General features: G+C 45.6%; 101 protein-coding genes, 1 tRNA gene, 2 rRNA genes, 1 other RNA gene and 2 riboswitches (2 of these 107 only partly in view). Of the genes, 87 read left to right on the forward strand and 18 right to left on the reverse strand.

Annotation, left to right across the window (positions count from 1 at the left end; genetic code table 11):
- The 11 genes from ACEN86_RS00335 to ACEN86_RS00385 form a co-directional block, all read left to right on the forward strand.
- Window positions 1-1,208: ribosomal RNA gene (locus ACEN86_RS00335) — 23S ribosomal RNA — on the forward strand (it extends 1,719 nt beyond the left edge of the window).
- A gap of 155 nt (window positions 1,209-1,363) precedes the next feature.
- A 5S ribosomal RNA gene (gene rrf, locus ACEN86_RS00340) occupies window positions 1,364-1,480 on the forward strand.
- A gap of 289 nt (window positions 1,481-1,769) precedes the next feature.
- Window positions 1,770-3,227 (forward strand): IMP dehydrogenase, encoded by a 1,458-nt coding sequence (gene guaB / locus ACEN86_RS00345; protein ID WP_495632437.1) that lies wholly within the window; start codon window positions 1,770-1,772, stop codon window positions 3,225-3,227.
- A gap of 148 nt (window positions 3,228-3,375) precedes the next feature.
- Window positions 3,376-4,743 (forward strand): D-alanyl-D-alanine carboxypeptidase family protein, encoded by a 1,368-nt coding sequence (locus ACEN86_RS00350; RefSeq protein WP_495634172.1) that lies wholly within the window; start codon window positions 3,376-3,378, stop codon window positions 4,741-4,743.
- A 159-nt stretch (window positions 4,744-4,902) separates the two neighbouring features.
- On the forward strand, window positions 4,903-5,784 hold the full coding sequence (pdxS, locus tag ACEN86_RS00355; protein WP_127200813.1) for a pyridoxal 5'-phosphate synthase lyase subunit PdxS: 882 nt from the start codon (window positions 4,903-4,905) through the stop codon (window positions 5,782-5,784).
- Window positions 5,785-5,843: 59 nt separating this feature from the next.
- Window positions 5,844-6,416 (forward strand): pyridoxal 5'-phosphate synthase glutaminase subunit PdxT, encoded by a 573-nt coding sequence (gene pdxT / locus ACEN86_RS00360; RefSeq protein WP_495632438.1) that lies wholly within the window; start codon window positions 5,844-5,846, stop codon window positions 6,414-6,416.
- Window positions 6,417-6,619: 203 nt separating this feature from the next.
- A complete protein-coding gene (serS, locus tag ACEN86_RS00365) occupies window positions 6,620-7,903 on the forward strand; it encodes a serine--tRNA ligase (protein ID WP_495632439.1) in 1,284 nt (427 codons plus the stop codon).
- Window positions 7,904-7,973: 70 nt separating this feature from the next.
- Window positions 7,974-8,062: transfer RNA gene (locus tag ACEN86_RS00370), tRNA-Ser, on the forward strand.
- A 162-nt stretch (window positions 8,063-8,224) separates the two neighbouring features.
- Window positions 8,225-8,380 carry a small acid-soluble spore protein P gene (locus ACEN86_RS00375; RefSeq protein WP_495632440.1) on the forward strand — a complete coding sequence of 52 codons (156 nt, stop codon included), beginning with the start codon at window positions 8,225-8,227 and terminating at the stop codon, window positions 8,378-8,380.
- Between the two features lie 220 nt (window positions 8,381-8,600).
- A complete protein-coding gene (locus ACEN86_RS00380; RefSeq protein WP_495634173.1) occupies window positions 8,601-9,479 on the forward strand; it encodes a YitT family protein in 879 nt (292 codons plus the stop codon).
- Window positions 9,480-9,567: 88 nt separating this feature from the next.
- Window positions 9,568-10,638: a hypothetical protein gene (locus ACEN86_RS00385; RefSeq protein ID WP_495632441.1), complete on the forward strand. Its 1,071-nt coding sequence runs from the start codon at window positions 9,568-9,570 to the stop codon at window positions 10,636-10,638.
- 51 nt (window positions 10,639-10,689) lie between these two features.
- Here ACEN86_RS00385 and tadA read toward each other — a convergent pair whose 3' ends face one another.
- A complete protein-coding gene (tadA, locus tag ACEN86_RS00390; RefSeq protein WP_495632442.1) occupies window positions 10,690-11,163 on the reverse strand; it encodes a tRNA adenosine(34) deaminase TadA in 474 nt (157 codons plus the stop codon).
- Window positions 11,164-11,466: 303 nt separating this feature from the next.
- Between tadA and ACEN86_RS00395 the strand changes: the two genes are divergently transcribed.
- Window positions 11,467-13,761 (forward strand): ATP-binding protein, encoded by a 2,295-nt coding sequence (locus ACEN86_RS00395; RefSeq protein ID WP_495632443.1) that lies wholly within the window; start codon window positions 11,467-11,469, stop codon window positions 13,759-13,761.
- Between the two features lie 41 nt (window positions 13,762-13,802).
- Window positions 13,803-14,504: a pseudouridine synthase gene (locus ACEN86_RS00400; RefSeq protein WP_495632444.1), complete on the forward strand. Its 702-nt coding sequence runs from the start codon at window positions 13,803-13,805 to the stop codon at window positions 14,502-14,504.
- Between the two features lie 138 nt (window positions 14,505-14,642).
- Here the strand turns inward: ACEN86_RS00400 and motB are convergent, their stop codons facing one another.
- Window positions 14,643-15,458 carry a flagellar motor protein MotB gene (motB, locus tag ACEN86_RS00405; RefSeq protein WP_495632445.1) on the reverse strand — a complete coding sequence of 272 codons (816 nt, stop codon included), beginning with the start codon at window positions 15,456-15,458 and terminating at the stop codon, window positions 14,643-14,645.
- The gene (gene motA, locus ACEN86_RS00410) at window positions 15,442-16,245 is read right to left on the reverse strand and encodes a flagellar motor stator protein MotA (protein ID WP_495632446.1); all 804 of its coding nucleotides are present in this window, start codon (window positions 16,243-16,245) and stop codon (window positions 15,442-15,444) included. Before motA ends, motB begins: the two co-directional genes overlap by 17 nt.
- A 226-nt stretch (window positions 16,246-16,471) precedes the next feature.
- Between motA and ACEN86_RS00415 the strand changes: the two genes are divergently transcribed.
- Together ACEN86_RS00415 and ACEN86_RS00420 are read left to right on the forward strand one after the other, a co-directional pair.
- A complete protein-coding gene (locus ACEN86_RS00415) occupies window positions 16,472-16,765 on the forward strand; it encodes a hypothetical protein (RefSeq protein WP_495632447.1) in 294 nt (97 codons plus the stop codon).
- A 164-nt stretch (window positions 16,766-16,929) separates the two neighbouring features.
- Window positions 16,930-17,229, forward strand: coding sequence for a 4a-hydroxytetrahydrobiopterin dehydratase (locus ACEN86_RS00420; protein WP_495632448.1), 300 nt, complete (start codon window positions 16,930-16,932; stop codon window positions 17,227-17,229).
- Between the two features lie 257 nt (window positions 17,230-17,486).
- On the opposite strand, the gene ACEN86_RS00425 is transcribed toward ACEN86_RS00420, so the two are convergent.
- The 6 genes from ACEN86_RS00425 to ACEN86_RS00450 form a co-directional block, all read right to left on the reverse strand.
- Window positions 17,487-17,843, reverse strand: a complete 357-nt coding sequence (locus tag ACEN86_RS00425) for a c-type cytochrome (RefSeq protein WP_495632449.1) — start codon at window positions 17,841-17,843, stop codon at window positions 17,487-17,489.
- Window positions 17,844-17,933: 90 nt separating this feature from the next.
- Window positions 17,934-18,455 carry a GNAT family N-acetyltransferase gene (locus ACEN86_RS00430; protein ID WP_495634174.1) on the reverse strand — a complete coding sequence of 174 codons (522 nt, stop codon included), beginning with the start codon at window positions 18,453-18,455 and terminating at the stop codon, window positions 17,934-17,936.
- 278 nt (window positions 18,456-18,733) lie between these two features.
- Window positions 18,734-19,207: a C40 family peptidase gene (locus ACEN86_RS00435; RefSeq protein ID WP_495632450.1), complete on the reverse strand. Its 474-nt coding sequence runs from the start codon at window positions 19,205-19,207 to the stop codon at window positions 18,734-18,736.
- A 4-nt stretch (window positions 19,208-19,211) separates the two neighbouring features.
- Window positions 19,212-19,350, reverse strand: a riboswitch (cyclic di-AMP (ydaO/yuaA leader).
- A 338-nt stretch (window positions 19,351-19,688) separates the two neighbouring features.
- On the reverse strand, window positions 19,689-20,180 hold the full coding sequence (locus tag ACEN86_RS00440; protein WP_495632451.1) for a C40 family peptidase: 492 nt from the start codon (window positions 20,178-20,180) through the stop codon (window positions 19,689-19,691).
- Window positions 20,181-20,186: 6 nt separating this feature from the next.
- Window positions 20,187-20,325: riboswitch (cyclic di-AMP (ydaO/yuaA leader) on the reverse strand.
- 221 nt (window positions 20,326-20,546) lie between these two features.
- Window positions 20,547-21,362 carry a hypothetical protein gene (locus ACEN86_RS00445; protein ID WP_495632452.1) on the reverse strand — a complete coding sequence of 272 codons (816 nt, stop codon included), beginning with the start codon at window positions 21,360-21,362 and terminating at the stop codon, window positions 20,547-20,549.
- Window positions 21,363-21,374: 12 nt separating this feature from the next.
- Entirely contained in the window at window positions 21,375-23,351 is a 1,977-nt protein-coding gene (locus ACEN86_RS00450; protein WP_495632453.1) for a M1 family metallopeptidase, read from the reverse strand.
- Window positions 23,352-23,497: 146 nt separating this feature from the next.
- On the opposite strand from ACEN86_RS00450, the gene ACEN86_RS00455 reads away from it, so the two are divergent.
- Window positions 23,498-24,013: a YwhD family protein gene (locus ACEN86_RS00455; protein WP_495634175.1), complete on the forward strand. Its 516-nt coding sequence runs from the start codon at window positions 23,498-23,500 to the stop codon at window positions 24,011-24,013.
- Between the two features lie 174 nt (window positions 24,014-24,187).
- Here the strand turns inward: ACEN86_RS00455 and ACEN86_RS00460 are convergent, their stop codons facing one another.
- The 5 genes from ACEN86_RS00460 to ACEN86_RS00480 form a co-directional block, all read right to left on the reverse strand.
- Window positions 24,188-24,571 (reverse strand): MmcQ/YjbR family DNA-binding protein, encoded by a 384-nt coding sequence (locus ACEN86_RS00460; RefSeq protein WP_495632454.1) that lies wholly within the window; start codon window positions 24,569-24,571, stop codon window positions 24,188-24,190.
- A gap of 260 nt (window positions 24,572-24,831) precedes the next feature.
- Window positions 24,832-27,138 carry a heavy metal translocating P-type ATPase gene (locus tag ACEN86_RS00465; protein WP_495632455.1) on the reverse strand — a complete coding sequence of 769 codons (2,307 nt, stop codon included), beginning with the start codon at window positions 27,136-27,138 and terminating at the stop codon, window positions 24,832-24,834.
- Window positions 27,131-27,514 carry an ArsR/SmtB family transcription factor gene (locus ACEN86_RS00470; RefSeq protein ID WP_495632456.1) on the reverse strand — a complete coding sequence of 128 codons (384 nt, stop codon included), beginning with the start codon at window positions 27,512-27,514 and terminating at the stop codon, window positions 27,131-27,133. Before ACEN86_RS00470 ends, ACEN86_RS00465 begins: the two co-directional genes overlap by 8 nt.
- A 219-nt stretch (window positions 27,515-27,733) precedes the next feature.
- Window positions 27,734-28,567: a DNA-3-methyladenine glycosylase gene (locus tag ACEN86_RS00475; protein WP_495632457.1), complete on the reverse strand. Its 834-nt coding sequence runs from the start codon at window positions 28,565-28,567 to the stop codon at window positions 27,734-27,736.
- A gap of 94 nt (window positions 28,568-28,661) precedes the next feature.
- The gene (locus ACEN86_RS00480) at window positions 28,662-30,725 is read right to left on the reverse strand and encodes a transglycosylase domain-containing protein (RefSeq protein WP_495632458.1); all 2,064 of its coding nucleotides are present in this window, start codon (window positions 30,723-30,725) and stop codon (window positions 28,662-28,664) included.
- Window positions 30,726-31,021: 296 nt separating this feature from the next.
- Here ACEN86_RS00480 and ACEN86_RS00485 point away from each other — a divergent pair, with 296 nt between their 5' ends.
- The 24 genes from ACEN86_RS00485 (at window position 31,022) to ACEN86_RS00600 (ending at window position 49,749) form a co-directional block, all read left to right on the forward strand.
- On the forward strand, window positions 31,022-31,369 hold the full coding sequence (locus ACEN86_RS00485; protein WP_495632459.1) for a hypothetical protein: 348 nt from the start codon (window positions 31,022-31,024) through the stop codon (window positions 31,367-31,369).
- Between the two features lie 359 nt (window positions 31,370-31,728).
- Window positions 31,729-32,160, forward strand: a complete 432-nt coding sequence (locus ACEN86_RS00490; RefSeq protein ID WP_495632460.1) for a hypothetical protein — start codon at window positions 31,729-31,731, stop codon at window positions 32,158-32,160.
- 151 nt (window positions 32,161-32,311) lie between these two features.
- Window positions 32,312-32,848 (forward strand): tyrosine-type recombinase/integrase, encoded by a 537-nt coding sequence (locus ACEN86_RS00495; RefSeq protein WP_495632461.1) that lies wholly within the window; start codon window positions 32,312-32,314, stop codon window positions 32,846-32,848.
- 87 nt (window positions 32,849-32,935) lie between these two features.
- A complete protein-coding gene (locus ACEN86_RS00500; RefSeq protein ID WP_495632462.1) occupies window positions 32,936-33,931 on the forward strand; it encodes a hypothetical protein in 996 nt (331 codons plus the stop codon).
- A 176-nt stretch (window positions 33,932-34,107) separates the two neighbouring features.
- Window positions 34,108-35,322, forward strand: coding sequence for a hypothetical protein (locus tag ACEN86_RS00505; protein ID WP_495632463.1), 1,215 nt, complete (start codon window positions 34,108-34,110; stop codon window positions 35,320-35,322).
- A 265-nt stretch (window positions 35,323-35,587) separates the two neighbouring features.
- Window positions 35,588-36,859 (forward strand): hypothetical protein, encoded by a 1,272-nt coding sequence (locus ACEN86_RS00510; RefSeq protein WP_495632464.1) that lies wholly within the window; start codon window positions 35,588-35,590, stop codon window positions 36,857-36,859.
- Between the two features lie 265 nt (window positions 36,860-37,124).
- Entirely contained in the window at window positions 37,125-37,790 is a 666-nt protein-coding gene (locus ACEN86_RS00515; RefSeq protein ID WP_495632465.1) for a YfjL-like protein, read from the forward strand.
- A gap of 309 nt (window positions 37,791-38,099) precedes the next feature.
- Window positions 38,100-38,645: a hypothetical protein gene (locus ACEN86_RS00520; RefSeq protein WP_495632466.1), complete on the forward strand. Its 546-nt coding sequence runs from the start codon at window positions 38,100-38,102 to the stop codon at window positions 38,643-38,645.
- A 371-nt stretch (window positions 38,646-39,016) separates the two neighbouring features.
- Window positions 39,017-39,337: a DUF3221 domain-containing protein gene (locus ACEN86_RS00525; RefSeq protein WP_495632467.1), complete on the forward strand. Its 321-nt coding sequence runs from the start codon at window positions 39,017-39,019 to the stop codon at window positions 39,335-39,337.
- Window positions 39,338-39,577: 240 nt separating this feature from the next.
- A complete protein-coding gene (locus tag ACEN86_RS00530; protein WP_495632468.1) occupies window positions 39,578-40,327 on the forward strand; it encodes a methyltransferase domain-containing protein in 750 nt (249 codons plus the stop codon).
- A gap of 187 nt (window positions 40,328-40,514) precedes the next feature.
- A complete protein-coding gene (locus ACEN86_RS00535) occupies window positions 40,515-41,426 on the forward strand; it encodes an aminoglycoside phosphotransferase family protein (RefSeq protein ID WP_495632469.1) in 912 nt (303 codons plus the stop codon).
- Window positions 41,427-41,557: 131 nt separating this feature from the next.
- On the forward strand, window positions 41,558-41,854 hold the full coding sequence (locus ACEN86_RS00540) for a hypothetical protein (protein WP_495632470.1): 297 nt from the start codon (window positions 41,558-41,560) through the stop codon (window positions 41,852-41,854).
- Window positions 41,855-41,949: 95 nt separating this feature from the next.
- Window positions 41,950-42,453 carry a hypothetical protein gene (locus tag ACEN86_RS00545; protein WP_495632471.1) on the forward strand — a complete coding sequence of 168 codons (504 nt, stop codon included), beginning with the start codon at window positions 41,950-41,952 and terminating at the stop codon, window positions 42,451-42,453.
- Between the two features lie 302 nt (window positions 42,454-42,755).
- Window positions 42,756-43,223: a hypothetical protein gene (locus ACEN86_RS00550; protein ID WP_495632472.1), complete on the forward strand. Its 468-nt coding sequence runs from the start codon at window positions 42,756-42,758 to the stop codon at window positions 43,221-43,223.
- 223 nt (window positions 43,224-43,446) lie between these two features.
- The gene (locus ACEN86_RS00555) at window positions 43,447-43,863 is read left to right on the forward strand and encodes a DUF6188 family protein (RefSeq protein ID WP_495632473.1); all 417 of its coding nucleotides are present in this window, start codon (window positions 43,447-43,449) and stop codon (window positions 43,861-43,863) included.
- Between the two features lie 170 nt (window positions 43,864-44,033).
- Window positions 44,034-44,384, forward strand: a complete 351-nt coding sequence (locus ACEN86_RS00560) for a VOC family protein (RefSeq protein WP_495632474.1) — start codon at window positions 44,034-44,036, stop codon at window positions 44,382-44,384.
- A 110-nt stretch (window positions 44,385-44,494) separates the two neighbouring features.
- On the forward strand, window positions 44,495-45,040 hold the full coding sequence (locus ACEN86_RS00565) for a histidine phosphatase family protein (protein ID WP_495632475.1): 546 nt from the start codon (window positions 44,495-44,497) through the stop codon (window positions 45,038-45,040).
- 78 nt (window positions 45,041-45,118) lie between these two features.
- A complete protein-coding gene (locus tag ACEN86_RS00570) occupies window positions 45,119-45,721 on the forward strand; it encodes a uridine kinase family protein (RefSeq protein WP_495632476.1) in 603 nt (200 codons plus the stop codon).
- 40 nt (window positions 45,722-45,761) lie between these two features.
- Window positions 45,762-46,229 (forward strand): NUDIX hydrolase, encoded by a 468-nt coding sequence (locus ACEN86_RS00575; protein WP_495634176.1) that lies wholly within the window; start codon window positions 45,762-45,764, stop codon window positions 46,227-46,229.
- Between the two features lie 48 nt (window positions 46,230-46,277).
- Window positions 46,278-46,742 (forward strand): DUF2691 family protein, encoded by a 465-nt coding sequence (locus tag ACEN86_RS00580; RefSeq protein WP_495632477.1) that lies wholly within the window; start codon window positions 46,278-46,280, stop codon window positions 46,740-46,742.
- A gap of 120 nt (window positions 46,743-46,862) precedes the next feature.
- Window positions 46,863-47,033: a YHYH domain-containing protein gene (locus tag ACEN86_RS00585; RefSeq protein WP_433944924.1), complete on the forward strand. Its 171-nt coding sequence runs from the start codon at window positions 46,863-46,865 to the stop codon at window positions 47,031-47,033.
- 182 nt (window positions 47,034-47,215) lie between these two features.
- Complete coding sequence (locus ACEN86_RS00590; protein WP_495632478.1) at window positions 47,216-47,608, forward strand: VOC family protein; 393 nt, start codon at window positions 47,216-47,218, stop codon at window positions 47,606-47,608.
- A 21-nt stretch (window positions 47,609-47,629) separates the two neighbouring features.
- On the forward strand, window positions 47,630-48,031 hold the full coding sequence (locus ACEN86_RS00595) for a GNAT family N-acetyltransferase (protein ID WP_495632479.1): 402 nt from the start codon (window positions 47,630-47,632) through the stop codon (window positions 48,029-48,031).
- A 1,259-nt stretch (window positions 48,032-49,290) separates the two neighbouring features.
- Window positions 49,291-49,749, forward strand: coding sequence for a hypothetical protein (locus tag ACEN86_RS00600; RefSeq protein ID WP_495632480.1), 459 nt, complete (start codon window positions 49,291-49,293; stop codon window positions 49,747-49,749).
- Between the two features lie 162 nt (window positions 49,750-49,911).
- Here the strand turns inward: ACEN86_RS00600 and ACEN86_RS00605 are convergent, their stop codons facing one another.
- Window positions 49,912-50,457, reverse strand: a complete 546-nt coding sequence (locus ACEN86_RS00605; protein ID WP_495632481.1) for a PadR family transcriptional regulator — start codon at window positions 50,455-50,457, stop codon at window positions 49,912-49,914.
- Entirely contained in the window at window positions 50,454-51,296 is an 843-nt protein-coding gene (locus ACEN86_RS00610; protein WP_495632482.1) for a sialate O-acetylesterase, read from the reverse strand. The genes ACEN86_RS00605 and ACEN86_RS00610 overlap by 4 nt, the downstream gene beginning before the upstream one ends.
- 351 nt (window positions 51,297-51,647) lie before the next feature.
- Between ACEN86_RS00610 and ACEN86_RS00615 the strand changes: the two genes are divergently transcribed.
- The 36 genes from ACEN86_RS00615 to argS all read left to right on the forward strand — a co-directional run bounded on the left by ACEN86_RS00615 (window position 51,648) and on the right by argS (window position 75,716).
- Complete coding sequence (locus ACEN86_RS00615; RefSeq protein ID WP_495632483.1) at window positions 51,648-51,818, forward strand: hypothetical protein; 171 nt, start codon at window positions 51,648-51,650, stop codon at window positions 51,816-51,818.
- 70 nt (window positions 51,819-51,888) lie between these two features.
- The gene (locus ACEN86_RS00620) at window positions 51,889-52,515 is read left to right on the forward strand and encodes a hypothetical protein (RefSeq protein WP_495632484.1); all 627 of its coding nucleotides are present in this window, start codon (window positions 51,889-51,891) and stop codon (window positions 52,513-52,515) included.
- A gap of 104 nt (window positions 52,516-52,619) precedes the next feature.
- Window positions 52,620-53,210, forward strand: coding sequence for a hypothetical protein (locus ACEN86_RS00625; RefSeq protein ID WP_495632485.1), 591 nt, complete (start codon window positions 52,620-52,622; stop codon window positions 53,208-53,210).
- A gap of 552 nt (window positions 53,211-53,762) precedes the next feature.
- Complete coding sequence (locus ACEN86_RS00630) at window positions 53,763-54,140, forward strand: hypothetical protein (protein ID WP_495632486.1); 378 nt, start codon at window positions 53,763-53,765, stop codon at window positions 54,138-54,140.
- A 9-nt stretch (window positions 54,141-54,149) separates the two neighbouring features.
- Complete coding sequence (locus tag ACEN86_RS00635; RefSeq protein WP_495632487.1) at window positions 54,150-54,794, forward strand: HAD hydrolase-like protein; 645 nt, start codon at window positions 54,150-54,152, stop codon at window positions 54,792-54,794.
- 23 nt (window positions 54,795-54,817) lie between these two features.
- On the forward strand, window positions 54,818-55,297 hold the full coding sequence (locus ACEN86_RS00640; RefSeq protein ID WP_495632488.1) for a VOC family protein: 480 nt from the start codon (window positions 54,818-54,820) through the stop codon (window positions 55,295-55,297).
- A 314-nt stretch (window positions 55,298-55,611) separates the two neighbouring features.
- A complete protein-coding gene (locus ACEN86_RS00645) occupies window positions 55,612-56,064 on the forward strand; it encodes a VanZ family protein (protein ID WP_495632489.1) in 453 nt (150 codons plus the stop codon).
- Window positions 56,065-56,411: 347 nt separating this feature from the next.
- On the forward strand, window positions 56,412-56,699 hold the full coding sequence (locus ACEN86_RS00650) for an HXXEE domain-containing protein (RefSeq protein WP_495632490.1): 288 nt from the start codon (window positions 56,412-56,414) through the stop codon (window positions 56,697-56,699).
- 133 nt (window positions 56,700-56,832) lie between these two features.
- The gene (locus ACEN86_RS00655; protein WP_495632491.1) at window positions 56,833-57,279 is read left to right on the forward strand and encodes an aminoacyl-tRNA deacylase; all 447 of its coding nucleotides are present in this window, start codon (window positions 56,833-56,835) and stop codon (window positions 57,277-57,279) included.
- Window positions 57,280-57,400: 121 nt separating this feature from the next.
- Complete coding sequence (locus ACEN86_RS00660; RefSeq protein WP_495632492.1) at window positions 57,401-57,745, forward strand: hypothetical protein; 345 nt, start codon at window positions 57,401-57,403, stop codon at window positions 57,743-57,745.
- A gap of 57 nt (window positions 57,746-57,802) precedes the next feature.
- Entirely contained in the window at window positions 57,803-58,372 is a 570-nt protein-coding gene (locus ACEN86_RS00665; RefSeq protein ID WP_495632493.1) for a hypothetical protein, read from the forward strand.
- A gap of 60 nt (window positions 58,373-58,432) precedes the next feature.
- A complete protein-coding gene (locus tag ACEN86_RS00670) occupies window positions 58,433-58,783 on the forward strand; it encodes a VOC family protein (RefSeq protein WP_495632494.1) in 351 nt (116 codons plus the stop codon).
- Window positions 58,784-59,030: 247 nt separating this feature from the next.
- The gene (locus ACEN86_RS00675; RefSeq protein WP_495632495.1) at window positions 59,031-59,171 is read left to right on the forward strand and encodes a hypothetical protein; all 141 of its coding nucleotides are present in this window, start codon (window positions 59,031-59,033) and stop codon (window positions 59,169-59,171) included.
- A 9-nt stretch (window positions 59,172-59,180) separates the two neighbouring features.
- Entirely contained in the window at window positions 59,181-59,480 is a 300-nt protein-coding gene (locus ACEN86_RS00680) for a GNAT family N-acetyltransferase (RefSeq protein ID WP_495632496.1), read from the forward strand.
- An 89-nt stretch (window positions 59,481-59,569) separates the two neighbouring features.
- Window positions 59,570-60,034: a hypothetical protein gene (locus tag ACEN86_RS00685; protein WP_495632497.1), complete on the forward strand. Its 465-nt coding sequence runs from the start codon at window positions 59,570-59,572 to the stop codon at window positions 60,032-60,034.
- A 160-nt stretch (window positions 60,035-60,194) separates the two neighbouring features.
- Window positions 60,195-60,527, forward strand: a complete 333-nt coding sequence (locus ACEN86_RS00690) for a hypothetical protein (protein ID WP_495632498.1) — start codon at window positions 60,195-60,197, stop codon at window positions 60,525-60,527.
- A gap of 27 nt (window positions 60,528-60,554) precedes the next feature.
- The gene (locus ACEN86_RS00695) at window positions 60,555-61,115 is read left to right on the forward strand and encodes an AAA family ATPase (protein WP_495632499.1); all 561 of its coding nucleotides are present in this window, start codon (window positions 60,555-60,557) and stop codon (window positions 61,113-61,115) included.
- A gap of 34 nt (window positions 61,116-61,149) precedes the next feature.
- Window positions 61,150-61,617 carry an SRPBCC family protein gene (locus ACEN86_RS00700; protein WP_495632500.1) on the forward strand — a complete coding sequence of 156 codons (468 nt, stop codon included), beginning with the start codon at window positions 61,150-61,152 and terminating at the stop codon, window positions 61,615-61,617.
- Window positions 61,618-61,949: 332 nt separating this feature from the next.
- Complete coding sequence (locus ACEN86_RS00705; RefSeq protein ID WP_495632501.1) at window positions 61,950-62,432, forward strand: hypothetical protein; 483 nt, start codon at window positions 61,950-61,952, stop codon at window positions 62,430-62,432.
- A gap of 493 nt (window positions 62,433-62,925) precedes the next feature.
- Window positions 62,926-63,657 (forward strand): metallophosphoesterase family protein, encoded by a 732-nt coding sequence (locus tag ACEN86_RS00710; protein ID WP_495632502.1) that lies wholly within the window; start codon window positions 62,926-62,928, stop codon window positions 63,655-63,657.
- Window positions 63,658-63,757: 100 nt separating this feature from the next.
- Window positions 63,758-64,225 carry a hypothetical protein gene (locus tag ACEN86_RS00715; protein WP_495632503.1) on the forward strand — a complete coding sequence of 156 codons (468 nt, stop codon included), beginning with the start codon at window positions 63,758-63,760 and terminating at the stop codon, window positions 64,223-64,225.
- Window positions 64,226-64,411: 186 nt separating this feature from the next.
- On the forward strand, window positions 64,412-64,834 hold the full coding sequence (locus tag ACEN86_RS00720) for an SRPBCC domain-containing protein (protein ID WP_495632504.1): 423 nt from the start codon (window positions 64,412-64,414) through the stop codon (window positions 64,832-64,834).
- Between the two features lie 3 nt (window positions 64,835-64,837).
- Window positions 64,838-65,644 (forward strand): protein phosphatase 2C domain-containing protein, encoded by an 807-nt coding sequence (locus ACEN86_RS00725; RefSeq protein WP_495632505.1) that lies wholly within the window; start codon window positions 64,838-64,840, stop codon window positions 65,642-65,644.
- Window positions 65,645-65,661: 17 nt separating this feature from the next.
- A complete protein-coding gene (locus tag ACEN86_RS00730) occupies window positions 65,662-66,300 on the forward strand; it encodes an NUDIX hydrolase (protein ID WP_495632506.1) in 639 nt (212 codons plus the stop codon).
- 33 nt (window positions 66,301-66,333) lie between these two features.
- Window positions 66,334-66,756 (forward strand): hypothetical protein, encoded by a 423-nt coding sequence (locus ACEN86_RS00735; protein ID WP_495632507.1) that lies wholly within the window; start codon window positions 66,334-66,336, stop codon window positions 66,754-66,756.
- A 200-nt stretch (window positions 66,757-66,956) separates the two neighbouring features.
- On the forward strand, window positions 66,957-67,418 hold the full coding sequence (locus ACEN86_RS00740; RefSeq protein ID WP_495632508.1) for a hypothetical protein: 462 nt from the start codon (window positions 66,957-66,959) through the stop codon (window positions 67,416-67,418).
- 25 nt (window positions 67,419-67,443) lie between these two features.
- A complete protein-coding gene (locus tag ACEN86_RS00745; protein ID WP_495634177.1) occupies window positions 67,444-67,773 on the forward strand; it encodes a low molecular weight protein tyrosine phosphatase family protein in 330 nt (109 codons plus the stop codon).
- A 539-nt stretch (window positions 67,774-68,312) separates the two neighbouring features.
- Window positions 68,313-69,053 carry a YdcF family protein gene (locus tag ACEN86_RS00750; protein WP_495632509.1) on the forward strand — a complete coding sequence of 247 codons (741 nt, stop codon included), beginning with the start codon at window positions 68,313-68,315 and terminating at the stop codon, window positions 69,051-69,053.
- 36 nt (window positions 69,054-69,089) lie between these two features.
- Window positions 69,090-69,596, forward strand: coding sequence for a DUF4188 domain-containing protein (locus tag ACEN86_RS00755; RefSeq protein WP_495632510.1), 507 nt, complete (start codon window positions 69,090-69,092; stop codon window positions 69,594-69,596).
- Between the two features lie 134 nt (window positions 69,597-69,730).
- On the forward strand, window positions 69,731-70,240 hold the full coding sequence (locus tag ACEN86_RS00760; protein ID WP_495632511.1) for a GNAT family N-acetyltransferase: 510 nt from the start codon (window positions 69,731-69,733) through the stop codon (window positions 70,238-70,240).
- Window positions 70,241-70,249: 9 nt separating this feature from the next.
- Entirely contained in the window at window positions 70,250-70,420 is a 171-nt protein-coding gene (locus tag ACEN86_RS00765; RefSeq protein WP_495632512.1) for a hypothetical protein, read from the forward strand.
- A gap of 584 nt (window positions 70,421-71,004) precedes the next feature.
- Window positions 71,005-71,832: a polyamine aminopropyltransferase gene (gene speE / locus ACEN86_RS00770; protein ID WP_127200746.1), complete on the forward strand. Its 828-nt coding sequence runs from the start codon at window positions 71,005-71,007 to the stop codon at window positions 71,830-71,832.
- Window positions 71,833-71,844: 12 nt separating this feature from the next.
- Entirely contained in the window at window positions 71,845-72,714 is an 870-nt protein-coding gene (gene speB, locus ACEN86_RS00775) for an agmatinase (protein WP_495632513.1), read from the forward strand.
- 193 nt (window positions 72,715-72,907) lie between these two features.
- Window positions 72,908-73,264 carry a hypothetical protein gene (locus tag ACEN86_RS00780; protein WP_495632514.1) on the forward strand — a complete coding sequence of 119 codons (357 nt, stop codon included), beginning with the start codon at window positions 72,908-72,910 and terminating at the stop codon, window positions 73,262-73,264.
- Between the two features lie 348 nt (window positions 73,265-73,612).
- Entirely contained in the window at window positions 73,613-74,035 is a 423-nt protein-coding gene (locus ACEN86_RS00785) for a YwiB family protein (protein ID WP_495632515.1), read from the forward strand.
- 1 nt (window position 74,036) lies between these two features.
- Complete coding sequence (gene argS, locus ACEN86_RS00790) at window positions 74,037-75,716, forward strand: arginine--tRNA ligase (protein ID WP_495632516.1); 1,680 nt, start codon at window positions 74,037-74,039, stop codon at window positions 75,714-75,716.
- Between the two features lie 214 nt (window positions 75,717-75,930).
- On the opposite strand, the gene ACEN86_RS00795 is transcribed toward argS, so the two are convergent.
- Window positions 75,931-77,079, reverse strand: coding sequence for a S8 family peptidase (locus ACEN86_RS00795; protein ID WP_495632517.1), 1,149 nt, complete (start codon window positions 77,077-77,079; stop codon window positions 75,931-75,933).
- 464 nt (window positions 77,080-77,543) lie between these two features.
- Between ACEN86_RS00795 and rpoE the strand changes: the two genes are divergently transcribed.
- The 8 genes from rpoE to rpmE all read left to right on the forward strand — a co-directional run bounded on the left by rpoE (window position 77,544) and on the right by rpmE (window position 86,206).
- Window positions 77,544-78,098: a DNA-directed RNA polymerase subunit delta gene (rpoE, locus tag ACEN86_RS00800; protein ID WP_495632518.1), complete on the forward strand. Its 555-nt coding sequence runs from the start codon at window positions 77,544-77,546 to the stop codon at window positions 78,096-78,098.
- 300 nt (window positions 78,099-78,398) lie between these two features.
- A complete protein-coding gene (pyrG, locus tag ACEN86_RS00805) occupies window positions 78,399-80,000 on the forward strand; it encodes a CTP synthase (RefSeq protein ID WP_495632519.1) in 1,602 nt (533 codons plus the stop codon).
- Between the two features lie 147 nt (window positions 80,001-80,147).
- Window positions 80,148-80,522 carry a response regulator gene (locus ACEN86_RS00810; RefSeq protein WP_495632520.1) on the forward strand — a complete coding sequence of 125 codons (375 nt, stop codon included), beginning with the start codon at window positions 80,148-80,150 and terminating at the stop codon, window positions 80,520-80,522.
- 136 nt (window positions 80,523-80,658) lie between these two features.
- Complete coding sequence (gene fba / locus ACEN86_RS00815; protein WP_495632521.1) at window positions 80,659-81,513, forward strand: class II fructose-1,6-bisphosphate aldolase; 855 nt, start codon at window positions 80,659-80,661, stop codon at window positions 81,511-81,513.
- Between the two features lie 151 nt (window positions 81,514-81,664).
- Window positions 81,665-82,918, forward strand: a complete 1,254-nt coding sequence (murA, locus tag ACEN86_RS00820; RefSeq protein WP_495632522.1) for a UDP-N-acetylglucosamine 1-carboxyvinyltransferase — start codon at window positions 81,665-81,667, stop codon at window positions 82,916-82,918.
- Window positions 82,919-83,251: 333 nt separating this feature from the next.
- Window positions 83,252-84,577 carry a transcription termination factor Rho gene (gene rho / locus ACEN86_RS00825; RefSeq protein ID WP_495632523.1) on the forward strand — a complete coding sequence of 442 codons (1,326 nt, stop codon included), beginning with the start codon at window positions 83,252-83,254 and terminating at the stop codon, window positions 84,575-84,577.
- A gap of 55 nt (window positions 84,578-84,632) precedes the next feature.
- The gene (locus tag ACEN86_RS00830) at window positions 84,633-85,910 is read left to right on the forward strand and encodes a radical SAM family protein (RefSeq protein WP_495632524.1); all 1,278 of its coding nucleotides are present in this window, start codon (window positions 84,633-84,635) and stop codon (window positions 85,908-85,910) included.
- 98 nt (window positions 85,911-86,008) lie between these two features.
- Window positions 86,009-86,206: a 50S ribosomal protein L31 gene (gene rpmE / locus ACEN86_RS00835; RefSeq protein ID WP_127200733.1), complete on the forward strand. Its 198-nt coding sequence runs from the start codon at window positions 86,009-86,011 to the stop codon at window positions 86,204-86,206.
- A 132-nt stretch (window positions 86,207-86,338) separates the two neighbouring features.
- Here the strand turns inward: rpmE and ACEN86_RS00840 are convergent, their stop codons facing one another.
- A complete protein-coding gene (locus ACEN86_RS00840; RefSeq protein ID WP_495632525.1) occupies window positions 86,339-87,604 on the reverse strand; it encodes a stalk domain-containing protein in 1,266 nt (421 codons plus the stop codon).
- A gap of 168 nt (window positions 87,605-87,772) precedes the next feature.
- Here ACEN86_RS00840 and ffs point away from each other — a divergent pair.
- From ffs to ACEN86_RS00855, 3 genes are all read left to right on the forward strand, one after another.
- An RNA gene (gene ffs / locus ACEN86_RS00845) (signal recognition particle sRNA large type) lies at window positions 87,773-88,040 on the forward strand.
- Window positions 88,041-88,210: 170 nt separating this feature from the next.
- Window positions 88,211-89,962 carry a DNA polymerase III subunit gamma/tau gene (gene dnaX / locus ACEN86_RS00850; protein ID WP_495632526.1) on the forward strand — a complete coding sequence of 584 codons (1,752 nt, stop codon included), beginning with the start codon at window positions 88,211-88,213 and terminating at the stop codon, window positions 89,960-89,962.
- 30 nt (window positions 89,963-89,992) lie between these two features.
- On the forward strand, window positions 89,993-90,000 hold the beginning of the coding sequence (locus ACEN86_RS00855) for a YbaB/EbfC family nucleoid-associated protein (RefSeq protein WP_495632527.1). It continues 304 nt past the right edge of the window; the window shows 8 of its 312 coding nt (coding positions 1-8); it begins with the start codon at window positions 89,993-89,995; the stop codon falls past the right edge of the window.

Here is a 90,000-nt window from a genome sequence, read left to right on the forward strand (position 1 = left end):
TCGGCAAAATGACCCCGTAACTTCGGGAGAAGGGGTGCCCCGGTAGTGTGAATAGCACGAGGGGGCCGCAGTGAAAAGGCCCAAGCGACTGTTTAGCAAAAACACAGGTCTGTGCGAAGCCGCAAGGCGAAGTATACGGGCTGACGCCTGCCCGGTGCTGGAAGGTTAAGGGGAGTGGTTAGGGGTAACCCGAAGCTATGAACCGAAGCCCCAGTAAACGGCGGCCGTAACTATAACGGTCCTAAGGTAGCGAAATTCCTTGTCAGGTAAATTCTGACCCGCACGAATGGCGTAACGACTTGGGCGCTGTCTCAACGAGAGATCCGGTGAAATTTTAATACCTGTGAAGATGCAGGTTACCCGCGACAAGACGGAAAGACCCCATGGAGCTTTACTGCAGCTTGATATTGGACTTTGATACGATTTGTACAGGATAGGTGGGAGCCTAGGAAGCAGGAGCGCCAGCTTCTGTGGAGGCAACGTTGGGATACCACCCTGATCGTATCGGAGTTCTAACCTGGTACCGTAATCCGGTATGGGGACAGTGTCAGGTGGGCAGTTTGACTGGGGCGGTCGCCTCCTAAAGAGTAACGGAGGCGCCCCAAGGTTCCCTCAGAATGGTTGGAAATCATTCGAAGAGTGCAAAGGCATAAGGGAGCTTGACTGCGAGACTGACAAGTCGAGCAGGGACGAAAGTCGGGCTTAGTGATCCGGTGGTACCGCATGGAAGGGCCATCGCTCAACGGATAAAAGCTACCCTGGGGATAACAGGCTTATCTCCCCCAAGAGTCCACATCGACGGGGAGGTTTGGCACCTCGATGTCGGCTCATCGCATCCTGGGGCTGAAGTAGGTCCCAAGGGTTGGGCTGTTCGCCCATTAAAGCGGTACGCGAGCTGGGTTCAGAACGTCGTGAGACAGTTCGGTCCCTATCTGTCGTGGGCGTAGGAAATTTGAGAGGAGCTGTCCTTAGTACGAGAGGACCGGGATGGACGCACCGCTGGTGCACCAGTTGTTCCGCCAGGAGCACAGCTGGGTAGCTAAGTGCGGAAGGGATAAGCGCTGAAAGCATCTAAGCGTGAAGCCCCCCTCAAGATGAGATTTCCCAGTATGTAAGACCCCTTGAAGACGACGAGGTAGATAGGCTGGGGGTGGAAGTGCAGCAATGCATGGAGCTGACCAGTACTAATCGGTCGAGGGCTTATCCAACAAGCTCGGAAGGACGTAGTCCAAGAAGAGCATACGCAGATTCGTTTCGTATCTAGTTTTCAGGCGATCAAGCCTGAAGAGAACATGTGGGTCTTTAGTAAGGCCTGATATTTTCTCGCAGCGATTTCGAGAAGCGGAAGCTTCGAAAAATCATGTTTGGTGGCGATGGCGGAGGGGTTCCACGCGTACCCATCCCGAACACGACCGTTAAGCCCTCCAGCGCCGATGGTACTTGGACCGCAGGGTCCTGGGAGAGTAGGACGCCGCCAAGCACAAGAGTAAGAGCACTACCTAATGGTAGTGCTCTTTTTGTTTATATTACGGACTTATTGCAGATATTAGCTATGTTTAGAGCCGACATGATTTATTTTTAGGGAGGAAGAGGATAGTGGCGAAGGCATGCAAAAGAAGGAGACCTGTGCCGAATTAGATTCTTTACGTGTTGACAGCCTATATCCCCTTTGCTAAGATGGTACAAATATATTCCCGTAAGATGAGATCTACGGCCGTCAAGGATGGACAAAGGCCGCTGGGACAATAGAGCTGAGGAGGAAAACCCTGGTGTGGGAAAGTAAATTTACCAAAGAAGGCCTAACTTTTGATGATGTACTCCTGATTCCTAGAAAGTCTAGTGTTCTGCCGAAGGAAGTGGATGTGTCCACAAAACTGAGCGATAAGGTGAAGCTTAATATTCCTTTGATTAGTGCAGGAATGGATACAGTTACCGAAGCAGCTCTTGCTATCGCAATTGCTCGCGAAGGTGGGATCGGGATTATCCATAAGAATATGCCAATCGAGCAGCAAGCGGAAGAGGTAGACCGTGTTAAACGTTCGGAGAGCGGAGTTATTACGAATCCCTTCTCGCTTACTCCAACTCATTTGGTGACGGATGCTGAGCAGGTAATGGGCAAATTCCGTATTTCTGGTGTGCCTATTGTTGATGAGGACCAGAAGCTGGTAGGTATTCTCACTAACCGTGACCTTCGGTTCATCCACGATTATAACATTGAGATCAAACAGGTAATGACTCATGAGAACCTTGTAACGGCTCCTGTAGGAACGACACTACAGCAGGCAGAGGTTATTTTGCAGCAGCACAAGATTGAGAAGCTTCCTCTTGTCGATGAGAACAACGTCCTCAAGGGACTGATCACAATTAAGGACATTGAGAAGGCGATTCAATTCCCTAATGCAGCTAAGGATTCTCAGGGACGTCTGTTGGTAGGGGCTGCTGTGGGAATCTCCAAGGACACTTTTGAACGGACGGATGCCTTGGTTAAAGCTGGTGTGGATGTCATTACGGTAGACTCCGCACATGGTCATCATATCAACATTGTTGATGCAGTAAGGGAGCTTCGTACGCGGTACCCTGAGCTGACTATTATTGCAGGAAACGTAGCGACCGGACATGCTACACGGGATTTGATTGAAGCGGGAGCAAGTGTGGTTAAGGTCGGAATTGGACCTGGTTCGATCTGTACAACACGCGTGGTATCCGGTATCGGTGTGCCGCAAATCACGGCTATCTATGACTGTGCTACTGTAGCTCGCGAATATGGTATTCCAATTATTGCAGACGGAGGTATCAAATACTCCGGTGAAATTCCTAAAGCTATCGCTGCAGGGGCTCATGCGGTGATGCTGGGAAGCCTGTTCGCTGGAACAGAAGAGAGCCCGGGTGAGTCTGAGATTTATCAAGGACGCCGCTTCAAGGTATACCGCGGGATGGGTTCATTAGCTGCGATGAAGCAGGGCAGTAAAGACCGTTATTTCCAGGACGATGACAAGAAGCTTGTTCCTGAAGGTATTGAAGGACGAGTTGCCTATAAAGGACCGCTGTCCGACACAATTCACCAGCTTATCGGAGGTCTTCGGTCAGGCATGGGCTATTGCGGCACGGCTAATCTGGACGAGCTTCGCAATGAGACCGAATTTGTCCGCATAACGGGTGCAGGGCTGCGTGAAAGCCATCCGCATGATGTGCAAATCACGAAAGAAGCACCGAACTACTCGTTGTAATTTTCGGGAATTAGAGGGTAATCATGGCTCAGGCAGGACGATTTTCGTTCTGTCTGTCTTTTTTTTGCGGCATACCCTGTGTTAGAATAGAACAAGTAATTGATTGAGATCATGAGGGGAGCTTAAAGGTAACTTGAAACCGTTAGAAATGAACACGAAGCCTAAACGGCGTATCCTTCGAAAGAGTGTCACGTCGCTTTTGATGATTAATATGTTGTGCTTATCCATTATTCCCGCTTTAACCTTGGCAGAAGGCCATGCCGTGGCTGCGCCAAGCAGCAAGTCAGCGGCTGAAACAGCCGCACCAGGAGATAAGCTAGGACTTAATGTAAGGTCAGCCATCCTAATTGAAGCTACCACCGGGCAGGTTCTCTACTCCGTAAATGGGGACGAGGCTATGCCTCCGGCAAGTATGACCAAGATGATGACGGAGTATATTGTTGCCGAGCAGGTTAAACAGGGCAAGCTTAAGTGGAGCGATGTTGTAACGGTGAAAGAGAATGCCGCGAAGCAGATCGGTTCCCGTGTCTTCCTTGCAGAGGGCGATCAACATACTGTAGAAGAGCTGTATATTGCAATGGCCATCGCATCTGCTAATGATGCTACTGTGGCTTTGGCCGAGCGCGTTGGGGGTACGGAGCAGGAATTTGTCAAAATGATGAATGCGGAAGCGAAGCGGATGGGCATGAAGACAGCCTATTTTGCTAACGCTACAGGTCTTAATGTTGGAGATATGCCTGATGGGTATCGTCCAGAGAATCCAAAGGAAACCGTCATGTCTGCAAAGGACGCGGCTACTCTGGCCAAATACATTGTAACCGATCATCCGGACTTTACTCGCTTCACTACCATGCAATCATACAAATTCCGCGATCGCGACAAAACACCTCTGGTCAATTTGGACTGGATGCTGGAAGCAAATAAGTCAAATATTAATTTCAAACAGTACGCTTACCCTGGATTGGATGGTCTAAAAACGGGGCATACCGAGAATGCAGGAAACTGCTTCACAGGTACAGCGGTACGCAACGGTGTTCGTCTCATTAGTGTAGTTATGGGAACGGATGCTAAATCGCAGAAGTCTCGATTTGTAGAGACCCGAAAGCTGCTGGATTATGGGTTTGATAACTTTGAGGTTAAACAAGTCGTAGCTCCAAAAACTACGGTTAAAGGTGCAGAGAAGGTTAGTGTTAAGAAGGCAACCAATACCGATGTGGCTGTAGTTACAGACCAGGCTGTAAGCTTTGTGGTGCAAAAGGGTGCTGATCTTAAAGGCATTAAGTCTACGGTGAAATGGCTGGATAAGGATAAGCTGACAGCTCCACTGCCTAAGGGCACGAAGGTGGGCACCATCACTTACACTTACAAAGCCGACAACGCTTCAGCACCGGCTGAGCAGACCGTAAATCTAATTACTGCCGATGAAGCTGAGAAAGCGGGCTGGTTCAAGCTGCTGCTTCGTGCAATCGGTCAATTCTTTGTAGATCTGTTCAATGCGATCAAGAATTTGTTCTAAAGCTCGATGGTTAGTATGATGAATTTCGATATAGCGCATTTAGTTCCTTCTATATGGTTGTGTAATTAAGGCTAATCTTGTAAAATAACAAGTTAGATCAAAGACGAGTACTGAGAGACAGGAATTAGAATTTTGGATATATATTCGGGAGGTATGGACATGGAAACTGGAACATCTCGTGTAAAAAGAGGTATGGCTGAAATGCAAAAGGGTGGCGTCATTATGGACGTCATGAACGCTGAGCAAGCTAAGATTGCTGAAGCTGCTGGTGCAACAGCAGTTATGGCGCTTGAGCGTGTACCATCAGACATTCGTGCTGCTGGCGGCGTAGCCCGTATGGCAGATCCTACAATTGTGGAAGAAGTTATGAAAGTGGTAACTATTCCGGTTATGGCTAAAGCCCGTATCGGACACTTTGTTGAAGCTAAGGTACTTGAGTCCCTAGGCGTTGACTACCTCGATGAGAGTGAAGTGCTTACACCGGCTGACGAAGTATACCACATCGACAAACGCGAATTCACCGTGCCATTTGTATGTGGAGCAAAAGACCTTGGAGAAGCTCTTCGTCGTATCGGAGAAGGCGCGTCCATGATCCGTACCAAAGGTGAGCCGGGAACAGGTAACATTGTTGAGGCAGTACGTCACATGCGTCTGATCAACAGCCAAATTCGCAAGATCACTAACATGTCGAAGGACGAGCTGTATGCAGAAGCGAAGAACCTTGGCGTAGCTTATGACCTGCTGCTTGAAGTTCACCAGAACGGCAAGCTGCCAGTCGTTAACTTTGCTGCCGGCGGCGTAGCTACTCCAGCAGATGCGGCCTTGATGATGCACCTGGGTGCAGACGGCGTATTCGTAGGTTCCGGTATTTTCAAATCCGAGTACCCTGAGAAATTCGCACGCGCGATTGTAGAAGCAACAACTCACTACACAGACTATAAATTGATTGCTGAAGTATCCAAGAACATCGGTACGCCGATGAAAGGGATTGAAATCTCTAAATTAACTGCAGCTGAACGTATGAGTGATCGGGGCTGGTAAGCCCTGTTGCCTCTCGGCAAATCCAATCTTTGGCTTGATATAGAAGGATGATGAGCGTTATGAAAATAGGAGTATTGGCGCTGCAAGGCGCTGTTGCCGAGCATATCAGAAGCATTGAGTGTACAGGTGCAGAAGGCGTTGCTGTTAAGCACACACATCAGCTGAAGGATATTCAAGGTCTGATTATTCCCGGCGGAGAGAGTACAACGATCGGTAAATTGATGAGAAGATATGAGTTCATGGATGCGATTCGTGAATTCTCAGCTGAAAGCAAGCCGCTCTTCGGAACTTGTGCAGGGCTCATTGTACTTGCCAAGGAAATTGAAGGCGGAGAAGAACCCCACCTTGGCCTGATGGATATTCGTGTCTCGCGGAATGCCTTCGGACGTCAACGTGAGAGTTTCGAGACCGATCTGGATGTAAAAGGGATCGACCAACCCGTTCGGGCTGTGTTCATTCGTGCGCCGCTAATCACTTCTGTGAGCGAGGGGGTAGATGTACTTTCCACGTATCGGGATGAAATTGTCACGGCACGGGAAGGACATATGCTGGTTAGCTCTTATCATCCAGAGCTTACAGAGGACTTCTCACTTCATCAATATTTTGCCGATATGGTAAGCCAGTATAATTAACGATTTGACCCTAACTACATCTGGTCTGGAATGCAAGAATTCCGTCCGGATGTAGTTCAATTTTAGCCGATAATCGGAGTCCTGCGCGGACTGAACGGTGGTTTGTGACCCTTGTACTATACTCCTAAATTGGAGTTAAGCACCGAGGGTTCCATTCTGTTCATTCTGTACAGTCAAGGCTGCTGCCCTAGGAGGGACTAGTTATGTTAGATGTGAAGATATTAAGAAATGAATATAGCCGGGTAGAAGAAGCTCTTCAGAAGCGTGGCAAGTCACTCGATCTAATCTCGGGCTTCCCGCAGCTGGATGAGAAGCGCCGTGAACTTCTTCAGGAGAGCGAACAGCTGAAGAACCGTCGTAACGTGGTATCGGCAGAGGTTGCCAAGCGCAAGAAGAATCGTGAAGATGCGGATGAACTCATAACAGAGATGCGTGAAGTGGGTGACCGGATCAAGACTTTGGACGATGAAGTTCGCGCGCTTGAAGCTCAGATCGATGAACTAACACTCGCTATTCCGAACATTCCCAATGAAAGCGTACCCGTTGGTTCCTCGGAAGAGGACAATGTGGAGATCCGCCGCTGGAGCGAACCGCGCCAATTTCAGTTCACGCCTAAAGCTCACTGGGAGTTGGGTGTAGATCTGAACATTCTTGACTTCGAAGGGGCTGCCAAAGTGACGGGCTCACGGTTCACCTTCTATAAAGGCCTGGGTGCCCGCCTGGAGCGTGCTCTCATCAGCTTTATGATGGATCTCCACAGCAATGAGCACGGCTATGAGGAAATGCTTCCTCCATACATTGTGAATCGGGACAGCTTATACGGGACAGGACAGCTTCCGAAATTTGAAGAGGACCTCTTCAAGCTTCGGGATACGGATTACTACCTGATTCCAACCGCTGAAGTGCCGGTGACCAACTACCACCGCGATGAAATTCTGAATGTAGAGGATCTTCCACGTAATTACGTAGCGTACAGCTCTTGCTTCCGTTCTGAAGCGGGTGCCTCTGGACGTGATACCCGAGGGTTGATTCGCCAGCATCAATTTAATAAGGTGGAAATGATTAAAATCGTCCATCCGGAGAAATCCTATGAAGAGCTGGAGAAAATGACTCAGAATGCAGAACGTGTACTTCAACTGCTTAATCTACCTTACCGCGTACTAGCACTGTGCACGGGCGATATGGGCTTTACTGCGGCGAAGACGTATGACCTTGAGGTATGGCTGCCTGAGAGCGGCATGTACCGCGAAATTTCTTCCTGCTCCAATGTAGAGGATTTCCAGGCTCGCCGTGCGAATATAAGGTTCCGTCCCGAGGCTAAAGCCAAGCCGGAATTCGTGCATACGCTGAATGGATCAGGTCTTGCCGTTGGACGTACGGTTGCAGCAATTCTTGAGAATTACCAGCAAGAGGACGGCAGTATCGAGATTCCTGAGGTTCTTCGTCCCTACATGGGAAATATAAATTATATTTCTCCAAAGAAATAGTTGCTTACTGAGAGTAATCATGATATAATCTAATTTGTCACGTGTTAAGCGTGAGAAATTAGATTGACTTGGAGAGGTACCGAAGCGGTCATAACGGGGCGGTCTTGAAAACCGTTAGGGGGCAACTCCACGTGGGTTCGAATCCCACCCTCTCCGCCATATATTTTCTTAACTTAGGCGATTAGAACAAGGCTTATTCCTTAGGGAATGGGCCTTTTTTTGTTGTACACTCCCAGCTGGGGAATTGAATAATAAAGGTTCAATCTCGGTAAATTAAATGTGCAGGATAAGCTGCAGTTCACAAACTGAGGAGGGACAACAATGAGCAAACCGAAATCTATGGCTGTTCCGGGAGTTCAGACGGATACGGGCAGACGCCGCAAGCAAGAAGGGGCAGGTGGGCCCGAGCCTCTCTCCGGATCGAAGAAAGTGAAGAATCGAAATCACGTAGACCATCATAACCGTCAGGGTAGCTAATCCCCTAATTTGCCCGATTTCGGGCAAATTAAGTCTTTTTCACGAGAAAACCGGAATTAATCAAGACATAGGTCCGAATTAATGGCATAATAGATATAGGGTTACTGAGACCTGATGGATAGTACTCTAGGAAATGGAGAGATGAGACAAAAGAATCTGAAAGGAAAGTGATGCAATGAATGAAATTACTAAAGATCTAATGCACGACCATTCCCTTGGAATGCTTCCAAGGCCAAATCGGCAGCATAATAAGCGATCTCTTGGCAGTATCCTCTTTAGATGTATGTTTATTATTATTGGTGCTGTGTGCTATGCCGTTGCACTTGAGTTATTCTTGGTTCCAAATGAGATTACGGATGGTGGAGTTACCGGGATATCCGTGATTGTCTCTCATTTCACGAGTCTGCCTCTGGGCATGTTCTTATTTCTCCTTAATCTCCCCTTTCTTATCGTAGGCTACAAGCAAATCGGGAAGACCTTTGCCTTTTCCACTCTTCTAGGTATTATCGTAATGTCGGTTACTACCCTGCTTCTTCACTCTGTACAGGCTTTTAGCCAGGAAACCACATTAGCTTTTGTATTCGGCGGGATTCTCCTCGGTCTGGGTACGGGTATCGTTATTCGATCAGGTGGATCGCTGGACGGTACTGAAATTATTGCAATTCTTATCTCTCGTAAAACCCCTTTCTCTGTAGGCGAGATTATTATGATCCTCAACGTATTCATCCTCGGCGGTGCAGGCTTTGTATTTGGCTGGGATGCGGCTTTATTCTCTATTCTTGCTTACTATATTGCTTTTAAAGTGATCGATATTACTATAGACGGACTTAACGAGTCGAAATCGGTGTGGATCATCAGCAACAATATTGACGAGATCGGCGATGCCATTATCAGCCGTTTGGGGCGTGGGGTAACCTATCTGTCTGGAGAAGGCGGATTCTCGGGGGATCCCAAGAAAGTTATTTTTTGTGTAATCACGCGTTTGGAAGAAGCTAAGCTCAAGGAGATAGTCAATCACTTTGATGAGCGTGCTTTTCTTGCAGTTGGAAACATCCATGACGTGAAGGGCGGCCGTTTCAAGAAAAAAGATATCCATTAATTCTAGAAAAGGGTTTCTCTCCCAGACGAAATGGTTTATCATATTAAGAGTATTTGTCACAATTAGGGAATAAAGAGGGGAGAAATTCATGCGTAAGATTATGGGATTGACCCTGACATTGCTGTTGTCAGTGGTCCTAGTATTGTCAGGTTGCAGTAGTAAGAAAGATCCAAAAGAGGCTCTGCAAGGTGCAGCTACAAATGCACTCAAAATGGACTCATATGTTCTTAAGAATGAAATTAAAATCAAGGATCTATCCGTAAATATGTCTCAAAGCAACGAACAGGTGGGATCTGTCGTTAATATGCTTAAGGATGCTGAGATCAATATCAGCCAAATTTATCAAAAAGATCCTATGCAGACCGAAGCTACGCTTGAAATTAAGCTTAAAGGTGACGTGGCAACCACCATCACCATTCCTTTTGTACTGACCAAAGAGAAGATGTATGTGAAGATTCCAAAGGTACCGTTCTTCCCTATTCCGGACAGCGTAGTGGGTAAATTCCTCGTGCTGGACTTCAAGGAACTGGCTGCACAAAGTGGTAATGAAGTTAAGCTGGACACCATTGATCTTAATAAATCACAGAAGTTCGCTTCAGAAGTAGCTAATGCCGTATTTGCGGAGTATGATTCTGCGAAATACTTCAAAGATGTAGATTCCAAGGATGCAGCTCTTCCTGATGGATTCAGCGCGAAGCAAGTGGTTCAGTTCAATGTAACGAACGACAATGTTAAGGATGCCGTAACAATCTTCGTAAATAAAGCACTTCCTAAAATTCTGGACATCATGAGCAAAGATGAATATCGTGAAATGTTCCAATTAACGAAGGAAGATATTGATAAAGCCAAGAAAGATCTTCAATCGGGCAGCCAGGCTGAACTGAGCAAAGGGATTGACGATTTGAAGAATCATTTGAAGATCAATCAGTTCACCGTGAACACGGCGATCGATAAGAATGACTTCCCGGCATACCAGAACCTGAATGCCAATGTGGAAATCAGCGATCCGGACACGAAGGACAATGTAAAGATCGCAATTGAGGCGAAAAGCACTTTCACGAACATCAACGAGAAGCAAAAGTTCGTCATTGGTATTCCGACAGATACCATTACAATGGAAGAACTTCAGCAACAGTTCGGTGCTGCTGGACTTCAATAAGAAATCCAGAGTGTTATAACAAAGAACCCGTGCCTTGGCACGGGTTCTTTGTTATTGTTCAGATTTAGGGGTCTTGGTGCGCAGCTTCCGGAAGAATTGGGTCAGCAGACTGGAGCATTCGGTCTGAAGGATGCCCGTAGTCACTTCTGTCTGATGATTAAATCTGGACTCCTGAAGCAGATTCATTAAAGTGCCGGCACAGCCGGCTTTGGGATCTGTCGTGCCATACAGCACATGGGGAATACGGGCTTGGACAATAGCGCCTGCACACATAGGGCAGGGCTCCAAGGTAACATATAATTTGCACTCCAGCAGTCTCCACGATCCAAGATAATGACTCGCTTCGCGAATGGCAATAATCTCGGCGTGAGCCGTAGGGTCATAGGCCGTCTCCCGAAGATTATGACCACGTCCAATGATCTCCTGGTTACGTACCACAATAGCTCCAATAGGGACTTCACCTATGGCTTCCGCCTTGCGGGCTTCTAGAATGGCTTCATTCATCCAATATTCATCGGTATACATTATAATTACTCCCTCATTCATCCGCTGCGGGGCGGATGGTTATTCTGCGAACAAGCATTCGTTGTGAACAGCCTGTGTGTAAATATGTGCATAAGTGCGACGTTATCAACAGAGTTATGCACAAGTTAATATTTTCTGAGTATAACTATGAACGTTCTGTGGGTAACTATAAGTGAACAGCAATTTTAAGCCCGACCTTATTCAGGTCAGAATGTCTTTGCAAAAAGTGTCGTTAAAGGTATTATGATAGGAGGGTTATTCCAAATATCGGCAAGATATTCAGGCCGAGGAGTGAGCAGCGAATTGTCCATAAAAACGAAGCTATCCATTATCATTTCTTTTTTGGCTGTAGTTCTACTATCTTTAAATATTATCCTCAGCTACTTTACCACGCAAGAAAATTTGCGTAAAGATAGTGAGAATAAAATCATGCTTACTGCCAAGCAAATTGCAATCGCTGTCGAACAAAGCGGGTTCAGTTCTGAATATGTCGAAAGGCAGATGACCCAGAAGTTGAAATTAGCTTCTCTCCTGGCTGCCAAAGAGCTGAATCCGGATATCAATCAGGTGACGAATGAACAGCTGGCCCAGTTGGCGAAGAAATTAGGCGTAACCGGCATTTCTTTATTTGTACAAGCGCCTAACGACATTGTGGTGGCAAGATCATCCGAACCCCAAGAGATCGGGTTATCCACGAACAAATGGGGTTATTGGTATGCGGCCTTTAAGCAGCTGTTCAATTTGCAGGACGTTACGATCAAGCAAGGTCAGAAATCGAAGCATTTCTGGTCCGGGCCCTTCGAATATTCCACCTCGACGCCAGACAGCATTGTAAAGTGGGGTTATTACTACGACGGTACGAGTAATTATATTATAGATCCTTATATTCGGAATTCAGAAATGGATAACTTCTTTGAGGTCCTCGATCCGGAGAAGATTGTAGCCAAGACTCAGGATGCTAATAAGAGCATCCTTGATATTACGGGTATAAATTTGTCCCGATTTGATGAGGCTGTTACGCAGGGACTTCCTCTAGAGGGAGGTCTCTCGATTGAAATGAGGGACCGTCCTCTTATCTTCGGCAAATACAAGTACCCGAGCCCTGAAGCCGATTTGAAGGTACTGAAGGAAGCCATTCAGAATGGCCAGAGTGCTCAATACGACGTCAAAATTGATGGGAAAAGAGTAATAAAGAGCTTTATTCCAATTAAAGATAACACGACCAATCATTCGTATGTAATCCGGATTATCTCCAGCTATGATCCTATTTATTCTGTGATTTCCAAGCAGATGATAAGCCAGATATCTATTTCTCTGGTCCTTCTGGAGATTGTGATTTTTGCGAGCTATATTCTCGCTGGACTGCTGATCAGGCCGATCCAGGATATTCTCCTAAAGGTGAATGGGATGGCAGATGGGAATTTTGAAACCCAGCTTGAGGTCTCGCGAAAGGATGAGCTTGGTCTGCTCGCGGCCCGAATTAATGCCATGGGTGGAAATTTGGCGCAATATACCCAGGACCTGCGTGAGATGAATGATGAGAATCGCTCGGTTAAGGAGCATCTCGAGTCCATTATTCGTCAAACGGCCGACGCTATTCATCTAACTGATCCTGAAGGCAAAATTATACGTGTGAATAAGGCATTTGAGCAGCTGTATGGCTGGACCAGTGAAGAGATTGGCGGGGTCTGCCTGTTCAATATTCCTGAGTCGCTTCGTGAAGAGGAGTTACTCTGGAAGAAGAGGCTGAGTGAAGGCATTCCGGTCTATTCAGCGGAAACGGTCCGATTGACCAAAGATGGAGCTGAGGTTCGGGTCAGCATCAGTGAGTCCCCTATCTTTGATGAAGATGGGCGGATTACGGCCTATGTGATTATTTCCAGGGATATGACTGAACGCAACAAGATGGAGGAGCTGCTGCGCCGCTCTGAGAAGCTGACTACGGTGGGACAGCTTGCAGCGGGAGTAGCTCATGAGATAAGAAATCCGTTAACTACGCTCAGAGGGTTCCTGCAGCTGCAGATGCAGACGAAGAAGCTCAATTCGCAGCATACGGATCTAATGCTATCGGAGCTGGATCGCATCAACCTCATCGTTAGTGAATTCCTAATTCTCGCGAAGCCTCAGGCCGTTCACTTCCAAGTGAAGGATATCCGTTACATCCTGGGTGACGTTATTTCCCTTCTTGATAGCCAGGCGCATCTTCATAGCATAGAATTCTCCATGAATTTCTCGGAAGAGGCACTGCTAGTGCACTGCGAAGAGAATCAGCTGAAGCAGGTATTCATCAACCTTCTCAAAAATGCAATGGAAGCCATGCCAAGTGGTGGCACCATTCATATGCAGACATGGCGCGGGGAACCAGGCAGTGTCATGATTCGCATTATAGATGAGGGTGAAGGCATCTCCAAGGAGACCTTAGCTAAGCTCGGAGAGCCCTTCTTCACGAACAAGGAGACCGGCACGGGGCTGGGGCTCATGATTAGTCAGCGGATTATTGAGAGCCACAAGGGTACAATGGATATTGAGAGCGAGCTGGGCAAGGGAACCACGGTGACTGTAGCCTTGCCAGTGGCCGAGAACCCGAGTAACATTTAGAATTGATACCGTCAGATGAGTACAGAAAAGGTGTGAGACTTGTGCGGATTAATAAATTTATCAGTGAGTCAGGGTTCTGTTCCCGGCGGGAAGCTGACAAGCTTGTGGAAGCCGGGAAGGTTACCATCAATGGTACAGTAGCTCTCCTGGGGAGCCAGGCTGAAGAGGGTGACGATGTTCGTGTGAACGGACAGCCAGTGACGGACAAGGAGAAACACGTATATCTAGCCCTTTATAAGCCAGTAGGGATTACAAGCACCACCGAGCGTCATGTCCAAGGCAACATCGTGGACTTTGTAGGGCACGAGAAACGCATCTTTCCGATCGGTCGTCTCGACAAAGATTCGGAAGGACTTATACTGATGACTAATGACGGAGATATTGTTAATCGTATTCTCCGGGCTGAGGGGAAGCACGAGAAGGAATATATCGTAACGGTGGACAAGGCTATTAGTCCTCATTTCGTAAGAGCCATGTCGGAAGGTGTGAGGATTCTGGGGGAGATGACGCTTCCTTGTACCGTTACCCGCATGTCAGATCGGGTATTTCGTATTATCTTGACCGAAGGGAAGAACAGGCAGATTCGGCGGATGTGCAGCGCTCTGGGATATGAGGTAAGGCGGCTGCAGAGAATTCGCATTATGAATATTCATTTAGGTAACCAAAAAAGCGGCACATGGCGGGACTTAACTCCTCAAGAGAAACAGGACTTGGGCCGCCAACTGAATTATACCCTGACATAAAGGTTCGATCATGCGGTCTTGAGTTCAATTTATATGAAATAGAAGAGAGCCCGTCGCCCCAATTTGTAAAAGGATGCCTGGTCCAGGCCGCACAAAGGCCCCTAACAGCTCTAGACGAGCTTTAGGGGCCTTTGTGTGTTAAGGCGTTGTGGCAAGGCCTTGCTGCTGGGTATCACTCTGATACTTACGAAGAATAGAAACTTCTACGCGGCGGTTCTTCGACCGTCCATCCTCCGTAGTATTGGAGGCAACCGGACGATACTCGCCGTAACCTGTGCTGACGAACTTCCTTGGGTCAAGCTTGCCGTTAAGAAGCAAAATCTTCATAAAGTTAAGTGCTCTTCCCGAACTGAGATCCCAGTTCGAGTCGAACTGCTGATTGGAAATAGGAACATTATCCGTGTGACCGGATACAATCACTTCATAGTCGGGGAAGCCCTCGAGCAGGACAGAGATGGCTTTCGCCAGCTTCCGGGATTCAGGCTTAACCGTGTCATCCCCTGAGGCGAACAAAGCCTTGTCGCTAATGGTGATCGTTAGCTGCGACTGGTTCAGCTTCGTATCCAGCTGGGAGGACAACCCGTTGATTTTGATATAATTGTCCATTTGCTTCTTCAGCTTCTCCAGATCTTCCTGCTCCTGACGCATCAGCTCACTACGCTTCTTGGCCATGGACATACTCTGAGCGCTTTGCTGCTGTATCTGAGATGAACTATCCTGTGGTGTGTTCGTATCCGTTCCTTCAATCGAACTCTTATCCATTACGCCTACACCGCCATTTAAGGCAACGCTGAAGGCTTTACTCATCTCTTCAAACTTCTTGGCATCTGTGGAGCTCATTCCGTAAAGTACAATGAACAGGGCGAGCAGCAGGGTTAGAAGGTCAGCATAAGGAATCAGCCAGGATTCATCGGCATGTTCCTCATGAGGTTCATGTCTAGTCTTTTTGCTCACCGGCATTCTCCTCCTTATCCTGGAGCTGAGCACGTTCAGCCGGGGTTAGGAATACAGCCAGCTTCTGCTGAATGGCAATAGTGGAGACACCGGATTGAATAGAGAGGAGTCCCTCTACCATCATTAGGCGAATCTCGATTTCCCGCTTGGAGAGACGCTTAAGCTTGTTCGCAATCGGATGCCAAAGTACATAACCGGAGAAAATCCCGAGCAGGGTAGCTACAAAGGCAGCCGCAATGGCGTGACCGAGCTTCTCCATATCTTTCATATCGGCCAAGGCCGCGATCAGACCGATAACCGCACCGAGTACCCCGAGGGTCGGAGCGTACATCCCTGCTTGCGAGAAGATCAGCGCTCCTGCGCGGTGGCGTTCTTCTGTAGCAGCAATATCTTCAGCAAGCACATCACTTACGAAATCCTGATCGTTCCCGTCAATAATCATCCGCATTCCCCCGCGAAGGAAGTCGTCGTCGATCTCTTCTACTTTGCTTTCCAAAGCAAGCAGACCTTCACGCCGGGTAATGGATGCCCATTCCATGAATAGGGTGATCAGTTCTTTCTTGGTGATCATTTTCTGCTTGACGAACAGCATCTTGAGCAGCTTGGGGAACTTCTTAAGTTCCGAAGCAGGGAACCCGATGAAAAGTGAAGCCGCCGTACCTACAAAGATGATAATATAAGCCGCCGGGTTATTTACCAGGTTGATGATAGGAGCGCCTTTGAGAATCATACCGACAACAACGGCGACAAGTCCCAATACAAGTCCTATAAGCGTTGATATTTCCATTAATACACCTCGTCCATGAGATAGAATTGAATCCTTTCGGTCTTTCCGGCATCCTGCCTTCAAGACAGTTTCTTAACAGAAACCACAGGGAACTTGCAGCTTTACTTCTGGAAGAAACGGTTTACCTATTTTATCGACAGAATTCCCTTTTTTTTTAAGATGAATTTTCAGTTATAATGAAAAAGAGTGGTACACAGTAGGAGACCAAGGAAGGCGGAGAGCATCGATGGGCGTAAAACACGCAAGAGATTACGGAGATATTCTGGCTGAATTAACAGCTGCAGTTGGATTGATTGAAGATAGTTATGTTTTCTTTGAAATGGAGCCAGGGGACTGGGAAAGGCTGTCTGAAGAGGATCGACGCGAGGTTCACGAGGCTTTGGCTGAGGATCTGTTCTATGGCCTGGGTACAGAGCCGGTCATTACGGTAGGCAGCGGGGTTATCATGCTTGATTCCAATCTGCACCGGATCAATGTTCTGGTAGGAGATACGGAGCTCGCTGCGGTTCTTTTGGTATAGACCTGCTTGATATTCGAAAGTGGATTTAAGCCTTATGTCATGTTAATATATCGTGAGAAGCATTATCGTCTAGGTCCTTAAGTCATAAGTCGATGTGGGGGACAGCCGGTTCCAAGGTCACGCCAGGACAGTTCGGACGTTGTAAAGAATAGGGAGGAAACAGGATGCCATTTACACCTCAAGAAGTGGAAGCGCACTTAATTAATCTGGAAGGATGGGAAATGGAAGAAGAAAGATGGATTGTGCGTAAATATGTATTCTCAAACTTCATGAAAGGCATTGCCTTTGTAGACGAAGTTGCGGCCATCTCGGAAGCTTTCAATCACCATCCCTTTATCACGATTGACCACAAGACTGTGACGCTCCGTCTAACCTCTTGGGAAGCCGGCGGGATCACTGCGGTGGATATCAAGGAAGCCCAGCAGTATAACGAGGCTTTTGAGAAGGCCTGGTCGGCTGAGTAGACCTCGGATCAGTAAGGGCGGAATGCGAATGGAGCTTGCGCCGTCATACAGGACGTCCGGAAGGCCTCTGTTCAGGTGAATTAAGTCAGAATGCGGGACCTCATGCTGTGTGGTACTAAATAGGCTGGGGTTCATACATACTTGCAGGAGCAGGCTCCCTTAGAATGGGGAGTGAGGCCTGCAGAGCTCGTATAGGCAAATTAAAACACGCCCTCCGGAATACGCTTACAGCGTTCAGAGGGCGTGCTTTAATTTATTTATTTTTTTGCGGCAAGCCACTCGGCTACATTGGCAATCTCTTCAGGCTTTAACTTGTCTTTGAATGACGGCATCGCGTCTTTACCCTTGGTGACCGTAGTGAAGATCTGCTCATTGGTCAACTGCGCACCAACCTTCTGCAGACTAGGTCCAACCTTCCCCTGAAGCTGATCACCGTGACAGCTGATACAGTTCGCCTTAACCGTAGCTTCTGCCTTGGCTGCATCTAGCGTGACCTTCGGCATGGTAGGCTTATTCTCCTGTGCCACTTGTTCTTTCCCTGGTAGGTTGAACATGAGCACGATGGCCAAAGCGCATGCGATAAAGAACAAACCGCTCATGATCCACTTTTGCATTCCAATCGTCCCTCCTATGTAAGATACCTTCTCCCATTATAACGGAACATCCGGTTTGATCATAGCATTTGTGACAAAAAAACAAACAAGTTATTCATGCACGCTTATTTCGTCAGCAGGGTGAGATTTGTCATTGTGGTAGACCATGCAGTAAAAGGGCTGCATGCCAACCGGGGTTCTGCGCTCGTACTGATCCGTGATGCTAAATCCAGCCTTCTCATATGTACGTATGGCCCGCTTATTCGATGTCAGAACTTCAAGATCGACCTCATGCTGCGGATGCCTGCGAAGGGCCTCGCGAACGACGGCCTGTACAAACGACTTACCCAGTCCCTGACCGCACCAATCAGGCCGCATTCCAATCCCCAGGCGGGATACCTCCACCATCGGGAAGATCTGGGCGAATCCAGCCAGCTCCCCGCTCTCGGTAAGCACGGACAGGTATTGGTCCCGCCGGAGATCCGGATCGCCAAACTCAATTTCAAGGGCCTTCATCCGTTCCCAAGGGCCAAAGCTGTAGATGTCATAAGGGGGAGGGTAGGTCCAGGAGCAAATGTCCCGCGCATGGGCTTCTTCCATAGGAATGGCCTTAAATTTCGGAGGATTATTCATCAAAAAGGGACCTCGTTTCGTTCCAAATAAAGTCTAGAAAAAAAATATTTAAATATCGGTTTGGGTACGTTTAACCCATAGGACAATGGGTATATATAGAATAAGCAAATAAATGGAATATATTTATTTATTTATTCGAAATGGTTGAAACCTTTTGCAAGGAACACACGTTTTAGAAGTAGGTACTAAGTTAGCAAAAAGACCGCAGGCGATTCCGGCAAGAATCGTGCGGTCCAAGTAGTCATGCAGGACGTGAATTCCATTTGAGGGAATGGAATTTACAGGTTCACAGCGTATTTAGTATATTTGGCTTGGCTGAGAACACGTTTAGCTCCAACGTAGCGTTTGCTGAAGTAACTGTTGCTGAGACGGTCAATATGGATGCCTTTTGAGGAAGAGGCGTGTGCAAATTGGCCGTTTCCAAGAAATACTCCGACATGAGATACACCGGAACCGAAAGTATTAAAGAAGACGAGGTCTCCTGCTTTCAGTTGGCTCTTCGCCATAACTGGAGAACCTTGATGAAATTGAGCTTTGGACTGACGGGCAAGTGTTACACCCATTTTCTTGAACACAAAGGACGTAAATCCGGAACAATCGAAACCACTAGAAGTTACGCCACCCCATTTATATGGAGTACCATAAACACTCTTCACCGTATGCGTTAGTGTGGAATCTGCGAATGCGCTACCTGTTCCAAGTGTGAACAATAATGCCAAGCTCGTTGCCGCTGCTGCTAGTTTCTTTCTCAAGTTGTTGAACTCCTTCCAAGGCCTGCGAGGTTAGCTTGAGGATTCGGTTGAAGGTTCCCTATGACCCCTCTGATGCAAGATCAATTCACCCATAACTGGTTCCCCCGTTTCCCAGGTGCGTGGGAATTCGGCTTGTTTGTTGGTTTAGTGCACCTGTGCTGAAATCCCTTAAGATAACGAAATTTCAGGACCCAGCGTTCACGGAAGTGCTAGTATGATTCTCGTAAGATTATCATGAACAGCCTTTGTGACGCTCCGACATAGGACAGCAATAATTACAAAGTTGTTACTAATTCCTTGACTATTGTACCAAAGGCCCCAAGCTTTGGCAAGTTGGTTCTCACTTTTTTTGTCAAAAAAACATATGTTTACGATTTATTTGTCGAATTTATGGTTAATATTATGTTTTTCAATTAATTATTTACAAATAAAAGACCCGCAAGATTCCGGCAAGAATCATTACGGGCCAGTCAAGGAACACTTATTGTACGTCGTCGTTGTCTTTGGAAGAATCGGCCACGGATTGATATACTTCGTTGCTCATAATACGCTTAGCTCCAACGTAGCGGTTGGTGTAGTAGCTATCACTCAGCTTGCTGATGGTAACGCCCTTTGAGGAAGAGGCGTGTGCGAATTTCCCATTACCGACAAATACACCTACATGTGACACACCATTACCAAAAGTATTGAAGAATACCAGATCTCCGGCCTTCAGTTCATCTTTCGATACGGCTTTGCCCATTTTAAATTGGGAGCCTGATTGGTGAGGAAGGTTTATTCCCAGTTTGTTAAATACATACATCGTGAAGCCTGAGCAATCGAAGCCATTTGTGGTAGTTCCACCCGACTTATACTCTGTGCCAATGACGTTGTCCACGACTTTATCCAACTTGGAGTCTGCGAAAACGCTTCCAGTACCAAGAGTGAACAAGATGGACATGGATACTGCTGCTGCTACAAGTTTCTTCTTCAAAAGCGGTTAAACTCCTTCCAATGCCTGCGAGGTTAGCTTAAGGATTCGGTTTGAAGGTTTCCCTATGATCCCTCCGTTGCGAGATCAATTCACCCAAAATTGGTTCCCCCGTTTCCCGGTGCCGGGAATTCGGCTTAATATCTGTGCACCTATAACAAGAATACGACATAAAAGTCGAATCTCCTGCTGCGACTAAAAAAATAATTACAATGTTGTTACTGTCTGTTCATAGTTCACATTGTAGCAAGGCAGGAATCTTTTGGCAATGGTTACTTGGGAGATTTCTTGGCAGATTGAAAGAAAAAGGGCTTCCGCAGAATCGCGAAAGCCTTGAGGGACGCGGGGTATGGAGGTTCAGGGAGAGATTTAATTCTTCTCATTCCAAAGATGATATTGCGAGGCGATGTGCCAAATACTGAGAAGCGCACGAATGAAAGGATAGGATTGCTGGAGAATCAGCGCCAGAAACCCGGTCCAGATCCAGGACGCCGCACTGAAGACTCCGAATAGAAGCAGGGCCGCTCCGCCCAGAATCAGGGAGATAGAAGCGACGATAACCAATCTTCGCAAGCAGCCGAGGATGGAGGAGAGCATGCCATTTCCGAAAATATAGCCGAACTGAGCATATAGAAGAAGCTGATGAATGAGATAGCCATAAATTAGCCAGCCCAGAATATATATAGCCGTATAGAGAAGCGGATAGCCGCCAGCCTGGACACCTTGTACAAGTAGATCCAGCAGCTTGGGACCTAGCCAGTAAGCGGGACCTAGGACAAGAATAAGCTCCAGGAGGTAAAAGACGGTGACCGGCTTCCACAGCCGGCCGATCCCTTGGAAGAATACGAGACCTGCCCCATCTTGGGTTGCCGGCCGAAGTCCGTAGAGAATCCCTGCCTGAATGAGCGGAGTAAGCAGCATCCGCAGGATGAACATGCCGGCAAGAAGCCAGAAGTAGAGGTGAACCTCGGAGCTGTATTTCAGCTCCAGCTGGCCTTCAATCAGGAACAGAACGCGGCTCAGCTGGGTTGGGGCCGGATCCGGGTAGCGCTCTAGCAGCGGGATGATGGCAGAGTTGACCAGCCTATAGAGAAAGACTCCCCAGAGCAGCTGATAAAGAAATAAAATTATGACGACCGGGAACTGATCTTTGGTACTTTGCCATCCATTACGAATGTATTTCATTGTATTGTCACCTCACCATGAGAGCAATCCAAGTAGGGATTCCACTACCTTGGTTATGCCCAGATTCCACCGCGTTCCGATCTTTTCTTCTACTTCTGCCTTCAGATAGTTGTCGATATGCTTGTTCTCAAGCACCAGCGTGTAGCCGGGATCGATCATGGCCCAGGCCAGAGGCTGTTTGTACTGCAGCTTGTAGACGATCTGGTTCTCATCGCCTTTCCAGATCTTGCGGACGAGATGCCCGTCTTTGAAGTTGAACAGAACGGGGACCTCCGGATAGGTACCGCCGAGCCGGCTAATCTTCACGACAGATTCAAATATAGGGCCGCTGCGGGTCTGCACGGGGCTCACTGTAATGGAATCGACCGAGTAGTTGGCCATTTGTCCGCTGTACACATATTGATTGAAGTAATCCTTCCATGACCGCCCGGTGACCTGTTCCACGATTCGCTGGAAGTCCGAGGTTGTGGGGTGCTTGAAGCGATATTTGGCACTGTAGCGGGCCATGATTTTGTTCATGGTGCCGGTTCCGACCTGGCGTTCAATGCCGAGCAGTACGAGCTTGCCGCGGGTATATACATTTTGGGCGTAGATATCAGAAGATCCATATTTCCATGCATCCATCGGCAGGGCAGCGGGGTGATTCACGAAGCTTGCCTGTACAGGCAGATTAGGTTGAATCCCGTAGGCGCTCTCCATGAGTTTGTCCTCGGCGTAAGAGGTGAACCCCTCATCCAGCCAGGCCTCCTCAAATTCGTTGCTGGCGATCATGCCGTAGAAATACTGATGCCCGATTTCATGCACAACAGTTCTCTCCAGCTCGTATCCCGGTGATTCCGAGGTGGCGCCAAAGGCGGTTACGAGTGTAGGATACTCCATCCCGCCCGCCCCATTGCCGCTAGCCGGGGGCACGACGATGGATAAAGTCGAATAAGGATAACGGCCATACCACTTGCTGTAGGAAGACAGAGCAGCCTTGGCCGCATAGAAGTAACGATCCTTCAGATCTTTATGAAGCGGATCGAGATACAGCTTGATCCGTACACCGGGGACCTCGGCCGATGAGAACGGCTCCTCTGCATAGACGAAGTCGGGAGAAGCAGCCCAGGCAAAGTCATGCACGTCATCCGCATAGAATTGGTAAGTCTTGCGATTCTGCTTGACGACGGCGGTCTTGGTGGGAAAACCGGTCGCTGCGACAATATAGGAGCTTGGCACGTTGATCCGTACGCTGAAGATGCCGAAGTCGGAATAGAATTCCGAGCTTCCGTGATATTGATGGAGGTTCCAGCCCTCCGAGGTGCGGCCCCGGGTTCCGGCTGGCTCATACACGCTGAGCTTGGGGAACCACTGACCCGCCATCACGAAGTTATCTGCAGTACCCATGCGGGCGAATACTTTAGGAAGCTGAACCTCAAAGTTAATGAGCAGGGTGGTGCTCTCTCCGCCTTGAACCGGACGGGGGAGACGCACCTTGACCAGAGTCTGGTCGTTCGTATTGCCATCATCAGGCTGAACATACTGAAGACGGTGAATTAAGGAGATGCCGTCGGTGGTCCGGATTCCGGTCAGCTTCATGGAGCCCCATCCGTCCTTGGGCATAGCGTCTCCCCTAAGCTTGCCGCCGGATTCCTTCATGAAGGTGGTATCCTTGGAAGCGAAGGCATTCGGATACAGGTGAAAGTAAAGCTCGCTCACCGGCAGGCTGCCCGGATGCTTCCAGGTCACACTTTCGGTGCCGGTTAAGGTGCGGGTCTTCTCGTTAAGATTCACATCGATGTGGTATTCGGCAACGCGGTCACTAAGCTGCTCTGTGCCGGGAGTGCCGATACTGTCAGGTGCCTTGGGCTGATCCTGGGGGAGCTTGCCCATTTCTGGTGCAAATGAGGGCCGGGCCGGGCCGGATGTCAGGCTGAACCAGACAGTGCCGCTGATAACAATAAAGCTGAGAACAGAGATGAGTATTATTTTGATCCGTGGTGGGGTCATTCTTGGATACCTCCCGTTGACAAGCATCTAAGGCATGTATATGTTTGCATCTGGAGGATTATTAGTTAAAATTAAAATATAGAGCTATTGCTGTAGAGGGAAGTATGAGTCTTGAGCAAGGCTGCAGCTCACTAACGGAGGGGACTATGGACAATCTGAACAAGACCGGCAAGAAGCAAATTGCCTTGAATATTATCAGCGGGAATGAGAAGAGCAATAAACACAAGGGATTTGGAGCAGATTCGATTGACCTGAACAGCGTGTCGCCCATTATTATTGATGGCGGCGAAGCGAAGATTGATATGGGTGCCATGCATGCCAAGAGTAAAGTGGAACGTGGCATCAAGTTCTCCGCGAATAAAGAAGACGTGCCGGATGGCCGTCAGGTATGGCTGGTATGGGTTGCGGTGGACCGCACGCCAGAAGGGCAGCTGTATGGCGGAGCGACTGCGTGTGAGATGCTGATCGATACCGAAGCGAAGCGCGGGTGGAAGATTCTTGCTGACCACGTGAACAAGCTGGATTATGCGATCAAGCGCCGGATCATGCTGGATGAGCTGGGACCGGAAGAGAAGCAGGCGCTGCGTACCCTGTTGGTCACGCATAATGAAGATTGGTGGAATCGCTCTTCGAGCGAGCTGAAGAGTGCGCTTGAAGGATAATCTGGGTAAATTACAAGAAGAGCCTTCCCGGTTGGGGAGGCTTTTTTGCGTGGAAGCGTAATGTGGAGGTCCAGAAACGGGTATGGGATGGCCAAGGATTAGATTCCAGGGGGCGGGGGAGCGGCGAGGGGATTACAGCTTAGAGCTCGGTGACACGCAGCGCAGCTTAGCGTGTTATTCCTGGTCCCCCATTGGCTTCTCACCCTGAAATAGAAGCAGCCTGGATGCCTTAGGCATCTTGGCAACGACCAGTTGGTAGGATTCCAGCAGCATGGAGCCAATGACTTCGTCAGGGACCTGGCCATTCAGCAGGACGGTATTCCAGTGGCGCTTGTTCATATGGTAGCCGGGGATAACGGTTCCCGGATAGCTCTCGCGCTGAACCCAGGCCTCATCTGGGGAAGTCTTGAGGTTGACGGACTGGACGCCAAGGTGATGCATCAGAAGGGCGAACATTTTGCTGCCGACATAGAGCACCGGAAGATTGGGATCGAAAGGGTAACGAAGGCTGGTTCCCGGGTAACTGAGACCAAGCTCGATGAGTTCCTGATGATTCATATAGAGATCATATTCCTTTCGTGGGATCTGCTGTTCCTATGGGATGAGGATTCAGAGCTTATGTAAGGATCATTCTTTCTTAGTGTAAATTATTCCTTGTTCACAATTCAATGGATGGCAGGCCGGGGATGACTGAATTCAAGAGCGTATCTATTAGCGGACGATGAACATACAGAAGTGGCAGTCAGACCTTCGCATGAGGGCCTGAACTGCCACTTTTATTAGGGATGAAAAGAAAACCTTCAACCGTCGGCTTAAGCTTACTTATCTTTGCCAAGCAGGACGGTCAGTCCAAGCAGGGTGACCAGAATGGTCGCACCCATGTCGGACATGACAGCGATCCAGAGCGTAAGCAGGCCTGGAATCGTCAGCAGCAGAGCGATCAGCTTGAGGCCGAGGCTGATGCCGATGTTCCAGCGGATAATCCGGTTCGAGAGCCGGGCGATCTTGATCGCTGTCGGCAGCTTGCCGAGATGATCCTGCATCAGGACAATGTCGGCGGTCTCCACGGCACTGTCGGTGCCTTTGCCCATCGCAATGCCCAGCTGGGCCGTGGCGAGGGCCGGAGCGTCATTGATGCCATCGCCAACCATGGCGATGCTTCCTCTGGCCGCCAGCTCCTTAATCTTGTCGACCTTCTGCTCCGGCAGGAGACCGGCGTACCAATCCGTGACGCCCGTTGCTTTAGCTACAGCTTTGGCTGTACCTGCATGGTCCCCGGTCAGCATGACCGTATGCTCTATCCCGGCCTGGTGAAGCTGTGCGATTACATCCCGGCTCTCGGGACGAATCTGGTCTGCGAGCCCGGCAATGCCCAGAACATGCTGCGCATCGGCGACAAGGACAACGGTTAGCCCAGCCTCTTTTAACTGATCAAGATCTGCCTGTACACGCTCTCTGTCTGAAGTGGAGAGAGAGACATGCAGCAGAAGCTGTTCGTTCCCGGCCCAGTATCGAGTCCCTTCGATATCCCCCTGAATTCCTTGGCCAGGCAGGGTGGTCAGGTTATTCACCTGGGCAAAATGAGTGATTCCCGACTCTTCGGCCTTACGGACTACCGCCTTGGCGAGCGGGTGAAGAGAGGACTGCTCCATAGCTCCGGCTGCAGCGTAGAAATGCTCCGGATCGTAGACCACCTCTTGAATTACGGCGGGACGTCCTTCGGTGAGCGTTCCGGTTTTGTCGAAGGCGATCATGTTGATTCGGCCGAGCTGCTCCAGATGGATGCCGCCTTTAATCAACACGCCGCTGCGGGCACTGCGGGTCATTCCGCTCACGAGTGCAATTGGTGAGGAGAGCACCAGTGCGCACGGACAGCCAACGATCAGAATGGCCAAGCCTTCATATACCCATTTCATCCAAGGTGCCCCGAAGAGCAGAGGAGGAATTAGAACAACAAGTGCTGCAATAATCATAATGGCAGGGGTGTAGTATCTCGCGAATTTATCAATAAAAAGTTCGGTAGGCGTCTTGGTATCCTGCGCTTCCTGTACCAAATGCATGATCTTCGAGAGGGATGAGTCCTGGTAAGCCTTCTCGATTCTGATCTTCAGAAGTCCCTCGGTATTCACACTGCCGCCGAACACTAAATCTCCTGAACTCTTCGAGACAGGGATGGATTCTCCCGTGATAGCCGCTTCATTTACTGCGCTGTTCCCGTCTATAATCGTTCCGTCCGAAGGAATCTTCTCTCCGGCACGGACGATAACGACATCACCTGCCACCAGCTTCTCGGCAGTAATGGTCTCCGTCCGGCCATCGGCGCGGAGTACGGCAGCCTGCTTAGGGGCTGCGCTGAGCAGCGCCTCCATGGATTTGCGGGCACGGCTCATGCCGTAGCCTTCAAGCAGTTCGTTGAGCCCGAACAGGATAGCCACCAGGGTGGCCTCCTTCCATTCCCCGATAACCACGGCACCTGCCAAAGCCACAGTCATCAGCGTATCCATATTGAACTTCAATTTGAACAGATTCTTCAGACCCCGCCAAAAGGTAGAGTAGCCGCTTAAAACGATGGCCGCAGCGTAGAAGATGATGAGCCCGGCTGGAGGTAGAACATGACCTAGCGCAAAGGTGGCGATATATAGAATCGCGGCGGTACCGAGCAGCCACTTGATCAGCTGCCCTTCGCCTTCGTGGCTGCCATGATCATGACCATGGGAATGTCCGTGGGAGTGGCTGTCTGAGTGACTGTGGGCGTGCCCGTGATCATGTCCATCACCCTGATCGTTCGCATGGGAATGGCTGTCCGATTGATTGTGCGTATGATCATGAGAGTGGGAGGGCCCGCCGTCAGATTTTACAGCTGATGCTGCTCCGCTAGCTTGTGAACTACCGGAAGGTGTGCCTTCAGGAAGAACGAGAGCTGCACCGTCGCTCTTGAGAATTTTGCTAACACGGGATAGGTCCACGTTAGGATTCACAATCAGTCTGCTGCTGTTATAGTGAAGTGCGGCATCCTGCCCATGCTCAAGCTTGCGGATCTCGTCCTGCAGCTCACGGGCGCAATTGGCGCAGGAGAGTCCTTGCACTTTGAATTCAGCTTTTGGGTTGGCGGATGAGTTATTCATGATCGCTCTTCTCCCTCTGATGCTCCAGCGTCATGGCGATTAACGTCTGGATATGGTGGTCTTTCAGCGAATAATAGACGTTCTTGCCTTCCTTGCGCGACTTCGTAATATGGGAGGACTTCAGCTGGCGCAGATGATGGGAGGCGGTGGCTACGGAACAATCCAGCAGCGCCGCGATGTCGCATACACACAGCTCCTTCCCCTGATCGAGCAGAAAGGCGATTTTTACCCGGTTAGGATCAGATAACGCTTTGAAAATTTGGGCCATGCCCACGATCTCCTCTTCCTGCAGCAGCTCCCGCAGCTTGGAAGTGATCTCTTCGTGTTCACAGGTCATTTCACAGACTTCAACTTGTGTTTGGGATTCGATTGCCATCGTACTTCGCTTCCTTTCGGCATATCATTCAAATGTTCGTTTGATTGTTTTGAGGTTAGTATACTCTATTTCTACAACATATTCAAACATTGGTTTGAATGTTAGGGTGATTGTCCTAGTTATTAGTTAACCCTTATTAACCACATATAACAAGACAGGCAAAAAGCCCGGAGGAAGGTTTCGCGAAGTGGGAACCCTCTTCCGGGCTTGAAGCTGAGGTTAACGGAGTCTTAACCCTTGAAATGTCCCGCAAATTGGGGCGTTCTTGGCTTTGACCGATACATACGGATGATCTTTAATGTTAAAACGCCACGGCTTGGCCGCATACTCCTCGGCATAGTCGATGTTAATGCGCGGGGACTCTACGATGTCAAAGTCCTGGCTTTCATCGCCGGCTTCCAGCCAGATGGGTCCGCCAGGAGTGCGCAGGTCCAGCCCGTTCAGGGAACGGTCGATGCGCAGGGCCCGGCACAGCTTGCCGGGGCCATTGCTCAGATCAGCAGGCTTGCGGGACTTGATGTCCCGGTATTTGGACATGACCAGCCTGTCCAATTCCGTCAGCGGCTCGGTTGCCCGGATGAGTACAGCCTGCGGATCGCCCTCCTGGCCCGTAACGACATTCAGGCAGCTGTACATGCCATAGATCAGATACACATACGCGCTGCCTCCTTCCCCGAACATGATGGAGGTTCTATCGGTGCGGCGGCCTCCGAAGGCATGGCTTCCCTTGTCTTCCACTCCCCCGTAGGCTTCGGTCTCGATAATGCGGGAGCGGATCTCCCCGTCTTCCGTACGGCGGACAAGTGTATGTCCGAGCAGGCGGGGTGCCGCCTCCAGTGAAGTCATCTGGTAGATCGAAGCCGGGAGCAGCCGGGGTGCTGCGTAAGCAGCGTTCGCAACTGACGGAGCGCCCGCAGCATCCGCACCCGCCGAAGCGTTCGCATCGCCAGGCAGGCTCTGCATTTCATTTTGCTGCCTCACCGATGATTCTGACGCAGTCATCTCCGTACTCCTACCGTCTATTTCAGATTTGGGTATTTGCTTCTTGCTCATGATACTGCCTCCTTACTGGAACCGGTCCAAATGGGTTACCTTCATGTTATATAACCAAGCCCACAGAGGCAAATCCGAGCACAAAATAACCCCGTTATTTATTCATCCACCAGCGCTTGAGATCTCCCCACCAGGAGCTGTCCTTGGACTGACCGTCTTTGGCCTCTGTAGGAGCAGGAGTGCCCTTGCCGCCATGAGCACTGCAGTACTCCGTCGGCTCAGTGCCCTTGATGAATACCTCAAGTCGCTGATTGGCCGCACACCCGGTTGTGGCCAGCTTGCCGGTCTGCGGGTCCACATAGACACTGACCACCCCGTCCGGAATAGGAAAAATCTTCGGCGGCACCTTCTCCAGCGCCTTCTCCGTGAACTGGGCGAAGATCGGCGCGGCTTTGCGCGATTCTGCAGTCTCCAGGATCTTGCCCTTGTCGTAGCCGACCCAGACGGCGGTGGACAGCTCGGGCGTGAACCCGACCAGCCAGGCGTCGGTGTGGGTCGTGCCGGTCTTGCCGGCAACGGGGCGCTTCATTACCGCGGATACGCGGTTGCCTGTGCCCCCGGTGTCGAACACGCTCTCCATCAGATGCGTCATCACATAAGCGGCGGCGGGCTCGACAATCTGCTCCTGCGGCGCAGGCGTGTTCTCGTAGAGGACGTCGCCGCTGCTGTCGGTGATTTTTACGATGGCTGTGGGCTTGACGCTTCTGCCCTGGTTGCTGATGACGGCGAAAGCTGAAGCCATCTCAAAAGGACTCACCGGCGAAGTCCCGAGCGCAAGCGAAGGAACAGGCTTCATCGGGCTGTCGATGCCCATGCGGCGCGCCATGTCGATGACGTGATTCGCCCCCACGGTCAGGATCGTATTGACCGCATAAATATTGTCGGAGGCGGCGATGGCTTGGCGCATGTCGATCTCGCCGAGGTATTTTTCTCCGAAATTGCGCGGGCTGTACGTCTTGCGGTTCCCGTCGTAGTGGAACATGGTCGGTTCGCTGTTGAACATGCTGGCTTCGGTCATTTTGCGGGAAGAGAGGGCAGTCAGGTACATAATCGGCTTGAACGACGAGCCGGGCTGCCGCGTCTTGGCCAGGACATGGTTGTACTGGTTCTGCGTATAATTCGTTCCACCTACAAAAGCCTTGATATACCCGTTACGCGGATCGATCGACACCAGCGCGGCCTGCAGGTCCGGGCTTCCGCTTGTGCCGCTTGAGACTGCGGCTTCGGCTGCCTTTTGCGCCTCCATATCCAGCGTAGAGTAGATCGTCAGGCCCCCATGTTCCAAGAGACTTTCGTCGATGCCAAGCTGATTCACCACAATATTCCGGACATAATCGCGGAAAAAGGGAGCTTCATCCCCGGTGGTACGCTGAGAGGGCGACTTGAAGCTGAGCAGCTGAGCATAGGCATCATCGGCCTGCTGCTGGGTAATCGCTCCGGTCTCAACCATCGTCTTCAGCACGATGTGCTGGCGATCCTTGGCATTCTTCATGGAGTTATACGGCGAGTAGTAAGTCGGTCCCTTCGGAATTCCGGCAAGCATGGCGCTCTCTGCAAGAGTTAAGGACTTGGCTGGCTTGCCAAAATACATCTCCGACGCGGCCTCCACGCCATACGCTCCATGCCCGTAATACACCTCATTCAAATACATCTGCAGGATTTCATCCTTGCTGTATTTCATCTCAAGCTGGGCGGTGTACATGGCTTCCTTCGCCTTGCGGGTCCAAGTTCGCTCGTGGGACAGATACAGATTGCGGGCAAGCTGCTGGGTCAGGGTGCTGGCCCCCTGAACTGTGTTCAGGTGCCGAGTATTCACAAGCACGGCGCGGGCCATGCCTTTCACGTCAAAACCAATATGTTTATAAAAATTGCGGTCTTCCACAGCCAAAGTGGCGTGGATAAGATCCGGCGCAATCTGATCCAGCTTCACGCTGATCCGGTTCTTGGCCCCGGAGGAGAAAGTCGCAATCGTCTCACCGCTGACATCCACCAGCCGGGAATTCCGGTCCGAGTCTGCCACCGGAAGCGGCGTATTGGCCAGGTAGATCAAGGTTCCCCCGATCGCACAAATGCCAAGGACGGCGGTGATCAGGGCAATTCTAAAGAACAGCCGTAAGCCCCGGCGGGGTCTGCGGCCGCTTCGTGATAGTCGCTGCATCTTAGGTGTTGCCTCCTTCTCCTTCTGACTTGGTGCGTGATGCGGGAAGTGGATGGGTTGATGGTTAAAGGTTGATGGCAAATGACTGGTGGCTGTTGGTTTGCACCCACCAGGCCTATTTTCCAGTATGGGAAAGTTTGGGGTAGTTATTCACTGGAACGAGTTAAGGGGCTGGGAAGGAACGAGAAACTTTTTGATGCAGAGGGTGGTAAAGGGCTTAATTACGGAAGGTTTTTCCTGGGAAGATATAGAAGAATAACGGGAGGATTGCAGCTATGACTTGAGGGGTTGATAGAATGAATGATCGATTAAGCAAAGCCAGGCGCAGACTGATTGTGACAGCCAAATGGGTGCTGAATTATGGGTATATCCTGCTCATACCTTATATAGCGGCGGGGTATGGACTGTATTATTGGGCTAATCATTACCTCGATGTAATCGTGTGGGTAACCGGGCCGGATGCGAGCGGGGGATGGAAGCATTTTATGCTATCTTTTGTAGGTATTCCTATCCTGCTGCTGGCAGTCGCGTATTGGTTCATGCCTCTTGTGGCTGTGGTGATCATGTATGCAGCTTGGCTAATCTCGGGCAAAAGATCTAGAAGCCAGAGTATGAAAGGATACCTGGAGGAGCTGTCTCAATAGCCGTATATACATGGATACGAATAGGGGGATGTTTGGTGGAAAAGAGCGAATTTGTTGAATTTACAGCCCTGACTAATTGTCGGGACGAGAAAAGAAGCAAAATGGATAGAGCAGCTAGAATTGCAGGAATGGTGACTCTGGGAGTGCTGATATTTAATTAGACAAAAGTAGGCTAGAGCAAGAATATCTAAAATGACTAGGGCCTAATAGCATCGGGACAGATCCTCCGGGGGAGGGCTGTCTCTTTTTTGTGTTCTTTCGCTGATGAATTTGCAGTGTCGTGCAGGGTATCCGCCTGTAGAAATATGGAAGGTATGGAGATGTGGCTCATAGAATTATATAAAAGGAGCATGATTAGAATGCTTAGAATTAAAAGAGTTCAAGATCATTTAATGATAAAAACAGACGGGTACCAGGCTGCGGTCGTTGGAAAGCTTCGCAAAATCCCCGGGCGCCGCTGTATTCAGGCCGAACTATCCTGGGAGCTCCCGTATTGTGAGGAATCTGTGCGAATGCTGAGCGATATGTTCGAGGCAGAGGAGGTAAGTATAGATCCGCCACTACGTAAAGATGAGATGTTTCAAAAGTACTTTCCATATGATACTTCAATTGCAAAGGAGATACGAGAATTCCAGAAGCTATTCTGCCAATTGCTAACCCTTAAGGGATTTAGTACACAAACGAAGAAAGCTTACGAAGGGCATGTCCGGCGATTCTGCGAGGATGTAGCTGGGGATTTTCTTGAATTGCAACCCGGGCATGTCCGGGACATACCTTCTTCAGCTATTTAAGCTGGGGCGTTCTCGTTCGTATATCAATCAAGCCATGAGCTCATTGAAGCTTTTTCTGAGTCAAGCCTGTGGAAGACCTGACCTGATCGTGAACCTGCCCAGACCGAGAAAGGAAAAGAAGCTGCCGCCCGTATTGTCTATGGAGGAACGGATGCTGATTTTTGGATCGATAAGCAATCTGAAGCATAGGATGATTCTTATGCTTACCTTTTCTGCTGGACTCCGTGTTGGAGAGGTCGTGCGGCTCGGCATGAATGATCTCGATCAGCGGCGGATGCTCGTTCATGTGAGGCAGGGAAAAGGCAAAAAGGACCGCATGACCTTGTTGTCCCATATAACCGGTGAATTGCTAGTATGTTATTTAGAGAGAGAACGGCCTTATGAGTGGTTGTTCCCTGGTGCGCAGAGAGATCGTCCCATTACAGTGAGGAGTGTACAGCGAATATTTGAACGTGCTCTTCAGTCGGCTGGAATTCGGAAACATGCAACCGTGCACACCTTAAGGCATTCGTTCGCCACCCATCTGCTGGAGGCAGGTACGGATCTCCGCTACATTCAGGAGCTGCTGGGTCATGAGGATATTAAGACGACTCAGATCTACACCCATGTCTCATCCAAGGAAGCTCGCCGAATTCAGAGCCCTCTGGATCGGTTGTACCCGGGTGGTTTAGGTGACGTAGTTGCCTAAGGAAGTGGGAGTTAACGCGACAGGTGTCGTGGATTTAGTGTTATATGACATAGCCCGAAGATCTATTACTTTTGTGGGGGAATTCTTATGAAGCTGAAAGATTTAATTGATGAGTTCATTCAATCAAAGCAAACGGAGCAGGCAAGAAAAGTTGATGGATATTATAAGGATCTGGGAGTATTTCAAGATTTTCTTGAAAGCAAGGACGTGACTGAAAAAAATATTAATGAATACTTAAGAGGTATCTCAACAGATATAATAATTGATTGTATTAATTACTACATCACGAAGAATAACGTAATATCAGTATCCACTGTACAGAGGTTTGTTTCGGCAGTGAAGGAATTTTTTGTATACATAATTACTGCCGGTCATGTTAGGAATGAGCCGTTATTAAAGGCTATGGGTTTGCCCGCACATAAAGTTGATTCTTTTAGATATTCAATAAACAAAGCAATTTCTGAACATACACTCCTTAAAGAATCCGGTAAATCAAGTCCATTTACTGAAGAAGAGATTATTGACTTAATTAATGAATGTAACAAAGTAATAGAGGATGTATCAAGGTTTGCAGAATCAGATTCAATTTGTTTTAATAAACTCTTGTCTGCACTAATTTATAAGTTAACTATGTTTACTGGAATTGCATATAGAAAGATCATTGATTTACCTAGGTCCTCGTATAAGGAGCATATCGGAATAATAACGATAAACGGATTCTCAGTACATATTCCGGAGCAGTTTGTTGAACAGCTTAATGAATACATTCACATACGTGATAGTAAGTTCAATTCAACTAAATTGTTTATACAATTTGATGGTAGTGACTTGCCAGAAAAAACAAGTTCCAGAGTAAATTTGTTGAAAGAAATTACAGGTAGAGGTGGGCTTACGGGAATCATAAAGTATGCAATTACAGAGATGCTTAAGATTGATGTGAATCCTGAAGTAATTATGAATTTTACTGGAGTCAAAGACAAAATTATTGAACATTGTATGGAATCCATATATTCAGATTTTATAGGAACAAGCAGGTATTTAGATTCAAAGATTAGGAGTTTAAAGATTTATGAAATACTATAGTATGCTATTCGGAGAAGTGGGCTACATCATATAACAATATATTCACGCTGCGGAGCCTGACGGCTCCTTGGTTCGCTCGATGAGTATGAAGCTGAAAGTGATTCAGGAGAACAACCCTGCGAGGCTAACTGCGCAAGCGCAGCCGGCGACGTTGTCACCTTAAGCCTCTCGGGTTCGTGAATACGGGAACGTTAGATGAAACATCTGTAAACCTAAAGGATAGTGAGGTTGATCTTTTGAATTATACTATATTTTATTCTTGGCAATCTGATTTACCCAATAATACAAATCGTTCATTTATTGAAGAGGTAATTAAGAAGGCGATAAAAAGAAGTGAAAACAATGGATATTCGATTTATTTAGATTACGACCGAGATACTCTCGGTGTAACGGGTTCTCCAGACATTAGTGAAACAATATTTAATAAAATTGATAAGACTGATATTTTTATATGTGATATATCAATAATTAATCAAGATTACGAAGGCAGAAAGACACCTAATCCTAATGTGTTATTAGAATTAGGTTATGCAGCGAAGGTATTAGGATGGGAAAAAATAATATGTCTTTTTAATAAGAAATTCGGAAAGGTAATAGATGTTCCATTTGATCTAAATCACAAGCGTATACTATTTTATAACTCAGATGAATTAAATGAGAAAGAGAGAGTATCAAAGATAATTTCTCAAAGTATTTCTGATATACATTCAAAGGGTATATTGTTTAATCCCATAAAGGACCACATTAAAGGAAAAGTGGATTTTTGTTTGCTTGAAATGCTAAAGCATATGACTTCATTCGTGTATGGGACTATTTCTATGTCTGAATCACTAGCTAAAGTGACTGAAATACTAAATTTAACCGAATCAAAATTAAATGAGAAACTACAAGAAAATAAAGAGATACTTGGTTTCTTTGTATATAATAATCTGAATGATGTAAGTGAAAAGTTAGATGATCTTTACAATGTGATTACTACCTCTAATATTTATCCAGTTGAATGGGCTATAACAATTTTAAGATTTAGAGATTGGATAAGGAGTTATAAGTGGAGCATTTCATCGAGGAGTAATTTGAATATATTTCAAAACGTTAAGAAAATAGATAATAAGTACGATGTGATTTCTGCATCTACAACGAACTCTTTAAACCCTATTAATTCATACATTCTTGTAAAGAAAGATGCTGAAGGAAAGTTTAGGGTAGTCAACAGAGCGATAATAAATATTGGTCATAAAGAAGCTCTTTTATCTTTTCATAATATAAATTTCGCTTCGAGGAATGAACTTTCTAAACGAATTTGGGATGTTATAACAATCAGTAATGAGTGGCTAAACAAGAATGGTAATGAGATTATCTTGGACCCTGATTACTATCATATTGGAGATTAATGAGGGTAGATTCAAAGATGACATATGCATCATCTAACAACGTATCTACGCTGCGGGCGTTGCCCTTGGTTCGCAAGAAGATGTAAGCAAGGAAGCGGATTCAGCTCACAACCCTGCAAGGCTAAGTCCGTCGGACCCAGCGCGTTCGCACCTTAAGCCTCTCGGGTTCGTAGATACAGGAACGTTAGGTGAAATCATTGCAATAAAGAGGAAATTTTACGTAAATGTAGAACTATGTAGAAAACTAATAATGAGGAGAAAATCCATGATAGTAAATAAAATATCTGATGTTTATGGTATAACAAGAGATCTTCCTTTAAATTATATTTCACGAGCAGGCATTGATGATGTATTTGTCTCGAATCTAAATAGAGAAAAACATATCGTTATTTATGGTAGTTCAAAACAAGGAAAAACAAGTCTAAGGAAAAAGTGTCTTGATGCTAAAGACTACATAGTAATTCACTGTTCTAATAAATGGAGCTTGGAAGATATAAACACTAATATTCTTAAGAGGGCTGGTTTTGAGCTTACTCAATCCACAAAGAGAACAACAAGTGGGAAAAATAAAATAATAGCATCTTTAAAGACGCTATTACCAATTGGGACAGCTTCGGTAAGAGCAGAGATTGAACAAGGAACTCAAACTGAAACTACAACTGTTGAGTTAGAATTAGACGCAGAAGATGTAAATGATATAATTTCAGCTTTAAAAGCTATGAAATTTAATAAGTATATACTACTTGAGGACTTTCATTACTTACCTATCGAAGTCCAAAGGGATTTTGCAATTGCATTGAAGGCTTACCACGAAAACTCTAACTTTTGTTTTATAGTTGTGGGGGTCTGGTTAGATGAAAACCGTTTAATAATACATAATGGTGACTTGACAGGAAGGATAGTCTCAATTAATGCAGATAAATGGACAAAAAATGAACTTCGAGAAGTAATTGAAGAAGGCGAGAAATTACTAAACATCTCATTCACTGATAAATTCAAGAGTGACTTGTTAGGTTCTTGTTTTGATAATGTGTATATTGTTCAAGAAGCATGTTATATTGCATGCAAACTTAGTGATATCTCCGAAACTCAGGAAGATTTAGCTACTGTTAATGACCAAGTTAGATTAGACATAGTAGTAAAATTAATAGTAGATCAACAATCTGGAAGATATAATTCTTTTATCACCAATTTTTCAGAAGGCTTTCAATCAACTGTACTTGAAATGTATAAGTGGCTCCTATATCCAATACTCACTTCATCTATTGAACAGTTAGAACGAGGCATTAAGTATTCGGATATGAGGAAGATAATATCCGGCAAACATCCCAAAGGAGAGGAGTTAAACCCTGGAAACTTAACTCAGGCATTGAAGTCAACAGCCTCATTGCAGATTTCAAAGGGGATTCAACCTATCATTTTAGATTATGATGAAACCAATTTAAAGATGCACATAGTTGATCGTGGATTCCTCATATGGTTGAATTTGCAGGACAGGAATGATCTGCTAGAGTTAGCAGGGTTACCAATAGATTAATCACAACCACGATTAACAACCCAGTCAATTATTTTGGCTGGGTTAATCAGTTTGTATGTTGTTCGGGATGGCAATGACATCACCTAACACCGTATTCACGCATCGGGGCATTCGCCCCTCGGTCCGCAAGAAGCATTTTCTAGGAAGTAGATTCACAGACAACCCTTCACCGGCTAAGTCTGACGACCCGCGCTTGCGCGCTTAAGCCAGTGAGGGTTCGTAAATACAAAGAAGTTATCCGAAATATCCTGAAGGGATCGAGTAAATGAAGAAAACAATAAAAATTATTTTAATAATTATTCCAAGCTCTTTACTTATTTATTTCATTATAAATACATACTACATCTTAAACGGTGGTACACCATGGGGAAAACATAAATTTAAAATAGAAGTTGAAGATTATCTTAGTCTTAAGTATCCGGATTTAAATTATAAAATTGACTCTGTCTACTATAGTTTTAAAGAGATGGAGTATAGTGCATTCATTGACTCAGGAAATATAAATAACAGATTTTACGTGACTCAAAGAGAAGGATATGGGTTGTGGGACAATTACCCACATTCTTTATGGTCAGAAGAAGCAACACGCCTCTGCAGGAGTATTATAAGTAATTATACTTCCGAGGCAAAATGTAACGTAAGTTTGGCAGGTTCTGGTGGAATTAATAATGTTGAACAACCGATCCCATCATATGCGGATGTTGAAGAAAAACTTTATAGTTCCATGCAATTGGATGTTAAGTTCGATAGAAAAGTCACCGACGCTGATTATGAACTAATAATCAAAATAAAAGGTGATTTAGAGAAATCAAAAATCTCTAATCAGATTAGTATTTTATTCAAGGATGTTTCTTTCTTTAATATAGGTGCGAATGTTCATTCGATTGATGAGTTGAAAAAGCAAACTTATTCTCATGAGTTTAATCAATGAAGCAGGATACTTCGGATAACACCGTATTCACGCATCGCAGTCTTACGGCTGCTCGGTCCGCCCGAGGCATTTCGAGGTAGCGGAGCCAGGCGGACAACCCTGCGAACCCAACCGCGTCGCGGCCGCCCCCGTTGGGGCCTAAGGTTCTCTGGTTCGTGAATATGTGAGACGTTATCGGAAATCGGCTAGATAAAGAAAATAAGAACTAAAGACTAAAAGGACTAATAAAAGATAAAGGCTAACAAGAGGACAACGGACAAGACCTATAAAGCTTTAAAAACCTATAAATACCGGATTGAGGGCAAAACAATGAAGCACAAAAAAAGAGAAAAAAGTAAACTTAAAAGAATCTTATATAGTGTTATTGTGTTATATTTTGTTGTATGTTTATCCACTATTGGTTCCGACTATAAATCATTTGCCTTTTTATATTATATGTTTTTACCAAGTATTAATAGAATACATGCAAATCTTCAGGTTTCAACTGGCCCTATGTTTTACATAGATGATAACTATACAAAAAAAATGCTCAAAAAGATTTACCCCGATATAGATACATATGATATTGAATTAGTAGGAAACACACCATATAAATATGTTGACGATCCAGCAGAAATCGGCGATGTAACTGTATACGGAAAGTTTGATGGAGTCACCAAAATTCCGGAAATAGGATATATTCCAGTTTTTAAAGTGAAGTACTACGATGATTTTTACAAAGATGAAACAATTATTCGAATGGTCATATTAATCATTATGTCATTACTATTTATTGTGACAATATTAATATGGTTGATCCATTATTTTAGTAGGGTAGTCAGGTACAAAACTATCAAAAAACAAAGACAAATGTAAGTTTTACAAAGAGGGCATGGGCATCAGATAACACTATAATACTGAAAAACCTATAAAATCTAAACATATAAAGACATAAAGACCCGAATAATATATATATAGATGAACAAGACATAAAGGATCGAAAAGACATATTAGTGCAATATGTTAAAGCTAACTTGAGAAGAGCCGACACCAGTTAACATTACATTTACGCTGCAGGTCGGTAAAGCCGCCCCTTGGTCCCGGAGGTATGGAGCCAGGAAGTGTGTGCCGGGACACACCGACTATGTCAGCGTCGTAAATACGAAAACGTTATATGAAACCTATGCATCAGAAAAATTAATAACTCAAACCCCAAGTAATTGCAAACCATTTAGGGGGTAAATACAGTGAAGAAAATCTGTATTCTTATAATGCTTCTATTAATCTTCGGATGTAGTAATAAAGACAACTCAATGAATTCATTATCTGAGGGAGTAGGATATATTTTAGAAGTAACTGAATCCCGGATATTAGTAATCGAGGATAAGTATTTAAATAAATCTTGGAAAAATATTCTTGATGAATATAATGGCAGAGCGATTTGGTTGAGTACAAATACACGTAAACTGCAACCCGGACAAAAAATATATTACAGGATTGATGGTGGAATAGATCAATCTTACCCAGAACAAGCAGCGGCAAAAGAAATAAAAGTTATTAAAGAGTAGTTACACAGTAACTCGAGGATGGCATAGGCATCACATAACAATGTGTTCAAGCATCGGTGGACAAACTGCCTCGGTCCCGGAAGATAAGTCGGGGAAGCAGTTGCCGGGACACATTCGCACCACCTAACCGCATTGCGGCCGGTCACTTCATGACCTTAAGGTGGTGGGACGTCGTGAACACGGAAACGTTAGAGGAAGTACCCTGAAAAACACATAACCATTCAGATAGTAGGTGTCCTAATGGATGAGAATTATATGAAGATGAGAGAATTTATATACTCATTAATTAACGTTAAGCCATGTATGAATATTCTCGATGTGGGGTGTGGTAGAGGGTATGATCTATTTAGAATTTCTGAGAATCTTGATGGTCAATCAAAGCTTTACGGTATAGATTCAATACAAGCATTTGTTAGAGAAGCAGCAGAGAAGTATGGCAGTGATCGTATCCAGTTTTTATTTGAAGATGTTAGACAAGGAATTCCTTTTCAAGACCAGACTTTTGATGTAGTTTACTCTAACAATATGTTGGAATGCATAACTGATAAACAGCAGTTACTTGAAGAGGTTCATCGTGTTCTTAAGCCGAATGGGCAAGTTGTTTTTGCACATTTTGATTGGGATTCACAGTTAATTGATGGAACCGACAAAGAATTAATTAGAAATATTGTTAAGACATTCAATGATTGGAAACAAGATTGGATGGACGATATCGATCCTTGGATGGGTAGACGACTATGGAGAACCTTTCAGGAATCAGGTTTTTTTGAAAGCGGTAGAATAGAGACATATGTACTTACTAACACACAGTTCAGTGAACCCCACTACGGACATATGATGATCTATGGCTTCAAATCATTAGTTAAAAGAGGATTTATCTCAGAAGAACAGTTTAATACTTTCATAAGTGACCTTGAAGAGCTAAACGGTAAAGGGCAGTATTTTTACAGTATTACTATGTATGTTTTTATTGGGAGTAAAGCAAAGTAGGCACGGTACATCCTATAACAACATATTCCCGCATCGGGCTATCGCCCTTTGATTGTCAGATGTATAATCATGGAAGAAGCTCACAACAAACGCCTCAGCCTAAGATAAGAGTTATCTATGGCTGGGGCGTTTCGTAAATACAACAACGTTATACGAAAGTAGGCGAAAGACACTACGGGGGGATTTCATGGAGCAGTTATTAATTGAACACATTCCTTTTTTACAAGGTAAGGTTCAAATAGAACAAATCCACAAGGGTTATTCAAGTGAAAGTAAATATATTGTTTTAAGAAAAGATCAAAAGTTTCTCCTCAGAACTTTTGATCATGAACACTTTTCTTCAAAAGAAATGGAATTTGAGGCTCTATTGAGGATGAAGGAATATAACGTGAAATGCTCAAGGCCGTTAGAGATGGGCAATCTAGAAGGCTCTAAAATTGGGTTTATGATTTTATCTTTCATAGAGGGTGACGAAGCCTCGGAGGTACTATCTAACCTTTCGTTGAAAGAGCAATTCAATATTGGATTTGAAGCTGGTGAGGAATTGCTCAAAATCCATAAATTTATTGCTCCTAATAATATTACCTCGTGGTACGATCGAAAGCTTAAGAAACATAATGATTACCTTGTTAAGTACCTCCAGCAGGATGTTAGGATTAAGAATGAATCGAGAATTTTGTCCTTTATTGATGAGAATCTACAATTAATGAAACATAGGCCAAATCTATTCCAACATGATGATTATCATGTTGGGAATCTTATAATTAAGGACAATCATCTCTCAGGTGTAATAGATTTTAATAGATACGATTGGGGAGATCCCATTCATGAATTTCTAAAGGTAGGAATGTTTAGTTCGGAAGTAAGTATTCCTTTTTCAATCGGCCAGATTAGAGGATATTATAAAGACTCAGAACCTGACGATCATTTCTGGAGATTGTATTCGCTCTATTTGGCGATGTGTCTTATTTCATCGATTGTATGGATAATAAAAGTTAAACCAGAAGAAACGAATATAATGATGAATAAGATTAATAGAGTGTTAGAAGATCATGATTATTTTAGACTAATTAAACCGAAATGGTACTATGAAGATTAATTTGAGCAGAGTAATCTATCGTATAACACCGTATTCTGGGGGGCTAGGCCTCTGGGCTTCGTGATAACAAAATCTTATACGCAATCCCTATACAGACAATTAAAAAAATAAAACATAAAAGGATGATCGTCTTGCAGCTTAATGCTCAATCTCCATTATATGAAGGACAGGTCAATTACATCATTAGTAGCAAGGAACAAGCTGTAGGGAAGCTGCTGATAACGGAAGAAGTTATCAAATTTGATTCATATAAAGCATCTATGAACCAAAGATCTTTTGAAATAAGAAGAACAGATATTAAAGAAGTAAAGAAGATTAAGACGATGTACATAATGTCAAACAAACTAAAGATATATTTGAAGAGCAGTAAGGAATATACACTAACCACATGGGAACAAGAAGAAATTTACAACTTGTTGACTAAATGACTAAAAGTGTTAAAAGCTAGGAATAGTTGAAAGTGAATCGAGAATACAAAAACGTGATATGAAATCAGCCAAATCTTATGACGGGGGCCATTTCAATGAAGTTTAAATACACTTTGGAAAACATTGGCTGGGCGAAAGTTGAGTTGCAAATCGGTAACTCTGAAGTACTTATCTATCCAAGTTACGCAACTGAACCGTTAATTGATCTAGTAAGATCAATTGAATCTCTGCTTCCAAATTGTGTTACACCTGATGAACTTGAGACAGTTGTCCAATTTGAGTGGGATTCTGAACCAGCATTATATTGCTGGAGGATTGAAAACAACAGTGATGAAATAATTCGTGTGGAAATAACTTGTTATAACGATGGGATTAAATCCTTGCCAGGGGAAGTAATCTTTAATGAAGAGTGTAGCTTACATGAGTTTTTGACGGAATTAATTTTGACGCTTGAAACCATATTGAAAACACATGGAATTATTGGTTATCGCAAGCAATGGTACGCCCAGGACTTTCCGATAAGTAGTTATCTTCAATTAAAATACTATCTAATTCATAATAGTGGATTCCCTGTTGTAAGAGTAGCCCCAGAGGAATAGATAGAAAAAGTAGAAACAAATCTTAAGAATGAAATCAAGTTATTAGAAGAGATCTTGTAAGTATTTACGCAGAAGTCGGTTACTTCATCTAATAATGTATTCATGCTTCGGAACCTTTGGCCCCCCGGTCCGCTAGATAGAACTCGAAGAAGTGGAATCAGGCGACACACCTGTGATGCGAAGTCTGTCGGACCTGCACTTACGCGCTTAAGCCAGTGAGGGTTCGTGAATACAAGAATGTTATGTGAAACCCCGAAAAGCTTGTCAAAAACTAATGTTGTTGCAAGTTTAAGGAGAGAATCATGGATAAATATGAGTATTTTAAGAATCTTGAAGATATCATAACTGACCCGATATTTATCGGATCTTCTAAGGAAGATCTGGATAAAGAAATCAGCAACAATATGTGGCGCATATCATTAGAACAAGAATTGGCAAGCCAAATAAATATTAATGATTTTGTAGATTTCTTTAGTATGGTAATAGATAATCGACAAAACCAAATAAAAGTATCAAGTGGACAACACGGAATGACTTTCTATCTTTGGTTTGATCGGATGGCAAGTCAACTGAGACTCAATTTAATATCTACTGTTCATCAGAGACTACCTTTTGGGTGCGAACTGGAATTACTAGATCGGATGGAACCGATATTAGATGAATTCTTAGCTTATCCTTTTCTTAATGGACTACCAATTGAAGGTTATTCTGATGGATCAGATGAAAAACCATATGTATTAAAAGTCTATGTGAAGAAATTGAATAAATAAGTTTTGGGTTTCTCAGAGATGTCCGAGGGACACATAACAATATTTTTATGCATCGGCGGAAAAGCTGCGTTGGTCTTGACGTAGGTCGAAGGATTCTACCGAATGACAACTGCGACGTAACCGCACCGAGCCGTCCTTCGGGCTAAAGATGGTAGGACGTCGTGAACACGGAAACGTTATGAGAAATGGCCGTAAACCTAAAAACCATAAAAGGAATAAAAACATGACAAGATTAAAAAGCGATATTAACTTTAGTCACTTCATAAACCAGAGGGTAACTGAAATTAATAGAATGTACCCCATAATTACTTTTGAGGATGGTTATTTTACAATCGAATGTCCTTGGCGATTACGAAGAGGTAAATCTATTCTTGTTGGAAGTACTGAAGTCGAGGTAAAAGACAATAGTGATAAGGCATATGAAATATTTGAAAAAGCATTAATTAACAACACAATTAAAGAGATAACACATTATCAAGATATCTCGGATATTTCCATAGCGTTTGACAATGATCTGAATTTAGAGGTGTTTCATGACAGTTCTTTATATGAGGGATGGCAATTAAGTGGTAACAAAGGCTTTTTATTAGTATCAGTTCCTGGTGGAAGCTATGCATATTGGCCGATGAAAGATGAATAAAGCATAATAATTAATTTTGACCGAAACCTCAAGATGGTTCCAACTACAAATAATACCGTATTCACGCTGCGTCGCTTGGCGGCTCCTGGGTCTGGGAGAGATAATTCGTGGAAGTGAATCAGCAGACAATCCAGCGAGGCTATGTCTATTCAAAAACACGGAGGGAAGTCATGATAGTAAAAAGAATTGTAACGAATATATACTCGGATAATATCTCAAAGGCCAAATTATTCTATCAAGACGTGTTAGGACTCGATCTACTAATGGATCAGGGTTGGATTACAACTTACGGATTAAATCAAGATATGAAGGTGCAAATTTCAATTGCTTCTCAAGGGGGATCAGGTACTTCTATTCCTGACATATCTATTGAAGTTGATGATGTTGATACTGCCTATGAGAGAGTTATAGAAAATGGATTTCAGATAGAATATGGACCTACAAATGAACCTTGGGGAGTTCGGAGGTTTTTTGTTAGGGACCCGTTTGGAAAGCTGGTAAATATACTTGCTCACCAATAAGTAAACGTTGAAGACGATAGCCTCAGCCTGCCGGCCTTAAGTTGGTGGGAGGTTGTGAACACAATAACGTTATGAAATATGGCAAAATCAATTAATTCAGAGGTATCATCATGATAATTGGACTGGTAAGACATTATAAAGTGCTTATTAATACACCGGGTTACTGGATGACATCAGTTGAATTTCGTGAGTGGATTGATCTGTACAATGAATCAAATATTGATCGTACTAATCTGACGATTACGGATGTGAACTGGGATGCTTGTTATTCGAGTAATATGACAAGGGCAATACATACGGCTGATACTATTCACCAAGGTGAAATCATAATAACCGAAGATCTTAGGGAGATAGATATTAACCCTTTTTTTAATATAAACTTGAAGCTGCATCTAAATATGTGGTTGATTTTAGGGAGAATAGGTTGGATATTTAAGCATCGCTCTCAGGAAGATCGGACACAAACAATGGAGAGAGCAAAGAAGATAATTACTATGATAGAAGATAGGCACGATAAATATGAGAATGTGTTGATTGTAACCCATGGTGCCTTTATGACGGCGCTCAGACGTGAACTTATGAACAGGGGATACAAGGGCGGCAGCTTCGTAAAGCCGAAGAATGGTAAGATATATAAATTTATAAAAAACTTTTGAAAATAAATAACGGACCCTACGGAGGTACTACCAGAACGTTATACGCAATCCCGGAAACCATGATAGGGAGAATTAAACATGAATCTTAGAGATATAAGCACCAAGATTACTCAAAACAAATTAAATAACATGCCCATACTCATTGGTATAGATGGATGCGGTGGAGCTGGGAAAAGTACATTTGCTAAGAAGCTGAAGAATGTATTTGATCAAGATAGAGTAGTTTCCATCATACAAATGGATGATTTTTATTTGCCATCTAGCTCTCGGAATGAAATGAAGGATTTGGACTTAATCGGGGGTAGTTTTGACTGGAGAAGACTATTGGAACAAGTTATAAAACCAATAAGTAGTGGAATAGAAGGTTATTATCAAAAATATGACTGGAATCAAGATAAGTTACTTGAAGAGTGGCACAAAGTTTCTTTAGGAGTAGTAATCATTGAGGGAGTATATTGCCTTAGAAGTGAGCTCTTTGATTACTATGATTACTCTGTGTGGATTGAAACTGACTACAACACTCGATTAGCTAGGGGAATAGAGCGCGATGGTGAGAATATGCGCAATATGTGGGCAGATGTCTGGATGCCAGCAGAGCACAAGTATAGAGAATTGGAAAGACCATATGAGAAAGCAAGTTTAATTATCGACGGAACTGTAGAAGAAGAGCTAAATGTATGAATAAAGAACCTAACTGAGCAAAGTGAGGGACTTGGTATTGATGATTTCTCCGAAGCATACAGTGACCGCTGCAGCGGTTGTGTTAAATGATAATAATGAAATTCTACTCATTCATGGACCCAAGAGAGGATGGGAAATCCCTGGTGGTAGAGTCGAAGAGGGGGAATCACTATCCTCTGCAGCCATACGGGAGGTTAAAGAAGAAACCGGAATAGATATAGAGATTGTTAAATTTTGCGGGATGTTTCAGGACGTTAAGTCATCTGTTTGTAACACATTATTTTTGGGAAGGCCCATTGGTGGTGAGTTCCAAACGTCGCAGGAGAGTCATGAAATTGGCTATTTTTCTATAGAAGCTGCTCTGGAGAAGGTGACTTGGAGGAGTTTTAAAGAACAAATTGAGTATTGTTTGAAATATGAGGATCAATTTTTAGTGGAGTTTAATCATCAAAATTCTATGAGAAGGACATTTTGTGGTGATATTGAGGAAGGATTAGACTTCATATAAGGGCCGAGGTATTGTCTCAAATCTTAGAAAGAATAGGGTGATAATTGAATGATCAGAGGAATTAGTTTTGAGATACCTAATGAGTACGGTAGATTTCTCGGACAAATATTGAAGCCAATGAAAGTAGAAGAATATAATTGGTGGGTGGGGGGAGAAGAATCCTATGCTCTAGCTAATGGAGAACTAGAGGAGCTTTTCCCAGGGTTAATAGAAGATATGGAAGGAAGAGCCCTAAAAGATATTATCGAAAACAATGAATATTACTTGATATTTCAAGATATAAAGGCTTTTCCCCTTAAAAGTAAAACATGCGAAATTAAGACTTACGACGATTTTCTAAATAGCAGTTGCGTACTCGCATTATTAGTTATAGATAGTTCTTATATTGCAGTCTATTGCAAAGATCCAGAGTTGTTAGAGGGATTGTATAACAATGCCAAGGAGCAGGGATATCTAAATCTAAAGTACATAACCAATGAAAATGACTTTAGAACTCGCTTGTCTGTCTGGTAGTTGCTAGGTAAATATAACCTGAAAAATACACCTCATAAATTCTCAACTTATTCTATTTAATGTATAATGTTGGGAGATTGTATCAAACCCTAAAGCATAGGGTAATTCAGGGAGATTTGTATGAAGAAAATAACTGTATTTCTATTAGCTGTTGTGGTGTTGGTTGGAGCCTCTTCATCAGCTTATGCACATTCTGGACGAACGGATAAGAATGGCGGACATAATTGTTCGGCCAAATCAATACAAAAAGGGCTTTGTAAAGGATATCATTATCATAATAAGAAAAGATAATCTCATTTTTTCGAACATGAAAAGTTGAAAGTACATAAATTAAACCCAGCTTAGTCTTCAAGCTGGGTTTAATTTATAAGATCTCTTGAGTCCTTTTGGAGGTCTTCAGCTCCTTATTCGAAGATACGAGAGCGTTCTGTGAAATTTAGCAAAAGACGAATTTGTTAGCGAGGTCTGCCGATATGAAAGTTCTCGGTTTTAGCCATATAACATTGAACGTGAGTAATTTAGAAGGATCGCTGGATTTTTATTGTAACTTATTGAAAATGAAGCTCCGGCATAAAGGGAAGACGGATGCATACCTGGAATGGGGAACAGCTTGGATATGCCTGATACAAAGAGACAATTTAGGAAGCCTAGAACAGGGAGGTGTTGGATTAGATCATGTAGCATTTTATATAAGTGAGGAGGATTTTCAAGAAGCGGTAGAGCAAATTAAGAAGTTGAACATAACCATAGTAAGAGGGCCAGTACAAAGGGGAAGAGGATGGAGTATAAATTTTCTTGACCCGGATGGTATCGAATTGGAGTTGCATACTTCGAGTTTAGATGAACGGATGAAAGTCTGGATATAGGCGACGCTTAGGAGTGAGATCATGAACATTATAATTAAAGAAACAAAAGAAATTGATAAACAAGCCATTCAAGAACTGTTTCACTCTGTAGAGTGGAAATCAGGGGATTATCCAGAAGATCTTAAGCAAGCAATAACTAACTCACATTCGGTTATCAGTGCATGGGATAACACCAAATTAGTTGGTCTAATCAATGCACTATCTGACGGAGTGATGACAGTATACTTCCATTACATGTTAGTTCATAGAGAATATCAATCATTAGGGATTGGAAAAAGGATGATGGAAGAAATGCTTCGCCGATATTCCAATATCAAGACCAAAGTGCTTATATCTTATGAAAGTGCAGAAGAATTCTATAGAATATTTGGATTTAAGCCAGAGGAAGGGACTCGCGCAATGTTTATTTCGGATGTGGTGTAAGACAGGGGATGGTTTCATAAGAAGCTTGGATCCTAAGGTGAACAAGGGAAAGGTAGTTATATGAAGTATAAATATAGTATTTTACTCCCTCTTATTCAATGTTGCTTAATCACAGTAACTGTTATTGCTGATCTCAGTACAGCTAATGGAGCGGGAGAGGGAAGCAATCAAGTAGTAGCAAATCTGCTGACTATGTCGAATTCTATATCAAAGGTTTGTTAGGGTATGACGACATAGTAAATTATAATTTTAGGATAGTAACCACATTATTAGGGATACTCGTATGGTTTTTGGTTGGATGTGTAATTGACTTTTCCCGGCGACTAAGGAAGTAATTCAAGGTGCAAAGGGGTGATGAAATGATTAAAGCGGTCATCTGAGTTGGACCATCGAGGCTATGTGTGGAAGGTCAAGGCCGCCCACCGGCATGTGGTCGAGCTGATCCCAAAGGAACGGCTCTTTCCCAATCAGCTGGATAACCAGCACACCTTATGCGCTCAGTCTACCGCCCCGCGCGTGGCCGGTCAAGTAAAACCCAATTCTTTATTTGGGTAGCAACAATGGAAGAAGCCGTAGTTGAAGTGTCAATAATCGGCAACTGGGCTGCTAGGTAGTCTGTAAACAATTGGTTAGCATCAATGTTTGTTTGTTGAATTGCTTCAGTCGTCCACCCTCCACGAGAGGACAAACGGATTTCTCTTGTACTGCTGTTACAATGAAGTAACAAGTAATGAATAGGGTCGAAATAATTAATATGGTCACATATTTCTATGTTGTATGGGGATGGGATTGCACCAAATAGAACTGTTTTATTCCCACTTAATGAATTGAGATATGCCACCCTAATCCAATTATTACAAGCTGACTGGAAGTCTTGCCCGACTACTAGCCAATCCATGTCATACACATTGTAACTAGTTCCTAGAAAATCCCTAACTAATGGAGCTGTTGTTGTTTTCCCCGAACCGCTTACACCTGCAACAATGAATAGTGGGTAGGCCAAAGTAATCGTCCTTCCTAAAAAAATATGGCGGGTCAAAAGTATAGTATGCGAATAGAAAGAATATGTCCCTCGATAACGCCGATTTCCGCAGGGGTAACAAATTGCCACCCTGAGGCCAACGCAAAAAGCAACCCCTTCGACGAGAGTTGCTTTTCGTAGAACCGTCAGCAGTCAGCCGCCACCCGCAGCGGCCGGACCGGAGTGGAGGGCCCGAAGGGTTGACGAGTGGATCCACGCGGATGTGGTGTAGGATGGGGTGTCCTGGACAAGTTTCTTTTACAAAATGAAGATTGTAAGTAGGCAGCTCAGGCAGATAACCCTGCGAGGCATAGAGGAGGAGAGGTGGCTAATGAATTTTTCTCCGGAATTATATGAATTTGAATATTTATTTGAGTATGATGCTAAGAACGTTGAACCCGATATACCATGGTTCTACTCCGGTGCTACATTTTCAATAAGGAGAAATGATCTTGAAATTGAATTTAGTGTAGTTCCCGAAATCAGCAATGGAGAGATTAAATTATTACATAAAAGCGGGTTTCAGATCGTTACACTAACATTAGAGAATATTAAAGACATCAGGATATATAGAGATAAGGAGAAAGAAGGTTTATTAATAACTTTTGATGAAAAGAATTATGTGGAACCTTTAGAAATTCAAACAAGGCCAAATATTAGTTTGCATTGGGGAACGTCGTTAGAACTTCAGCGATAAATAATAATCAGGTGTTTCAGTAGGGCTCCTCCCAATAAAGTTAAATCATTTCATTGCATGTGAAATCTCATATAGTATGCAGAATAACACCTCATAGTTATTTAAAGCCCTGAGTGCAATTAAGCTCTCCGGGCTTTATTCAAAGAGTACAATAATAGATTTTTATTGAAACGCAGAAGACCCCTCTATATCTACCCTCAACTTCTCAAACCACTCCAAGTTAACCAAGTGATGGGAACGGGAATTTTCGTTCATGCGGCGGTAGTAATCGATTGGGCCGGGATATTCTTGGGTGTTGGATAGATAGTCATCAAGAAGGGCAATTCGGGACTTAGTCTGGTCGATTTGTGATTGGATCAGTTCCAGCAGTTTCCCTTTGTCGTATTCCTCGGCAAAGAGCAGCGCCCCATAAAATTGCAGGTTCACATACTCTGATTTGCTGCCGTATTTAACCATTAGTTTATCGAATTGGGCTCTTCCCGATTCGGTGATTTGAAAGTTTCGGATTTCACGCCCGCTGGTTGATAACTTCTGTGGAATCTGTTCGATCCAGCCTTTTTCTTCAAGCTGCTGCAAATTGTAATAGAACGAACCCTTCGTGAAGTTAACAATATAGTTATAATGGCGTTTCTCCATCAAGGCAAGTAGTTCATACCCGTGAGCGCCGGGGTTTTGGATGAGCAAGCCAAGAATGAGTAAGGGGATCAAGGTTGCATCACCTTCTTCATCTGTACTTCGAACTCTGCATATGTGATTTTCCCTGAAGCAAGATCCATGCTATGAAGGTAAATCTGTTCTGTTGTCGAATAGTTCCGCTCAACTTTCAGCGACTGCTCCTCCCCAGAAATGGGCTCCAGGACATGACACTTTTTCGAAAAGGCTTCGAAATAACGGTAGCCGAATTTGCGCTGGGAAAACGCGTCTAAATGAATTCCATCAGGATTTGCAGTCAAGTCTGCCGCCGTTACAAAATAACAACGATGCTGCTCGTTAGCAAACTTCCTTAATTGCTCATTGATCCGTTGATACTCTGTCGCGTGCTGCCCAAACCCCGTCTTTCCAAGGAAATCGCCAAGTTCGCCAATAATCAGCGGCACCTCATCCAGGTTCAATTCGTTCCTTAGGGTCTCTATGATACAGGTTAATTTATCGTAATAGGTTTCATGAAGCGATTGATAACTGTCGCTCTCCCCCTGGTGCCAAAGGATTCCGCAGATTTGACTGGACCGCTGGGCGAAGCGGGCTTCGGACAAGGCATGCTGAAAAAGGACACCCTCCGGATGCCAGTCGTTCAAGGAGCTGCCACCCTCCGCACAAGGAATCAACCCAATCTCTTCATCAGGATTGGCGTTGGACCAGGCATAGGCAAATGACGCCGCCAGGCTTACACCGGACACCGGACGATCATAATTAATCGGTTCGGTCATCATCTGCCACTGTCCATTACGCAGCATTTTTATTTTCTCATGATAGATGGGATCGACTTCATGTAATAATCCACGACCCGCCATATTCGATTGGCCCAGCATTAAAAATGACTTAATCATTTTAGTCTTCACTCCTAAACAACACTTAATAGTCTAATTAGACTAAAATGAATTATATAGTCTGATTAGACTATAGTCAATTGATTTTGTCTGATCAATCATATAATAATCATATTCGTACGTAGGGTATCCCCCTTTGGCCCCCTGGATGTATAATAATGGAAGGTGCCACATGATTGGAGGTATTATTTTGACCACACCTAATAATCGAGTGAAGATCGGCTGGATATGGATGATGGCATGCTTTGTTCTGCTGGTATTGGGATGTAACCACGTATATGGATATTCATTAATGGATAGTTTCCTGAATTTCACGGGGATTGGAAGTTGGACAAAAGGAGGGAACACGCGATGGCATATCACGTCACTTATTATAATTCCTCTACTGCTGCTAAGCATGATCCAGACTTCCCGCTATTTGAAAGTAAGGTATCCAAGGATATTTTTAACATTATTTATTTCATCAATACTCTGGAATGCGGTGTATCCCACAATTACAGAAGGTATCGTCAGTGTAAGTGAATTAATAAAGTAAGCATTCTGTTTGGAAAGCGAATAAAAGTGGATTGATAATAGCTGATGGAGGCATATTTTGAAGAGCGAAAAGTTAATTGCATTGGCCTTATTAATCTTTGGAGTTATCTATGTGCTGTATCCTTTTGATTTCTCTGAAGAAGCCACTATGAAGGAACAACACGAAAAGTATACAAAAGAAGCAGTAACTGTCGAAGCTATAGAGCAGGGAGATCAATGGAAAAAGAAGCTAGTAGGCACAAAGGAATCCGTGATTTTCCATTTTAAGAAAGAATGGATACCAAGAGACAAAGAACATAAAACTGAAATTAATCAAGTACTAAAAAAAGTCGGGGACACTACGATAATTATTGACCAAACATACCGTAGTGGTGACGATGATAGCTTAGTAATGATACTTAAGTTTGAACATCATACCAAAAAGCTTCAAGGGAAGTTCATTTCAACAATGACTTTTGAAAATACAGAAGAACCTGATGATTTGAATTGGACGGAAATCCCGAATGAATTTTCTTTTGAACATAACGGGCAAAAAATTGAGGTGGATTCTTATTCATATGGTAATGGAGACGAGGATCTATTCTTTGGTATACCGTTGAGTATCTTAGAGGAGTATAACTATCAAATTGATGTGCTATATACAGGATTGGCTGTATATGAATACAAGTATATAGGTGATGAATGAATATTTATTATATTGACTCTTAGTATGGGGAAGGGTTAGAGAGAAATTATGAGCTATTATCAATGAAGAGGCTCAATCAATTCATAGGGAGGTGGAAAGCCCAAATGTTCAGATGGATGAAGAGTAGGAATCCTTCAATTGAACAACAATTAAGTAATCTGCTTGGAGTAGGAATTAGATTAGGGGAAGGCATCGATATAAAGGATTGTTTAGATAGACATCGGAAGGAATACATAAAAAAACCGTACATTATATTACTAATATCAATTGGATCTGAAATCATATTGGATGACGATCAAATCTCATTCCCAAGTGATCAAGTGTGGTATCTGGATCGAGAATGTATTGAAGATCATGGAGATTATGCCCGGGTCATTCAGCGTATATCCGAAATGGTAAAAGATGAAATTATTGTTGATCAGATTGATGACTTTGTGGATGTTGAGAATGATATTGTTCGGGTTTCCTTCAATGTTAATGGCCAAAGCTATGAATTTAATTTGACTGTGAATAATGATTGGATGGATATCAGTATATTTAGGATTTTCTCAGAACTATTAATGAAATACGGCAGCAAGAAGAGGTTCTTTTTTTCAGATATTGACCAGAGTGTATTGGTTGTTTTGATCGAGAAGGAAAACTACATAGATTTGAGTAACTTATTAAACATTTTCATTCCAGCCAAGCTTGAATAAGCAGGTTTTATCCCTTTAGGGCGAGAGCGGAATACACGCATGAAATATTTATATCAATTGTTGTTTAAGATTACTCATCATTTGCTGCTGCTACTTGCAATTGGCCAAGCCTTTTTTCTATATTCTGACGATTATGATATCTTCCCCTGGGCCACACATGATGAGTCCTTAAAGTTCTTAAATTTAATATTCGTTACTCCCATTCTAATTATAGGCTCAATACTTATAGATCTGTTTGTAGAAAGAGAAGAATCGAACATAGGAAGGATACACTACTATTTGCTAAAGAACTTTCCGTTAGCTTGTTTCTTTTTAATATCAGGGTACTTCTTTCTAATAGTGTCTTTAAACTCAATACTACTAGCCATAGGTTTGGGGATTACAGCAGTACTATTAATAATCGAAATTTATTTAATGATCTATGATTTGAGGGTAACACTTAGCTCACACCCCAGGAAGGCAAATCTTCGTTGAACCCAGTCGCCGCACTCTTTCCAGCCTCTCGGGTTCATAGGTCGCTGACGTTATAGTAAAGGGGGGGAGGACGCTGACGTGGAAATCATATCAGATGTAATTAAATTAGAGTCTATAAAGTCCTTCCAGTCAACAATCCGTAAATCCGAAAACAGCCTGGTGCAAATGACTCACAAAGGTGCGAGTACTACTTTAATAAAGAAAAGACTCAAAGCCCTTCATATCGGCTTAGCTATGTTAGAAAATGTCTGGAATCAAGCACCTCATCATTATAGCAAGGAAGATATTGCAGAGGCTCGTGATACTCTAACGGGTCTACTCCCATCCATTGAAGATGCCTATTCCAAGTGTAAGGAAGGCAGCCCGCAAAGGACACTTTTAGAACGAAGAATTAAAGCTTTGGAATTAGCTGTTCAAGCTATTGACGATCTTTCAAAGAATAACGAATCAGAGTAAGGAGCTGCTATGAAGTATACTAATTTTTTGTTCGACTTAGATGGAACTTTGACAGATCCCAAGATAGGAATTACTAAAGCAGTACAATACGCTTTGTTACAACATGGCATTACAGAGAATGATTTAACTAAATTAGAATGCTTTATTGGGCCTCCATTACACGAGTCTTTTTCATTGTACTATCACATGAATGAAACAGCAGCATGGAAAGCGGTGGAAGCATACCGGGAGTATTTTAAGGAATATGGAATCTACGAGAATGAATTATATGAAGGAATTACAGATTTGTTAGATCTATTACAATCTAAAAAGTATCAATTATTCGTGGCAACGTCTAAACCAACTGTCTTTGCAGAAATGATCATAAGTTATTTTAACTTGAATAGTTATTTTGTGGGCGTATACGGAAGTGAGCTGGATGGTACTCGATCTAACAAAGGGGAGTTAATCCAATACGTTATGGAAAATAACCAATTAGGACTGGATAGTACCGTCATGATTGGTGATCGAAAGCATGATTTGATTGGCGCTAAATATAACGGGATTGATTCCATCGCAGTAGGGTATGGCTACGGTTCAGAAGATGAACTAAAGGGGGAACATCCAACTTATTATTACAAGACGATTAAGGACTTTATGGGAGCATATTCATAGAATGAGAATACGGAGTTGAGGAAATGATTTTAGGCCTTTATGAAGCTCATTTACCCGTGAGCAATAAGGATAGATCGTTAGAATTTTATTCAAGGTTGGGGCTGGAACTTGCTTGGCAGGATGAAGACACAGCATTCTTTTGGATCGAGAAGGAGAAGAGTCAGTTAGGTCTTTGGGAAGGAGATCAACATAAAACACCCTATCATCCCTCTGTAAGACATATAGCATTCAGAGTGAGCTATGAAGAACTCAAAGATAGTGTAAATTGGCTGAATTCAATCAATATAGAACCTGTACCTTTTGGAAGAAGGAGTTCAGTGGAACCTTTCGTCCGCCCTCATCAAGGGAATGCTTCTGTATATTTCAATGATCCAGACGGGAACAGCTTGGAATTAATGTGTTATGTTCAAGTGCCTGAAAGATTGAGAACAATAACCGAGAAGGTATCACTTGAGGATTGGGAGAAGATGATAGAGGATGAGAATAACATACAGAATAATTAGTATAGTATGTACAATCTTCATATTTGCAGGAATAGTGTGGGCTTCAAAGACTGAGTACTCAAGTGAGTCAGTTAGAATCATGAATATTGGTAAGGATAACTTAGTAGTCAGGAATCAAAGCGGAGAAACAATGACAATTGAGCTGAAAGAGAGCCTTGATAAAACAATAGTAAAAGGTCAGAATTATCAAATTCAGATTTATAAGAAAAGATGGGGAAATCCAACCTTGCAGAGTATCAAATCTATATAGAGAAGATTATAAGTCTCTAGAGAAGGTATACAAAAACAAAACATAATAAAGTAGGTTGAGTCAGATGTTCAAAAACGCTTTTTTTCAGAATAAATTTCTTAATGTAATCATTCTAGCTGGAAGCCTTGTGTACGCCTTGATCATGATTAAGCTGCTCTTCCTGCGTGGGACGACCTATTATAACAGCTCCTATCAGAACTATAATCTGATCCCATTTAAGACCATTAAGCAGTATGCGCTACACCGAGAACATTATAATCTGGATACGTGGGTTAAAAATCTCTTTGGAAATATTGTCTTATTCATTCCATTGGGTGTGATATTTCCAATTCTGAACACAAGGTATCTTAGAACAATTTACTTTTTGCAAGTTGTAGTACTTGTATTATTAGCAGTCGAATTGATACAGCTATTTACAAAGGTCGGTAGTTTCGATGTAGATGATATTATATTGAATACATTCGGTGCACTAATTGGATTTGTAGCAACAGTTGCAGCGGTAAGATTGAAAAAATAGGGAGGGTTGTGCCATGCAGCGGATAAAATTCATATATAAACTCTTCTTAAGTGAGCCTCTATGGTTTAAAACATTGATCATAGCCATGCTGCTTATTTCAATTATCTTTAGCAATTCATACTTTAATGATTATTATAGAAGCTGTGCCAAAATAGCTGCGGCAGTCTTCTTTTGCGCCTATGGTATCAAATTTAGGAAGAACACGCGGATCTTTGTACTCTTCTTGGCTTTAGCAGTTATAAGTATTTATTTATCTTGGAGAAATTTCACTAACACATTTTAAACAGAATGCTCGGGTTACATGGAAGTCGTAATGAACGGAGGTGTGGATTTTGGTGCAGACAAGCATGAATTCGTTAATATGGATATTCCTGGCTGTGTTTATCCTTCATGATTTTGAAGAAATTATAACGGTTGAGCCCTGGATGAAGAAGAACTACTCACGAATCAGTGCCCTCGTTCCTAAACCACTAGCAAAAGTATTAGGGAAATTCTCAACAATTAAATCATCACAATTTGCAATAGCAGTATTAATCGAATTTATGGTGTTTGTACCGACCACATACATGGCAGCAGAGTATAAGGAATATGGCCTTTTCTTGGGATTCAATGTAATCCTCTTCATACACGTATAGTGTGCTAGCGGGATTAATTGTTCTACCCATTGTACTTTTTGGTCACTTGATTGCGGGGAGGATCATAAGAGATTAGATCACATAACATCATTTTTGCGCATAGCAGCCTTACGACCTTAGGAGGCGGACGAGCATGGATAGTTTAATATCCCTATTACAAAATGAGCTCGTCGAGTATGAGATCTTTGAGCACAGTAAGCCACTCAGAAGTGCGCGAGAAGGTGCTGAATACTTTGATATCCATATTGGGCAGACTGCTCCGACGTTAATTTTGAAGACAGACAAGGGGTATTTTTCGTTAATCATATCAGGTGATTACGGACGTGTTGAATTGGGCTTATTAAAGGATTTACTACAAGTGGAAGAGATTAAGCTAGCTAAGCCCCATGAGGTTGAACAAGTTACGGGGAGTAAAGTAGGCAGCGTATCGTTAATAAATCCGGGAATACCCACCATTATGGACAGAGAATTATTTAGATTTGCATATGTTTTTGGGGGAACGGGTGCAGCCAATACGACACTAAAGATTTCACCGAAGGACATCGACAGGCTAAATCGAGTAATTACTTACATACGATAAGACGTATATCAGCTACATCCATCTGGAGGAAGATCAGTGAAAGAAACACGAGTCTATAAGCAATTAGAGCATTGCTCTATAAGTGCAGATATATATTAACTAAATAGTAAAGGACAAAACTATGAACAAGTCAATCAACAAATATTTATATTACTTCGGAACAGCTCTCTTCGTATTCTTTGCCTTCTATGTCATTGCAACAAATGTATTAGAGAAAACTTACTATACGTTATATGTCAATGAGAAAATGACAGGTGAATTTAGAAAGATCGAGGGACTGGAAGATCCCAAAGGCCAAATTAATATGTATAACTACAACGTCCCAGGCTTTGGGTTACACAATAACAAAATAAATGTGATAAATACAACAACAGCTCCCCTGTATATTCTATTCAATGAAAAGAATCATGAAATTGAGTATGTAACAGACAATATCAAGAAGTTGAATGAGTATCTGAGAGACTAATCCAGAAGCTGAGTTATATGAAATCAAAATTTATAGGCTGAAGATGAGGTAAACCACATGAAGAAGAAAGCTTTTAGCGTACTGGTTATTATGATCCTAACGGCCTTTGTAAGTGGATGTACAAGTCACAAAACCTTTGACGATTTCAGTATCGGGATGACCCTGAATGAGGGTAAAGGTAAACTCGCCCAGTATCCATTTGTCATCCGAGATAATCGGGACTTTACAACGTTGGAAATTGATAACTATATGAAATTATACGGAAAAGATGTCGTACTGAGAGTGAACTTTACCAACAGCATTGTTTTTGATCAACAAATGGATGAGAAGCAGCTAGATGATTTTAGATTACTTTTATATAACTATTCAGTAGAAAATGTCGATGAGGCTTATGCTAAGAAAGTACTAGATGGGTTGATTCAGGAATATGGGGAGCCTAAGAGAAATGACTTCCTGAGCAAGGAAAATGATGATAAAGTCTACAAGGATGTGAAATGGGATTTAGAGGATTATGAGTTGCTGTTAGATTACGAGTATCCGAAGGATGGGAAGAACTACGTGTATATCAGATTTGGTATTAATGATCATGGGAGACAGAAGTATAAGAAATATATAAGAGAGGGATAACTCTATATTCATGCTGTAGGTATTTTCTTTTTAAAATCATATAGGTTGGGAGCGAATGAAATGAATCCTATCCAAAACCGAATTGGAACCGTATTCATCCCTGTTAGTAACATTGAAAGAGCTCGAGACTGGTATTGCGACATTTTGAATTTACCTATGAATGGAGAAATCTTATATGGACATTTATATGTAATTCCAATGGAAGGAACAAGCATTGTGCTGGATAGTAAAATTTATGCAGAAGACCACGTATTCAGGGCTCCGGCGTTTCATTTTAATACAGAGGACATTGAAGAAGCGTTTAATTATATGAGGTCCAAGGACGTCAATCTCACCACCCCAATAGAACATAATCACTGGTTTAATTTCAAAGATCCTGATGGAAATCAGTTGATGGTATGTAAATGTTGAGCCCTATATAGGGCTTTTTTTGATTAATCTGTGGATGTTAGAAATCCCGTTAACCTAACATTCAGGTATAAGGCTATCGGGCTGTGCATGCCGTAATGTATAATAATGGAAGGTGCTTGGTCTATAAAAATGGGGCAAAAACCCAAAGATTGAACAAGATTCGTTTATTGAGGAGATTTATGAAAGGTTGGAATAACAGAGAGGAATTTAGATTACATAGACCACGAAAGGTTAAAGAGCAACTATTATGATGATTATTATTGAAAAGGCATCCAAGACTGATGCCAAGCGGCTGGCCGAAATTCAAAAGGCAAGTTTCGATGAGGTATCTAGGCAATTTAATAATAATGACATAGGTGGACCGCCTGGTTATGACTCTGCAAGCTAGCAGGAGGAAATGATGGGATGCGGCGATTATTATAAAGTTCTCAAGGATGGAGCAGTTATCGGTGGGGCGTTAGTATTCCGGCAAACTGACGGAGGCCTTAATTTGGGGAGGATCTTGATAGATCCGAAATATCAGAATCAAGGGGTTGGAATGAGGGTGATGAACGAGATCGAGGCCATCTATTCAGGCAGATGTAAATTGTGGCTGGACACGCCGAAATGGAGCGTAAGAAATCATCACTTTTATACTAAATGTGAATTCACTAAGGTTGGAGAAGACGGCGATATGTTTATTTTTGAGAAATCGTAGAAACTACAAAGAAGAGAAGGTGTCAGAACTGCTTATTTTCTTAACGGTTGTAGCTCCTACGATAATAACTGAAAGGGAGTTAACTTGAGATGCTCAAAAGGTATCGTGTCATCATCCCTGCAATATTTACTCTACTTATATTAATTAGTGGATACGTTGTCTTAGATAAATACTTGGTTCTTGATCGAACGGACAGAACGTTAGGGGAGTATGATTTTGTGCAGTCGACACCTGACGTCGAATTAATGGTTGAGGGATCAGGAGAACAGGATATTGAGGCCAGGTTAGTTGCAACCCGGTTAAAAGTATTGAAGGTTAATAAGAATCTAACCTCCATTGATCTCCCTGTTGGGAGTGAAATTAAGGGGTACGAGTATTTTGATATTCATACGAATAGAGAGGTAAGTTGGATTCCGCTCTTCCCGGGAAGAAGTCTATACAGCATGGGGACAAGTTACAAGAAAATTCGAGAAGGAGAACAAAGACAAGTTTATCTAAAATATGATGAACATACAAACAGATGGTGGATCATGCCAAAGGAGCTCATTAAATAGTGTTGGGCTTATGTACACATCCCACTCAGATTGGTTTTTATGAGAGATAAATGATCAACTCGGATTGCCCTTAGCTAAAAGGGGACTTGGAGTTCATTGTGAATACAATAACGTTAGAAATATGCATATTCACTAGGGAGGGATTACGGTTCGTAAATACATGGTACTATCTATCCTTGTCGCATTGATCGCGGTTACGTTATTCTACTTCGGAATAGTTACAAATCATAAGAACTTAGATGAAGTTAAAGTATTAATGGAAGCACATTTAGTCGAGAAGGGCTACCTGAAAGGGGATTTTGACGTTCAGGTTGAATATCATTGGGAGAATAAGCTGTTTGGATATAATCCTTATAGAATAAGTGTTAAATATAACGATGAGCAGGACGTTAAATATTTCTACGACTACGATGACACATTTAATACTGTAAGGCCTTACGGCATTGGGCCAATGCAAGGCAAGGAAGATAAGAACTTTAAACATGCAGAATAGTTGATGCCTTGTAAATAAGGAGGGCTTATGAAGTTCATTATTATATTCGGGCCGCAGGCTGTCGGCAAAATGACCGTAGGGCATGAATTGGAGAAAATAACGGGGCTGAAGCTTTTTCACAATCATATGACGATTGAATTGGTTACCCCATTCTTTGATTATGGTACGGAAGCGGGGGCGCGACTGGTCAGCTTGTTCCGCCGTGAAATTTTTGAGGAAATGGCCAAGAGCGACCAGGCCGGGATGATTTTTACGTATGTATGGGCATTAGATCTGCAATCAGACTGGGATTACGTCGAGGAGATTAGTCAAATATTTGAATCCAAGGGCGGCACCGTGTACTTGGTTGAGCTTGAAGCCGATTTGGAGGAGAGGGTTGAACGTAACAAAAGCCCGCACCGATTGATGCATAAGCCGACCAAGCGGAATTTTGAGCGATCTGAACGGGATTTAAGGGGAACAGCGGAGCGATACAGGCTCAACTCTTTGGAAGGCGAGATTCAAAAGCCGAATTACATCAGAATCAACAACACAAGGATTAGCCCATCGGAAGCGGCCCAGATGATTAAGGACAAGTTCCAGTTATAGTGAAGAAGCTGGCAGAAGCAAGTGAGGTGTAGAAGTGATCGTAGTAAAGACTTCCTTAGAAATTAATGCTCCCATAGAGATTTGCTTTAACCTCGCTAGAGATATTCGACTTCATACACGTACAGTCTGGAGACACACCAAGGAACGAGCTGTGGGTGGGACTTACGCCAGCCGAATTAACAGGGGTGAGACGGTTACCTTTGAAGCGACCCATTTTCTCATCAGACAAAGGCTTACATCCCAAATTACTGAATTCGAACGGCCCTATATCTTCGTCGATCAGATGGTGAGCGGAGCCTTTAAGAGCATGAAGCACACTCATGAATTTGAGGATCGTAATGGTGTGACGTTAATGACGGACACCCTTCAGTTCGAGGCTCCATTTGGATTTATAGGGTGGGTCGTGGAGCGTTTGATACTGCGTTATTATATGAAGCGATTTATTGAGTATAGGAATAAAGAGCTTAAGAAGATAGCGGAAGGGAGACAGGCGTATGGATAGGGAGCAGTTAATATTGTTTTGTGTTTTGGGGGTCATACCTGTGGTCATCCCTTCAGGCTTAATTAGACAATTAGACTGGAAACTGGCTGAGAAACTCAACCTTTTCTAAGATAAGCACTGGTCGTGGACTTTTTCGTTGTACTCAGGATTCGCCCTAGTCATATGGATTACCATTCAGGTCTACATCATAAATGCTTTTTCAACCGTACATTTCATCTACATGATGTTTGGGCTAGTCATACAGGCAGTTACCCTGTTACCGAAGATCCAAGAGAAGTATAGCAAGATAACCAAGATAATATGAAATACATACAAGAATATTGGAGGCCTTTATGAGTAGTTACACCAACATATGGTTGAGTTCCGTGGACCATCTCAATCAATTTGCGAGTATCGCAAGCACGAAGGATAAGCAGGTATGGAAGGTATCCCAAATACCCAAGGTGAGGGCCTTATTCGATTATGTTCCGGTTGTCTTTTATTCTAAAGGAAGGTTGGAGATTGGAGATTCAGGTCTTCATTATTCCGCGGAGGTACCAAAGGGAAACATTTTAAAGAGCTATAAGTACTTACAGAATGACCTGAAGATGGTTCTTCCTTACGGAGAAGTTGAAGAGATAAGCAGATATAAGCACCCTAACCCGTTATTCAATTATTACAATACGAACTGGATAAGCATAAAATATAGTCAGAGAGAATTGCTGCTTGCCCAAGGTGGCAATGGCCCATCTATGAGAAAAATAGTAAATGAAACAAACAAGATCTATGAGGAATTAAGTGCACATCTTAAGGTAGCCACTGAGGAGTTGAATTAGAAAGATGAAGCCGTGCTTTAACCATGAATCGAGCGAGTTTGAGAAGACCTGTCCATTATGCAGCAAGGACTTTTGTGAGTACTGCCTGCTGTTGGTGGGTAAAAGACAAACCCTGATCTGCACAAATTGCTACAGCCATATTATCCGAAAAATCAAGAACTCCACAAAGCGAAGATACATATTGATCTTAGGTGGAATAATCATTCTGGCCCCCACTCTTATGCAGGCTCCAGATTTCCTGTCCAGCGGTAATTCTGATGCAGCTCTATTTTTTATATTTAGTCTGGTGATTATTTTAACTACAGCTTTGAATATCGTACGGCTGGTTCAATACAGGAGCTGGAATATCATTCAGAAGTATTCTAGAACCAAGAAGGACCTGAAGTAACTCGGAGTTTCGCGGGTTTGGGAATTGAAAACCCCCATGTTCTCTGCAGGAGAATCGGGTATAATCTTACCAACTAGATTATGCATAACTATCGGAGGTGGGTCCATGAATCGAATCGCAATCATATCCGACATTCACGGCAATGTTCCAGCCCTGCAGGCTGTTCTTGAAGATATAGGGCGTCGCGGGGTCAGCGCGATTTACTGCCTGGGTGACCTCATTGGGAAGGGCCCGAGCGGGGATGTCGCGGTGGACCTGATTAGGGCGAACTGTGAACGGGTGGTTCAAGGGAACTGGGATGATTTTATTGGAAAAGAGACCTCGAACGACACACTCAAGTGGCACCAAGAGCAGCTGGGACCGGAACGACTGGAGTATCTGGGCGCGCTCCCCTTTTCCATCGAATTCCTGATGAGCGGCAGATACGTTCGGCTGTTTCACGCCTCTCCAAGAAGTCTGTACGAGCGGATCCAGCCATGGGATAGCCATGAAAGCAGGCTCTCCCTGTGCGAAGGTTCTGAGCTCTGTAAGGACCCAAGACCTGCCGATATGATCGGGTACGGAGACATTCACAATGCCTATCTCCAGCACCTGGATGGGAAGACGGTATTTAACACGGGAAGCGTCGGGAATCCGCTGGATTTGACCAGCGCCTCCTATGTAATCCTGGAAGGAGAGTACGGCAGCCGGGAGACAGCCGATATGAATGTTCAGTTTGTGAGAGTGACCTATGATATTGAAGCAGCCATTCAAGAGGCAGTAGATGCAGATATGCCTATGTTAAATGAATATGTGCAGGAGCTTAGGACGGCGAAATACAGGGGGCTTACGACCTGATAGAGCATGAGCATGAGAAATGAGGGAGCTCCGCTTAGTATTCTAGTGGGATATCATTGATGAAGAGGTGGTTAACCTGTACCGACGGCTGACATTTGTGATGTTGATGTTCATTCTGCTGGTATATGTTCTGTCAGCGACAGCAGCTTCAGCCAGCTGGGCTTTTAACTTTGTAGTTAATGATGGGAAGACCTATGCCTTATCGGAAGACACCGTGAACAAGTCCCTGCTTGGCGCCAAGATTGGGCAGGTATCCTACTACTCGGATGAGGAGGGGTCTTACGGAGGTAACTTTTCCAATGCACTGCCAAAAGGTACACCGTACTTCAGCGTGCAGGGAATCCCTGTGGATCAGGCGATTGCTGTGCAGAGCATGGATGGTACTTACGTAAAAGCTTATTACCAGGGACCATATTCAGCGGGTGGGCAAAATACGGAGGCCGAAAGAATTGACCCTATCGGAAGTTCGTATTCAGGAGAGAAGCTTGTCCTTCCTATCGTCCTATTCGTGCTAGTCGGTACAGCGTTAGCAATCGTATTTCATAACAAATTGAGCAAAAGAAAGTAACAGCACGTGCGAAATACGATCAATCTTTTGATCGTATTTTTCGTATTCTTTTTGGGCCATTAGCGATTACAAATATTTACTCGGGTGCTAAAATAAATTAACTAGAGATCATAGAGAATTATCGTAGATATACGATTCAAGTTAGTAAAGCGTGCAGTCTACCCTATCGATATCGGAGGAATAATCATGAACAGTCCAAAGCCGGTTGGCCAAACGGCGGCAGCAGGTTTTCAAGTTGGAGTTAGAAGAACTTTTCCAATACCTGTTCAGGAGGCTTGGAGGCTGATAACGTCTCCTGAAGGGTTGACCATTTGGCTGGGTGAGGTTGGATCCGTAGTTGTGGAGGTGGGCCAGATGTTTCAGACCGAGGAAGGGATCACGGGGGAGTTCCGCGTAGTGAACGAGCTGGAGAATATAAGGCTGTCATGGACCGCAGAGCATGGAACGACGCCTTCGACGCTTCAGATTCGAACGATCCCTGTCGGTGACCACAAGACCACAATCAGCTTCCATCAGGAGAAGTTATCCGGCCCGGAAGTTCGTGAAGAGATGAAGAGACGGTGGGAGGATGTGCTCGGCAGACTGCAAGGAATCCGTGGGGAGGAATAGCCTATGGAGTATGCTTGGCTGGGGAGTAACCAACCGGGAGTGGACGAAATCAGGATTACGTGTCACAGCAATATAATTGTAGGCAGATATGGCGGGAATGTAAGTAGTGGGGCTAATAAGAACGAGGATGGGCTAATGCTCATTCAGAGTCCGAATCACCTTTGGAGCTTTGCAGTTCTGCTTGATGCCCATCACACGGCCCAAAGTGCTGAGTTAATTATCGAGACGTTAACTACTCATAAGGTAAGTCTCATTAATTTACTTGACAGTGAGGATGTGTTTACAGACTTAGAAAGCTACTTGGTAGAGCTTTTTACAAGAGAAGACTTTAAAAAAGCATGCAGAGAGACAACGGGTGAAGCATCCTGCCTCATTGTTTTTCAGAAGAATGAATATATTTGGTGGTTCTCTGTAGGGGATTGCATGGCCCTATTACTGCATCCTGAACTGGCGAGATTAGGCCAGTATGGCCTGAACCAGAGACAATTCTATGAATGGATTGGACAGGTCAACACCTTCGAATTGCCTGTTCCAGGGTATACTGTGGGTAAGAGGCAGTTAAGGCCAGGTAGTAATTATATTGTATTAATGACAGATGGAGTTTTAGATTCTGCGGACAAATTCTACCAAGACCCAGCCAATTTATATGCTTCTCTAGCAAATGACAGGGAATTGGAAGAGAATATGAATTTAGTCTTTGAACATCTACATGAATATAAGACTAAGGATAGCGCTACTATGATCTGCTGGACTTATCATAATACAGCCGAAGGATTGATGCCCTCGGATCAACCCAAATCCCTGGATTAACAATAGGAGAGCCGCTAATGACTACCGAAATGTTTGATATTTTTGATAAGGATATGAACCATCTGGGGACGGCCAGCCGGCAGGAAGCTCACGCGCAGGGGCTGTGGCATCAGACATTTCACTGCTGGGTCCTGAACCCATCGGCCGAGCGGGGGCCGAGTCTTCTCCTGCAGCTGCGCCACAGGAATAAGGATACCTTCCCCGGCATGTTCGACACCTCGTGCGCCGGGCATCTTATGGCTGGAGAGACCGTTCAGGAGGGTGTGCGCGAGCTGGAGGAGGAGCTGGGGCTGTCTGCTGACATAAGCGAGCTTATTTATTGCGGCAGAGTGGCTGAGGAGTATGTCCTTTCGGAGCAGCTGATTGACCGTGAGTTTAATCATATTTTCTTATACGAATGCGAGAAGCCGGTGGAGGAGTATGATTTTCAGCTTAGTGAAATTTCAGGCTTGTTCATGGTGGGCCTGCAGGAATTTGAGCAGTTGCTGGCTGGCGGGCGAAAGTCCATCCGGGCTGTAGGTGTCCTGTATGATGAACTCAAGAGAGTGACGAACCCGGCAGTACGGGAGATTGGCAGAGAGGATATTGCGCTGAATTCGCCAGAGTATTTTGAATTGCTGTTTAACAAGATTCATGAACGGATAGGTAGTGAATAGAGGACCGCAGACTCTAAGAAAAAAGGTGGAAACATGGGAATCTCCAAGCTGACAGAGGAACAAGCCTATGAATATGACGTGAACGTGAAGTTCTATAACAACACACGGGTGGTTGTAGATACCGAGATAACCCCCGTATACTGCACCGCGTGCAGCAATCAGACGGGCGGGCTGTACCATTACGATGGATCGCGATATGGGCAGGTCGGCACGGTGATCTGCGATGTCTGCCATGCTGAAGTTTTTTGCACGGATGACGACAATTACAGGTATCAGATCCACCTCAGCACCAAGGAATACTACAACAAATTTCTCTATAAGGATGAGGAGTTCGATAACAGGTATCGCAAAATAACGCTCGATTTTTCCCAGCTGTTCCTGCTAAGCGAGTCCATTTTTGAGGCGTTGGCCCAAAAGGGGTTCGACCTCTCTGGACTCGCGCTTACACGCAGTTAAGCTCGATCAACCAATCAATCCGGCAGCAGTACGGCCGCCCGATTCCTGAACTGCCGCTGTACCTCGATTCAAAGATCAGACGAGTGCCTCCGGTTGTGCAAGAATGGTACCAAATCCTGAACGAGCTGGAGATCGCTGAGTTTAGCGTTCTGAGTACATAACCTGAGCGTCATAGAGATACAAGATAGGCGGGAATAAGTATGAAGCTAATGCCTGAATATGCCCAGGTCCTGATCGTAGGCGTTGTCTTTCGGGAGACTTGGAACTGGTATATCACGGAGAGGGAATACTGGTTCCTCAATACGGAAATGGAAGATCGGTTCGGCATCGAAATACTGGATGAGACTACGGCGGAAGCTTTTTTAGCCCGGATAGATGATCTTAGGGTATCTACAAGTGAGTTGGCACAGACTTTGGAGGACCTGAAGGATGCGTTCGAAAGCTATGACGAGGTGCTGGAGTTTATCCCGGCGATCTATGTAAATTTTGATGAGAGAGTGCTCTATTCCCTGTTCCCTGAACCGATGTCATTTGAGCATTATGTTCCTGATGGGTGGACGGGATTATACAAGGACTTCCTTGACGATGTGCCTAAGCGGGAGCAATATTGGGCAGCAGGGGGACAGCACTTCTTCAACCAAATGTGGGACAAGTTTAAGTAAAGATCGTAACGAGGAGTGATTTTCAATCAAACTGCTGTTCATCTGCAGTCGGAATAAATGGAGAAGCCTAACGGCGGAGAAGGTGTTTGAGCAATACAGCATGTACCAGGTGAGATCGGCCGGCACCGAAGAGAACGCAAGAGTTAAGGTGACAGCAGGACATATCGGGTGGGCCGACCTTATTTTTGTGATGGAGACCAAGCACATGCGTAGGCTCAAAGAGAAGTTCGGTTCCGGTCTTACCGGCAAAAGGATCATCCGGCTGGACATCCCGGACGATTATCCTTTTATGGATGAGGAACTGATTGAGCTGCTGAAAGCAAGGGTCTCGGAGTACATTGAAGTGCCGGATTGAGGGACCTTTGCTTGAAAAGGGTTATTTGGTATATATGCAGATTAGTACCACCAATACAAAAGAAGCAGTGCCGACAATCTTTACAGGGTGTGTCCATTTATACTCGTGTAAGCGTGAAATTCTGTTTACAATCTCGCCAAAGAGGGCGGTTCCAAGAACAAATACAACACCCTTAGCCAGGAAATGGTCCCACATTCGGGTCAACTCCGTAATGTCTCTTAAGAACAGCACCCAGAGATAACCCAAAAACCCATTAAGCACTATGGACCAAAAAAGATCTTTGGACTTCACTTTACCAACTCCTGTCATTTACCTAAGTCTTAGTGTATGAACGCTTGGAACTGAAGTTTCGTTATGATTTTTCTCGGATCAGCAGATTCTGGTGTCTGCAAAAATTACCCCTTCCAATCCTACACGATGTATAATATTGGAAGAGGGTTTTTTTTTAGGGGCAACTGCTTGCGTTATGACAGGTTCTAACCAAGGTGGAGTCTCCCTATAAATGAATAGACAAGACCCCATGTTGGAAGGAGGAACGCATGAAGTTCGTCCCGCAAACTGAACGCGCTGCGTCCTATTTGGAATTGGCCATGGCTGTTATATTTCTGATTCTAGCCTATCTATTCCGAGATAACTTTGCACTCGCATTGATATGTGTTGTAGCTTTTGCCGTCATGATGCTGAGGATGATGGATCTGAAGAAGCACGTGATTCTACGAAGAGCAATGCTGGCTTGCACTGTGCTGCTTATTGTCTCTTTTATAATAATAGAGTCCTTTGTGCTGTCAGGGTTCCGTACGGATGATCGTGCCGTAACCGATGTCGATTATGTGGTGATTCTCGGATCTGGTCTTAAGGGAACACAGCTCTCGTTAACCTTGAAGGAGCGCCTGGATGCAAGCCTCCCTTATGTGAACCAGCACCCGAAGACCCCGATTATCGTATCAGGAGGCCAAGGGCCCGGTGAAGACATTACCGAATCTGCGGCAATGAAGAAGTACCTTCTAAGCCGAGGGATCGCTGAGGACCGAATCAAGCTTGAGAATAAATCTACAAGTACAAGGGAGAACTTGATTTTCTCCAGAGCGCTAATGCAAGGCAGTGAGGGCAACCGCCCTAAGATCATGATTGTCACCAGTGACTACCATATGTTCAGGGCGAAGTATATCGCGGGAACCTTGGGCTATGAAGCCCATGGCATATCTGCAGAGTCACCCTTGTATCTCAAGCCGATCAATATGATTAGAGAGTATTTAGCGGTGATCAAGGCTTTGTTGTAGATAAATTTAGCGGGACAAGAAAGGGGAGTCGCTATAGTGGCCAAAGTAATTCCGGGAAGGTATGCTGCTGAAATCGAAGGGCCGTTCGTTGTATTTGTAATTGGAATGAGGATCAATCGGATCTGGGCTGTACATAAATGGTGGCCCGTAGCCGCAGCTATGGGCCCTATGCTGAAGGAGCTGTATCAGAATCCCGAGTTGGGATTCCTTGGCTCCGAGTCCTTCCTGAGTTCAAGAGGCGTCACTGTTCTTCAATATTGGAGAAGCTATGAGCAGCTCGAGAAATACGCCCGCGGAGGAATCCATCTCCAGGCCTGGAAGAAGTTCAATCAAGCGGTGGGGACAGATGGTACCGTAGGAATTTACCATGAGACTTACAAAATTGAGCCAGGGCAGTACGAATGCATTTACGGGAACATGCCTGTATTTGGCCTGTCTAAGGCGGGAAGTCATGTGCCTGCAACGGGCAGAATGGAGACCTCCAGACGGAGAATGGGTGGAGAGAACGACCCGGCTGTGCCGACGCCGAACAATCCTTCGTAATCATAGTTGCTGCGTAATTTAGCTAGCTAATTTTCTATTCGCACCATGACCCAGAGATGCCATTGTTTGCGGCCAATCAATAGTGACATTGAATTAAGTCAGTAGGAGATTACTAACTCTAGGAGTGTAATGTCATGAAATCACATGTCCAGATTAGAGAGCTCCATACCTTAGAGCCTGCAGCTCTAGGGCAGCTGTCAGAATTGTTGGTTCGTGTTGTGGAGGGGGGCGCCTCGATTGGATTCCTGCCGCCGATTGACACAGGAGAAGCAGGTGAATATTGGCTGAAGGTGATCGATCCGGGCGTGAAGATATGGATCGCGACTCAGAATGATCAGATTATCGGTACCGTTCAGCTGCATTTAGCCGGGAAAAGGAACGCTTCTCACCGGGCCGAGGTCGCCAAATTAATGGTTCATCCAGGCAGCCGGAGAAGCGGCGTGGCCCGCCTGCTCATGAATACCCTGGAGGAAGCCGCCCGGCAAGAAGAAAGATCTCTGCTGGTGTTGGATACCAGAGAGGGGGACCCTTCCAATGAACTGTATAAGTCACTAGGATATATCGAAGCGGGCCGTATCCCAGAGTTCGCGCAGTCGGCTGGCGGCTCCTTGGATGCTACGGTCTTTTATTACAAGAAGATATAGGTGAAGGAAATGAAGCAGATGTATCTTATCCGGCACGCAGCGGCAGCAGGCCAGGAGCCTGAAGCTCCACTCATTGAGGCAGGAGAGGCTGAGGCCGTTCAGCTGGCCAGCTTCCTTAAAGATAGAGGGATTGAATACATTGTCTCAACAGAGGGATGGCTGTTCTTCTGGAATTGCTGATAAGAACAGAGAGAGCATTTGCTGTTGTCACACACGGTGGGCTGTTATCCTTGTTAATTAGACACTATCAGCCGGAGTTTGGCTTTGAAGATTGGAAGGGGTTATCAAATCCTGACGTGTATTTGCTTGAAGTAGACTGCAGCAATACGGACTTGAAGCGTGTATGGGGGCAACAATCTAGCTGCAGAGGAAGTAACAAGGGGGCTACATAATGTCACCAAACTATTAAAAATCTCGTTGTTGTTAATTTTCATAGGATTCATCGTATGGTTGGGTTATCAAACTCTTCATAATTTCGTTGATAGCTTGGGAACCGCAAATGAGCAAATGGGATAACAAAATGAGCTGCATCTAGCAGCTCATTTTAATTGGGTCTACTTTACGCAGATGGAGAAGCGGTTTCTGCTCCATTTTACACCGTCATGACATAGGTCGCATCCAGGTCCATCTTGTGTTATTATACAATTTGTTTGGTACAATATAGGAAGTGAAGCTTTCGCGAGAAGTGTAACTGGAGAACCCGTTTTGGTTAGGGGCTTTATATGGCGGCTAAACACTATTCTGACGGAAAGAAGGTATATACGATGGAATTGTGGTTTACTGAGAAACAGACTCCGGCGTTCGGCATTACAGCGAAGATCCGGGAAACGTTTGTAACGGAGAAGACGGATTTTCAAGATTTGGCGATGATAGACACTGAGGAATTTGGACGCATGCTCGTCCTGGACGGCATGGTCATGACTACGATCAAAGATGAATTCGTCTATCATGAAATGGTCGCGCATCCGGCGCTGTTCACCCATCCTAATCCAAAGCACGTGCTCGTTGTCGGCGGTGGAGATGGCGGGGTAATCCGTGAAGTTCTCAAGCACCCTGGTGTAGAGAAAGCGGTACTCGTTGAGATCGACGGCAAGGTTATCGAATATTCGAAGCAATACCTGCCTGAAATCGCCGGTGAGCTGGACAACCCTCGTGTAGAGGTTCTGGTGAATGACGGATATATGCATATTATCGAAAATAAAAATAAATACGATGTCATCATGGTCGATTCCACGGAACCCGTGGGCCCTGCAGCTCCGCTGTTCGAGCGCGGTTTCTACCAAGGCATCCATGAAGCCCTGAAGGACGACGGTATCTTCGTCGCTCAGACGGACAACCCTTGGTTCAAGGCTGACCTGATCCAAAAGGTTAACAAAGACGTCAAAGAAATCTTCCCGATCGTTCGTGTGTACGGTGCGAACATTCCTACTTACCCAAGTGGTCTGTGGACCTTCACCATGGGAAGCAAAACCCATGATCCGCTGCAAGTGGACGAGACTCAAATTCCTGAGATCGATACGAAATACTACACACCGCGCCTGCACAAGGCTGCGTTCGTGCTTCCTAAATTCGTTGAAGATCTGGTGAAATAGGAGGCTACTCATATGAAATTGGATCAAGCCTATTCCGGCAACGTATTCATCTGCAGCTCCGACAATTACGAAGAGTCCAAAGCGGTTATCTACGGGATGCCGATGGACTTTACGGTCAGCTACCGTCCGGGTTCCCGGTTCGGTCCTGCCCGTATTCGCCAAGCTTCAGTGGGCCTTGAAGAATACAGCCCATACCTGGATAAAAGCATCGTCGACATGACCTATTTCGATGCAGGCGATCTGCTGCTGCCTTTCGGCAATGCAGCCCGCAGCCTTGAGGTTATCGGGGAATATGTGCGCGGCCTGCTAGACGACGGCAAATTCCCGATCGGTCTTGGCGGCGAGCATCTCGTCTCCTGGCCGATCTTCCAGGAAGTATACGCCAAGTATCCGGACCTGGCGCTCATTCATATCGATGCGCATGCAGACCTGCGCGAGAACTATGAAGGCGAGCCTCTGTCCCACTCGACGCCGGTTCGCAAAGCCGCGGAGCTTATGGGCGGGAAGAATATCTACCAGTTCGGAATCCGTTCCGGCTCCAAGGAAGAGTTCCTGTATGCGCGCGAGAACATCAACTTCTATCCGTTTGAAGTTGCCGCTCCGCTTAAGCAGGCCTTGCCTAAGATTGGCCGTCGTCCTGTCTATGTAACCATAGATATTGACGTGCTCGATCCTTCTGCTGCACCGGGTACCGGTACTGCGGAAGCTGGCGGGATTACATCCAAAGAGCTGCTTGAAGCCGTGCATTTGATTGCAGGCTCTGATGTGAACGTAGTGGGCTGCGACCTCGTGGAAGTTGCACCGATCTACGATCCAACAGAACAGACTCAAATTGTCGCTGCCAAGCTGATTCGCGAAATGCTGCTTGGTTTTGTGAAATAGTAAATACAGTTTTAAGGAAGAGCACCCTGTTCAAAGACCTACCCGGGCTTAGGAACAGGGTGTTTTTTTATGCTCTCCACATGCAAATATACGTTTATCGGGCTTTAAATCCTAAATTTATTGGTTGGAGAGCTAAAGTTCAGGAATTGTAGGTAGTTCTTTTGTCTTGTTTAGAAGGTGGAATTGTGTTGACATGGGTCTAAATTCCTTGTACTTTGGAGATATATGTAATTTTAAGCAGATATCAGGAAGGAAGAGGAGAATATTGGAGACACAGTTTGCAGGTACTCAGGAGAGGGCTACATACACATCCCATTCACTGGATATAATGAGTGTAAAGCAATGGGTGGGAACCTTGCTTTTACTTGCCATCCCCGTTGTTAATGTAATTTTGTTGTTTGTATGGGCTTTTGGTGGAGGTAATATCAGTCCAAACAAGAAGAATTACTCTAGGGCGGCATTGTTGATAGCTCTTATCGGAATTGGTATTTATGTTGTCTTGTTCTTAATCGTTGGCGCTATTATTGCTTCGATTCTACCTAGATACTAAGTATTGGTACATATTTCGGCTATGAGTCCACAGCCAAATGGCGACGTTAATCTAACGTCGCCATTTTTATTTTCGGTACAGCTACGTCCTTACCAGCATCTCCGTTTACAACAATATTTCAAATCCACCCGCGGATAGCAAGAAGTCCTCCTTCATGATAAGGGGGCTTTTCTGTTGCCCTTTTATACCTGTATGTGCACATAAAATCCACCTATCCCATTGAACTGTGCTGACGAACTGGCTATAGTATATGGAATGAACTATGACTTAGGCTGAGAAGTGTGAAGTCCACGTTTCTTTAGCTGAGGCCATATAGTACAATAGATAGAACAGATTGGAGCCATGATCATGCCGGACTACAAACCCGCGTCTATTACATTGACAAGCCTGCAGGATGGGACTGAGACGGTTCAGAGCTACCAGGGCCAGGTATTCAGCGCAGGCGGTGCGATCTATCTCAAATATGAAGAACGAGGCGAGGGACAGGCAGGTGAAGAAGTTACTCGGGCTACCGTCAAAATAACCCCAGGCGAGCTCAAGCTCATTCGGCACGGTACGGTTGAATCGTCGCAGACCTTTCAGGCGGGACGCCGGCTTCCAGGTTATTACCGGGCGCCATACACATCTTTTAACTTGTCAACGGAGACCCAAAGTCTTAACTTGGATCTGGACGGACTATCCGGGACCGCCAAGTGGAAGTACGATTTATATGTCTATGATGAATTAGCTGGACAGTTCGACATCAGTTTACATATACAGGAGGAAGCTTGAAATGACACACAATCCATTAGAGGAAATTAACCAGAAGGTTGAGGAAGCGATCACGGCGGCCATCCTGGCTGCAGGACTTGCTGCCAAGGAAGAGATTCCTGCGATTAAGCTCGAAGTGCCCAAGGAGAAGACCCATGGGGATCTGGCCACGAATGCGGCGATGCAGCTGACCAAGATTGCGAAGAAGAATCCGCGCCAGATTGCTGAGGCTATTCTTGAGAATCTGGACTACAGCAGTGCTTCGATCGAAAAGGCCGAAATTGCGGGTCCGGGGTTCATCAACTTTACCCTGACCAAGAGCTACCTGTACCCTGTGCTTGAGCAGGTCTATGCGCAGGGAGATGACTATGGCCGGATTAATCTTGGCCAAGGTCAGAAGATCCAGGTCGAATTCGTCAGTGCGAATCCGACAGGCAGCCTGCATCTCGGACATGCACGCGGTGCAGCCGTAGGCGATGCGCTGTGCAATCTGCTGAGCCATGCCGGATATGACGTAACCCGCGAATATTATATTAACGATGCCGGTAACCAGGTTAATAACCTGGCGAAGTCCATTGAAGCCCGCTACTTACAGGAGCTTGGACAGCCTGCCGAGATGCCTGAAGACGGCTACCATGGCGAAGACATTAAGGGCTTCGCCAAAGAACTCGTGGCCGAGCAAGGGGATTCCCTTCTCTCCCGCACACCGGGTGAACGTGCGGCATTCCTGCGCAAATATGGTCTGGACAAAGAGCTGGCTAAGATCAAGCGTGACCTGGGCCGATTCCGGGTTCATTTTGACAGCTGGTTCAGCGAGACCTCCCTTTATGAGAACGGCCAGGTTGAGGCTTCTCTTCAAGAGCTTAAGGACAAGGGCCAGACATATGACCTCGATGGAGCTACCTGGCTCAGAACGACCGATTACGGCGATGACAAAGATCGTGTACTCGTTAAGAATGACGGCACCTATACGTACCTTACGCCGGATATCTCTTATCACCGCAACAAGTTCAATCGCGGCTATGACCGCATGATTAATATTTTTGGAGCCGATCATCACGGCTATATTCCGCGTCTTAAAGCCGCTATGGCAGGCCTGGGCAACGATCCGGACAAGCTTACGGTTCTGATTGCTCAAATGGTCAGCCTGTTCCAGGATGGCGAGAAGGTGAAAATGTCCAAGCGGACAGGTAAAGCTGTTACGATGGTTGATCTTATGGACGAGGTGGGCGTGGACGCTATTCGCTACTTCTTCACGATGCGCAGCATGGACTCGCATCTAGACTTCGATATGGACCTGGCGGTATCCACGTCCAACGAGAACCCAGTCTATTACGTGCAGTATGCACATGCGCGGATCTGCAGCATCTTCCGTCAGGCTGAAGAGCAGGGGATCGCAATTCCGGCTCCGGCGGATGCCGACCTGACGAAGCTGACCGCCGAGCATGAATATGCCCTGCTCCGCAAGATTGGCGAGCTGCCTGAGGAGATTGAGACCGCAGCGAATAACTTTGCGCCGCACCGCCTGGTGCGTTACGTGTATGAGCTCGCGTCCTTGTTCCACAGCTACTACAGAGCCGAGCGCGTCATCACCGAAGACGCGCATCAGACTGCCGCGCGCCTCGTGCTGCTCGGCGCTACCCGCCGCGTGATCGCGCGCGTACTCGCGCTCATCGGCGTAGAAGCCCCAGACCGCATGTAGCCGGTACACCGCCGCAACAACAAGCAAGGCCCCGCCCCGGAACTCCCGGGCGGGGCCTTGCTGTGCTTCTAAAACGGAGCCGAGCTCAGTGCCATCCGCATTCCGCACCCGCGCACGATGCCGTGCTCCGCGCTAACGCTCCGTACCCGCGTTCCACACCCGCGCTTCACACACCGTGCCCGCGTCCCGCACGCCCCGCGCCCCAAGGCGGGGGTCAAGGAGCCCCCCGCTTGATCAGCCGCAGCGCATTCACTTCCGCGGGCGCCAGCCCCCCGCGGGAGGAGCGCTTCCTGGCCGAGAGCACCGGCCGGGCGCTTTTGCGCAGCAGCTGCTTGATCTCCGCCGGTGCAAGGCCCGGACGGAGAGCGAGCAGCAGCGCGATGGAGCCGCTGACATGCGATGTGGCCATCGAGGTGCCGTTCATCTCTTTGTGTCTGCCTCCGATCCAGGAAGAATTGATCTTCTCGCCGGGTGCATAGATATCGACATGGGGGCCGCTGTTGCTGAAGCGGGCGATCCTCCGGGTGCGGTCGGTAGCGCCTACGGAGATGGTCTGCGGATAGCGGGCAGGATAATCTACGCTGCGGCTCTTGTTGTCATTGCCGGCAGAGGCAACAACCACCACGCCGGCCTGAAGTGCTTTATTGACGACATTGAACAGAGATTTGTTCTTGGACTTCATGCCAAAGCTCATATTAATAATATCCACTTGATTTCGGACACACCAATCAATCCCCATGATGATGTCCGATACATAGGCGGCTCCATTGTGATCAAAAGCTTTAACCGGATAGATCGTGGCCCGAGGGGCAACGCCCAGAATTCCATGCATACTTCCGGCACCTGCAATAGTCCCTGTGATATGGGTGCCATGGCCGTTATCATCATGGGGAAGCATGTTCGGGTTAAGGAGATTAACACCTCTGGCCAGAGAGTGGCGAAGGTCGGGATGGCTGAAGTCAGCACCCGTATCAATGACCCCGATACGTACCTGGTAACCGGTTGAAGAGGACCAGACGTCAGGGGCCTGAATATGACGGACACCCCAAGGAATCTCGGGAGTATTCACCATGCCGCTGGCCGGTACCGCATGGACGGTAATTTGGGCATCTCGTTCCAAAATAAGGCCCTTCCGGCAGCTCTGGGGAAGGTCTGCGAGGGAGAATGGACAGATCAAGGCATGCAGCAGGGAAGAACTGCGGATAAGACGCATTTGAGGGAATGAACGCTTCATCCGGTTAAGCTGCTTAAGGCATTCCTGATAAGCTGCCGGACGGGTAAAGCGGATAATGGTCCGCAGCTCCTTTTGTACTGCAGACGCTGTTTTTTCCTGAATAAAATTAAGGAATCGGGCATAATCCATTGCGAGCAGCCCCTCCTGACACAAGCGTGATGTAGAGTATTGTATGAACACGCTCGCGGACAGGAGTGGGACCGTGCCCCATATACCGGGAAATAGGCAGGGGGGATATTTATTTGAAGATAGGCGTAATCTCCCGTGTCAAAAGCAGAGGATGAACATAGGATGTGAAGAGAGCCTGAATCGGCTTTCAGCTTGCGATTTCTGAAGACTGTAAGTAAATCTTCAGAGAGCGGATACAGTCAAAAAGGCGGGGAGCGCTGCTCTCCGTCTTTTCCTTGAGCTTTAATTCACAGCTTATGGACAAGCCGCTCCATTCCTTTGTCATTAGCGGAATGAATTCGCCTAAATAAACTTGCATTTTGCTGCCAAATAGGTTTTACTTATGTGTGATAAAGAACAGAATGGATGAATGGGGGTTCCCCTCCATCTTCTGCTTGAAACATTGTGTGAGAGGACGTGTGTAAGTGAGTACACCGCTCAATTTGAAGTTTGATCCGGAGAAAGTGCACGAAATTCCGATGGTCGACTTGGCCTTTATGATCTTGAAAGCGGCGAATACGCCATACTACTACCGTGATTTGATGAATGAGGTAGCTAAGCTTCGCGGCATGTCGGAAGCCGAAATTAATGATGCTATTGCCCAGTTATATACTGAGATTAATATCGACGGCCGTTTTGCCTGCGTAGGTACGAATCTTTGGGGGCTTAAGCGCTGGTATCCAATCGAGCGTTCCGAGGATCCGGTAGCTAATGCCAAGCGTCCGCGCATTATTAACGATGAAGACGATGATGATGATGACTTCGTTGAAGAGGAAGAGACCTACGCATCCGATGATGACGATGATTACGAAGCCGTTGACGAAGACGGTGAAGATGAGCTGTTCCCGGATGAAGATGATGATGACGCCGATGTGGAAGACGAAGAGATTCTGGATGATGAAGACTTGGATGAAGATGAGGACGAAGACTCCGAGGATTCCGATGATGCAGATGAAGAGGACGACCTCGAAGAGAAGTAGTCTCCTTAGGCAGTAAGCCCTGTACGGAATGTTCTTATAATCGCTCTGTGCCTTACTTGACAGGGGGGGCGGTTACAGGTAAACTATTGCTTGGGCTTATGATTCAGACCTATAAATATGCCAATTTTAAAAAGTGCCCCGTCTTGTTCGGGTGTCACTTTTTTTGTTTTTTTACGTGCCTTTTTGAGGGTGATATCTATCCCATTGGGTTACGCTATATTGGAAACTGATCGTTTTTCTGCACAAGCTTCAAGGGTTTCTGGACTACTTACTGGACTACTTATAGGAGGTTTTAAGACTGTGACAAAATATATTTTCGTAACCGGGGGTGTAGTCTCTTCCCTGGGCAAAGGGATTACTGCCGCTTCCCTCGGAAGACTGCTTAAGAACAGAGGTTTGAAGGTTACAATCCAGAAATTCGACCCTTATATCAACGTAGACCCGGGGACAATGAGTCCTTACCAGCACGGCGAGGTATTCGTTACCGATGACGGAGCCGAGACGGATCTTGACCTTGGCCACTATGAACGCTTCATTGATATCAACCTATCAAAGAACAGTAACGTAACGACCGGTAAGGTCTATTCCTCGGTCATTAGCAAAGAGCGCCGCGGTGAGTATCTTGGCGGCACGGTTCAGGTTATTCCTCACATCACGAATGAGATCAAAGAACGCGTATACCGTGCAGGCCGTGAAGCCGGTTCGGATGTTGTAATTACAGAGATCGGCGGCACGGTTGGGGATATTGAAAGTCTGCCGTTCCTGGAAGCCATCCGCCAGATCAAGAGTGATATTGGCCGCGAGAACGTGATGTATATCCACGTGACCCTGATTCCTTATATCAAGGCTGCCGGTGAAGTGAAGACCAAGCCGACTCAGCACAGTGTCAAGGAGCTTCGCAGTATCGGGATTCAGCCGAATGTGATCGTTTGCCGTACAGAACATGAGCTTTCTGATGACATGAAAGCCAAAATCGCCCTCTTCTGTGATATCGATGCGAGTGCGGTAGTAGAGTGCCGTGATGCGGATACGCTCTACCAGGTGCCTTTGAACCTTCGTGAAGAAGGACTGGATGAGATCGTAGTTAACCACTTGAAGCTGACTACTCCGGCTCCGGACATGACCGAGTGGGAAGGCTTGGTTAACCGGATTAACAAGCTTGAGAAGACCGTAGAGATCGCTATCGTGGGTAAATACGTAGCCCTGCACGATGCTTACCTCAGTGTGGTCGAGTCTCTTTCCCATGCTGGCTTTGATTCCAATGCGGACGTGAAGATCCGCTGGGTACATGCGGAAGAGGTTACAGATGAGAATGTGGAAGAGATGCTCGGCGGTGTTGGCGGTATCCTCGTTCCTGGCGGCTTCGGTGACCGCGGAATTGAAGGTAAAGTCAGCACGATCCGTTATGCTCGTGAGAAGAAGATTCCATTCTTCGGCATCTGCCTCGGGATGCAGGTTGCTGTCATCGAACATGCCCGTTCTCTGGCGGGTCTCAATGGCGCGAACAGTTCCGAGATTAATCCGGCTACAGAATATCCGGTGATCGATCTGCTTCCAGAGCAGAAGGATATTGAAGACTTAGGTGGAACTATGCGTCTGGGTCTATACCCTTGTAAGCTTGCGCCAGGCTCTCTTGCAGAGCAGTGCTATAACGACGAGCTGGTATATGAAAGACACCGTCACCGGTATGAATTTAACAACGCTTATCGTGAAGTGATTGAGAAGGCAGGCTTGCGGATTTCGGGAACTTCACCGGATGGCCGTCTGGTTGAGATTGTAGAGTGCCCGGATCATCCTTGGTTCCTGGCCGTACAATTCCATCCGGAATTTACGTCTCGTCCGAATCGTCCACAGCCTTTGTTCCGTGAGTTTGTCAAAGCTTCTATTACCCATATTTCTTAAGCCTGTATCAAATGTTTTTAATAATCATAAATTGATTCCCGAAATTAGCAGGATTTTCAAATTCTTAGGCGAATATCTAACACATCAGACTGCCTGCGGCGGCGGTATTTCAAGATGATTAGAGGATTTCGGGAGGGTTGAGTTGTAATGGATAAGAAGCTTCTGATCGTTGATGACCAGAATGGTATCCGGATTTTGCTGATGGAAGTATTCAGTAGTGAAGGCTATACAACGTATCAAGCAGCAAATGGCAAGCTCGCTTTAGAGATCGTGCGCAGTGAATCACCGGATCTGGTACTGCTGGATATGAAGATCCCGGGGATGGACGGATTGGAGATTTTGAAGCATATCAAAGCGGTGAATCAAGACATCAAGGTCATTATGATGACCGCCTATGGTGAGCTTGACATGATCAAGGAAGCGACAGAGCTTGGCGCTTTGATGCATTTTACGAAGCCATTTGATATTGATGAGATGCGCATGGCCGTCAATATGCAGCTGAAGGGCGGCGCAATGATTTAGGGACTCCTTAATGGAGTCCTTTTTTTGTCACGATTAGACTTCAAAGGTGGTTAGTATTTTGTCGGTTATGTGGTATAATATGTAGGTGTGAGAATCGGGTAATAAGATATATAGCCAACTTTTAGGAGGACGAACCATGCCATTAGTATCCATGAAAGAAATGTTGAACAAAGCGCTCGAGGGGAAATATGCTGTAGGACAATACAACATTAACAACCTTGAGTGGACCCAAGCGATTCTGGCTGCTGCAGAAGAAGAGAAGTCACCAGTTATCCTTGGCGTATCCGAAGGCGCTGCACGTCACATGAGCGGTTTCTACACAGTTGTGAAGATGGTAGAAGGCCTTATTCAAGACATGAAGATTACCGTACCTGTAGCTATCCATCTTGACCATGGATCCAGCTTTGACAAGTGTAAAGAAGCGATCGACGCTGGCTTCACTTCCGTAATGATCGATGCTTCTCATGGTACGATCGAGCATAACATCGAGACAACTAAGAAAGTTGTTGAATATGCACACTCCAAAGGGGTTTCCGTTGAGGCTGAAGTTGGTCTTGTAGGCGGACAAGAAGACGATGTTGTCGCTGATGTAATGTATGCTAAGCTTGACGACTGCGTACGTATCGTTAAAGAGACTGGCATTGATACTCTGGCTCCAGCACTCGGATCTGTACACGGACCTTACAAAGGTGAGCCGAATCTTGGTTTCGCTGAGATGGAAGAAATCCGCAACGCGGTTAACCTTCCACTGGTTCTTCACGGTGGTACAGGTATTCCTACTCATGACATCAAGAAAGCTGTATCCCTGGGTACTTCCAAGATCAACGTGAATACCGAGAACCAAATTGAATTCACCAAAGCAGTTCGCGAAGTGCTTGCCGCTAAGCAGGAAGCTTACGACCCGCGTACATATATCGTACCAGGCCGCGAAGCGATCAAACAAACCGTAATCGGTAAGATCCGCGAGTTCGGTTCCAACAACAAAGCTTAATATAACCTTACAATTAAGAAGAGGGATTCCGCTCTAGCGGAGTTCCTCTTTTTTGCGTGCAATATAGACAAAGGTGCTTTTATGAGGCAGAAGTGGTATTATGGAAAGGAATTGTCAGAATTATTTGACCTGCAGGAGGAACCTCACTTTGATGGAAAAATTAATGATCAGCGGCGGACGCCCGCTTAAGGGAACCGTTCAGATCAGCGGGGCCAAGAACAGTGCGATTGCGCTTTTGCCGGCATCTATTTTGGCTGAGTCGGAAGTCGTTCTGGACAATTTGCCAGAACTTAGCGATGTAGCTGTATTTACTGAAATTCTCGAAGATTTGGGTGCAAGTGTAACTTGGTCCGACAATCAGATCAAGATTGACCCAAGCACGATTATATCTATTCCTATGCCGAATGGGCCTGTGAAGAAACTACGGGCTTCGTACTATATGATGGGAGCTCTGCTTGGCCGGTTTGGCGAAGCGACGATTGGGCTTCCAGGAGGTTGCAACTTTGAACCCCGTCCGATTGACCAGCATATCAAGGGCTTTGAAGCGCTCGGCGCTACAGTAACCAATGAACATGGAGCAATCCATTTATATGCCAAGGAACTGATCGGGGCGAAGATTTACCTCGATGTATCGAGTGTGGGTGCTACCATTAATATTATGCTGGCCGCGGCCAGAGCCAAGGGATCCACTATTATTGAGAATGCGGCCAAAGAACCTGAAATTATAGACGTGGCTACTCTTCTGAATTCCATGGGTGCGATTATTAAAGGAGCCGGAACCGAGACAATCCGTATTGAGGGAGTCCGGGAGATGCATGGATGCCGGCATTCGATTATACCTGACCGGATTCAGGCGGGGACTTATATGATTGCGGCTGCGGCCACTCGTGGCAATGTTCTTATTGATAATGTTATTCCTAAGCATTTGGAAGCCCTAACTGCCAAACTGATTGAAATGGGCGTTACAGTTGAGGAACTGGATGAATCTATCCGTGTAATTGGCGCTGCCTCTTACGGGCATGTGGATGTGAAAGCCCTGGTATACCCTGGTTTTCCTACGGACATGCAGTCTCCTATGACAAGTCTGTTGACCCAGACAGAAGGAGTCAGCGTGCTTAGCGATTTTGTATACAGCAACCGCTTCAAGCACGTTCCTGAGCTTGTGCGTATGGGCGCCAAGATCCGGGTTGAGGGCAGATCAGCGATCATTGAAGGCGGCAAGCTTAACGCGGCCAAGGTGAAAGCGTCTGACCTGAGAGCGGGTGCGGCGCTGGTCATTGCCGGACTTACGGTAGAGGAAGGCATCACTGAAGTCACCGGTGTTGAATTTATTGATCGGGGATATGATCATCTTGTCACGAATCTGCGTGATCTCGGTGCAGATGTTTGGCGGCAGACAGAGTAGATCCCGTGTTAGTCTCCGGGCATAATTCAAAAGGAATAGTGGAAGGAATCAACAGGGGCGGCGGTCTTGTGACATGCTGCTCCGGCTGATTGCCTCAGTATAACCCCTCTATGGAAGATTTTTGTTCTTGTCCGCATAACTCCCCCCACTACGGGTATAACTATTCTATAACTCTTAAGATGGTAATTATAGATTTACGGCTTTCATAGATTATTGCTCCATCTCTTCAGATTGGAACTTCATCTTACCCTCGTGTGTTTACTACGGCTGTATTTTCTTGTCTTTCACTCCCGACCCAACATTGAATTATAAATTGAATAGGTGGTTAATTACATGGATCTTCAAATTGCTGATTTGGAAGAAAAGAAGCTGACCGATTTGTACAAGCTTGCCAAGCAGTACCAAATCCCGTATTACGGACAGCTAAAGAAGAAAGAATTGATTTTTGCTATATTACGCGCTCAAGCTGAGCAAAGCGGTCTGATGTTCATGGAGGGCGTGCTTGAGATTTTGCCGGAAGGATACGGATTCCTGCGCCCCATCAACTATCTGCCGAGTACGGAGGATATTTATATTTCGGCTTCCCAGATCCGGAAGTTTGATCTGCGGACCGGTGACCTGGTATCGGGTAAATGCCGTACTCCTAAGGAGAATGAGCGTTACTTTGGCCTGCTTCAGGTCAATGCTGTGAATGGTGAGGACCCGGCCCAGGCTTCAGAACGTCTGCATTTCCCGGCATTAACGCCGCTATATCCGCAGACTAAGCTGTCACTCGAGACCTCGCCTACATCCTTGTCCACCCGGATTATGGATCTGCTTGCACCCGTCGGACTTGGACAGCGCGGACTGATCGTGGCTCCACCCAAAGCTGGTAAGACCTTGCTGCTGAAGGAGATTGCGAACAGCATCTCGATGAATAACCCGGATATTTCGCTGTTTGTACTGCTTATTGATGAGCGCCCTGAAGAAGTTACGGATATGCAGCGTTCGGTAAAAGGGGAGGTTATCGCCTCCACCTTCGACGAACTGCCGGAGAACCATATCAAGGTCGCTGAGCTGGTGCTGCAGCGTGCACTGCGCCTGGTCGAGCACAAGAAGGACGTAGTCATTCTTATGGACAGTATTACCCGGCTTGCCCGCGCATACAACCTAGTCGTTCCGCCATCCGGGCGGACGCTCAGCGGGGGTATCGATCCGGCAGCCTTCCACCGTCCGAAGCGGTTCTTCGGATCGGCACGGAATGTGGAGGAAGGCGGCAGCTTGACGATTCTGGCTACCGCGCTGGTGGATACGGGTTCGCGGATGGATGACATTATTTATGAAGAATTTAAAGGCACAGGGAACATGGAGCTGCATCTGGACCGGAAGCTGGCTGAACGGCGCATCTTCCCGGCGATTGATATCCGCCGCTCGGGTACCCGCCGCGAGGAAGTGCTCCTGACCAAGGAAGAACTGGATACAATCTGGTCTATTCGCAAGAATATGAATGAGAGCTACGACTTTGTGGAGGGCTTCCTCAAGAAGCTGCGTGACTCCAAGACCAACGCCGAGTTCCTGGCGTCCTTTGATACTGCTGGCAGCACCCCGGCGCAGGCAGCATCCGGCAGCACTAGCCCGCGCCGTGCGAGCCGTCAGGCGCCGTCCCCTTTAAGCACCTAACACACAGCTTGGCAGCCTGACTTACTATAGACTACTAAGCAAAGAGGAGAACAACATGTATTTGGTATACGCAGATGAACAAGGAAATGTATTCGATCATCCCACCCTGTACGGGCTCGCCCGCAGTGGGGATATGATTGTTGAGATAATGGAAGATGAGTTAATTCCTCTTCCTGACGGAGCTACATTGGTCGGTCTGCCGAGCACCCGCCCGGTAGGGCTTGATCCCGAGAGCGGAGAGATGCAGTCGCTTCCGGGTAATGTTCAGGCTGTAGGCGCGCTGCTTCCGCAGGGCTTCACGCGTCTATGCCTGCCTGGTTATGTGAAGACGGACAAGGAATATAAGCTTCCTTTGTTCGGCTATTCCGCCGTAGTATGGAACGAAGGGAAGTTCTATGTAACCGCACGCCTGACAGACGATCCGGAGAAATGGAATCCGCTGAACTGTGACCCGCTGGAGCTTAAGAGCCAAGTGAAGCGGCTGAGAGAGGAATATCCGGAGAATCGGCTCTATGATCACCTGTCTAATTGTGCCCTGGGATACGAGTGTCTGACGGCCTCCAACACATTCCTGAACCGCTGGGAGGGAGCCGTTCCGGTATCCTATTCCTGTAATGCGGGATGCTTCGGCTGTATCTCTGAGCAGCCGGATGACAGCGGGTTCGTCTCTCCGCAGACGCGGATGAACTTCCGTCCTCGGACCGAGGAGATCGTGGAAGTGATGCTGGAGCATTTGAAGACGCCTGAATCCATCATCAGCTTCGGGCAGGGGTGCGAGGGTGAGCCTTCGACCCAGGCCAAATTGATTATTGATGCAATCCGCCAAGTCCGCCAAGTCACAGATATGGGCTATATCAATATCAATACGAATGCTGGTCTGAGCGACCACATTCGGGGGATTGTAGATGCAGGGCTGGATCTGATGCGTGTCAGCACTATCAGCGCTTTGGATGACCACTATAATGCGTACTACAAGCCAAGAGGCTATACGCTAGCGAATGTGGAGAAGTCTCTCCGTTATGCTTCGGAACAGGGCGTTTACACCTCGATCAATTATCTAATCTTCCCGGGGGTTACGGATCGTGAAGAAGAGATTGAGGCCATGATTGAATTTGCTAGACGCACTAAACTTCGCTTAATTCAGTGGCGCAACTTGAACATTGATCCGGAGAGCTATCTCGGACTCATCCCTAAGGCGAAGGGCGATATTCTGGGTATGAAACAGGCGATCGAGATATTCCAGGAGGAGCTTCCTGATGTTGTGATGGGTTCTTACTCCCACGTGCCGCCAGCTGAGCTGAGACGGTTCAAGAACGGAGTCGGTAACGCGTAATAAGCAATTGCACTTTGTGGAATAACTATGGTACAATCATATTTGGTTATTATAACTCTGGGTACGCATGAGACTCAGGGCGGAAAGAGGTGAAAGTCATGAATCAAGCTATTCAACCGAAATATCACGTGACTACTGTTACTTGCGCATGCGGTAATAAGTTCGAAACTGGATCTGTTCAAGAAGATCTTCGCGTGGAAATTTGCTCCGCTTGCCACCCGTTCTTCACAGGCAAACAGAAATTCCTGGATGCCGGCGGCCGCGTTGATAAATTTAAGAAGAAATACGGAATCTAATACGATCTGCTGCTCTGCAGCCTGATCGATATATGCAAATCCCCTCTGATGCGTCAGAGGGGATTTTTCTTTGTTTTATAAGGAATAAATAATTCAACTATCGGCATAAAAACGGAGATTGATTACTAAGGATTAGTTTCCTTTAAGCTCAATGGTTTTGTTGATTTTGTTCCATACGTTCTGTTTGCCGAATCCAAGCCTCCATAAGGCAACTCCCTTGAGGCCGTATCGCTTGGCAAGGCCGATCTTGGCATTTACCGTATTCTCGTTCTCGCTGTACAAGTTCACGCCCAGTACAAGCTTATCCTTGGAGACGGATTTCAGTGCGAGCTTAATGGCACCATCAATTCTATCCAGTGGCTGGGGCAGCTTTTCGTCAGTGTAAGCATAGGCCATGATAATCAATTCATCCGCCAGCTCCCCAAGCTTCTTATAGTCGTAACCATGGTAAGCTCCGTTAAGCGGGGGTAGGGCTAGAGATAGCTTTAGACCGGCAGCGTGTGCGGCGTCAGCAGCCTCTTTGACCAAATTGTTGTATGAAGCCTGTACTGTCTTGGCGTCACCTGTCAGACCGAGTCCCTCTAGGTCAAGGAGAACACCTTTAAATTGATTTTTGACTGCGGTGTCTATGATTTGACGAAGTGCATTTTCCCGGGCGGTTTCGTCCTCTACGACTTTAGTCAGTTCTCCCTTGGTGTCACCGGAGTAGACGAGCAGGTAAGGAGAAGTTCCTGCAGCAGAAGTGTCTGCAACCAGACTTTCAGGTGTGACCTCGCCAGCCGGCTTAGGCCATTTGAAGTCTGTTCCTGATGTGGTGAACGCCCCTGTTGCATCGATTCGGCTCCATCCGAATCCCACAGCATCAAAGTCTGGAATCAAGGCGGACTCGCTAAATGAGTTAATTGCATAGAACGCAAGTGTATAGAGCTTCTCCCTGGGCGATACGATGGTTACCGTGTTGGTTGGCCCGTCCCATTTAACTGCAGCCCCGAATTGCTGGCTGAAGAAGCTCAGTGGGATCATTGTGGTGCCGCCAATCGTCTGCGGAGGCAGTGCGATGGCGGTCTTCTGCCCATTAACGGAAGCGTACTTGCTTCCAAGGGTTAGCGTTACTTTCTTGGTATCGCCGCTGGCCTTCTTGATCGCGGTAATCGACTTTGTCTTCTCATCCCAATTCACCGTAACTCCAAGTGCCTCAGAGATCGCGCGAAATGGAACGAGAGTTGTTCCTTTCACAATAGTCGGCTGGGTTGGGAAAGGGAGTGAGTAACCGTCTAGAATAATATTTACTTTACCGGCTGCACTGGCTGTGCCAGCTCCTGATGCTCCAAGACCGCCGAACGCTGAAATAGCCAGGGTAAGGCATAGAATAACTTTGGATTTTTTGAACGGATTCATAGTATAGAATTAAAGCCACCTTTCTTGTTATACTCTACTAAATTATATCACTAGATTTACACTAATTGGTATAAATAGTTAGGATTGCATTCAGGATTAGGCAGGTTGATCTGTTAACTTCCTCCAACCGTTTGCATTTTGTACAAGCTTGAGATATACTTATTTTCACCGTGCTAGACGGGGAGGTAGCGGTGCCCTGTAACTCGCAATCCGCTGTAGCGAGGTTGAATTCCTATTAGAGGTCTTGTCGATGTGAGGTTTGGTCCTTGCAGTCAATGTTGACGGCTGGGTCCTCCGCAATGAGTAACTGTGAACCTGGTCAGGTCCGGAAGGAAGCAGCCATAAGCAGTCCCACTCTTGTGCCGGAGGGTGGCCTAGCCCGAGTTGATCTGCAAGGGTGCCGCTTGGATCGCAATGATCAATAATAGGTGCACGGTACACCTTATGACTAACACGAACATCTTTGCCTTTGCTGGCGGAGATGTTTTTTTGTTTGCTTTTACCTGCTTTCCGTGGATTAAAAAGTTTTTCTCGTTCAAGGAGTATAGTATAATAAAGGTATGCGATATACGTAATTAACGGGAAGTCTGAAAGAAGGTGCCGCAAGTGGAACATATCGCACTGTACCGCGCTTGGCGGCCGCAGTCGTTTCAAGATATGGTTGGCCAGCAGCATATTATCCGAACGCTGCAGAATGCGATTCGGGAGAACCGGCTTTCTCATGCCTACTTGTTCAGTGGACCAAGAGGAACCGGGAAGACAAGTGCTGCGAAGATATTAGCCAAGGCTGTGAACTGTGAGAATGGACCTGCAGCCGAGCCTTGTAATGAATGTGAATCCTGCAGACGCATTACGGCAGGTGCCGTAATGGATGTGCTCGAGATAGATGCGGCCTCCAACCGGGGGGTTGAAGAGATCCGGGATCTCCGAGAGAAAGTGAAATATGCTCCAACCGAAGTCCGGCATAAGGTGTATATCATAGATGAGGTTCACATGCTGACGACGGAAGCGTTCAATGCACTGCTCAAGACATTGGAAGAGCCGCCTCCGCATGTGATGTTTATTCTGGCTACAACTGAGCCGCATCGGCTTCCGGCTACGGTGATTTCGCGCTGTCAGCGCTTCGATTTTCGCCGGGTATCCCTGGAGGAGCAGAGCGACAGGCTGAAGCTGATCTGTGCTCAGGAGAATATCACTGCCGATGATGAAGCCATCCAGTATATTGCCCGGCTGTCGGATGGCGGGATGCGGGATGCATTAAGCATACTGGACCAGATTTCATCTTTTACCGATGGACATGTCTCTTATGAACAAGTGCTTGCCATGACCGGAGGAATTCCGTCGAGTCAGTTCGCCCATCTTGCAGAAGCGCTCTCGCGAGGGGATATCGGCGGGATGCTGCAGATGATTGAAGGATTTATGCAGGAGGGCAAGAGTGCGGATAAATGTATGGAGAACCTTCTCTATTACTTCCGTGATCTGTTGATGATTAAGATGGTACCCAAAGCCGGCCATATGACTGAGCGGGTTCTGGATGCACGGGATTTTGAAGAAATGGCGAAAGCCTTTACAAAGCCGCAGCTGTTCGGTATTATCGACACGTTGAACCATTATCAGACCGAGATGAAGTATGCGGCGCAGCCGCAAATGCTTTTTGAGGTGGCACTGCTTAAGCTTTGCAGTATTACCCAGGAAGAGACGCTAAGCTTGTCGGACCAAGCCTCAGCTCCTGCCAAGAGTGCAGATGCCTCCGAAGTTCAGCAGCTTAAGCGTCAGTTATCGGAGCTTGAGAAGAAGCTGGATCAGGCCTTGAAGAATGGGATTTCCTCGGGTGGAGGCAGCTCTGATTCCTCTGGCCCGCCCCGGTCGCAAGCCAGTAGATCTCCTGCACCCAGAATCTCGTCGCTTTCCAAGATTCCGTCGAATATTGATCGGTATATTGCCCAGCGCACTTCACCGGAATTTATTGCGATTCAGAATAAATGGAATCAGATCCTGCAGCGTGTGAAGGAAGAGAAGGTTACAATTCATGCGTGGTTTATGAATGGGGAGCCTGTTTCTGTACTGGATAACAATGTACTCGTGGCTTTTAAGAATGATATTCACCGGGAGACAACTGAGAAGCCGGCTAACAAAGAAGTCATCGAGCGTATATTAGAACAGCAGCTTGGAGGCCCTTTCCGTCTTGTCAGCATGATGCAGAAAGATTGGAATGAGGCTGTTGAGGGGGCGGGGGCTCCGTCGCCTGAGCCCTTTGAGCTAGAACCCGGGCCCGAAGAGGGCGGGGCTAGCAAGGAACCATGGGTGGATGAGGCGCTCCAAATGTTTGGAGATGACCTTGTGGTTATAAAAGAATAATCAGTATACCAATCTAAAGGAGTGTTTAGAGTGAATAA

The sequence above is a fragment of the Paenibacillus sp. Paensp111 genome (genome assembly GCF_059492195.1).

Coding starts and splice junctions, on each gene's coding strand:
- ACEN86_RS00610 (WP_495632482.1), bottom strand. CDS start 51,296: ATGATTAAGTCATTTTTAATGCTGGGCCAATCGAATATGGCGGGTCGT.
- ACEN86_RS00665 (WP_495632493.1), top strand. CDS start 57,803: ATGAAGAAGAAAGCTTTTAGCGTACTGGTTATTATGATCCTAACGGCC.
- ACEN86_RS00795 (WP_495632517.1), bottom strand. CDS start 77,079: ATGGATTATGCCCGATTCCTTAATTTTATTCAGGAAAAAACAGCGTCT.
- ACEN86_RS00640 (WP_495632488.1), top strand. CDS start 54,818: ATGATTTTAGGCCTTTATGAAGCTCATTTACCCGTGAGCAATAAGGAT.
- ACEN86_RS00785 (WP_495632515.1), top strand. CDS start 73,613: ATGCCGGACTACAAACCCGCGTCTATTACATTGACAAGCCTGCAGGAT.
- ACEN86_RS00580 (WP_495632477.1), top strand. CDS start 46,278: ATGATCAGAGGAATTAGTTTTGAGATACCTAATGAGTACGGTAGATTT.
- ACEN86_RS00520 (WP_495632466.1), top strand. CDS start 38,100: ATGAAGCACAAAAAAAGAGAAAAAAGTAAACTTAAAAGAATCTTATAT.
- ACEN86_RS00375 (WP_495632440.1), top strand. CDS start 8,225: ATGAGCAAACCGAAATCTATGGCTGTTCCGGGAGTTCAGACGGATACG.
- ACEN86_RS00490 (WP_495632460.1), top strand. CDS start 31,729: ATGCTTAGAATTAAAAGAGTTCAAGATCATTTAATGATAAAAACAGAC.
- ACEN86_RS00710 (WP_495632502.1), top strand. CDS start 62,926: ATGAATCGAATCGCAATCATATCCGACATTCACGGCAATGTTCCAGCC.
- ACEN86_RS00485 (WP_495632459.1), top strand. CDS start 31,022: ATGAATGATCGATTAAGCAAAGCCAGGCGCAGACTGATTGTGACAGCC.
- ACEN86_RS00830 (WP_495632524.1), top strand. CDS start 84,633: ATGTATTTGGTATACGCAGATGAACAAGGAAATGTATTCGATCATCCC.
- ACEN86_RS00570 (WP_495632476.1), top strand. CDS start 45,119: ATGAATCTTAGAGATATAAGCACCAAGATTACTCAAAACAAATTAAAT.
- ACEN86_RS00545 (WP_495632471.1), top strand. CDS start 41,950: ATGAAGTTTAAATACACTTTGGAAAACATTGGCTGGGCGAAAGTTGAG.
- fba (WP_495632521.1), top strand. CDS start 80,659: ATGCCATTAGTATCCATGAAAGAAATGTTGAACAAAGCGCTCGAGGGG.
- ACEN86_RS00615 (WP_495632483.1), top strand. CDS start 51,648: ATGGCATATCACGTCACTTATTATAATTCCTCTACTGCTGCTAAGCAT.
- ACEN86_RS00450 (WP_495632453.1), bottom strand. CDS start 23,351: ATGACCCCACCACGGATCAAAATAATACTCATCTCTGTTCTCAGCTTT.
- ACEN86_RS00455 (WP_495634175.1), top strand. CDS start 23,498: ATGGACAATCTGAACAAGACCGGCAAGAAGCAAATTGCCTTGAATATT.
- ACEN86_RS00480 (WP_495632458.1), bottom strand. CDS start 30,725: ATGCAGCGACTATCACGAAGCGGCCGCAGACCCCGCCGGGGCTTACGG.
- argS (WP_495632516.1), top strand. CDS start 74,037: ATGACACACAATCCATTAGAGGAAATTAACCAGAAGGTTGAGGAAGCG.
- ACEN86_RS00475 (WP_495632457.1), bottom strand. CDS start 28,567: ATGAGCAAGAAGCAAATACCCAAATCTGAAATAGACGGTAGGAGTACG.
- ACEN86_RS00565 (WP_495632475.1), top strand. CDS start 44,495: ATGATAATTGGACTGGTAAGACATTATAAAGTGCTTATTAATACACCG.
- ACEN86_RS00530 (WP_495632468.1), top strand. CDS start 39,578: ATGGATGAGAATTATATGAAGATGAGAGAATTTATATACTCATTAATT.
- ACEN86_RS00740 (WP_495632508.1), top strand. CDS start 66,957: ATGAAGCTAATGCCTGAATATGCCCAGGTCCTGATCGTAGGCGTTGTC.
- ACEN86_RS00750 (WP_495632509.1), top strand. CDS start 68,313: ATGAAGTTCGTCCCGCAAACTGAACGCGCTGCGTCCTATTTGGAATTG.
- ACEN86_RS00465 (WP_495632455.1), bottom strand. CDS start 27,138: ATGAATAACTCATCCGCCAACCCAAAAGCTGAATTCAAAGTGCAAGGA.
- ACEN86_RS00735 (WP_495632507.1), top strand. CDS start 66,334: ATGGGAATCTCCAAGCTGACAGAGGAACAAGCCTATGAATATGACGTG.
- ACEN86_RS00730 (WP_495632506.1), top strand. CDS start 65,662: ATGACTACCGAAATGTTTGATATTTTTGATAAGGATATGAACCATCTG.
- ACEN86_RS00510 (WP_495632464.1), top strand. CDS start 35,588: ATGATAGTAAATAAAATATCTGATGTTTATGGTATAACAAGAGATCTT.
- ACEN86_RS00595 (WP_495632479.1), top strand. CDS start 47,630: ATGAACATTATAATTAAAGAAACAAAAGAAATTGATAAACAAGCCATT.
- ACEN86_RS00495 (WP_495632461.1), top strand. CDS start 32,312: ATGCTGATTTTTGGATCGATAAGCAATCTGAAGCATAGGATGATTCTT.
- ACEN86_RS00720 (WP_495632504.1), top strand. CDS start 64,412: ATGAACAGTCCAAAGCCGGTTGGCCAAACGGCGGCAGCAGGTTTTCAA.
- ACEN86_RS00810 (WP_495632520.1), top strand. CDS start 80,148: ATGGATAAGAAGCTTCTGATCGTTGATGACCAGAATGGTATCCGGATT.
- ACEN86_RS00685 (WP_495632497.1), top strand. CDS start 59,570: ATGCTCAAAAGGTATCGTGTCATCATCCCTGCAATATTTACTCTACTT.
- murA (WP_495632522.1), top strand. CDS start 81,665: ATGGAAAAATTAATGATCAGCGGCGGACGCCCGCTTAAGGGAACCGTT.
- motA (WP_495632446.1), bottom strand. CDS start 16,245: ATGGAAATATCAACGCTTATAGGACTTGTATTGGGACTTGTCGCCGTT.
- tadA (WP_495632442.1), bottom strand. CDS start 11,163: ATGTATACCGATGAATATTGGATGAATGAAGCCATTCTAGAAGCCCGC.
- ACEN86_RS00765 (WP_495632512.1), top strand. CDS start 70,250: ATGAAGCAGATGTATCTTATCCGGCACGCAGCGGCAGCAGGCCAGGAG.
- ACEN86_RS00425 (WP_495632449.1), bottom strand. CDS start 17,843: ATGCAAAAGTGGATCATGAGCGGTTTGTTCTTTATCGCATGCGCTTTG.
- ACEN86_RS00380 (WP_495634173.1), top strand. CDS start 8,601: ATGCTTCCAAGGCCAAATCGGCAGCATAATAAGCGATCTCTTGGCAGT.
- ACEN86_RS00635 (WP_495632487.1), top strand. CDS start 54,150: ATGAAGTATACTAATTTTTTGTTCGACTTAGATGGAACTTTGACAGAT.
- speE (WP_127200746.1), top strand. CDS start 71,005: ATGGAATTGTGGTTTACTGAGAAACAGACTCCGGCGTTCGGCATTACA.
- ACEN86_RS00430 (WP_495634174.1), bottom strand. CDS start 18,455: ATGAATAATCCTCCGAAATTTAAGGCCATTCCTATGGAAGAAGCCCAT.
- ACEN86_RS00560 (WP_495632474.1), top strand. CDS start 44,034: ATGATAGTAAAAAGAATTGTAACGAATATATACTCGGATAATATCTCA.
- ACEN86_RS00715 (WP_495632503.1), top strand. CDS start 63,758: ATGTTGATGTTCATTCTGCTGGTATATGTTCTGTCAGCGACAGCAGCT.
- ACEN86_RS00535 (WP_495632469.1), top strand. CDS start 40,515: ATGGAGCAGTTATTAATTGAACACATTCCTTTTTTACAAGGTAAGGTT.
- ACEN86_RS00705 (WP_495632501.1), top strand. CDS start 61,950: ATGAGTAGTTACACCAACATATGGTTGAGTTCCGTGGACCATCTCAAT.
- pdxT (WP_495632438.1), top strand. CDS start 5,844: ATGAAAATAGGAGTATTGGCGCTGCAAGGCGCTGTTGCCGAGCATATC.
- ACEN86_RS00680 (WP_495632496.1), top strand. CDS start 59,181: ATGATGGGATGCGGCGATTATTATAAAGTTCTCAAGGATGGAGCAGTT.
- pdxS (WP_127200813.1), top strand. CDS start 4,903: ATGGAAACTGGAACATCTCGTGTAAAAAGAGGTATGGCTGAAATGCAA.
- ACEN86_RS00625 (WP_495632485.1), top strand. CDS start 52,620: ATGTTCAGATGGATGAAGAGTAGGAATCCTTCAATTGAACAACAATTA.
- ACEN86_RS00660 (WP_495632492.1), top strand. CDS start 57,401: ATGAACAAGTCAATCAACAAATATTTATATTACTTCGGAACAGCTCTC.
- ACEN86_RS00515 (WP_495632465.1), top strand. CDS start 37,125: ATGAAGAAAACAATAAAAATTATTTTAATAATTATTCCAAGCTCTTTA.
- ACEN86_RS00460 (WP_495632454.1), bottom strand. CDS start 24,571: ATGAATCATCAGGAACTCATCGAGCTTGGTCTCAGTTACCCGGGAACC.
- ACEN86_RS00415 (WP_495632447.1), top strand. CDS start 16,472: ATGGGCGTAAAACACGCAAGAGATTACGGAGATATTCTGGCTGAATTA.
- rho (WP_495632523.1), top strand. CDS start 83,252: ATGGATCTTCAAATTGCTGATTTGGAAGAAAAGAAGCTGACCGATTTG.
- serS (WP_495632439.1), top strand. CDS start 6,620: ATGTTAGATGTGAAGATATTAAGAAATGAATATAGCCGGGTAGAAGAA.
- ACEN86_RS00780 (WP_495632514.1), top strand. CDS start 72,908: ATGGGTCTAAATTCCTTGTACTTTGGAGATATATGTAATTTTAAGCAG.
- ACEN86_RS00445 (WP_495632452.1), bottom strand. CDS start 21,362: ATGAAATACATTCGTAATGGATGGCAAAGTACCAAAGATCAGTTCCCG.
- ACEN86_RS00695 (WP_495632499.1), top strand. CDS start 60,555: ATGAAGTTCATTATTATATTCGGGCCGCAGGCTGTCGGCAAAATGACC.
- ACEN86_RS00690 (WP_495632498.1), top strand. CDS start 60,195: ATGGTACTATCTATCCTTGTCGCATTGATCGCGGTTACGTTATTCTAC.
- ACEN86_RS00385 (WP_495632441.1), top strand. CDS start 9,568: ATGCGTAAGATTATGGGATTGACCCTGACATTGCTGTTGTCAGTGGTC.
- ACEN86_RS00500 (WP_495632462.1), top strand. CDS start 32,936: ATGAAGCTGAAAGATTTAATTGATGAGTTCATTCAATCAAAGCAAACG.
- speB (WP_495632513.1), top strand. CDS start 71,845: ATGAAATTGGATCAAGCCTATTCCGGCAACGTATTCATCTGCAGCTCC.
- ACEN86_RS00655 (WP_495632491.1), top strand. CDS start 56,833: ATGGATAGTTTAATATCCCTATTACAAAATGAGCTCGTCGAGTATGAG.
- ACEN86_RS00585 (WP_433944924.1), top strand. CDS start 46,863: ATGAAGAAAATAACTGTATTTCTATTAGCTGTTGTGGTGTTGGTTGGA.
- ACEN86_RS00840 (WP_495632525.1), bottom strand. CDS start 87,604: ATGAATCCGTTCAAAAAATCCAAAGTTATTCTATGCCTTACCCTGGCT.
- ACEN86_RS00670 (WP_495632494.1), top strand. CDS start 58,433: ATGAATCCTATCCAAAACCGAATTGGAACCGTATTCATCCCTGTTAGT.
- ACEN86_RS00470 (WP_495632456.1), bottom strand. CDS start 27,514: ATGGCAATCGAATCCCAAACACAAGTTGAAGTCTGTGAAATGACCTGT.
- ACEN86_RS00645 (WP_495632489.1), top strand. CDS start 55,612: ATGTTCAAAAACGCTTTTTTTCAGAATAAATTTCTTAATGTAATCATT.
- ACEN86_RS00420 (WP_495632448.1), top strand. CDS start 16,930: ATGCCATTTACACCTCAAGAAGTGGAAGCGCACTTAATTAATCTGGAA.
- ACEN86_RS00590 (WP_495632478.1), top strand. CDS start 47,216: ATGAAAGTTCTCGGTTTTAGCCATATAACATTGAACGTGAGTAATTTA.
- ACEN86_RS00555 (WP_495632473.1), top strand. CDS start 43,447: ATGACAAGATTAAAAAGCGATATTAACTTTAGTCACTTCATAAACCAG.
- ACEN86_RS00575 (WP_495634176.1), top strand. CDS start 45,762: ATGATTTCTCCGAAGCATACAGTGACCGCTGCAGCGGTTGTGTTAAAT.
- ACEN86_RS00675 (WP_495632495.1), top strand. CDS start 59,031: ATGATGATTATTATTGAAAAGGCATCCAAGACTGATGCCAAGCGGCTG.
- rpmE (WP_127200733.1), top strand. CDS start 86,009: ATGAATCAAGCTATTCAACCGAAATATCACGTGACTACTGTTACTTGC.
- ACEN86_RS00650 (WP_495632490.1), top strand. CDS start 56,412: ATGAATTCGTTAATATGGATATTCCTGGCTGTGTTTATCCTTCATGAT.
- ACEN86_RS00550 (WP_495632472.1), top strand. CDS start 42,756: ATGGATAAATATGAGTATTTTAAGAATCTTGAAGATATCATAACTGAC.
- ACEN86_RS00350 (WP_495634172.1), top strand. CDS start 3,376: ATGAACACGAAGCCTAAACGGCGTATCCTTCGAAAGAGTGTCACGTCG.
- ACEN86_RS00760 (WP_495632511.1), top strand. CDS start 69,731: ATGAAATCACATGTCCAGATTAGAGAGCTCCATACCTTAGAGCCTGCA.
- ACEN86_RS00725 (WP_495632505.1), top strand. CDS start 64,838: ATGGAGTATGCTTGGCTGGGGAGTAACCAACCGGGAGTGGACGAAATC.